Genomic DNA, 105,196 nt, shown 5'->3' on the forward strand with positions numbered 1-105,196 from the left:
TAGGGAAACGCCCGGTTACATTCCGAACCCGGAAGCTAAGCCTTTCAGCGCCGATGGTACTGCAGGGGGGACCCTGTGGGAGAGTAGGACGCCGCCGAACAATCATTGTGGGAAAGCCCCGGAACACTGTTCCGGGGCTTTCCTGCGTTCCGGGGTCGCATAAGGTCGGCGACATGCCTTACGACCTCGTCATCTTCGACAACGACGGCGTACTCGTCGACAGCGAGCCCCTCTCCAACACCATCCTCGCCGGCTATCTCACCGAGCTCGGCCACCCCACCACGTACGAGGAGTCCCTGCGCGACTACATGGGCGCCGCCGTCCACCGCGTCCACGACCTCGTCCGGGAGCGGACCGGGCAGGTGCTGCCGACGGACTTCGACGCGACGCTGCATGCGCGCGTCTTCGCCGCCTTCGAGCGGGAGTTGACCGCCGTCGACGGCGTCACCGACGTGCTGGAGAAGCTCACCGCCGACGGTGTGCCGTACTGCGTCGCGTCCTCCGGGAGTCATGAGCGCATCCGCGTCGGACACCGCACCACGGGGCTCGACCGGTGGTTCCGCGACGACATCGTGTTCAGTGCCCAGGACGTGGGCCGGGGGAAGCCCGCGCCCGATCTCTTTCTGCACGCCGCCGCGCGCATGGGCGTGGCGCCCGAGCGGTGCGTCGTCGTCGAGGACAGCCGCCTGGGCGTGCAAGCGGCCCTGGCGGCCGGTATGGACGTGTACGGGTTCACCGCCATGACCCCCGCCGACAGGCTCGCCGGGGCCAAGGGGTACTTCGGTGCGATGGCGGAGTTGCCCGCATTGCTCGTGTGACGTCTTTCCCCACCGGTAGTTCCGGCCCGTACGCTGTGCCGCCATGACGGATGCGCGGTTGCGCCACGGGCGGGCCTCCTTGGCGTTCAGCTTCTTCTCCCAGGGCGTCGCGTTCGCTCTGCTCGTGACGCGCATCCCCGCCGTGCAGGACCGCTACGGGATATCCGACGGGCTGCTGCCGGTCTTTCTGGCGGCCGTGCCGGTCCTCGCCGGGGTGGGCAGCGTCCTGACCGGACGCGTAGTCCGCCGGGTCCCGGCCGGCACGGTGCTGCGCTGGTCCCAGCCGGTCGTGCTGCTGTCGCTGCTCGGCGTGGCGGCAGGCGACGAGATGGGGCAAGTGGCGCTCGCGCTCGGCGCGTTCGGGCTGGCCGTCGGAGCGCTCGACGCCGCGATGAACATGCTGGGCGTCAGCCTCCAGCGGGCGTACGGGCGGAGCATCATGCTCGGCTTCCACGCGGCGTACAGCCTCGGTGGCATCGCGGGCGCGTCGCTCGCCTGGGCCGGGGCGCACTTCGACCTCGCGCTGTTCGTGTCCTGTCTGCCGGTGGTCGCGCTCCTGCTACCGGCGGCGTTCGCCGCGAGCCGGTGGTACGTCGACGGCGAGCGGGCGCCGGAGGCCGGCCGTGCGGACGCGGCCCGGGGCGGGGTGGCGTACACGGCACTGCTGCCGCTGTGTCTGGTGATGACCTTCGCGTACATCGGGGACTCGACCGTCTCCAACTGGAGCGCCAAGTACCTCCAGGACGTACTGGGCAGCTCCGAGGAGCTGGCGACCGTGCCGTACAACGCGTACATGGTGACGACGCTGGTGGGCCGGGCGGTCGGGGACCTCGCGGTGCGGCGCTTGGGGGCCGTGGCCGTCGTCCGGGGCGGGGCGGTGCTGGCGGCGGCCGGGTTCGCGGTGGTCGCGGGGGCGCCCGGCGCGTGGGCCGGGATGCTCGGGTTCGCACTGCTGGGGTTCGGGCTGTGCGTGATCGTGCCGCAGACGTTCGCGGCGGCGGGCCGGCTGGCGCCGGGGGACAGCGATGCGGCGGTGGCGCGGCTCAACGTGTTCAACTACGCGGGCTTCCTGATCGGGTCGCCGTTGGTCGGGGCGCTGGGGGACGTGTGGAGCTACCGGGGCGCCATGCTGGTGCCGATGGTGCTGGTGCTGGCCACGTTGGCGTATGCCCGCTCGTTCGGCGCGGAGCCCGCCCGATACGGTGGCGGGCATGAGCGGCCGCGGGTTGTTGATGTGGGACGAGGCGGTAACGAAGTATGACTTCGGGCCCAGCCATCCGATGGATCCGGTGCGGCTCGCGCTGACCATGGGGTTGGTGCGGGCGTACGGGCTGGACCGGGCCGTGGACGTGGTGGCCGCCAAGCCCGCGGGGGACTCGACGCTCCGGCTCGTGCACCGCGAGGACTACGTGGCCGCGGTACGGGCGGCGTCCGAGGACCCGGCGGGCGCGGACCAGTCGTACGGGCTCGGTACGGTCGACGATCCCGCGTTCGCGGGGATGCACGAGGCGTCGGCGCTGATCGCCGGGCAGTCGGTCGGGGCCGCGGAGGCGGTGTGGCGCGGGAACGCCGCGCACGCCGTGAACTTCGCCGGCGGGCTGCACCACGCGATGCCGGGGGCCGCGTCCGGGTTCTGCATCTACAACGACGCGTCGCTGGCCATCGCCCGGCTGCTGGAGCTGGGCGCGGAGCGCGTCGCGTACGTGGACGTGGACGTGCACCACGGCGACGGGGTCCAGGCGGCCTTCTGGGACGACCCGCGCGTGCTGACGATCTCGCTGCACGAGCACCCGCGCACCCTGTTCCCGCAGACCGGCTGGCCGGAGGAGACGGGCGGCAGCGGGGCCGCCGAGGGCTCGGCGGTGAACGTGGCGCTGCCCGCCGGGACGGGCGACGAGGGATGGCTGCGCGCGTTCCACGCGGTGGTGCCCGAGCTGCTGGCCGGCTTCCGGCCGCAGGTGCTGGTGTCGCAGCACGGTGCGGACACCCACTTCGAGGACCCGCTCGCTCATCTGGCGGTGTCACTCGACGCGCAGCGTGCGGTGCAGGAGGCGTGTCACGAGCTCGCGCACGCGCACGCGGACGGGAAGTGGGTGGCGCTCGGCGGCGGGGGCTACGAGGTCGTGGACGTCGTTCCCCGGTCGTGGACGCACCTGGTGGGGATCGCCGCGCACCAGCCGGTGGACCCGGAGTCAGTGATCCCCTCGACGTGGCGCGACGAGGTGTACGCGCGGACGCGGCAGTTGGGGCCGGCGCGGATGACGGACGGCCGGTGGCCGGTGCGCCTGCGGGCCTGGGAGGACGGGTACGACCCGGCGGACCGGCTCGACCAGTCGATCCTGGCGACCCGTCGGTCCGTGTTCCCGCTGCACGGGCTGCTGGCGTAGCGGCGGGCGCCGTACGGGCGATTACGCCAACTGTGCGGAGCACACGCGTTTCGGGCCTGCGGCGGGGCCCGGTGCGTCAGCATCGGAAGGGTGTTGAGCACCGGAACGCTGCGGGTGCAGCTGCGGGCGCATCTTGTGGCGTCGGGGTTGGCGGGGGACGTGGCGACCTCGCGTGAGGCGAGCCTGCGCAGTTATCGCGCGTTCGCCGCGCGGGACCCCCGGGTGACGCTCGGGCTCGATCCTCTGTGGTCGTGGAGCGAGCGGGACCTGATCGCGCTGATGGCCGGCAGATGCGGGGTGTCGGCCGATCCGGCGTGCGTGACCGGCGGCGACGTCATCGACCCGGAGCTGACGCTCTGTGCACTGGACGCGTTCGCCGCGCGGTTGGGGGACGCGGTACGGCGGCGGGCTCCCGTGCTGTTCGGAACGGGGCATCCGCACCGGCTGCTGGGGTTCTACGCCGACCTGGCAGACGCGGTGTCGGCGGCGGGGTGTTCCGTCCTCACCCCCGCGCAGGGGCGATGTGTCGACATAACGACCCGGTTCGGCGTACGCACGCACCGGCTCGTGTACGTACGGGGGGTGGCCTCGCTGCACGAGGAGGGGGCACGCGGGCCGGGGGCGCACAGCCATTCCCCTCTGCCCGTCAGGGTCGCGCTCCAGGTCGCCGCGGAGGCGGGCGGCCCGCTGCCCGAGCTCGTCGTCGGGGACCACGGCTGGGTCTGCGGAGCAGGTCAGCTGGGGATCGAGGCCATCGGCCTTGGGGACACGGACGACCCCGCGCTGTTCGTGGGTGAGGCGGAGGGGCGGGTGTCGGTCGCGGTTCCGCTTGATGACGCCGTTCGGCCGGAGCACTACCGCCCTCTGACGCGCTATGTACTCAATCGGGCGCGTCTGTCACAGTAGGCGGGCTATTGCAGCTCCTCTTCCCCACTCGCATCACCCGCCCCTAGTCTGGGCAGTGAGCGCACAGCGACGAAGAGTCACCGGAGGGGAAGCCGGTGCGCGTCGGGTGCGGAAGGTACAGGTGGGTCATGGCTGCTGGCAGCGAGAGGCCTCTCAACGAGGTCAAGTTCCTTACCGTGGCGGAGGTTGCCTCGGTGATGAGGGTGTCGAAGATGACCGTGTACCGCTTGGTGCACAGCGGTCATCTGCCGGCGATCCGGGTGGGGAGGTCCTTCCGGGTACCGGAGCAGGCGGTGCACGAGTATCTCCGCGAATCCTTCGTGGGGGTGGAATCCGCGTGACGGAGAGCGGGACGGTCGCCCTCGGATTACAAGCTCAGCTGCTCTGCGGGTAGGCTAGGCCGACGTAGGTCGTGTGGGCCCAGACGCCCCGCACCGAGTGAAGAGAAGTGAGCGAGGGTAGTCGTGGGCTCTGTTATCAAGAAGCGGCGCAAGCGGATGGCTAAGAAGAAGCACCGCAAGCTGCTCAAGCGCACCCGCGTTCAGCGTCGCAACAAGAAGTAAGCGGCAGCTGTTCGTGTTTCTCGGCCCTTCCACCAGCCCGGTGGAGGGGCCGAGGTGCGTTGTGGGGCCGTTGTGGAGGAGAAGTGGGGGCGTGAGAAGGAACCTGGTGGCGAAAGTGCGCCGTGCGGTCATCACAGCGCAACACCGACGCGCTACGGTGACGCCAGGACCTGGACCTAGGGGAAGGCGCTGATCTTGGGCAAGGTCGTGCTCGTCACCGGTGTGGCCCGGCAGCTCGGCGGCCGTCTCGTGCGGCGCATCCAGCGTGATCCCGAGGTGGACCGCGTGATCGGAGTCGACGCGGTGGGGCCCGGACATCATCTGGGCGGGGCCGAATTCGTCCGCGCCGACATCCGCCAGCCCACCATCGCGCGCGTTCTGGCCGAGCACGCCGTCGACACGGTCGTGCACATGGACGTGACGGGTACGCCGCTCGGCGCCGGCGGCCGCGCGGCCGTCAAGGAGACCAACGTCATCGGCACCATGCAGCTGCTCGGCGCCTGCCAGAAGTCGCCGACGGTCAAGCGGCTGGTGGTGAAGTCCAGTACGAGTGTGTACGGCTCCGCTCCGCGCGACCCGGCCGTCTTCACGGAGACCACCCCGCCCAAGTCGCTGCCGAGCGGCGGCTTCGCGAAGGACGCCGTGGAGGTCGAGGGATACGTGCGCGGGTTCGCCCGGCGCCGCCCCGACGTGGCCGTGTGCGTGCTGCGGTTCGCGAACATCCTCGGCCCGTGCGCCGACTCGCCGCTCGCCGAGTTCTTCTCCCTGCCGGTCATGCCGACCGTCTTCGGCTACGACCCGCGTCTGCAGTTCGTCCACGAGGACGACGTCATCGACGTGCTGCGGATCGCGCTGCACGAACCGCGCCGGGGGACGCTGAACAGCGGCACGTTCAACATCGCGGGCGACGGTGTGCTGACGTTGTCCCAGTGCTCCCGGCGGCTGGGGCGGCCGACGATGCCGGTGCTGCTGCCCGCCGTCACCTGGGTCGGCTCCGCGCTGCGCACGATCGGCATCACGGACTTCTCGCCGGAGCAGATCCGGCTGCTCACCCATGGCCGGGTGGTCAGCACGGTCCAGATGCGCGAGACACTGGGATTCCGTCCGCGGTTCACGACCGCCGGGACGTTCGCGGATTTCGCGCGCAGCCGGGCTCCGGGGCTGCTGCCCCCCCAGTCCGTGGCGAGGGCGGTGGACCGGGTCGCGGCGGCGCTGCCCGTCGGTCGCGGTGCGGGGCCCGCCGTGGAGACGACGACCGGTGAGACGACGCGCGGCGATACGACGCACAGCGCCGGATGAGCCCTGAGGGGCCCGGATAAGGAGCGCAGCCAACGATGGCGGACGCCAAGGTCATTCCGTTCGACGACGACCGTTCGCGCGGTGGTGCGCAGCGACCGCCGCGGCGGCGCCCGGGCGGGTCCGCGCGCCGCAAGGCCGACCCGGCCGCGGCGGGCGACTCCGTGGTGCGCGAGGCGCCGGATCCGGTGGTGCGGGAGACGGCGGTGCCGCAGGCCGCCGTACGGGACGCCGCCGTGAGCACGCTGCCGGAGCGGGCCCTCATGGCGGCAGCCCGCGACACGGCCGCCGGGGAGCCGGCGCCGGGGGGCGGTGGGGCCTGGGACCGGCGGATCGCGGGCGGTCTGGCGTTCCTGCGCCGGCGGCTGACCGGTGACTACGAGGTCGACGAGTTCGGGTACGACGCCGAGCTGACCGACCACGTCCTGATGTCGCTGCTGCGGCCGCTCGCCGACAAGTACTTCCGTGTCGAGGTGAAGGGCATCGAGAACATCCCGTCGGACGGCGGCGCCCTGGTGGTGGCCAACCACTCGGGCACGCTGCCGCTGGACGGGCTGATGCTTCAGGTCGCCGTCCACGACCACCACCCGGTCGGCCGCCACCTGCGGCTGCTCGCGGCCGACCTGGTGTTCATGCTGCCCGTGGTGAACGAGCTGGCGCGCAAGGCCGGGCACACGCTCGCGTGCACGGAGGACGCGGAGCGGCTTCTCCGGAGCGGCGAGGTCGTCGGGGTGATGCCGGAGGGCTTCAAGGGCATCGGGAAGCCGTTCAGCGAGCGGTACAAGCTCCAGAGGTTCGGGCGTGGCGGCTTCGTGTCGACCGCGCTGCGGGCCGGCGTGCCGATCGTGCCGTGCTCGATCGTCGGCGCCGAGGAGATCTACCCCATGATCGGCAACGCGAAGACGCTGGCGCGGCTGCTGGGCTTCCCGTACTTCCCGATCACCCCGACCTTCCCGTGGCTGGGGCCGTTGGGGGCGGTGCCGCTGCCGACGAAGTGGACGATCCAGTTCGGCGAGCCGATCGCGACGGACGGGTATCCGCCGGAGGCGGCGGAGGACCCGATGCTGATGTTCAACCTGACCGACCAGGTGCGCGAGCAGATCCAGCACACGCTGTACAAGCTGCTGGTGCAGCGCCGCTCGGTCTTCTTCTGAGCCGTCTGGATCGAAGCCCGTGCACGAGTGAGGGGCGCCCCCGCCGGGGGCGCCCCTCACCCGCGTGTCCTGCCTGTCGGTCCTACTCGGCCTCGCCGCCGAAGCCGAGGCCAGGGAGGAGGCCCGGCAGCAGGGGCGGGATGGTGACGTCCGGATCGGCCGGCTCCCCGTCGTCGGACAGGGACGGGCCGGTGCCCTGCGCCGGCGCGTCGAACACGCCGCCGGTGTTTCCGCCGAGCAGTCCCTCCTGCGCCGGGGAGCTGGAGCCGGACGGGCGGGGGCTGCTGTCCTCCCCCGTTTCACCGCCGACCGCGTCGGGCGCGGACGGCGTGCTGCCGCCCGGCCCGGTGGCGTGCCCGCCGTACCCCGGGGAGTCCGGGCTCTGCGAGCCGAGGCCGTCGGTCTCGGGGGCGCGCGGCAGCAGAGTCTCGAGCGGGCCGACCTGTTGGTCTATGGCGTCGAACGCCGAGCTGACGTCTTCGCCGACGTCGGTGAGCTGGGCGGGCAGCCGGTCGCGCAGTCCGTTCCACGTGTCCCGGTGGGAGCGGGAGAAGGTGTTGAGCGTGGCGATGGGAGCGAGCGAGCCGTCGCGCGCGTAGGCGGCGCTGAGCAGCCGGTGGCCCTCGGTGACGTCGTGCCGCATGCCGGTGAGCGTGCGGCGGACTTCGACGAGCGATTCGTGGTCCAGGTGACCGGAGCGGCCACGCTCCATGAGGCGGCGCGCCTCGCTCAGGCGTGTGGACGCCTGGTCGAGGTAGAGCTCGCCGCGGTCGGAGTCGTCGTCCGCCATGCCGCGCTTGAGGTCCTCCATGCCGCGCTTCAGACCGTACAGCGAGTCACCGGGCAGGGCGTCGGAACTGGCAGCGGCCACCCCGCCGAAGGCGCCAGCGGCCACACCGACGGTCAGGCCGCCGGCCGCGAATCCTTTGGACCAGCGGGAGCGCGGCCGCAACTTCCGCAGCGGGGAGGCGCGGTGGGCGCCGCGGCCGCGGGTCCGCTGCTCCGGCACCGCGGGGCCGGCGGATGCGCCTGCCCGCGCCGTGCCTTCGTGCAGCATCGCTTCCATGGCGGCCACGAGCTGTGCCCGCTGCACCACCTTGACCTCGGGATCCAGCTCCGGCTTCGGCAGCTCGCCGAGACCGTGAGCCAGCCTCAACAGCCTTTCGTGCTCGGCCGATTCGACCGACTCCGCCTGCTGATCGGCCGCCTGCTCTTCCAAGGCCTGGGCGAAGGCGCTCGCCCGCCGGTGCGCCGAAACGTTCGCAATCACTGGCGGCACCTCCTCTCGTCATGACGATCGACTCCCCTGGGCGTCTGGAAGGTTGCACGCCTTGAGCACATCCACACGAAAGAGTGAGTGTCTGCGGGCATGGCGTGTCCACAGGGAGCCTGCATCCCGCACAACGAGCGGCGCGGCACTTGGGTTACGCGCGACAGATGATCGGACCAGTGCGTCATCGAGGTATCACCGACGGTGAGTTGGGAACGGGGGTCGGTGGGGGCGTACTCGGTGGGGCGGTCGTACGTGTGGCGGGGTCAGCGCGCGTCGTCGGGGAGCAGCCGGGCGAGGGTGCGGACCGCCCGGTACTGCAGGGTCTTGATCGCGCCCTCGTTCTTGCCCATGGCCCTGGCGGTCTCGGCGACGGACAGGCCCTGCAGGAAGCGGAGGGTGACGCACTCCTGCTGCTGGGGGTTGAGCTTGCGCACGGCGGTGAGCAGTGCGGCGTTCGACAGGGACTCCAGGACCGATTCCTCGGGGCTGCGCTCGACCTCGTTGGCGTCGAGCATCTCGCCGGTGGTCACCTCCAGGCGGAAGCGGCTCGACTTGAAGTGGTCGGCGACCAGGTTGCGGGCGATCGTCACGAGCCAGGCGCCGAAGTCGCGCCCCTGCCAGGTGAAGGTGGAGATCCTGCGCAGCGCCCGCAGGAACGTCTCGCTGGTCAGGTCCTCGGCGGTCGCCTTGCCGCCGACGCGGTAGTAGATGTAGCGGTAGACGGTGTCGCTGTACTGGTCGTAGAGCCGGCCGAAGGCCTCGGCCTCGCCCGCTTGGGCGCGCTCGACGAGCTCCATCATGCGGGCGCTGTCGCTGTCGGCGGTGGGCCGGCGGGCGGTGGCCGCGCCGGAGCCGCCGCGTCCGCCCCGTCTGCCGACGGCCGTCCGCCCGTCGCCCTGGCGTCGCCCGTCATCGACGGCGCTGCGGGCCGGCCCCGTCTGCATGCCGTTCGGGATGCCGGCGGCCAGGGCATAGCAGGGGGCGGCCGGGCCGCTGACGGCGAGGCCGGGCGTGGCGAGTGCGGGGACGGCGTACGCGGTGGGGACAAAGCCGCGCAGATGGTCGAGGACCGCTGCGCGCAGCGTAGCCAGGCCCGAGGCGTCAACCCCGACGTGTGGGTACACGGGACTCCCAGAGGCAGAGCTTCCATCACGTGCAGTGCGGGACCGTTCACCCGTCGTGATGACCGATGGGGTCCGTCATGCGTCTGAGGAGAATAACGCTTCGTACAGGCAGCGCTACACCGAGTTGCTCAAATCGCCGTTTCCGTCGCTTCTGTTGCGAGTTGACGACTGATCATGTGGCACATCGTGTGCATTTATTGATCGGAAGACTTCGTGATGTGTCGGGTCGCGGGGCGAGTTGTGGTCGGGGCGGGGGATCGGGACTGGCCGGGGGTGTGCGGCGGAATGCGTGCCGACACGCGGGGGCGCGCGGTGCCTGTCGGTGGCGCCGCGCCCGGGTTCCTCGCGGCCTGGTGCGGCGGTCTTGCGGGGCTCTGCCCCGGGCCCCGCGCCTCAAACGCCGGCGGGGCTGGATTTGGCCCTGCGCCTTGGGCGTCGGCCGGGCTGGATGTCGGCTTGCGGGCCGGTGGTAGCCGGGTGGCTGGGGCGGGCGGGCCTGGTGTGTGCGGCGGTCTTGCGGGGCTCTGCCCCGGGCCCCGCGCCTCAAACGCCGGCGGGGCTGGATTTGGCCCCGTGCCCGGGGCGTCCGTCCGGGCGGATGCGGCCCCGTGCCTCAAGGCCCCGGAGGGGTCAGCGGCGGCGGCGGTGGAGGGCCATGGCTGCTGCCGTGCCGCCCGCCAGGGCTCCGACACCTGCCGCCGCCGGGATGCCGACCTTCGCCGCCTTGCGGCCCGTCCGGTAGTCGCGCAGGCGCCAGTCGCGTTCGCGGGCGTGCTTCCGGAGCTTGGTGTCCGGGTTGATCGCGTACGGGTGGCCCACCAGCGACAGCATCGGGATGTCGTTGTGGCTGTCGCTGTACGCCGCGCAGCGGGCCAGGTCCAGGCCCTCCGCCGCCGCCAGCGCCCGTACCGCCTCCGCCTTCGCCGGGCCGTGCAGCGGTTCGCCGACGAGTTTGCCGGTGTACACGCCGTCGACCGACTCCGCGACCGTCCCGAGCGCGCCGGTCAGCCCGAGCCGGCGGGCGATGATCGTCGCCGTCTCGACCGGCGCGGCCGTCACCAGCCAGACCTTCTGGCCCGCGTCCAGGTGCGCCTGGGCCAGCGCCCGGGTCCCCGGCCAGATGCGGTCGGCCATGTACTCGTCGTAGATCTCCTCGCCGATGCTCATCAGCTCCGAGACCCGGTGGCCCTTGACGATGGACAGGGCCGACTCGCGGACGTCCTGCATGTGGTCCGGGTCCTCGACGCCGGCCAGCCGGAACCACGTCTGCTGCCAGGCGAACCGCGCCAGTTCGCGGCGCTGGAAGAACTTGCGTTTGTACAGGCCGCGGCCGAAGTGGAAGATCGCCGCGCCCTGCATCACGGTGTTGTCGAGGTCGAAGAACGCGGCGGCGCGGACGTCGCCGGCGACGGGGAACTCCGGTTCCCGGGCGCCGGGCCCTTCCTCGAGGGCGTCGAGTGCCTCGATGGTCTGCGAGGACTTGCGCGCTGCCTCGGCAGCGGCTTCGCCCGCCAGCACGCTGCGAGCGGTGGCGGAGCGCCTACGCGGGGTGAGCCATCCCAGAGCGGCCATGTCGTGAGCATAGCCAGTCCGTCAGGTACTTCCCGACTCACCGGGATGCGAGGACGTGAACTCTGTGCGACCGCGTTGTTAAACAGGCTCCCGGCGGCCGGGCGAGAATGGGCGCATGAGTCCTGTGCTGCGGCGTACGAAGAAGAAGCCCGAGGAGCGCATGGTGACGCTCATCGGCAAGCCCGGGTGCCATCTGTGCGACGACGCGCGGGCCGTGGTCGAGACGGTCTGCGCGGAGACGGGTGCCTCCTGGGAGGAGAAGGACATCAACCAGGACGTCCAACTGCACCGCGCCTACTGGGAACAGATCCCCGTCGTCCTGGTGGACGGGGAGCAGCACACCTTCTGGCGTGTGGACCCCGACCGGCTGCGCCGCGCGCTCGGGAGCTGACGCCGCGGAAGGCGGGTACCATCATGGTCGTTTTGCTTGGATTCCTCCGCCGTGCACGCCTCTTTCGGGGTACGGCCGCGACAGGGCAGAGTGGGCGGAGCCAGGCGGTCTCGGGGGCGTAGATCGTAAGGAGTGTGTACGGCTTTGCCCCCTTTGGCGCCCCAACGGACCGGGGTGGTCCACGGTTCCAGGATTCGGCCACCGGATCGCGTGAGCCCGGTCACTTTGCACGGACAAAGTGGACACAATCTTTGTGCACGCGTTCACAAAGACATAGCCTGCATTCGACGGGGCGGTCTTGGGACACACGGCCGCCTGCAGCCTCGCTCATCCCGCAGGAGCACCGTGGCAACTGGCCGAAATCACCGACCGGCGACCCGTAGCCGAGGAATCCCCGAGGCCACCGTCGCCCGGCTTCCGCTGTACCTGCGCGCTTTGACGGCGCTCTCGGAGCGGTCCGTGCCCACGGTCTCCTCCGAGGAGCTGGCCGCCGCCGCGGGCGTCAACTCCGCGAAGCTGCGCAAGGACTTCTCGTACCTCGGCTCGTACGGCACCCGGGGTGTCGGCTACGACGTCGAGTACCTCGTCTACCAGATCTCCCGCGAGCTGGGGCTGACGCAGGACTGGCCGGTCGTCATCGTCGGTATCGGTAACCTCGGCGCCGCCCTCGCCAACTATGGCGGCTTCGCCTCCCGCGGTTTCCGCGTCGCCGCCCTGATCGACGCCGACCCGGCCATGGCCGGCAAGCCCGTCGCGGGCATCCCCGTCCAGCACACGGACGAGCTCGAGAAGATCATCCGGGACAACGGGGTCTCCATCGGCGTCATCTCGACGCCCGCCGGCGCCGCCCAGCAGGTGTGCGATCGCCTGATCGCGGCCGGCGTCAGCTCCATCCTCAACTTCGCCCCCACCGTGCTGTCCGTGCCGGACGGCGTCGACGTGCGCAAGGTCGACCTCTCGATCGAGCTGCAGATCCTCGCCTTCCACGAGCAGCGGAAGGCCGGCGAGGAGGCCGAGACGACGGGCCGGAAGGGACCCGACGGGGACATGCCCGCCGTGATGCCGGTATGAGTCTCCTCGTCGTCGGTCTGAGCCACCGCAGCGCTCCCGTCAGCGTCCTGGAGCGCGCATCGCTGTCCGTCGATGCGCAGGTCAAGCTGCTGCACGACACCCTCGCGGCGGAGCCCGCCACGGAGGCGACGGTCCTCGCCACCTGCAACCGCATCGAGCTGTACGCGGACGTGGACAAGTTCCACGCCGGTGTCGCCGAGCTGTCCACGCTGCTCGCCCAGCACAGCGGGGTCGGGCTCGAGGAGCTCACTCCCTACTTGTACGTGCACTACGAGGACCGGGCCGTCCACCACCTCTTCTCGGTGGCCTGCGGCCTGGACTCCATGGTCGTCGGCGAGGGTCAGATCCTCGGCCAGATCAAGGACGCCCTCGCCCGCGGCCAGGAGCTGCACACCGCCGGACGGCTGATCAACGACCTGTTCCAGCAGGCGCTGCGCGTCGGCAAGCGTGCCCACAGCGAGACGGGGATCGACCGGGCCGGGCAGTCCCTCGTCACCTTCGGCCTCGAACAGCTCGCCGCCGGCGAGCCCGTAGAGGCATGGGCCGCGGACAAGCGGGCCCTGGTGATCGGCGCCGGCTCCATGTCGTCGCTCGCCGCGACGACGCTGGCGCGCCTGGGCGTACGCGACCTGGTCATCGCCAACCGGACGACGGAGCGCGCGGAGCGGCTGGCCGCGGCCCTGTCCGAGTCGGGCGGCGTGCGCGCCCACGCGGTGCCGATGGCGTCCGTCGCCGACGAACTGACACGTGCCGACGTGGCCGTCTCCTGCACCGGCGCGACGGGTCTGGTCCTGACGGCCGAAGCGGTCGCGACGGCGCTCGCCCAGCACGTGGTGCCGGACGCCGCTCCCGGCAGGGACCTGCGCGCCCCCGAGGGCAGCGTGGTCTCCCGCCTGGCCGCGGTGGCGGCCCGCGACGGCCGCGTGACGGAACTCCCCGGCGGCGCGGACGACCTGGCCGTCCCCTCGCCCAAGCCCGCCGACCGGCCCGACGACGCCGCCGGTACCGACCGCACCGGAATCGTGCCCGGCGGGGACCGGGCTTCCCGCCCCGTCCCCGCGGACCGCGCCGGCGACCCCGTCGGTGCCGAGCGCGCGGGTACGGGCCCCTTCGGCGCTGACACGCCGCACCTTGGAGCGGTTACGGACCGGCCCGTGGGCGCGGTTGCCCGCGACGCGACCGGTGAGGCTGCGTCTCACACGGACGTCACCGGCGGTGCGCCGGCCGGCCGGGACCTGGGTGCGGCCGCCGGCCTGCCCGGCACCGACATGAACGAGGCGACCACGGCCGACCAGGCGGGCGTCGGCCAGTACGCAGCCGCCCCCGGCGCGGGCCGGGCCGGCGCGGACGGGCCGGCGGCGTCGCCGGGCGACAGCGCGGTCTTCGGCGGCGTGGACGTTGCCCCAGGCTCCGAGTGCCCCGTCGGGCTCGACGACTCCCTCGTGCTGCACGGCGCCTGGGTCGACAACGCATCCCGCACCCGCCCCGCCGCCCCTCGCACGGCCACCGTGCCGCACGCCCGGAGCGGCGGCCCCCTCCGGCTCGCGCTGCTCGACCTGGCCATGCCCCGGGACATCGACGCCGCTGTCCACCGCCTCGCCGGCGTACGGCTCGTGGACATCGAGTCGCTCGCCGAGGCGTCCGCCGACGCGCCCATGGCCGCCGACGTGGACCAGGTCCGCTCGATCGTCTCGCACGAGGTCGCCGCCTTCGGCGCGGCCCAGCGCGCCGCCCACATCACCCCGACCGTGGTCGCCCTGCGCACCATGGCCGCCGACGTGGTCTCCAGCGAGATGGCCCGCCTCGACGGCCGACTCACCGGCCTCGACGAGAAGCAGCGCGCCGAGATCACCCAGACCGTGCGCCGCGTGGTGGACAAGCTCCTGCACGCGCCCACCGTGCGGGTCAAGCAGCTGGCCAGCGAGCCCGGCGGCGCCGGGTACGCGGACGCGCTGCGGACCCTCTTCGACCTCGACCCGGAGACGGTCGCCTCCGTCAGCCGGGCCGACCTGAATGACGCAGACGTCAAGAACCGAGGGCGAGTATGACCGAGAGGGCACTGAGGCTCGGGACCAGGCGCAGCACGCTCGCCATGGCCCAGTCCGGGCACGTGGCTGAGGCGGTGCGCCGGCTGACCGGCCGCGACGTCGAGCTCGTCGAGATCACGACGTACGGGGACGTCTCCCGCGAGCACCTGGCGCAGATCGGCGGCACGGGCGTGTTCGTCGCGGCCCTGCGCGACGCGCTGCTCCGCGGCGACGTGGACTTCGCCGTCCACTCGCTGAAGGACCTGCCCACCACGCCGCACGAGGGTCTGACGCTGGCCGCGACCCCCGAGCGGGAGGACCCGCGCGACGCGCTGGTCGCCCGGGACGGGCTGACCTTCCACGAGCTGCCGGACGGCGCCCGCGTCGGCACCGGTTCGCCGCGCCGCATGGCGCAGCTGAACGCGTACGCCCGCTCCCACGGGCTGCGCATCGAGACCGTGCCGATCCGCGGAAACGTCGACACCCGGATCGGATACGTACGGAACGGGGAGTTCGACGCCGTCGTGCTCGCCGCTGCCGGACTCCACCGCATCGGCAGGATCGACGAGGTGACCGACTTCCTGTCGGTCGACTTCGTCCTGCCCGCCCCCGGCCAGGGGGCCCTGGCGATCGAGTGTTCCGCGGCCGACGCGGACCTCGCCGCCGCGCTCGCCGGACTCGACGACCCGCACACGCGGGCCGCCGTGACCGCCGAGCGTTCCCTGCTCGCCGCCCTGGAGGCCGGCTGCTCCGCACCCGTGGGTGCGCTGGCCGACCTGTTGGGCGACGGCCAGGATGCCACCGAAATGCGCCTGCGAGGGGTCGTCGGCACGCCCGACGGCTCCGCGCTGGTGCAGTTGTCCACCACCGGTCCCGTACCCACGTCGCACGGCGACGCCATCGCGCTCGGTCGCGAACTCGCGTCCGAGATGCTCGCCAAGGGTGCGGCCGGTCTTATGGGGGAGCGAGCACTTTGAGCCCCACCACCTCGAACCTTCCGGCCCTCGCGGCACACGGGCACGTCACCTTCCTGGGTGCCGGTCCCGGCGACCCCGGTCTGCTGACCCTGCGCGCCGTCGAGGCGCTCGCCGGCGCGGACGTGCTGATCGCCGAGCCCGCTGTCCTCGATGTCGTGCGCGGACATGCACGGGCAGGCGTGAGCACGCCTGAGCTGACGATCGTTGACGACGCGTCAGCATCCGCCGGGATCCCGGTCCTCAGGGATGCGGCCAATCTTGTCATGGAGGCCGCGCGGGGCGGCAAGCGGGTCGTCCGTGCGGTGACCGGCGACCCGGGCCTGGACACCGACGCCGGCCGGGAGATGCTCGCGTGCGCCTCCGCGGGCATCCCCTTCGAGGTCGTGCCCGGTGTGGCGACGGCCGTCGGCGTGCCCGCGTACGCCGGTGTCCCGCTCCGCGACGCGCAGGGCACGGACGTCCGTTTCGTCGACGCCCGCACCGCGACCGACCGGTGCTGGACCGAGGTCGGCGCGAGTGACGGCACGGTCGTCGTCTCCACGACGCTGGAGACCGTCGCCGCGGCGGCGGGCGAACTGGTCGCCGCGGGCCGCAAGCCCGACACCCCGCTGACGGTCACCGTCGCCGGCACGACGACCCGCCAGCGCACCTGGACCGCGACCCTCGGCACCATCGCGCAGACGCTGAAGCAGGCGAAGGTGCTGCCCTCGCCCGAGGGGCACCAGCCGGTCATAGCCGTGGTCGGTGAGCGCAGCGCCGCCGCCCAGCGCGACCAGCTCGCGTGGTTCGAGTCCAAGCCGCTGTTCGGCTGGAAGGTGCTCGTGCCGCGGACGAAGGAGCAGGCGGCCTCGCTCTCCGACCAGCTTCGTTCCTACGGCGCGGTGCCGCACGAGGTCCCGACGATCGCGGTCGAACCGCCGCGTACGCCGCAGCAGATGGAGCGCGCGGTCAAGGGACTCGTGACCGGACGCTACGAGTGGATCGCCTTCACCTCGGTGAACGCGGTGAAGGCCGTGCGGGAGAAGTTCGAGGAGTACGGTCTCGACGCCCGCGCCTTCGCCGGGATCAAGGTCGCCGCGGTCGGCGAGCAGACGGCGGCCGCGCTGGTGGACTTCGGCGTGAAGCCGGACCTCGTGCCGAGCGGTGAGCAGTCCGCGGCCGGTCTGCTGGAGGACTGGCCGCCGTACGACCCGGTCTTCGACCCGATCGACCGCGTCTTCCTGCCGCGGGCCGACATCGCGACCGAGACGCTGGTCGCGGGCCTGATCGAACTCGGGTGGGAGGTCGACGACGTGACCGCCTACCGGACCGTGCGTGCCTCGCCGCCGCCGGCGGAGACGCGCGAGGCGATCAAGGGCGGCGGTTTCGACGCCGTGCTGTTCACGTCGTCGTCGACCGTGCGGAACCTCGTCGGCATCGCGGGCAAGCCCCACAACGTGACCGTGATCGCCTGCATCGGCCCCGCGACCGCGAAGACCGCGGAGGAGCACGGGCTGCGGGTCGACGTCCTGTCGCCCGAGCCGTCGGTGCACAAGCTGGCCGAGGCGCTGGCGGAGTTCGGCGCACGGCGGCGGGCGGCCGCCGTGGAGGCGGGCGAGCACGTGACGCGCCCGTCGGAGCGGCGGCCCGGCGGACGGCGGCGGCGTACGACGACCTGACGCCTGTGCGTGTGGGGCGGGCAGGGTGTATCCCCGCCCGCCCCTTCGCGTCACCGGTGCTCTGCCCCGGGGCCCGCGGCCGTAGCCCGCCCTTCAGGGCGGATTAAATTACCCTGAAGGGGTCAAGCAGTCGCCTGGGGCGTTCGTATCGGCGGGGCTCCTTCTGGTCCGGCCATCCGGCAGGAATGCGTCCCGTACCGGCAAACCAGGCGGCCACAGCCCGTCCAGCGCCCACCCCGCACCGGTCAGGAGGGCTGCCGATGGATCCATGGCTGATCTGGTTGATCACCGCGGCGGTGTTGGCTGTGGTGGAGATCTTCACGCTCACTGCCGCGCTCGGAATGCTGGGCGGGGCCGCGCTGGTCACGGCGGGATTCGCCGCGGTCGGACTTCCGCTGCCCTTGCAGTTCGTGGTGTTCACCGTCGTCGCCACGGTCAGCCTGCTGTTCCTGCGTCCCATCGCGTTGCGCCACGTGCGCCGGCCCGGGGCCCAGCGATTCGGCGTCGAGGCTCTGGTCGGCAGGGCGGCCTACGTCGTCTCGGAAGTGACGGCCCGGAGCGGCAGGGTGCGCATCGGAGGCGAGGAATGGACGGCCCGCGCCTATGACGAGACGCTGGTGATCCCTCCTGGAACGACCGTCGACGTCATGGAGATCAGCGGCGCCACCGCGCTCGTCCACCCCCGGGAGTGAACCATGGAAGCTTCGGCGCTCCTCGTCGCCGGTCTGCTCGTCGCGCTCCTCGCCGTCTTCACCGTGGTGCGGGCGGTACGCATCGTGCCGCAGGCACGCGCGCGCAACGTCGAGCGGCTCGGCCGCTATCACCGCACTCTGCAACCCGGCCTCAACCTTGTCGTCCCCTACATCGACCGCGTCCATCCCGCCATCGACCTGAGGGAACAGGTCGTGTCCTTCAGACCGCAACCGGTCATCACCGAGGACAACCTGGTCGTCGAGATCGACACCGTCATTTACTTCCAGGTCACCGACCCGCGAGCGGCGGCCTACGAGATCGCGAACTTCCTCCAGGCGGTCGAGCAACTCACCGTCACCACGTTGCGCAACGTCGTCGGATCGATGGACCTGGAGAAGACGCTCACCTCGCGTGACACCATCAACAACCAGCTCCGTGGCGTGCTGGACGAGGCCACCGGCAAGTGGGGGCTGAGGGTCAACCGGGTGGAGATCAAGGCCATCGACCCCCCGCAGTCCATCAAGGACGCCATGGAGAAGCAGATGCGGGCCGAACGGGACAAGAGGGCCGCGATCCTCGGTGCCGAGGGTCAGCGCCAGGCACAGATCCTCACCGCTGAGGGCGACAAGCAGGCCGCCGTCCTTCGGGCGGAGGGCAACCGTACCGCCGAGATCCTCAAGGCGGAGGGCCAGTCCCGGGCCATCGACGAGGTGTTCCAGGCCGTGCACCGCAATGACCCCGACCCCAAGCTGCTGGCCTACCAGTACCTCCAGACGCTGCCCCAGCTCGCGCAAGGCGCGGGCAGCACCTTCTGGATGATCCCCAGCGAGGTCACCTCCGCACTCCAGGGTGTCTCCCGCGCCTTCGGTGAAGCGCTGCCGCGGTCACCGGCGACCCGGGAGAAGACCTTCGACGACAAGGCCGCCGACGTCGCCGCCGACGACGCGGCACAGGCAGCGCAGGCCGCGGCCGAGGCCCTCGCCGACGCGGCCGGGGCCGATGGCGCCACCTCCGGCGCCCTCCCTCATGGCCCCGACGGGTGAAGTCCGGACCGGCTAGTACTCACAGCAGATTTTGCTGTCTGACATGGGAGGGCCGGTCCGGCTCCTGATCAGCTCATGTGGTTTGTACGCGGGCCCCGAATGGACGTCGGTGACCGTGCGCGTGCGGAGGACGAGGGTTTGGTTCAACGGGAGCCGTTGAACGGGTTCGAAACCGGATGTCCTGCGGTGATCCCTCCTGCTACTGTCGGCCTGCTCGCGCAGGGACGAGCGGCGGTTCCACAAGCGCCCCCCCTGCGTCGAATGCCCTGGGGAGGGACTTTTTCGTGATTCGTCCGCTGAACAGGCGGGCCACGCGCCACCAGCGCGCGCTCGGCCGTATCGCTCTCACCGTCACGCTTGCCGTGACCGCCGGAATCGGCACCGCCGCGGGGACGGCCGTCGCCGAGGTCCGCGGCGCGTCCGCCGATCCCGTCGTCATCAGCCCGGGCGCACGCTTCGTGCCCCGCGCCACTATCGTCCTGAACGCCGGCGAGACCGGCTTCCTCACCGCCCAGGAGGGTGACGACCGTCTCCGCTGGATCGACTACGCCACCGGTGCGACAACCATCCTCGACCACCGGCTGCCCGAGCCGCTCGCCTACGACGTGGACGAGTTCCGCTTCACGAAGTACCCGGCGGACTTCGGCCACGGCTCCGACACCGTCGCCCTCTACGCGGAATCCCCGGCCCCGCACGTGACGCTCCAGCAGCGGGCAGGCGGCGGACCGTCGGCCACGGTCGCGATCCCGGAGGGCCAGACGTACGTCGCGACGTACGGCGACACCGTCATCACCCGAACCGGTGCCGCGAACGCCGTGACGAGCCTGCACCTCCTGCACCTGGAGAACGGCCAGGTGCGGGACCGAAGGCTGGAGGGCCTGCCGGAAGGGTGGAACCTTTCCATCAGCGAGGGCGACGCCCGGTCCGTCGCCGTCCGCGGCATCAAGTGGGAGGACAGCACGATGTCCCAGGGGTGGTGGGTCGTCGACCTCGCCACCGGCAGCCTGAAGGCGCTCTCCACGCAGGGTGAGAGCGTCTCCTTCGACCGGGACACCGTCTTCCACCTCGGCGCCCCGTCGAGCTACGCCGCCCAGGTGTACCGCCGTGACGACCTGGACGCGGAGCCGACCACCCTCGACCTGCGGGACGTGGCCTCGTACAACGACGTCGTCCGGCCCTTCGCCGACAACTTCGTCACCGTGACCCCGCCCAACCCCGGCGACAGCGAGTACCGGGGCAACGATCTCGTCCTGAGCGCAGCGGGGAGCCGGCATTCCCTGCTGGCCGTCGCCTCCCCCTCGGTGCACCGCACGCCCGACGGCTCGCTCCTGGTGGCCGGAGCGGAGGAGAACACCACCTACGGCGCACTCGACTGGGGGTACTACCTCTTCACTCCCGCCGGGGACGGCGTCACCCGCAAGCGCCTCGCGGACATCGAGGACCGGGAGGCCAAGCCGGCCGGCATCTCACTGGGCAGCGGCATCCTCACCACGGCCGACGACTCGCAGTACTACAGCCCCGGCACCTACATCGGCGGCTACCGGAGCACCTGGCTGAAGACCTCCGGCCGTCCCGAGGAGCTGAACACGACCGTCGACGGCCTCGTGTCCGGCCGGGACGACGACTGCAGCCGCTCCGAAGGCGTCTACTGCGTGACCATGTTCGCGAGCGGCGACGGGCACCACGGCCGCAAGGCCTCGACCGAGCAGGACGTCACCCTGCTCTACCGGAACGGCGCCGCCGCCTGGGGCCCGAGGGTGACCTCCGGGCTCGGAAGCCCGCAGCTCGTCGACCTCTCCGGCCGGTTCGGTGTCGTCAACCAAGCGTGGGGCGGTGAGCAGGCGGTCCTCCACTTCAAGGACACCGACACCGGCAGCGTGCTCCTGAAGCGGCAGCCGGTTGCGTCCTCCGTCTGGGGCAACACGCTGTGGAGCGCCGTCGGCCGGTGGGACGACACCAGCTCGGGCGTGCCGACCCAAGTGGCGGCGAAGAACCTGTCGACGGGTGTCGCGGGCGAGTCCTTCGACGCGGGTTGCGTCCCCAGTGACCTCCAGGCCGTCGGCCGGTGGGTGTACTGGCGGTGCAGCGACTACTGGCACGACTTCAAGGGCGCCGGCGTATACGACCGGCAGGCCAAGCGCTCCCTGAGGCTCGGCGCCGACCGGACGCTCCTCGGTGACGGCTACCTGGTCCGCCACTCGGACGCGGCCGGCCTCACCCTCGTCGACCTGCACGGCGGCTTCCCGGTCAGCGGCAAGGAGGCGGACCTGCCCCAGCGGGTGGTCGCCACCGCCGCCGAGCTCGGAGACCGGACCGACCGCCGGTCCGGGTGGACCGTCGACCGCTTCGGCGGTCACGTCGCCTACACGGGCGAGGACCGGCGGGTGCGGATCGTCCCGTCGGGCGTCCCCGCTTCCCGGATCGCCGTCATCGACACCGACATCCCGGCCGCCGGCATCGAGGCCGGGGCCTGGAAGCCGCGGTGGTGGCTGTCGAAGCCGGGGGCCTCGTGGTCGCTGGTGCTGAGGCACAAGGCGACCGGCAAGGTCGTGCGGACCCTGACCGGGGGCGAGGCCCGTGGTCTGGTCGCGCCGTCGTGGGACTGGAAGGACGCGAGCGGGAAGCTCGTCGTCAACGGGGCCTACACGTGGAGCCTGGCCGTCAGGCCGGCCGACGGGCAGGGGGCCGATCTCGCGGTGTCCGGGACCCTGGCCGTGCGTGGTGGTGCCCCCGTGTGGCGGGACATGGCCGGGGACGACGGGTTCGGTGACCTGCTGGTGACGGACTCCGTCGGGGCCGTGTCGCTGTACCGGGGGACGGGTACGGGCGCGCTGTCCTCCCGTATCGCCGGATCCGGCGACAAGTTCGCCGCCAACTCCGTCCTCGTGCCCTTCGGGGACGTGAACGGCGACCGATGCGGGGACGTGCTCGTGCGGGTCGGGGACCAGCTGCGGGCGTATCGGCCAGGCTGCGGAAAGATCGTCTCCGCTTCGTCGCCCTACACGCTGATCGGGTCCGGCTGGGGGCAGTACGACCAGCTGACGTCGTCCGGCGATGTCAACGGGGACGGGTTCGTCGACCTGGTTGCCCGTCAGGCGTCCACGGGTGACATGTATTTCTACGCCGGTACTGCCGATCACCGGCTGAAGTCGCGGATGCGGATCGGAACCAACTGGAAGCTGTACAAGAGGATCGCCGGGGCCGGGGACTTGAACGGGGACGGGCGGGGCGACCTGCTCGGGGTCGACTCCGCCGGTGTGCTGTGGCGGTACTACGGGACCTCCACCGGTGGCGTGACCACGCGGGTGCGGGTCGGCGGCGGGTGGGGCGTTTACTCCGCTCTCGTCGGGACCGGTGACCTGTCCGGTGACGGACGCGCCGATCTGCTGGCGCGGGACACCGCAGGGAAGCTGTGGCGGTACGCCTCCACCGGGGCCGGTACCTACGGCGGCCGGGTGCTGATCGGCACCGGTGGCTGGAACGGATTCAAGGGCCTGTTCTGACGCGGAAGTGAAGGGAGTCGCCGTCGGCGCAGTCACTGCGCCGACGGCGCACTCCTTTCGTGGGGCCGGCCTGTGCGCCCTCTACGGTGGGCGGAGGACGACGACAACCCGACCTCGGCCGGCCGGAGTGATCCAAACGAATCGGCCCGGACCACCTCGGCCCTTGTCACCGCCATGGTGCCCGCGGGCCCGGGCGGAACCCCGTCTCGGAGCCGGGGCGACACCCCGCACAGCGGCATCCGCCCGCGAGCGTTGGCGGCCGCGCCGGCCGAGGCGTACACCGGAAGCACGGGTGGTGCGACAGGAGTGGGTGACGGTGATGGGCTCCGGGACTGTGCATGTCGATCCTTCCAACGCCGAGCAGGCGCGGGCGTGGGACGGTGACGAAGGGACGTACTGGGCGGAGCACGCCGCCGACTTCGACCGGGCGGTCCACGCCTACCAGCAGCCCTTTCTGGACGCGGCCCACTTCCAGCGCGGCGAGCGGGTCCTGGACATCGGCTGCGGGGCCGGGCTGACCTCGCGCGCCGCCGCACGTCTCACCGCGGGCGGGCCCGTGCTCGGCGTCGACCTGTCCGGGCCGATGCTGCGGGTCGCCCGTCGCGAGGCGGAGCGCGAAGGGCTCGACAGCGTCCGCCACGAACAGGCCGACGCGCAGACCTACCCCTTCGACGAGGCGTCCTTCGACGTCGCGATCAGCCGCGCAGGTGCCATGTTCTTCGCCGATCCCGTGGCCGCCTTCCGCAACATCGCGCGCGCCCTGCGACCCGGCGGCCGGCTCGTGCTGCTCGTCTGGCAGGACGTCTCCCGCAACGAGTGGTTCCGGTCGTTCACCACCGCCCTCGCCGCCGGGCGCGAGCTGAGCACCCCGCCCCCGGACGCCCCCGGCCCGTTCTCCCTGTCCGACCCCGACGTGGTCCGCGAACGGCTCCTCGCCGCCGGCTTCCGTACGCCCCACCTGGACGACTTCGACCTCCCGATGATCTTCGGCCGCACCCCCGACCACGCCTTCGCCTTCGTCTCCGGCATGCTCGCGTGGATGGTCGACGACCTCGACGAGGCGGGCCGCGCCCGGGCACTCGCCGCCCTGCGCGCCGATATCGAGGCCCACGCGACGCCCGACGGCGTCCGCTACGACTCCGCCGCCTGGGTCGTCACGGCGACGCGTCCGTAGCCCGGGACCGCCGACGCGGTGTCGGTAATTGCCCGCCCCGAGCGGGCGTAGCGTGGCACGTATGACTGCGTACGGATCCTTCCCCGGTGCCCGCCCCCGGCGGCTCCGGACCACTCCCGCCATGCGACGCATGGTCGCCGAGACCCGGCTGCACCCGGCCGACCTGATCCTTCCCGCCTTCGTCCGCGAGGGCATCTCCGAGCCGGTGCCGATCCAGGCCATGCCCGGCGTCGTGCAGCACACCCGCGACACCCTCCGCAAGGCAGCCGTCGAGGCGCGCGAGGCGGGCGTCGCCGGGATCATGCTCTTCGGGGTCCCGGAGGACGCCAAGAAGGACGCGCTCGGCACGGCGGGCACGGACCCCGACGGCATCCTCCAGGTCGCCATCCGGGACGTGCGGGCCGAGGTCGGCGACGAGCTCGTCATCATGTCCGACCTGTGCCTGGACGAGTACACCGACCACGGCCACTGCGGCGTCCTCGACGCCGACGGCCGGGTCGACAACGACGCCACGCTGGAACGTTACGCCGAGATGGCCCAGGTCCAGGCCGACGCGGGCGTCCACGTCGTCGGCCCCAGCGGCATGATGGACGGCCAGATCGGCGTCGTCCGCGACGCGCTGGACACCATCGGCAAGGAGGACGTGTCGATCCTCGCGTACACCGCGAAGTACTCCTCCGCCTTCTACGGCCCCTTCCGCGAGGCCGTCGGCTCGTCGCTCACGGGTGACCGCAAGACCTACCAGCAGGACCCGGCGAACGTCCGGGAGTCCCTGCGGGAGCTGGCGCTCGACCTGGAGGAGGGCGCGGACATGGTCATGGTCAAGCCGGCCGGGCCTTACCTCGATGTCCTGGCGCGCGTCGCGGCCGAGGTGGACGTGCCGGTCGCGGCGTACCAGATCAGCGGCGAGTACGCGATGGTCGAGGCCGCCGCCGAGAAGGGCTGGATCGACCGGGAGAAGGCCATCGCGGAGACACTGCTCGGGATCAAGCGCGCGGGCGCGAACATGATCCTTACGTACTGGGCGACGGAGGTCGCCCAGCGGATCAGCGGCTCAGGTCGCTGATGAAGGACTCCCAGGCGGCCGGTGCGAGACTGAGCACCGGGCCGCCGGGGGCCGTCTTGGAGTCGCGGACATGGACGGCGGCGGGGTGCGCGGCGATCTCGACGCAGGCGGCGTCGTGGTTGCCGCTGTGGCTCGACTTGCGCCAGTCGTAGGCCACTTCGAGGCACTGCCCGCCCTCGCTACCGCTGTAGCTGGACTTGAACCACTTCAGTGCGGTGTTCATTGTTCTCCCAGCAGCCGGTCCAACAGGCCCGCGCTGTCTTCGGGGTTGAGGGCCTGTGCCCGCAGCATCGCATACTTGCGGGCCAGGATGCTGACCTCGTCAGGGTCGGAGATCATCTGGCTGCCGCGCTGGCTCTCGGTGTAGCCGACGAGCTGGTGGTCGGGGGTTTCCAGCAAGGTGAACGGGCCGTCGAGCCCGGCATGGCTGTTGCGGCCGAATGGCAGCACCTGCAGTGACACGTCCGGCAGTTCGGCGCAGGACCGCAGATGGCGTAACTGCTCCACGTACACCTCGTCGCCGCCGATGCGGTCCCTCAGGATCGCCTCCCACATCACGAAGCTGATCGTCGGCGGCTGCGTCCGCGACAGGATCTCCTGGCGCGCGACACGTCCGGTGACCTGGGTCTCGATCTCGTCCGCGGTGAACGCGGGCACCCGGCTGCGGAAGACCCCGCGCGCGTAGCGCTCGGTCTGGAGCAGGCCCGGGACGACCTGGTTGTCGTACCAGGACAGCGCGATGGCCTCCCGTTCCAGGTCCATGTACTCCTCCGCCCACGCCGGGATCAGGTCCACCTCCGGCATGTGCTCCAGCGCGACCGACAGCGCGCCCTTCGTGTCGAGGCGGTCGTCGAGTCTCTGCGCGAGGTCCGGCTTCAGTGGACGACGGCCCTGTTCGATCGAGGCGACGGTCTCCTCGCCGCAGTTGAACTCGGCCGCGAGCTCGCGTTGGGTGAGGCCCGCGGCCTCGCGGAAGCGGGCGAGCTGGCGGCCGACCATCCGCATCGCCGTGGCGTTCTTGCGATGTCGTCTCCTGGGGTGCATACCAGGTGAACTGCCCGACCCCGTCCGTACGTTACGCCTCACCGACCCGTACAAAAGAAATGTACGGGTCGACGATCTGCTGCCGCATCGTCACGCCCCGCGACGCTCGTCCCCGTGGACAAGACGATGCAACACGAGGACCTGCGCGAGCTGTTCTGCCGACGCGAGCGCCGATCCGTCGCGGCGGCCCGGCAGTTCGCCCGCCAGGCGCTCACGGCGTGGGAGTGGGGTGCGGGGGCCGACGACGTCACGCTGTGCGTGAGCGAGCTCGCGACCAACGCGCTGGTGCACGGCGTACCGCCGGGGCGCGGCTACCTGCTGCGGATGTGGCTGTACGCGCAGGGGACCGCCCTGCGCGTCGAGGTGCACGACAGCGGCGACGGGCAGCCGCACAGGCGCGCCCCGGACGGGGAGTCGGGGCGCGGCCTGCTGCTGGTGGCCGCGCTGGCCGACGGGTGGGGCGTGGGGCCGCGCGAACCCGGCAAAGTCGTGTGGTGCGAGTTCGCGCGGCCGTGAACCGGGCGCCTTACGACGCGTCGAGCACCGTGCCGGTGAGGGCCGGGCCCTGAGGTTGTCCCTCGTCGTCGGTGGGCTGAAGGCCCACGTACTCCGCCGACTCGGTCACCTGGTCGCGGACCGTGGGCACGTGCACCTCCGCGGTGGTGCTCCCGGCCGGTACGGACGCCCAGAGGTAGGCGTGTTCCAGCTGGGACAGCGGGACCTCACCGTCGGGGACCTCGCCGATCAGGTCCAGCAGCCACTGCCGGTCGACGTCCTTGACGGACAGCTCCGGTCGGCCCGGGACTGGCGCGAACTGAATCGTCTTCGACAGCTCGACGTCGGCGGGCGCGGACAGCGTGACCTGCCACTTCAGCGGCTTGCCCTCGGTCACCCGGTCGGCGAGGGGCTTCACCGTGATCTTCGGCATCGGGTCGTCGTTCTCCACGGTGACCCCGCCGGCGTGCGAGCCGACGACGGTGCCGGTGACGGCCTTCACGAGCACGTCGTGGGTCACGTCCCAGGCGTACCGCTTGTTGCCCGCCACCTTCACCGGGACGTCGATGCCGCCGCTGCCGGGCCGGACGGTGACCAGCCGGTCCTGCGCCCGGCCGGTGGCCGGGTCGAGGACGTAGAGCCGGACGGTGCCGCCGCCCTTGCCGGACACGCGGACGGGCACCTGGTACGTGCGGACGCCCGAGTCGCCCTCCTTGGCCTTGAGGCGGCCGATGTCGACCCGGGTCAGCGGGGCCTCCCGCACCGCGGGTGTGCCCGGGCTCCAGGCCCACGCGTCCATCAGCCACGCACGCCCCGACGCGGTGCGCGGGGTCAACTCCAGGGCGGCGACGCGGCGCAGGTCGAGACCGGCGCGGGCGGCCGCGGTGAGCGGTACGCGGACCTCACGGGCCCAGTAGGAGGCGGTGCGATCGCTGCCCGGGAGCCCGTCCACGCGGACACGGCCGAGGCCGGCCCGCTTGCCGGAGGCGTCGGTGACGGAGACGTCCAGCTGCGTCCCGGTGGTGTTCGGCGGCACGAAGACGCGCAGCGCGAGGCTCTTGGCCCCCTTGACCGAGAGCGGCTTGCCGGGGCGCACCGTGACCGGCGAGCCGGGGGCGGACCAGCGCAGGGCCACCGCGCGTCGGCCGGTCTCGCGTTCGGGCTGCCAGTGGGCGAAGTGCGGCGAGGTGCCGCCGGCGTCCGGGCCCAGGCACGCCGTGCGCGGCTCCGGGTCGATCGCGGAGCACAGCCGTCCGCCGGTCACCCGCACGGAGCCGTCCGGCAGGAACCCGGCACCGCGGTTCGCGCCGACGGCGTGGGTCAGCACCCGCGCGGGGTCGGCGGAGGGCGCCCGGCGGCCCGTGCCGTCGAGCAGCTCGCGCACCCGGTCGTCGCCGGCGACGAACAGCCGTGCGGCGGCGGCGATGTAGGTGGCGCCCGCCCGGTGCTGCTGGTCCGCGGTGAGCCGGGTCGCGGTGCCGGGCGAGCAGACCGGGTCCGGCCGCTCGGGGTCGGGCCAGAAGTCGTCGTCCGCGGGTGCCTGGGCCTGGCCCGGCGTCCACTCGCTGTTGAAGTAGTTGTGGTTCGCCCCGACCATGTAGACCGCGCTGTGCAGGGCCTTGCCGCGGCTGACGCCGCGGGTGCCGTCGGCGTACACCTGGCCCTGGAGGTCGGAGACGTCACCGTCGCAGCCCGGCAGGATGGTCAGCGACGGCACGTCGGGCACCGGGTTGTGACCGAAGATCGTGGGGCCGATGAGCACGGTGCCGCGGATGTGCCAGCGCACCCTGCCGCGGTAGCCGTCCTGGCCGGGCGGGGCGGGGTAAAGGCTGTCCATGGCCGCGCGGTTGACGCCCTCGCCGCCGCGCGAGTGCCCGACGAGCAGGACGCGGGAGAGATCGGGCTTCGGCGCGTCGCGGACGACCCGGGGGGCCGTGGCGGGGCGGTCGGCCCAGTCGGCCCACCGGGCCAGGTGCATCCGGACCAGGGACGAACGTGCCTGCGCGCCGCCGTCGTCGACGTCCCCGTCCTGGCCGTTGACGCCGTTCGCGGAGATCGACACGGTCACGTAGCCCTGGGAGGCCAGCAGCTTCTGGTCGCGCAGATAGCCCCGGTGGCTCGGGATCGGCTTCACGCCCTCGGCGCAGGGCCAGTCGATCGTCACGTCGTCGTCCTTGCCCGGGACGTAGCACGTGGCGTGCCGGCCGTGCAGGAACAGCGCGACGGGGCGCTTGCCGGTGGCGCCCTTCGGCGCGACCACGACCGCGCGCATCTCGACCGGGGCCGGGAAGCCGGGCAGACGGACCGGGTCCAGGGCGTACTCGCCGGTGGCCGTGCGGTACGTGCCGGGCTTTCCCGGGTCGACGGACCCGGCGGGCAGCTCGGTGGGCGGCTTGGCGGCCCGCGCGGAACGTCCGTCGGGGGCGTCGGCCTCCCGGTCCAGGCGGCGGCCGCCGGCCAGCACGCGCAGGTCCGTCAGGTCCGTGGTCCGCGCGTCGTCGAGGGGCAGGCGGAAGGTCCGTCCGTCCTCCCCCGGCACGGGCGCGCCGACCATGCCGCCGTCGGCGTGGAACTCCACCCGCGCGTCGCCCGGTGGCACCGGCCGCGGGGAGCGCCATTCGAGGGCGCTCACGCCGTTGTCGTCGACGATGCGCCAGCCGGGCGGCAGTTCGCCCGCGTTGTTCGCCGCCGTGGCGGGCCGGACGCCGGTCGGCTGTGGTCCGGCGTGCGCCACGGCGGGCGACACCCCCACCGCCATGAGCACCGCGGTCGCGGTGGCCCATATCCTTCGGGCACGTATCAACGGTCCCTCCTCAACCCCGTGGGCCGGGCGCCCGTTTGGCGCCGGGCCCTCTCGACTCCGGAGGACGGAGGGAAGATCCTCCGGGTTGCCTCTGCCGTCGCGTGCGCATGGAGCGGCCGCGGACCCGGGGCGTGTGTGCTCCCGGGGCCGCGGCCCGTTCGTGAGGTGGCGGGACGGTCAGCAGTACAGGTTGCCGCCCGGGGACACACCCAGGATCTGGGTGAACCGCTGGTAGTTGTTGACGCGGCTCTGGACCTGCGCCGGGTTCTTGCCGTCGCACTCCAGGGAGCCGTTGATGGAACGGATGGTCTGGCCGAAGCCCGCCTGGTTGACCATGGCGTTGTGCGGGGTCATGGTGCCGGGGCCGGTCTGGGTGTTCCAGTACCAAAGGCCCGTCTTCCAGGCCACGGCCGCCTCGCGCTCCACGCGCCAGGGGTTGTTCAGCAGGTCGATGCCGAGCGCGTCGCCCGCGGCCTTGTAGTTGAAGTTCCAGCTGAGCTGGATGGGTCCGCGACCGTAGTACGCCGCCTGGCCGGCCGGGCAGCCGTACGGCCGGCTCCAGTCGCAGTAGTGCGGGTAGTTGGCGGTGTTCTGCTCGACGATGTGGACGAGCCCGCCGGTCTCGTGGCTCACGTTGGCCAGGAAGGCGGCCGCCTCCTGCTTCTTCACCGTGTCGCTGCCGGTGTTGGCGAAGCCGGGGTAGGCGCTCAGGGCCGCGGTGAGGCCGCTGTAGGTGTAGAAGGAATTCCGGTTCGGGAACATCTGGTTGAACTGGGCCTCGCTCACCACGAAGCCGGACGGCGCGGGCGTGGAGCCGCCGCAGTTGTACGGGTCCCAGTACCAGGTGCTGATCGTCGGGTCGTAACCCGGGTTGTCGTGCTCGGCGATGTAGTAGGCGCCGTTGTACCTGACAACGTTGCCAGTCGTGTACCAGGCGCCCTGTTGCCAGTTGGGCGCGGTGTCGCACGGCGAGGCGGCGGTGGCGGACGGCGTCAGGACCCCGGCGAGGCCGGTGGCCATGAGGACCGCGGCGAGCAGGGCCGCGAGGCGTGTTCTCAGCACTCGATCACTCCTTTGAGCGCAACGGCTCGCCCTGGAGCGGTAGTTGACTCCGGGCGAGCCGCGGTGGGGGGCTGTCCCCACACTCAAGCGCTATGTCATGATCGAGTCAAGGTATAGACCAATGAGAACCGTCGGTAACTTCACAGAGGCGGGTCAGGCGCCCGAGGCCGCCAGGAGTTCCACGAGACGGGACAGGCCGTCGGCGGAGTGGCCCTCGGCGATCGAGCGGTCGAGGAGCCTCTGGAACGGCTCGAACAGCTCGGTGCTGACGCCCTGTTCGCCGTAGGTGGCCATGAGGTTCGGGAAGGCGGCCTGGTTGACCGCGAGGCTGGAGACGTCCGTGAGGTGTTGACCGGAGTCGACGGCCTCCGCGATGCCCGGCACGACGCCGTCGAGCATCGCGGAGACCCAGGCGTGCAGCGGTCCCGCGAAGTCCGACGCGGTGACGCCCGCCGAGCGGACCAGCGCCAGGGCCTGCGTCACGCCGATGAGCATCCCGTACATGCCGGTCAGCAGCGCAAGGTCGTGCAGCGCGGCGCGACCGGGGTCCGTACCGACCCACTTCGTGCCGCCGAACGCGGCGAGCACCGGCTGGTGCGTCTCGTACGCCTGCTCGTCCCCGCTGTAGAGGACGTACGCGGCCGGGCTCGCGATCATCTGCGGGACGGCCATGATCCCGCCGTCGAGGTAGCGCGCGCCCTGCTTCCGCGCGTACGCCGCGATGTCGCGGGCCTGGGCGGGCGTGCCGTTGGTGAGGTTGACCAGCACCGTGCCGCTGAGGTCGGCCGGCGCCAGCGCCTCGCGCACGTCGTCGTTCGTCGTCAGGCACACGATCACGAGCGGGCTCGCGGCCACCGCGTCGGCGACCGTGGCGGCCGGCAGCGCGCCCTGGACGACCAGCGGGCCCGTCTTCGCGGCGGTCCTGTTCCACACGGTGACGGAGTGGCCCGCGCGCAGGAGGGCGGCGGCGAGGGCGGCGCCCATCATGCCGAGGCCCAGCACGGAGACATGGCTGACCTGGGGGTTCTCAGATGTCGAAGGCATGCCACGATCCTTGTCGGGCCCGGACGGCCGGACAAGTACCGACTAAAAAGTCAGATACGCACCAACTGGTAAGTGCTGTGCCGAGTGCTGTGGTGATCTGCGCAACGGCGGCGCACCCTGGAAGGGGTACGCGTACCGCTGGAGGTGATCCGCCATGAAGACACTCGTCGGATGGCACATCGAGATGGAATTCCAGGAGGAAGGCGACCGGACCAGGGCGGCCGCCATGGTGAGGCTCGGTGACGGGACGGAATACCGGGGACACGGAAGCGCGAATCGCCACCACTCCGACAAGCCGCAGCTGCTGGTCGGCGAGGAGATCGCGGGTGCCCGCGCCCTGATGGACCTCGCGTCCCAGCTGCTGCAGAAGGCGCACACGGAGATCGACGAGGCGTCGGGCAGGACGTCCCACCCCATCCACTGACCCTCGGAACGACGCATGGGGTCCGTGAGCCGCGGCTCACGGACCCCATGTGCGTCGCGCAGGAGCGCTCAGAGGCGCTCGGGCGTGCGGATGCCCAGCAGCGCCATGCCCTGGTGCAGCGTGCGGCCGGTGAGGTCGACGAGGAAGAGGCGGTTCTCCACGAGCTCCGCCGGGTTGTCGTCGCTCAGCACCTGGCACTGGTCGTAGAAGGTGGTCAGGTGCGAGGCCAGCTGGTACAGGTACGCGGCCAGCTTGTGCGGCTCGTACGCCGACGCCACCTCCGCCAGCACCTCGCCGAACTGGTCCAGGTGCAGGCCCAGCGACCGCTCCGCCGGGGCCAGTTCGAGCTCGGGGTGGGCGACCGGTCGCATCTCACCGGCCTTGCGGATGATCGACCGGATACGGGCGTACGCGTACTGGAGATAGACCGAGGTGTCGCCGTTGAGCGAGACCATCTGGTCCAGGTCGAACTTGTAGTCGCGCACCGCGGACGTCGACAGGTCGGCGTACTTGACCGCGCCGATGCCCACGTACCGCCCGTTGTCGGCGATCTCCTGCTCGCTCAGGCCCACCTTCTCGGCCTTGTCTCGCACGACGGCCGTCGCCCGGTCGATCGCCTCGTCGAGCAGGTCCACCAGCCGGACCGTCTCGCCCTCACGGGTCTTGAACGGCTTGCCGTCCTTGCCGAGCACGGTGCCGAAGGCGAGCTGCACGGCCTTGACCTTGTCACCGAGCCAGCCGGCCCGCCGCGCGGTCTCGAAGACCATCTTGAAGTGCAGCGACTGCCGGGCGTCCACCACGTACAGCAGGGTGGAGGCGTCCAGGTTCTGCACGCGGTCGCGGATGGCGGACAGGTCGGTGGCCGCGTAGCCGTAGCCGCCGTTGGACTTCTTGACGATGAGCGGGACCGGGTTGCCGTCGGGGCCCTTCACGTCGTCGAAGAAGACGCACAGCGCGCCCTCGGAGCGCACGGCGACACCGGACTCCTCGAGGATGCGGCACGTCTCGTCGAGCATGTCGTTGTAGCCGGACTCGCCGACCACGTCGGGGTCGCGGATCTCCATGTCGAGCTTGTCGAAGACCGAGTAGAAGTAGATCTTCGACTCGTCCACGAACTTCTGCCACAGCGCGAGGGTCTCCGCGTCGCCCGACTGGAGCGCCACCACGCGGTCGCGCGAGCGGGCCTTGAACTCCTCGTCGGAGTCGAAGAGGGCACGGGCCGCCTTGTAGAGGCGGTTCAGGTTGGACATCGCCTCCTCGCCGGAGGCGCCGTCCTTGTGGTCCAGCTCGTGCGGGTGCTCGATCAGGTACTGGATGAGCATGCCGAACTGGGTGCCCCAGTCGCCGATGTGGTGCCGCCGCACCACCCGCTCGCCCGAGAACTCCAGGATCCGCACCATCGCGTCGCCGATCACCGCGGACCGCAGATGACCGACGTGCATCTCCTTGGCCACGTTCGGCTGGGCGTAGTCGATCACCGTCGTGCCGGGCTCGGCGGCCGTCGGCACGCCGAGCCGGGCGTCCGCGGCGCGGGCGGCCAGCGTCTCGGTGATCGCCTTGTCGGTGACCGTGATGTTCAGGAAGCCGGGGCCGGAGACCTCGATGTCCTTCAGCACGTCGTTCGCGCCGATCGCCTCGACGACCTGGGTCGCGAGCTCGCGCGGGTTGCCCTTGAGCTTCTTCGCGAGCGCCAGGATGCCGTTGGCCTGGAAGTCGGCCCGGTCGCTTCGTCGCAGCAGGGGGTCGGCGGAGCCGGCCTCCGGCAGCGCTGCTGCCAGGGCGTCCGCGAGACGCTGCTGCACGGTCGAAGCGAGGGAAGGGACCGAGGCCATGAGCTTCCGTTCCTGTCGAGGGGGGATGTTCCAGTGGTCAAGTGTCCCACGGCGGGGCAACCGGTTTGCCGGGACGCGGACGCCCGCACCGGCGCGGCGCGGGAAGTCTGTGGGATCCGGTTTCCGGGTCTGGGAGAATGGTGTACGCGAGTTTCCCGACGTGTTTCCGACCCCTAGGAATCAAGGACGTGCCGACCGTGGCTCAGAGCAGCACCGAGACCGACTGGGTCTCCCGTTTCGCGGACGAGGTCATCGCCGAGTCGGAGCGACGTGCGCCTGGCAAACCGGTCGTCGTCGCCTCCGGACTGTCCCCCTCGGGCCCCATCCACCTGGGCAACCTCCGCGAGGTCATGACCCCGCACCTGGTCGCCGACGAGATCCGGCGCCGCGGGTACGAGGTCCGCCACCTGATCTCCTGGGACGACTACGACCGCTACCGCAAGGTCCCGAAGGGCATCGACGGCGTCGACGAGTCCTGGGCCGAGCACATCGGCCGGCCGCTGACCTCGGTCCCCGCGCCGAAGGGCTCCTCCTTCCCGAACTGGGCGGAGCACTTCAAGGCCGCGATGACCGAGTCCCTGGCCGAGCTGGGCGTCGGGTACGACGGCATCAGCCAGACCGCGCAGTACACCTCGGGCGCCTACCGCGAGCAGATCCTGCACGCGATGAGGCACCGCGGCGACATCGACGCGATCCTCGCCCAGTACCGCACCAAGAAGGACCCGAAGGCGCAGGCCGAGGCCCAGGCGAAGAAGTCGCAGAAGCCGGTCGACGAGGCCGAGCTGGAGGCCGCCGAGGGCTCCGGTGCCGCCGCCGAGGACGACGGCACCGGCTCCGCCGGCTACTTCCCGTACAAGCCGTACTGCGGCTCGTGCGACAAGGACCTGACCACGGTCACGGCGTACGACGACGAGACGACCGAGATGACCTACACCTGCACCGCGTGCGGGTTCTCGGAGACGGTCCGGCTGAGCGAGTTCAACCGCGGCAAGCTGGTCTGGAAGGTCGACTGGCCGATGCGCTGGGCCTACGAGGGCGTGGTCTTCGAGCCGTCCGGCGTCGACCACTCGTCGCCGGGCTCGTCGTTCCAGGTCGGCGGTCAGATCGTCGCGATCTTCGACGGCAAGCAGCCGATCGGCCCCATGTACGCCTTCGTCGGCATCTCCGGCATGGCGAAGATGTCGTCGTCCCGCGGTGGCGTGCCCACCCCGGCCGACGCGCTGAAGATCATGGAGCCCCAGCTGCTGCGCTGGCTGTACGCCCGCCGCCGGCCCAACCAGTCCTTCAAGATCGCCTTCGACCAGGAGATCCAGCGGCTGTACGACGAGTGGGACAAGCTGGAGGCCAAGGTCGCCGAGGGCACCGTCCTGCCCGCCGACGCCGCCGCGTACTCCCGCGCCGCCCGCACCGCCGCCGGCGACCTGCCGCGCACGCCGCGCCCGCTGCCGTACCGCACGCTCGCCTCGGTCGTCGACATCACCGCCGGCCACGAGGACCAGACGCTGCGCATCCTCAGCGAGCTGGACCCGGCGAACCCGGTCACGGACCTCGACGAGGTCCGGCCGCGGCTGGACCGCGCGGAGAGCTGGATCCAGGCGCACGTCCCGGCCGACGCGCGGACCGTCGTGCGCTCCGAGCCCGACACCGAGCTGCTCGGCTCGCTGGACGACGAGGCCCGCGAGTCGCTGCGGCTGCTGCTGGAGGGCCTCGACACGCACTGGTCCCTGGACGGGCTCACCACGCTCGTCTACGGAGTGCCGAAGGTCATGGCGGGCCTGACGCCGGACGCCAAGCCGACGCCGGAGCTCAAGGTCGCCCAGCGCGCCTTCTTCGCCTTGCTGTACCGCCTGCTGGTCAGCCGCGAGACCGGGCCGCGCCTGCCCACGCTGCTGCTCGCCGTCGGCGCGGACCGCGTGCGCAAGCTGCTCGGGGCCTGATCACCGCGGTGTACGACCAAGGGCCCTCACCCCGCACGAGGTGAGGGCCCTTGGCACGTGTGCCGGGGTGATCAGGCGATGTGCTCGGCTTCGAGGTCGGCCTGGTGGCGCTTCTGGAAGCCCGGCATCAGGCGCTTGAGCAGCGCGGTGCTGTTCGGGTGGTGCACGCCGTACCGGTCGGCGAGGAGTATGTCGAGGGTCCGGGCGTTCGGATAGCCCTGGTGCTCGTCGACATAGTCCTTGTACGCCGGGTACGCCAGCTCCTCGAACTCCTTGTCCTCGGGCGTGAACTCGGCCGGCGGCTCGGGCTCCGGCACGGGCTGCGCCTGCTGCTCCTCGTACCCCTGGGCGTACTGCTCGTCGAACGCCTGCGGGTCGGGGCCCGTGCCCAACGGGCGCGTACGGCCGCCGGGGCCCGCGGGGACCGGGACGCCGGGGCCCGCCGGGACCGTGACCGGGACGGGCTCGAAACCCTCGACGTACGTCGGGTCGTATGTGCCCTGGTAGGCGTCCTGCGCGGCCTGCGACGCGGCGAACCAGGGGCTCTCGTGGGGGCCGGCGGCCTCCGGACCCTTTTCGGCCTGCGGCTCCTGCCACGCGTCGGCGGTCTCCTCCACGGGCAGCGCCGCGGGCTCGCCGGCGATCGCCTCCCGCGGGACCGGACGCCGGCCGGCGCCGCTCGGCAGCTCGGGCTGGCCGGCCTGCTCCGGCGCCGGCGGCAGCAGCGCCGGCTCGATGCCCGCGGCCGCAAGACCAGCCGGGGCCGTCTCGGCCAGCGGAACGCCGTACTTCGCCAGCCGCAGCGGCATCAGCGCCTCGACGGGGGCCTTGCGGCGCCACGCCCTGCCGAAACGTGCCTGCAGACGGGCCTGGTAGATCAGCCGGTCCTGCTCCAGCTTGATCACCTGCTCGTAGCTGCGCAGCTCCCACAGCTTCATCCGCCGCCACAGCTTGAACGTCGGCACGGGCGAGAGCAGCCAGCGCGTGAGCCGCACGCCCTCCATGTGCTTGTCCGCCGTGATGTCCGCGATCCGGCCCACCGCGTGGCGGGCCGCCTCCACGGCGACCACGAACAGGATTGGGATCACCGCGTGCATGCCGACACCGAGCGGGTCGGGCCAGGCGGCCGCTCCGTTGAACGCGATCGTTGCGGCCGTCAGCAGCCACGCCGTCTGGCGCAGCAGCGGGAACGGTATGCGCATCCACGTGAGCAGCAGGTCGAGCGCGAGCAGCACGCAGATGCCGGCGTCGATACCTATGGGGAAGACGAGGGAGAAGTCGCCGAACCCCTTGCGCTCCGCGAGCTCGCGCACCGCGGCGTACGACCCCGCGAAGCCGATCGCTGCAATGATCAGCGCTCCCGCGACGACGACACCGATGAGCACTCGGTGCGTGCGTGTCAGCTGCATCGCGGCCACCGCGTTCCCCTCCCATTCACAAATCTGCGGGGCACAGCCTGGCACATGCCCCCGGAGTCCGTCCCTCCGCCCTTGTACGGCAACGGGCGGGAGGCTACGGGCAGTCGGCCGGGCATCGGCCCCGAGCCGGCCGCACGGACGCCGGCAACGGCGCGAGAACGGTGCGCCGGCGAACGGGACCGGTGCGTGTGCCCCGGAACGGACCGGCACGACGTGCTGAAACGGGACCGGCGCGGCGGACCGCCCGGAACGGGACCGGCGCGGCGGTCCCGTTCGCCCGTCGGCTACTTGTTGGCCGTGGCCACGGAGTCCACGGCCTGCTTCGCCGCCTTCAGCGCGTCCTTCGTCAGGTCCTCGGACGAGGGGTTCTTCGCGCCCGCGTAACCGGTGCCGTTGTAGGTGAGCGTCACCAGCCCGTTCTCGGTACGCGCCACGATCACCGCGTACACGAAGTTCTCACCGGTCTTCCTCAGCGTGTAGTTGAGGGTGGTCGCCTCGTTGCCGATGCCGGGCGCCGGGCTGGACTTCACGTCCTTCGCGCCCTCGGTGGCCTGCGTCTTGGCGATCTCCTTGGCGTAGTTGTCCTTCGCGCGCTGCTCGCCGCTGACGGCGAGCGTGGCGTCGGAGTCGTAACGCAGGAAGGAGACGTCCAGCCAGCGGTACTGCGAGCCCTTCACACCGTTGTCGTCCAGGCCGTGCCACGAGCAGCTGCCGCGGCTCCCGGCGTCCGACGACCGGCCGGCCGCGCCGGACGTGGACTTCGCGCCCGGCACCAGGTCCTTGATCGTCTCGCGGGCGATCGACTCGCACGGGTCGGGCAGCTTCGTGAACTTCGCGGGCGCGACCGTCGGCGTCTTCTTCGCCTCGGGGGTGGAGGAGGCGGACGCCGAACCGTCGGTCTTGCCGTCACCGGAGTCCGAGGAGCAGCCGGCGACGACGAGCATCACCGGAACGGCTGCGCAGGCGAATATGCGGGTGAGTCGCGGGGCTGAACGGTGCATGGTTCCTTCACTCGGTCGTTCGGTCTGTCCGTCGGGCGTCCGGTCCGTCGGGCGTCCGGTCCGTCGGCCCGTCGGGCGTCGGCTCCGGCGGTCCGGCGGACCGTCAGGCCGGTCACGGCCGTCACGCCGTCGCGGCCGCCAGGCCACCGTACGCGGCCGCGCGGCGGCGGGGGCGGATGCTGGACCGGCGGCCGGCCCGACCCGGCCCGTCACTCGTCGAGGAGCTCCGCCAGCCGGCGGGCCACGCTCTGCGCCTTTTCCTGCAGTTCCTTGCTGTCCGGGACCTCCGCCGCCGGCGCCGGCTGCTCGGCGTAGACGACCGTGACGATCACGTTCGATGTGCGGAACACCACGCTCACGGTGCGGCGCTGCGCGGTCGAGCCGGCACGGTCGAGGACGTCGTCGATGAAGGCGGCGTTGCCGAGACCCTCCAGGACACGCGGCTCCAGGCCCGTGGTCGACCCGTTCGGCGACGGGCTGCCGTCGGCGCCCTCGGCCGAGCCGCCGGGGGAGGCGTCGCCCGACGGCTGTCCGGAGCCCTCCGGGGCCTCGGGAGCCTGGGACTCCTCGGCGTTCCCGCCCGCCTCGCCCGCCTTCCCGGCCTGGGCCTCCAGGTCCGTGGTCGCGCCGGGCGAGAGGGTGGCGTCGGCGTCGGCGTCGGGGCGGGGGACGACGGGCACGGAGGTCGCGGCCTGCTTCTTCGCGAACACCTCCTGTGCCCGGCTGTCGTCGCTGACCGCCGGGTCGTAGGACACGACCCGCTCGAAGTCCACCCGCAACTGGTGGGAGGAGTCGGGCGCCTGCCCCTTCCAACTGCAGGCCGCGCGGCGGTCGGTGTCGTACGTCACGGCCGGCACACCGCGGAGCACCTTCTGCTGCTGGTCCCGGGGGAGCGTGAGGACGCCGGGCAGCAGGTCCCGCAGGGTGCTCCGCCCGACGGAGCCGCACGGCTCCGGCAGCGTGCGGTACTTGCCGGGGGGCGCGGCCGACGCCGGGGCGCCGTTGGCCTTGGCGTCGGGCGCGGAACCGTCGTCCCCACCGCCCGAGGTGCAGCCGGTGAGTCCGGCGACCAGCGCCACGAGGAGCGCCGCCGCGCCGGGGACGTACGCCTTCCGTTGCACGTGCCTGGCTCCCTTCTCCATGGGTCCGCTGTCCGGTCCGCGCCGCCGCGCGGGGAAAAACGGTTGTCGGCCGCTGACGGCCGGTGGACACAATGTCTATCGCACGCGCTGCCCCGGATGCCGGGCCGCCGAGCTTTACGCGGTCATTGGCCGGGCATTTGCGTTAGATGTCTTTTCGGGGGAGTTGGGGAGTTATGTCGTATGTAGAGGTGTCGGGCGCGAAGGTCCCGATCCGGCTGTGGACCGACCCCGCGACGGTCGAGGACGTGGCGATGCGGCAGCTGCAGAACGTCGCCACGCTGCCCTGGATCAAGGGCCTCGCCGTCATGCCGGACGTCCACTACGGCAAGGGCGCGACGGTCGGCTCGGTGATCGCGATGCACGGCGCGGTGTGCCCGGCAGCGGTCGGTGTGGACATCGGCTGCGGCATGTCGGCGGTCAGGACGTCCCTCACGGCGAACGACCTGCCCGGCGACCTCTCCCGCCTGCGCTCCAGGATCGAGCAGGCGATCCCGGTGGGCCGGGGCATGCACGACGAGATGGTGGACCCGGCGCGGGTCTTCGGCTTCCGGGCGGGAGGCTGGGACAGCTTCTGGGACCGTTTCGACGGGGTGGCGGACGCGGTCAAGTTCCGTCGGGAGCGGGCGACCAAGCAGATGGGGACGCTCGGATCCGGCAACCACTTCATCGAATTCTGTCTCGACGAGTCGGGATCGGTCTGGCTGATGCTGCACTCCGGCTCCCGGAACATCGGCAAGGAACTGGCCGAGTACCACATCGGCGAGGCGCAGAAGCTGCCGCACAACCAGGGCCTGATCGACCGTGACCTCGCGGTGTTCGTCGCGGACACCCCGGAGATGCATGCCTACCGGAACGACCTCTTCTGGGCGCAGGAGTACGCGAAGTACAACCGCGCGATCATGATGGGGCTCTTCCAGGAGATCGTGCGCCGCGAGTTCCGCAAGGCGAAGGTGACGTTCGATCCGGTCATCTCCTGCCACCACAACTACGTGGCGGAGGAGCGGTACGAGGGCATGGACCTGCTGGTCACCCGCAAGGGCGCGATCCGGGCGGGCGCCGGCGACTACGGGATCATCCCGGGCTCGATGGGCACCGGCTCGTACATCGTGCGGGGCCTCGGGAACGAAGCCTCCTTCAACTCCGCTTCCCACGGCGCGGGCCGCAAGATGAGCCGCAACGCGGCGAAGCGGCGCTTCACGGCGCGGGACCTGGAGGAGCAGACGCGCGGGGTGGAGTGCCGCAAGGACTCGGGTGTGGTCGACGAGATCCCGGGCGCGTACAAGCCGATCGAGAAGGTGATCGACCAGCAGAGCGACCTGGTCGCGGTGGTGGCGAAGCTCAAACAGGTCATCTGCGTGAAGGGCTGAGACAGCCGCGCCGTGGGCCCCGGGCCGGATCGGTCCCGGGCTTCGCGTGCGTTCGGGGCCTGCAGTGCTTGTCACGTCACGCTTCCGGGCCGGTGTGTGCGGCCGTAAGTGCGGCGGGCCGTTGCGAGCCCTGCGGTGCCGGCTGCAGGGACTTGTGGAAGAACGTCGTCGGGCGCAGGACGCCGGAGGGGTCGGCGGCGTAGTCGGGGACGGTGCCGAGCGGGGTCCAGCCCGCGGAGCGGTAGAGGTGCTCGGCCGTGCTGCCTGTCTGCGTGTCGAGCATGAGCAGGGTGCGTCCCGACGCACGCGCGAACTCCTCGGCCGTGGTGAGCAGTCGGCGCGCGATGCCGCGTCCGCGGGCGGCGCGGTGCACGACCAGCTTGGCTATCTCGGCGCGGTGCCGTCCGTTGGGCGAGGTCTCGCACCTGAGCTGGAGGGTGCCGACGAGCCGGTCGCCGTCGTGGGCGGTCCAGGCGGCGATCCGCTCGTCCGACAGGGCGGGTGCCAGGTCCGACCACCAGGCGGCGGCCTCCGCGGGCGTGAGCGCGGCGGTGAAGCCGACCGACGCGCCGTCGTCGACCGCGTCGACGAGGAGATCGGCGAGTGCGGCGGCCGAGGCCGGCAGGTCGGCGGCGGTGAGGAGTGACACGGTGATGCGGTCGTTCATCGAAGCTCCCGGTGGACCTTGGAGTTGGACGCCTGGGCACGCGGCCGGACCACGAGCAGATCGATGTTGACGTGGGACGGCCGGGTGACGGCCCAGGTGATGGTGTCGGCGACGTCGTCCGCGGTGAGCGGCTCGGCGACGCCCGCGTAGACCTTGGCGGCCTTCTCGGTGTCGCCGCGGAAGCGGGTCGTGGCGAACTCCTCCGTCCGGACCATGCCGGGCGCGATCTCGATGACGCGGACGGGGGTGCCGACGATCTCCAGGCGCAGGGTCTCGGCGAGGATGTGGGCGCCGTGCTTGGCCGCGACGTAACCGCCGCCGCCCTCGTAGGTGGCGAGGCCCGCCGTGGAGGACAGGACGACGACGGTGCCGTCACCGCTCGCGGTGAGCGCGGGCAGGAGCGCCTGAGTGAGGTTGAGCGTGCCGATCACGTTGACCTCGTACATGCGGCGCCAGTCGGCGGGGTCGCCGGTGGCGACCGGGTCGGCGCCGAGTGCGCCGCCCGCGTTGTTGACGAGGACGTCGCAGCGGTCGAGGGACGCCGCGAAGGAGTCGACGGCCGGCCGGTCGGTGACGTCCAGCGGGTGGGCGGTGGCCTGGTGGCCCTCGGCGGTGATCTCGGCGGCGAGGGCCTCGATGCGCTCCTTGCGGCGGGCCGTGAGGACGACGTGGAAGCCCGCGGCTGCCAGCTGCCGTGCGGTGGCCGCGCCGATGCCGCTGCTCGCTCCGGTGACGACGGCGACGGGGGTCCGGGCGGTGGTCATGTCGTGGCTCCTCGCGCGTGTGATCGAACTGCGGTCAGCATAGGTCGGCGTGGTGACGCGCCGATTTCCGCATGGGGTGGGCAGGGGCGGTGCGGGTGTGAGGCCGGACGGGTGTGAGGCCGGACGGGTGTGAGGCCGTACGGGTGTGAGGCCGTACGGGATCGGGCTGCGGCGGCGCGGGTGGGGCGCGCCGGACTGATGGCAAATCAGGCACTTAGCGGGAAAATCGGTATCTTCGGTTCATGTGTGTGATGCGTAGGGCGCTCTCGGCCGGGGCCGCGGCGTTGGTGTTGGTGGTCGGCTCGGGTGCGGGCGCGCGTGCGGGTGCGGACCTGGAGCCAGGGGGCGTGGCCGCGGGGGCCTCGGGCGCCGTGGCGCCGGAGGCGGACGTGGCCCATCACGGTCATGTCTCCATGGGCGACGGGTCGCTCAGGATCTCCCTGATGGCCCAGAACCACGGTCCCTCCAGCCTGGAGGACGCCACGGTGCGGCTGGAGTTCTCCCTGCGGCCGATCGGCGAACGGTGGTTGCCCGAGCGGTGCCTGTGGGCAGGCGAGCGGGTGGTGCTGTGCGGCACCGGCCCGCTGCGGGCGGACGGGGTCGGCCGGGAGGTCTCGATCCGGCTGGGGATCACGGGCGACCCGGCCGAGGCGGTCGTGAAGATCGGCACCGCGTGGAACGGCGGGGCGACGGACCGGAATCCGGCGAACAACACCCACCGGGTGATCGTGCCGGCCACGGGGGATCCGTACGCCTTCTGAGCCGTGAGCCGTGCGAGCCGTACGCCTTTTGAGGCGTGTGTCGTCCGAGCCGTACGCCTCTTGAGGCCTGCGTCGTCCCAGCCGTGATCGTTGTGAGCCGTGGTCTTCGTGGCCCGCGCGCCTTGTGAGGCGTACGGGCCCGCTGACCCGCACGCTTCCCATCCCGGCCGACCGGTCAGGCGGCCGGCCCCCGTCCCGCCGCCCAGGCGATGTAGCCGTCGGGGCGGACGAGCAGCGCGGTGCGCCGGCCGGTCGGCCAGTGCGCCCGTATGACGCGGCCGGGTGCGGCCGGGGCCGCGGCGGTGGCGAGGGCGGCCTCGTCGGTGGGGCCGATCAGCACGAACTCGCCCTTGCGCAGCAGCTCGTAGAGCCGCCCCTCGGCGAGCCGCAGGTCCGGGGCGCGCCGGCCGGTGAGGGGGTGCGCGCCGCGCGGTGCGCGGTATGAGATGCCGATGCCGGAGACGACGCCCATCGCCTTCCTGGCCGCCGGCCGGACGCTGCCCAGCACGCGGGCGGCGAGCGAACGCACCGCGCGCTGAAGGGGAGTGCGGGCCATCGCCAGCCGCACGATCGCTCCGCTGCTGCGCAGGACCATCCTGCCGACGGGGTGCCGCTCCGACTCGTAGCTGTCGAGCAGCGCCTCGGGGTCCGGAGCGAGGCCCAGGATCACCGACGCGAGCTTCCACGAGAGGTTCGCCGCGTCCTGCAGGCCGGTGTTCATGCCCTGGCCGCCGGCGGGTGAGTGCACGTGTGCGGCGTCGCCCGCGAGGAAGACGCGGCCGGCGCGGTAGGCCGGGACCTGGCGCTCGTCGCTGTGGAAGCGGGATATCCAGCGGGCGTCGTGCATGCCGAAGTCGCTGCCGAGGGCCCGGCGGGCGATCTCGCGCACCTCGTCGAGGTCGACGGGCTCGCTGTCGGGGACCTGACGCGAGCGGTTCCACCCCATGACGCGGTACCAGCCGTCGCCGAACGGGGCCATGAAGGCGAAGGTGTCCCCCGCTCCGTTAACGGTGAGGAGGTCGGCGGGCTCCTCGGCGAGGCGGACATCGGCGAGCACGATCGACCTGATGACCGAGACGCCGGGGAAGGGCAGGCCGAGTGCTGTGCGCACGCCGCTGCGGACACCGTCGGCGCCGACGAGGTAACGGGCGCGCAGGGTGCTGCGGGTGCCGTCCGCACCGCGGAGCTCCGCGGTGGCCGACGCCGGGGCGTGGGCGGGGGCCTGGTCGAGGCCGGTCAGCTCCGTCCCGTGGCGGAAGTCGACGCCCGCGGCGCGGGCTCGGCGCTCCAGCAGCTTCTCCACCTCGTACTGCGGGGTGATCAGGAGGAACGGGAAGCGGGACGGGAGCGCGCCGAGGTCGAGGGAGAGCCGGCGGAACAGGCGCATGCCGGTGACCGGCGTGCCCTTCGACACCAGCTCGTCGGCCAGGCCGCGGGCGTCCAGCAGCTCCAGCGTGCGGGCGTGGACGCCGAAGGCGCGCGTGATGTTGCTGATCTTGTCGGGGCGGCGCTCGACGAGGGTGACCGAGAGGCCCGCGGAGGCGAGGTCGCCCGCCAGGAGCAGGCCGGTCGGGCCTGCCCCGACGACGATCACGTCCGTGTCGAACGAGGCGGTCCCGTCGGCCTGGTCGACGGGCGCGGTGCGGGCGGCGGGAACGGCAGGGGCGGTGGTGGCGGTGCTGGGCTTGCCGGGCATGTCTGCCTCCGGTGGTCAGCGGCTGCGGATCGACATCTGGGTCAACACCTGTTGGTCAACGCTTGTTGGCAAATGTAGAGCGGTGGCTCTGGCGTGTCAACACTTGTTGGCCTACAGTTGTTGGCATGACGACGGAAGCACCCGGCGCCCCCCGCCGCTCCGATGCCACCAAGGCCGCGATCCTCGAAGCCGCCCGCGAGCGCTTCGCGGCCGACGGGTACGAGCGGGCGACGATCCGGGCCATAGCGCGTGACGCGGGCATCGACCCCTCGATGGTCATGCGCTACTACGGCAACAAGGAGGGGCTGTTCACCGCCGCCTCCGAATTCGACCTGCGTCTGCCGGAGCTGGGTGCGCTGCCCGGCAGGCACGCCGGCGCGGTGCTGGTCGCCCACTTCCTGGACCGGTGGGAGCAGGACGAGGTGCTGACGGCCCTGCTGCGGGCCGGCGTCACGAACGCCGCTGCCGCCGAGCGCGCCCGCTCGATCTTCCGGGAGCAGCTGGGCCCGGTCGTCGCGGGTCTGTCACCGGACCCGGCCGACGCCCCGCGCCGTGCCGCGCTCGTCGCCTCGCAGATCCTCGGCATGGCCCTGGCCCGGTACGTGCTGTGCTTCCCGCCCGCCGTCGAGATGACCAAGGAGGAGGTGGTGAGCTGGCTGGCTCCGACGGTGCAGCGCTATCTGACGGGCGAGCGTCCCTGACCTCCAGCGGGGGCCGCTCGGGACGCTGCTTCCGGGACGGCCCGGCCTCCGGGGACGGCCCAGCTGCGGGCGGCCGTCGGCATCGGCGGGCAACGCCCGGGCCTACGCCGTCACGACCGGGCGGGTCGCGGAGCTGACCGGGCTCACCACCGGTTCGGCGACCCGGCTGGTCGACCGGCTGGAGCGCGCCGGATATGTGACGCGTGAGCGCGACACGCACGACCGGCGCCGGTGCTCGTGGCGTGCGTGCCGGAGCGGATGGTCGAGTTCGGGGCGCTGTGGGAGCGGCTGGGCGGGGCCTTGGTGTCGATGGTCGACACGTATGCGGACGAAGAGATCGCCCTGCTCACGGCCCATATGCAGCGGACGGTGGAGCTGAGCACGGGACAGGTGGCGCGGCTGCGCGCGGGTGACTTCGACGCGTAGCCGCGGCAGCCGGCCGGGCGGCGGGGCCGCCGTCACGCCCCCGCGGTGCGCAGGGCCGACGCGACGATCGCCTCCAGGCGGGCGTGGTGGGCGCCGCGCCAGTAGACGCGGTCGCAGACGGTGCACTGGGCGAACACGTCGTAAGTGCGCTGCGTGCCGTGCTCCAGCTGCTCCTGCACCGAGTCCTTGTCGGCGTCCGTCAGCGGCCCGTTGCACGCCGTGCACCGCGTCCAGGGTGCGAGCTCCGGCGCGAACCGTTCGAGTACGTCGGTGAGTTGGTCGTCCGGCCGGTCGCTGTAGATGTACGCCCCCGCCCAGATCTCCCGGCGTCGCAGCAGGCCCCGGTCGCGCGACAGCAGCACCCGCCGCTCCTTCGCGGACTGGGCGGCCAGGGCGGGATCGCCGATGTCCTCGTTCTCGTACGCCGCGTCCACGCCGAGGAGGCGCAGCCGCCGCGCCAGCGTGCCCAGATGGACGTCGAGCAGGAAGCGGAGCGGCGCGCCGGGGACGCGCTGCGGCCGGTCGACGCCGCGTACCTCGACGTGTTCGCCGTCCTGCGGGATGTGCGAGACCGGGACCTGGCGGCCGTCGACCAGCAGACGGCCCGCCTCCGTGAGCGGGACACCGAGCGACTCGACGACATGTCCGAGCGTCGACGAGCCGTCCGTGACGACGGCGCTGCGGCCCTGGCGGCGCTCCGGCGGGAGGAAGAGCCGCAGCTCAGGGGCGACGCTGAAGGTGATTTCCGGTCCGTTCACAGCGCCAGCATGTCACCGGCCGCGCGGTGGCAGCCAGCGGTTTGCGCAGCGTCCCCCGGCTGGACGCGGAACGCGTCCGCGTGCTCCGCCGCCCACTCGGCGAAGGTCCGCGCCGGGCGGCCGGTCAGTTCCTCGACGGTGCGGGTGAGCGGCGCGGGCGAACCGTCGGTCGACTGCCCAGTAGTCGAGCAGGGCCCGTGCGAACGCGGCGGGCAGGGAGGCGGATACGGACTCCTGCCACTGCTCCGGCGTCACCTCGCGGATCTCGATGGGCGTCGCGCGGCCCGCGGCGCGTCCCAGGACGGCGATCTGCTCGGCGAAGGTGAGAGACTCGGGTCCGGTCAGGTGGTACGCGCGGCTCCGGGGTCGGTGAGCACGGCACGGGCGGCCCACGCCACATCCCCTTCGTGGATGGGATCGCCGTGACTGCCCGGGTAGGGAAGGTCGATGACGCCGGTGGTGCGCAGAGGCGCGCGCCCACTGGAGCGCGCTTCCGGCGAACGCGCCGGGGCGCAGGACGGTCGTGGCCACCGGCCCGGCGGCCAGGGCCTCTTCGACGGCGAGGTGCGGGCCGGCGACCGGATCGGCGGCCGCGTCGGCGCCGAGGACCGAGCTGGACGACAGCTAGTCGCGGCAGGAGTACGTGCCGGGCCCGTGGTCACGGCATGCACGCGCACGGTGCGCAGCCCGTTCACCGACGTCGGTCATGTACGTGCCCCCGACACGCTCACCTCCGTACATCTGTCGGACGGACACCGTTAAGCTCGCGGGTCACGAGCGGCAACAGATGGAGATGTGGACGTGTCCCGAGCGCGTGTGGGTGTGGCCGTACTGACGATGGGCTCCCGCCCTGCCGAACTGCGGGCGCTGCTCGACTCGGTGGCTGATCAGGACCATCCCGCGAGCCGCGTCGTCGTGGTTTCCAACGGCGCCCCGCTGCCCGAACTGCCGGCCGGCGTCACGGGCGTCGAGCTGCCCGAGAACCTCGGGGTGTCCGGCGGGCGCAACGTCGCCATGGAGCGGCTGCGGGAGTTCGGCGACGTCGACGTGCTCGTCGACCTGGACGACGACGGGCTGCTCATCGAGACGGACGTCTTCAGCCGTATCGCCGCGATGTACGACGCCGACCCCGCGCTCGGGATCGTCAGCTTCCGCATCGCCGACGAGACCGGTTTCACCCAGCGCCGGCACGTGCCGCGCATCGGCAAGACCGATCCGCTGCGCGGCGGGCAGGTGACCACGTTCCTCGGCGGCGGGCACGCGCTGTCGATGCGGATGCTGGAGCGGGTCGGCGGCTGGCCGGACGACTTCTTCTTCACGCACGAGGAGACCGATCTCGCCTGGCGCGCCCTGGACGACGGCTGGAAGATCCTCTACGCCCCCGAGCTGGTGCTCCAGCACCCTCGTACGCCTCCGACCCGGCACGGCGTCTACTACCGGATGACCGCGCGCAACCGCGTTTGGCTGGCGAAGCGGAACCTCCCCGCCTTGCTCGTGCCCCTCTACCTGGGCGCGTGGACCGCGCTCACCCTGGCGCGCACCCGATCGGCGCCGGGTCTGCGCGCCTGGTTCGCCGGGTTCGCCGAGGGTGTCCGTACGCCGTGCGGAGAGCGCCGTCCGATGCGCTGGAGCACCGTGTGGCTCATGGCCCGGCTCGGCCGGCCGCCGGTCGTCTGACCGGCGGACGAGGTTGCCCTGGGTCGGGCGGGACCGGTGTGCTCTCGATCTTTCCCCGGCCAGGGGGCGTGACCTGTGAAACAGCAGTCGCACGGTGTCTGGCCCGGAGGAGTAGCGTGGGAGGGCGAGGCGAGTCCCGTCATCGCACTGATTCCCCAAGACGGGTGATCCTCATGACCGGCTCCGATCCACCTCCGGCTTCCCGGCGTCTGCCCAGTGGCGTTCACGAGGCCGTACGGCCCGGCCATGCGCTGCTCCGGCTGGAGACCACGGAGTCGCGCGAAGGTGTCCTCGATGGTGCGTGGTGGCCGCGGTCGCGTGACATCGGCGCCGAGCTGCCCGCGTTGCTGAGTGTCCTCACCGGTCACCTCGGCCCCGTCACGCGCGTCGGGCTGGACACGGCAGCCTGGGAAGGGCTCCCTACGCGGATCGTCGTCGACGACCGGGTGGTTCACATCGACTCCTTTCCGGTGGGCGATGACACCGTCCTGATCACCCGCGGCGACCAGGACGTGTTCTCGCTGCTGGTGATTCCGCCGAACGCGACACCCGAGGCCGCGCACGCCGCGATGGCCCAGGCCGTCCGGGCCGACAACATCACCCAGGCGGAACAGATTCTCATCGACACCGGAAGCGCGCAGGTGCCGCCGGACTGACGAGCGAGCCGTGGCCGACGGAGCCGTACCGCACGACAGCGGTGAGTCAGCCGCGCCACTCCACCAGAAGCAGAGTCGCGTCATCCGTGGTGCGTCCGCCCCGCGCCCGCTTGAGCGTGTGGGACAGGGAGCGTGCGACCGCCCGGATCCCGCGGCCGGTTCTCTCCAACTGGTTCACCCAGTCGATCAGCTGGTCCTCCCCGAACTCCTCCTCACCGGTCTCGTGCTCCTCGATCAGTCCGTCAGTGAAGCAGAGGAGACGGTCCCCCTGCTCCAGCTCCATCTCGCTCAGCTGCGGCTCGGGACCGCCGAAGCCGACAGGGAGGGTCGTCGCACCGGTCAGCCGGAGCGCGACACGGTGATTACGGATGAGCATCGGTGACGGGTGTCCGGCATTGACCCACTGAAAATGTCCCGTCGTGGTGTCCAGCCGCATCATCTGCGCGGTCACGAAGTGCTCGGGGCCGAACTGGTCGGCCACGGCGCGGTCCATGAAGGCGTAGATCTCCGACAGCCCGGTGCCGGCGCGGCGGGCGTGACGGTAGGCACCGATGGCCACGGTGGCCATCGTGGCCGCGTCCAGTCCGTGACCCATCGCGTCGATCATGGCCACGTGGAGGACGTCTCCGACGGAGGCGGGCCGCTGCTTTCTCGACGCACCTGCGGTTCCCCGTCCGTGAGGCCGTCGCCGGGCAGGGGTACCAGCCGCAGTTGGCCGTAGTCCTGCAGCAGCACCTGCGGTCGGCGGCCGCCGAGCCGCGCCACCACGTCGGCGACCAACGGCCCGACAAGATGGGGCGGCAATTCGTGCGCGCAATCGAGGACCTCTCCCAGCAGAGCTTCCCCGAAGCTCTCGGAGCGGTCCGCGCGCCGTGCGTGTACGTCACCTGGTGCCGTACCTGCGGCGGGCTTTGTGATGGCGTCCATCGTGCGATCCCGTTCCGGGCGGCTTCCGGCTGCCCGTGTCTGGTCACTCGCCGGGAACGGCGCCGCTGTGGTCGTGCGCCCGAAAAGCTCTCGGTAGGTGCCAGGCTACTCCCGGCCATGGGGGACGGCGCGGCGCTCAGCCATCGCGAGGAGATGCGTCCGTACGGCAGATGACGGGTGGCCGCACCGGCGGTACGGCCGTCGGCTCATCACCCCCTCTGCTTGATCATCGGCCTGCCGGGACAGCCCTTCGACCGGCAGGACCAACACACAGGGGCGACAGGGCCGGGCAGCCCGAGGACCCGTCCCATGTTCTGCCGGCCCCAGGACGAGAAGGCGGCTTGTCCCGCCTGGTCGGCAGGACGACCCCGAGGGAGGAGTGCAGGTCTGTGAGCAGGACGCTGTTGCAGGCGGCGGCGATGTCGCGGTGCTGAGCGTGCGGATGAGCCACGACTTGCGTTGGGGACCACGAACCGCGCGTGGCAGGTGAGCTGAGACAGGAACCACGGCGGCCCCATAGGTGTCGGGCAGTTCGAGTGCCTCCGGGAGGCCGACCAGGGCTGGGGAGCGCGCGGCCACAGCCCCGTCGCGGTCCGTGAACACGCCGCACAAGGTGAAGCCCGCCCGGAAGCAGCGACATCCCAGCTCAGGGCCACACCAGGCAGTACGGCTGGTGGCCCGCCTCATGCAACCGGTGGCTGAAATCCTGCCATTCGTGCAGCAATTGGTAGACGTTGAACGCGTCCCGCGGTCCGCCCCGGTCCGGGACCGTCGACCAGATGAAGGCCGCCGCGCCCACCGACTCCTCGCCGATGTCCCGCAGCGGGTCGACCACGGTCATCGGCAGCTTCACCACCGCGTAGTCGGGGTGCAGCACCACGAGCTCCAGTGGCGGCACCTTGTGCAGCGGCATGCCCTGGATGCCGGTCAGCACCATCGCGGCTATGGTCTCCGGCTTGATCTTGGTGAACATGCCGCCCATGCCGAGCTCGTCGCCGCCCAGCTCCTCGGGGCGCATCGAGATCGGCACCCGTGCGGCGGTGGCGCCGTCGGGCGCACCGAAGTACTTGTACGTCACCCCCAACCGGCCGCTCCTGCCTCCCACGGGATCATCCGCTTCGCCTCGCCGGTGCTTTCCGCGCCGGGCAGGCTCAGGACCCAGGTCGTCGGTCCCCTCGCCCAGTCCGCCACCGCGATGCATATCTCCACCCGACCACTCGCAGGCCCCGCCGCGCAACCAGATCATCGTGACAGTGACCTCCCCCACGAACGTGCGGTGAAACACCTGTCCGCAAGATCGCCTGGGCCTCTGAGACCATGGTTTCCGTGAGCTTTCCCTATGACGCCCCAGTTTCGCAGACGCTTTTCGACCGCGCGTCCCTCGTGACGCCCGGCGGCGTGAACTCTCCCGTCCGTGCTTTCCGTGCCGTGGGCGGTACGCCCCGGTTCATGGTGTCCGGCACCGGCCCGTACCTGACCGACGCCGACGGCCGTGAGTACGTCGACCTCGTCTGCTCGTGGGGGCCGATGATCCTCGGGCACGCGCACCCCGAGGTCATCGAGGCGGTGCAGGCGGCGGTCGCCCGCGGCACCTCCTTCGGCACGCCGGGAGAGGGCGAGGTCGCCCTCGCCGAGGAGATCGTGGCCCGTGTCGAGCCCGTCGAGCAGGTGCGGCTCGTCTCCAGCGGCACCGAGGCGACGATGTCGGCGATCCGGCTGGCCCGCGGCTTCACCGGCCGGTCCAAGGTCATCAAGTTCGCCGGCTGCTACCACGGGCACGTCGACGCGCTCCTCGCCGCCGCGGGCTCCGGGGTCGCGACGTTCGCCCTCCCCGACACGCCCGGCGTCACGGGCGCCCAGGCCGGCGACACGATCGTGCTGCCGTACAACGACCTGGAGGCCGTGCAGGCGGCGTTCCACAACCACCCGGGCGAGATCGCGTGCGTGATCACGGAGGCGTCGCCGGGCAACATGGGCGTGGTGCCGCCGCGGCCCGGCTTCAACCAGGGGCTCAAGGACGCCTGCGCGAAGAACGGCGCGCTGTACATCTCCGACGAGGTGATGACCGGCTTCCGCACCTCGAAGGCGGGCTGGTTCGGCGTCGACGGCGTGGTGCCCGACCTGATGACGTTCGGCAAGGTCATGGGCGGCGGGTTCCCGGCCGCCGCGTTCGGCGGGTGCCGGGACGTCATGGCGCACCTCGCGCCGGCCGGTCCCGTCTACCAGGCGGGCACGCTGTCCGGGAACCCGGTGGCGACCGCCGCGGGCCTCGCGCAGCTGCGCCTGCTGGACGACGCCGCGTACGAGAAGGTGAACGCGGTCTCGAAGGAGATCCAGGCGCTGGTGACGGACGCCCTGACCAAGGAGGGCGTGGCGCACCGCCTGCAGACGGCGTCCAACATGTTCTCCGTCTTCTTCACGCCGACCGAGGTCAGGGACTACGAGGACGCGAAGAAGCAGGAGGCGTTCCGCTTCAACGCGTTCTTCCATTCGATGCTCGCCGACGGGGTCTACCTGCCGCCGTCCGCGTTCGAGTCCTGGTTCGTCTCGACCGCACACGACGAGCGGGCGATCGAGCGGATCGCGGCCGCGCTGCCCGCCGCCGCCCGCGCCGCAGCGGAGGCGACGGCATGAGCGGCAGGGATATCACCGTCGTCCACCTGATGCGCCACGGCGAGGTGCACAACCCCGATGGTGTCCTCTACGGCCGCCGCAGTGGCTACCACCTCTCCGAGCTCGGCCGCCGGATGGCCGACCGGGTCGCGGAGCACCTAGCGGACCGGGACATCACGCATGTCGTCGCCTCCCCGCTGGAGCGGGCCCAGGAGACCGCCCAGCCGATCGCCAAGTCGCACGGCCTGACCCTGGACACCGACGAGCGGCTGATCGAGGCGGCCAACGTCTTCGAGGGCAAGACGTTCGGCGTGGGCGACGGCGCGCTGCGCCAGCCGGCCAACTGGAAGCACCTGACGAACCCGTTCCGGCCGTCCTGGGGCGAGCCGTACGTCGAGCAGGTCGTGCGGATGTCGGCCGCGCTGGAGGCGGCGCGCGACGCGGCGCGCGGCCACGAGGCCGTGTGCGTCAGCCACCAGCTGCCGATCTGGGTCGTGCGCAGTTTCGTCGAGAAGCGCCGGCTGTGGCACGACCCGCGGCGCCGGCAGTGCACGCTCGCCTCGCTCACCACGTTCACGTACGAGGGGGACAGGATCGTGTCGGTCGGATACTCCGAGCCGGCCCGGGATCTCGTTCCGCCGCACCTTCTCGCCGGTGCCAAACCCGTGAAGGGCAAGTCCAAGGCATTCGGCGCGTAGCCCGCCCGGAAAACGGCGTAGGAAAACCCGTCCCGCACATCAGGAACCTCCGCGTTCCCCACGGCATCTCCCCGGGTGCCGATGTGGAAATGCTTCCCCCGACCAGGGGAGCGCGGATGGGGACGATATGCGCGACATCACTCGAAGGGGCTTGCTCGGAGCGGGACTCGGGGCCGCAGCCGCAGTCACCACGGCGGGCTGCGGCGCCAGTGGCCAGGGCGGCGGTGGTGCGCCCGGCCGGGGCGGTGACCAGGGCAAGGGCGCGAAGCCCTCGCCCTCGGCGGGGAACGGCCGGCCGATCGGGGACGGCTCCACGTCGGACACCGGCAAGCAGCCCCGTCAGCCGCAGCGTCCCGTTCCGCTGGAGCCCGGGCAGACGCCGCCGCAATTCGTGATCTTTTCCTGGGACGGTGCGGGTGAGGTCGGCAACGGACTCTTCCCGCGATTTCTCGAACTCGCCAGGAACCACGGCGCGGCGATGACCTTCTTCCTCTCGGGGATCTATCTGCTGCCCGAGTCGAAGAAAACGCTCTACCGCCCGCCGAAAAACGCGATCGGCGCGTCCGACATCGGTTATCTCACCGACGAGCACATCAAGGACACGCTGAAGCACATACGCCAGGCATGGCTCGACGGCCATGAGATAGGCACCCATTTCAACGGGCATTTCTGCGAGGGCCCCGGATCGGGCAGCAACTGGTCGTCGGCGGACTGGCGCAGCGAGATCGACCAGGCTGTGAAGTTCGTCACCGAATGGCGCACCAGCAGCGGCTGGCACGACATCGATCCCCTGCCTTTCGACTACCGCAAGGAACTCGTCGGCAGCCGCACCCCCTGTCTGCTCGGGCAGGACAAACTGCTGCCCGTGGCGAAGCAGCTGGGCTGGCGGTACGACGCCTCCTCGCCCGGCGGCCGCCAGACATGGCCCGACAAGCGGCTGGGCGTCTGGGACCTGCCGCTCCAGCAGGTGCCGTTCCCGGGACGCTCCTTCGAGGTGCTGTCCATGGACTACAACATGCTGGCCAACCAGTCCCACAATGCGACGCAGGGCGTTCCCTCGCGTTTTCCGGGCTGGCGCAAGCAGGCGACGGAGGCGTATCTCGCGGGATTCACCCGCGCCTACGAGTCCAATCGCGCACCGTTCTTCATCGGCAACCACTTCGAGCAGTGGAACGGCGGCATCTACATGGACGCCGTGGAGGAAGCGCTCAAGCGCATGGCCGGCAAGAAGGACGTACGGCTGGTCTCCTTCCGGCAGTTCTGCGACTGGCTCGACGTGCAGGATCCGCAGGTGCTCGCGAAACTGCGCACCCTTCAGGTCGGCCAGTCACCCGCGGGTGGCTGGAACGCATTCCTTAAGGCTTCTTGACAACGGGCCTTATCGGGCACGCAGGGGGGTGCGGAAGATCGCCGCCGGGGTCATGCGAAACTTTTCACATGAGCCTCAGCCGTGCCCCCCGCGCCGCCCTGCTGACCGCCCTGGTCGCCGCAGGCGCGCTCACCCTGTCGGCCTGCGGCGAGGGCGGGAAGTCCGGAGGCGGCGGCGACACGAACTTCGTCACCGGCTCCGGCGGCATCGACACCGTCGCCAAGGGGGAGCGCCAGGCCCCCCACGAACTCAAGGGCGAGACCCTGGAGGGCGAGCCGCTCGACGTCGCCGACCTCAAGGGCAAGATCGTCGTGATGAACGTGTGGGGATCGTGGTGCCCGCCGTGCCGGTCCGAGGCCCCCTATTTCGCGAAGGTCGCCAAGGAGACCGAGGCGAAGGGCGTCGAGTTCGTCGGGATCAACACCCGGGACAGCAAGAAGGAGCCCGCGCTCGCTTTCGAGAAGGACTACGGAATCGAGTACCCGAGCCTGTACGACCCGATCGGCAAACTGATCGTCAACGGCTTCCCCAAGGGCAGCCTCAATCCGCAGGCCATTCCCTCCACCATCGTGCTCGACCGGGACGGAAAGATCGCGGCCCGCTCGCTCAAGGCGCTCGACGACGAGGAACTGCACAAGATCATCGACCCGTTGATCGCGGAGAAGTGATCCTGTGACGTTCCTTGCCGCGGCACCGGAGGTGTACGACACGGTCTTCGGCGGCGCCCTGCTCCTCGCTCTGCCCATCGCCCTGTTCGCCGGGCTGGTGTCCTTCTTCTCGCCGTGCGTGCTGCCGCTCGTCCCCGGCTACCTCTCGTACGTCACCGGGGTCACGGGAACCGACCTCGCCGAGGCGAAGCGCGGCCGCATGGTCGCCGGCGCCTCCCTGTTCGTCCTCGGCTTCACCGCCGTGTTCGTGTCCGGCGGGGCGCTCTTCGGCTACTTCGGCTCCACCCTCCAGGGGCACCGGGAGATCCTGTCCAAGGTCCTCGGCGCGCTGATGATCCTGCTGGGCGTCTTCTTCATGGGTCTGATGCCCTGGCTCACGCAGCGCGAGTTCCGCATCCACAAGCGGCCGGTGTCCGGCCTGCTGGGCGCGCCGCTGCTCGGCGCGCTGTTCGGGATCGGCTGGACGCCCTGCATCGGGCCGACGCTGTCCGCCGTGACGGCGCTCGCCGCGAGCGAGGCCAGCGCCGGCCGCGGGGCGCTGCTGACCGTCGCGTACTGCCTCGGCCTCGGGCTCCCGTTCGTCCTCGCGGCGGTGGCGTTCCGCAAGGCGCTCGGGGCGTTCGCCTGGGTGAAGCAGCATTACGCCTGGGTGATGCGGATCGGCGGCGGCATGATGATCGCGACCGGTCTGCTGCTGCTCACAGGTGTCTGGGACACCATGGTCCAGTCGATGCAGAGCTGGTCCAACGGCTTCACGGTGGGGATCTGAACGTCCATGAGCAAGTACGACACCGACGCACGCGAACTCGGCGAGGCCGGCGCGCAGTTGTCCACCGCCCCCACCGAGAACGCCGCGGACCAGGCCGTCGGCGGGCCCACCCTCGGCGTGACCGGCTGGGCGCGCTGGTTCTGGCGGCAGCTGACCTCCATGCGGGTCGCGCTGATCCTGCTCTTCCTGCTCTCGCTGGGCGCGATCCCCGGCTCCCTCGTCCCGCAGAACAGCGTGGACGAGATGAAGGTGCAGGCGTTCAAGGACCGCCACGAGGTGCTCGGGCCGCTCTACGAGAAGCTCCAGTTCTTCGACGTCTACAGCTCGGTGTGGTTCTCGGCGATCTACATCCTGCTGTTCGTCTCCCTCATCGGCTGCATCGTGCCGCGCTCCTGGCAGTTCGTCGGCCAGCTGCGCGGCCGCCCGCCGGGCGCGCCGCGGCGGCTGACCCGGCTGCCCGCGTACACGACGTGGCGCACGGAGGCCGAGCCGGAGCAGGTGCGCCGGGCGGCGCTCGCCCTGCTGCGCGGGCGCCGCTTCCGCGCCGACGAGGCGGGTGACGCGGTCGCCGCCGAGAAGGGCTACCTGCGCGAGGCCGGCAACCTGGTCTTCCACGTGTCGCTGATCGTGATGCTCGTGGCGTTCGCGGCGGGCCAGCTGTTCAAGTCCGAGGGCGGCAAGCTGGTCGTCGAGGGCGGCGGCTTCTCCAACACGCTCACGCAGTACGACGACTTCAGGTCCGGTTCGCTGTTCGACACCGACGACCTGTCCCCGTTCAGCTTCACCCTGGACAGCTTCACCGGCACGTACGCCAAGAGCGGCCCGCAGCGCGGCACCCCCCGCACCTACGAGGCCGCCGTGACCTGGTCCGGCCCGGGCGGCACCGAGAAGAAGCAGGTCGTCGAGGTCAACAAGCCGCTGGAGGTGGACGGCACCAAGGTCTTCCTCAACGGCCACGGGTACGCCCCCGTCGTCACGGTGCGGGACGGCAAGGGCAAGGTCGTCTTCCAGGACGCGGTGCCGCTGCTGCCGATCGACAACAACGTCACCTCCACCGGCGCCATCAAGGTGATGGACGGCTACCGGGACAAGAACGGCAGGAAGGACCAGCTCGGCTTCCAGGCGTTCTTCGTGCCGACGTTCGCGGGAGACGGCAAGGGCGACATGTTCTCGCAGTTCCCGGGCCTGGAGTACCCGGTGCTCGCGCTCACCGGCTACCACGGCAGCCTCGGTGTCGACGCGGGCCTGCCGCAGAACGTGTACCAGCTCGACACCAGCAAGATGAAGCAGTTCACGAACGCCGACGGTGAGATCCTCAAGCAGCGCATGCGCCCCGGCGAGACCATGACGCTGCCGGACGGCGCGGGCTCCATCACCTTCGAGAAGGAGGTCAAGGAGTGGGCGACCTTCCAGATCACCCGTCAGCCCGCCGCCGGCTGGGCGCTGACGGGCGCGATCGCCGCCATCGCGGGCCTCGCCGCCTCGCTGTTCATCCAGCGCCGCCGGGTCTGGGTGCGGGCCGTGCGCGGTGACGACGGTACGACGGTCGTCGAGATGGCGGGCCTCGGCCGCAGCGAGTCGGCGAAGCTCCCGGAGGAACTGGCCGACCTGGCCGCGATTCTCCATTCCGAGGCGCCCACGGCGCCTGAACCTGTAGACGTTCCTGCCGAAGGGGCTGAGAAGTGACTCTCGCCGCCGCAACCGCCGCCGCAGCCAACGAGAACCTGGCGCAGATCAGCAACTACCTGATCTATTCGTCGATGGCCGTCTACACGCTGGCCTTCTTCGCGCACATCGCCGAGTGGCTCTTCGGCAGCCGCAGCAAGGTGGCCCGCACGGCCGCCGCGCTCACGGCCCCCGCCGCGGAGGCCGCCGCCCCGCCGGTCACGGTCCGCACGGCGGGCGCGACCGCGGTCCTGGAGAAGCCGAAGGTGGTCACACGGGCCGCGAGCGGCACGCGGGACGTCCCCGACGGCCCCGGCGCGCACGGCGGCACCGCGCAGGGCGACCTGTACGGCCGCATCGCGGTGTCGCTCACTGTGCTCGCGTTCCTGCTGCAGGCGGCGGGCGTCGTCGCCCGCGCCCTGTCGGTGCAGCGGGCGCCGTGGGGCAACATGTACGAGTTCTCCACGACGTTCTCCACGGTCGCCGTCGGTGTGTACCTCGCCCTCCTGCTGGCCGGGAAGAACGTCCGCTGGGCCGGCCTGCCGCTGGTCACGACCGTCCTGCTGGACCTCGGCTTCGCCGTGACGTACCTGTACACCGAGAGCGACCAGCTGGTGCCCGCCCTCGACTCGTACTGGCTGTGGATCCACGTCTCCACCGCGATCTTCTGTGGCGCCGTCTTCTACCTCGGCGCGGTCGGCGCGGTGCTCTACCTCTTCCGCGACGCCTACGAGCGCAAGCTCGCCCGCGGCGGAAAGCCCGGGACGTTCGCCACGTCGGTCATGGAGCGGCTGCCCTCGGCCGCCTCGCTCGACAAGTTCTCCTACCGCGTCAACGCGGCCGTCTTCCCGCTGTGGACCTTCACGATCATCGCCGGCGCGATCTGGGCCGGCGACGCGTGGGGCCGCTACTGGGGCTGGGACGCCAAGGAGGTCTGGTCCTTCATCACCTGGGTCGCCTACGCCGCCTACCTGCACGCCCGCGCCACGGCCGGCTGGAAGGGCCGCAGGGCCGCGTACATCGCGCTCATCGCGTTCCTGTGCTTCCTGTGGAACTACTACGGCGTGAACATGTTCGTGAACAGCCTGCACTCGTACGCGGGCGTCTGAGGCCGCCCGTGAGGTAGCGCCCGCGCCGCGCCCGCGCGACGCTGGAGACATGAGTGACGTGATCCCCCAGGGCACCACCGAGACCCGGGACGACGGCACTCGCCTGCTGCGGTACGAGCTGCATCTGCCGCATCCGGTGATCCGGGTATGGGCCGCCGTCGCCACCCCCGAGGGGCTGCCGACCTGGCTCTGCGCCGCCGACCTGCTCGAACCGAGAATCGGCGGCGCGGTGAGGCTGCGCTGGCTCAACACCGACGCGGAGGGGCGCCACACCTTCGCGGAGGGCCATGTCACGGCGTGGGACGTGGAGCGGGTCGCCGAGTACACGGTCACCGTGCACGGCCGCATCCGCTTCCACCTGGAGCCGCACGGCGACGAGGGCACGGTGCTCCGCTTCACCAACGAACTGCGCTGCGACGACGAGGTGCTGCTCGACTGCCTGGCCGGCTGGCACAACCACTTCGAACTGCTGGTCGCCGCGCTGGAGGGCAGGCCGACCACCGACTGGTCGGCCTGGACCGCCGAGCGCTGGCAGCAGCTGCGGGACGCCTACGCGTCCGCCTGAACGCACCAGCCGGTCAGTCCTTCATGACGATGCAGTCCTCCGGCGGCGGCTTCTGGTCCGGCCAGGAGAACTCCTCGAACCGCAGCGTCCCGTCGGCGGCGAGCCGCACGATCGGCACCGCCTTGTTCCGCGGGTTGCCGTAGTTGTCCAGGCAGATCCAGCCGCTCGCGCCGTTCACCCGGAGCGAGCCCGTCAGATGCGGCCACTGGGCCGTCACATCGGCCGGCGCCGGAGCCTTCGCCGAGGTGCCGGTCGCGCGCCGGATGCCCTGCACGGCCGTCGCCATCGCGTCGTGACCGATGATCGTCTGCCCGTCCTGGAGCTGGTTCGGGCCGATCTCGGGGCGCATCTCGGCGATCGCGTCGGCCAGTTGCCGGTACGCCGCCGCCGAACCGCCCGTCGCGGGCAACGTCCGCCCGGGAGCCTCGACCCATGCGTCCGGGTGGGCGAGCGCCGCGTACTTCAGCGTCACCCGCGGTTTCGTCTCGCCCGGCCGCACCGCCAGCGCCTGCCGGTCCAGCTTCTCGTCCGAGCCCAGGTAGGACGCCTCGTCGCCGGTCAGAACGGTGAAACCGCGGCGCGCGCAGCCCGACCTGCCGAGCTCGGACAGGAAGATCCGCAGCGGGGTGTGGCGGCCCGCGAAGAACACCGTGTGGGCGTCGGTGTCGCAGATGTAGTGGGCGATGCTGTTGAAGACGTTGCCGAGATTGCCCGGGTTGTTCGGTTCCTTGCTGGACGTGAACTGCGTCGGCTCGTAGACCTGGTTCGGCAGCTGCTCGTTGAACGCCTCGCGCAGCGTCTGCGCGTAGCGGTCGTCCGGGTTCGTGTCGTACACGAGGAGAGCGCTGCGGTCGACGGACCTGGCGTGCGACACCAGCGCCCGGGCCTCGTCCTTGTTGGTCGGGGCGACCCGTGCGAGGCCGGGGATGTTGGTGATGTCGTCGGCGGTGATCGTGGAGCCCACCATCGGAATGTGATGGCGGGCCAGCAGGGCGACGGCCTGCTTGGTCGCGGTGCTGCTGGTCGCGATGCCGGTCACCGCGCGCAGCTGCTCGGGGCCGTCCGCCATCGTGACCAGCTGGTTCACCACGGCCTCCCAGTGGTGGCCGAGGTCGCCGGTGTTGGCCAGCAGCACACGGATCTTCGGCGGCCGGCCCTCGGCCCGGTTGGCGAGCTTCTGCTGGACGTACACGCCCTGCAGCTCGTGGCGTATCTTCGTCAGCTGCTCCGGCGCGCCGGAGCTGAACGGCATCATCACCGCCACCGAGACCGTCAGCTGCACGGAGTCCTCCGCGGCCCGGTTCTCGGCGGCGATGGCACGCGCCACCTCCCGTATCTCCTCGACCCCGAAGTCGTAGCCGGTCGCCGAGACACCGATGCACTCGTCGCTGCCCTCGGGTTTGACCACACCCGTCGCGCACTCGCGGTCCTCGTCGAGGACGCCCGGCCCGAACAGCACGCCGAGCACGACCGCGGTCACGACCCCGACCCCGATGAGGATCTTCGTCAGGTTGTTCATCAGTCCGTCCCCCCACTCGCCCGGCCCCGCCGGGAGCAGTCGCACTCCCGCAGCGGACGGCCCGACCGGATGCTCTCCGCCCAGTGCCGGGCGGCGTCGGTGAGCACGGAGCTGTCGGCGACGTCGTCCCGCAGCGCGTGCAGCGCCCCGTGGACCGCCGCCTCCAGGCGCGCCTCGGGCAACTCCAGCCAGTCCTGCGCCAGCCAGGCCGCGTTCAGCAGCCGCTCGACGCGCCGCTCCGGCTCGCGGTGCCCGCCCGTGAACGCCAGTCTGCTCCGCTCCGGCAGTCCCTCGAAACCCGGCGCCGACGCGATGTGCAGCAGCTCGTCCAGCCAGGACGCCGTGTCCGCGCGGCCGAGCGAGCCGGTCAGGTACGCGACCGCGCCCGCGGTCCGGCCGATCGCCAGCTCGTGGTGGTACGCCTGCCAGGCGTCGGTCCCGGCCGCCGCGTAGTGCATCACGAGCCGCGAGTGCATGCCGAGCCACGACGAGTGGTCGGCGTCCAGGTGGTAGAGCCGGTGCAGCAGCAGGGTGCGCAGGCAGTGGTCGGCCACGAAGTGCCGGTCGCAGCGCGGCCATCCGTCGGTGTCGAGCGCGTGGCGCAGCTCGGGTGTCGTCATGCCGGCCGCCACCGGGAGCAGCAGCTCGGCGGAGCGCGCGTCCGCCGCCGGGGACAGGCGGGTGAGCAGCTCGCCCAGCTCCCCGGGGACCAGCTCCTGCCGCAGCGCCTCGGCCACCGTCGGCCCGGTCGCCGCCTGCCGCGGCGTCGCCGGCCGGTGCCGCAGCAGCGAACGCAGCGTCAGCGTCGTGAGCGCGGTCGGCTCGGGCGGGCCCGCCGGGCCGGGCGGGCCCGCGGCGTTGGCCGCCGTCCGCAGTTCGTCGATCGCGTCCGTCATCCGGGTCATGGCCAGCGGCCGCCCGCCCGTGAACCGGTAGAGCGCGCGCGGCAGTCCGGGCGGCAGCATCGCGTCCGGATCCACGTGGCTCAGCAGCCCGTCCGAGGTCTCCGGGCCGGCCGGCGGCAGCGGCGGATACGGCACCACGACCAGCGGGTGCACGCACAGCCCGTCGCCCCGGCCGCCCGCCAGCCCCACCGCGGAGCTGAGCGACGCCAGCCGGTGCGCGCCCTGCAGGACCGGCGGGTCGCCGCGCCGGAACGCCGCGTACACCACCACCCGGTCCGGATGGCCGGTCGACCGGTGGGTGAGGCAGTCGCGCACCAGCTGCTCGCCCAGCTCGTCGTGGGCGTTGTCGAGCAGCATCAGCGGACGGCCGGTGCGCAGCAGCCAGCCGCCGGTCGTCCGGTACGCCTCCTCCAGGTCGGCCCGCAGCGCCTGACCGAGGAAGTACTCGGCGCGCCGTCGCTGGTCACCGCCGAGCCGGAAGTGGCTGCCGAGCAGGGTCAGCCCCCAGCGGGCGCTGCCCTGCGCGCCCGGATAGGCCCCGTACCAGCCGACGGCCTTGCGGCTGCCGCGCTGGAACAGCTCCTGCAGCAGCACCTCCACCGACACCTCGATGAACTTCTGCACCGGCGGCAGCGGCATCGGCAGCGCCGCGTACGCCGCCATCAGCTTGGCGACCCAGCTCTGCACGACCGCCGCCCAGTTGCCGCGGGCCGGCGAGATCAGCTCCAGGCGGCGCAGTTCGGCGGCGATGCGCTCGTCCTGGTCGGCGTTCCACGTGCCGGAGGCGACGGCGACCAGCCCCGCGAACAGCCGCGTCATGTGCAGCGTCGGCGTCCGGGCGGGCCCGGCGCTGGTGAAGCCGATGCCGAGCAGCCGCAGCGCCTCCGTCACCAGCGAACGCGACTCCGGCGACTCGGCCGCGCCGGTGCGCAGCGTGTCGTCGGCGCAGTCCAGGTACGCGGTGGGCGTGACCGGTCCGCAGACGTCCCGCAGCCAGGCGAAGTCGTACGACTTGCCCATCCCGCGGCCGCCGACGACGGCGACCACGGGCGGTGGCAGGGCCTTGCAGACGGGGCGGAACTTCCGGCCGGCGACTTCTGTGCCGGTGAGATGGGACGTGAGCTGCGCGAGCAGTTCGCTCCGCGCGGCGAGTTGATCCCTCAAGTACGACTCCCGAGCGGTCAAGTGGCGCCGGGGGACAGGTAGTTGACGACGATGATATGGCGCGCGGGGCAGGTGGGCGAGGGGATTGCAACGGATTCGTGTTCAGCCCGTCACGCGCGGTCGCGGCCCTCGGGGGGGGCGCGCCGCGGGGCGGATGTGCCAGGCAAGGCACGCCCGGGGCGTTGGTAGCGCCGAGCCTCCAGCCGTGCCGGCGAGGCGGATGCGCCGGGCAGGGCGCGTCCACGGGCGGCAGCGGGGCCGGCGTCGCAGATGGGGCGGGCGCGGCTCGCCCGCGGGCGGCGGTCCGGCGCCGCGGACGGCGCCTGGTCGCGGCCCTCGGGGCGCCGCGCGGAGCTTCACCCGGTGGCGGCAGGACGCGTGGCTCAGTCGTCGCCGATGTCCTCGTGCCACAGCGCCGGGTGCGCCGCCACGAAGTCCCGCATCATCGCCGCGCATCCGACGTCGTCGAGCAGCACGATCTCCACGCCGTGCTCCGCCAGCCAGTCGTGCCCGCCGCTGAAGGTCCGCGCCTCGCCGATCACGACCCGGGAGATCCCGAACTGCCGCACCAGCCCTGAGCAGTACCAGCACGGCGACAGCGTCGTCACCATCGTGCTGCCCCGGTACGACCGCTGCCTCCCGGCCGCCCGGAACGCCGACGTCTCGGCGTGCATCGACGGGTCCCCGTCCTGCACACGCCGGTTGCGGCCGCGACCCAGCAGCGAACCGTCGGCCGCGTACAGCGCGGCCCCGATCGGGATGCCGCCCTCGGCGAGCCCCGCGCGGGCCTCGGCGACGGCGGTGGCGAGCCACCTGCGGGCCTGAGCGTCGTCCATGCCCGGACCCTTACCCGGCGGGCCCCGGCATCACCACGTCGACACGGCCGAGGAACCCATCGGCGGAGACCGGCCGAGACGGTCGCGACCCGCTCGACGGTCAGCCGTCCTTGTCCTCGCCCTGCTCGCGGCGCTTGAGCTCCTCCTCGCGGCGGCGCAGGTCGGCCTCCCAGTCCTTGAGCAGCGACTCGTCCTTCTTGTTCTCGTCCTTGATGGACTTCAGGAACTCGGGGTTGTCGTCGGGAGCGACCCACTCCATGCGGTGGTTGCGGTGCCATTCGGACGGCGTGCGGCCGCCGGCCGGGGCGTGCCGCATCTTCCCGGCGGCGAACCAGACGATCGGCCCGACGATCCAGAACAGCAGGATGATGAAGATCCAGGCGAGCTTGGGCAGGTGCTTCGCCTCGTCCTCGGGCGTGTTCAGGCAGTCGATGAACGCGTAGATCGTCAGCGCCAGCGGCAGGATGTACATCAGCGCCCTGAGCATGTGGGACAGCCCCCTGGAGACTTGGCGGAGCCGTGTTCCCCGGCCCCGGTGACGGGGCCAGGGTAGCCCGTGGCTGATACTTGGCCCCATGGCTTACGACGATCTTCGCTCCCTGCTCCGGGCGCTGGAGCGCGAGGGCGACCTCAAGCGCATCAAGGCCGAAGTCGACCCGTATCTCGAGGTCGGGGAGATCGTCGACCGGGTGAACAAGGCCGGCGGGCCCGCCCTGCTCTTCGAGAACGTGCGCGGCTCGGCGATGCCGCTGGCGATGAACGTGTTCGGCACCGACCGCCGGCTGCTCAAGGCGCTCGGGCTGACGTCCTACGACGAGATCAGCGACAAGATCGGCGGCCTGCTCAAGCCCGAGCTGCCGCACGGGTTCGTCGGGGTGCGCGAGGCGTTCGGCAAGCTGGGCTCGATGGTGCACGTGCCGCCGAAGAAGGTGAAGGACGCGCCCGTGCAGGAGGTCGTCCTGACGGGCGACGACGTCGACCTGGACGCCCTGCCCGCGCTGTTCACCTGGCCCGAGGACGGCGGCTCCTTCTTCAACCTCGGGCTCACGCACACCAAGGACCCCGAGTCCGGTGTGCGCAACCTCGGTCTGTACCGCCTCCAGCGCCACGACCGGCGCACCATCGGCATGCACTGGCAGATCCACAAGGACAGCCGCAACCACTACCAGGTCGCCGCCCGGCGCGGCGAGCGGCTGCCGGTCGCGATCGCCTTCGGCTGCCCGCCGGCCGTCACCTACGCGTCGACCGCCCCGCTGCCCGGCGACATCGACGAGTACCTGTTCGCGGGGTTCGTCGCGGGCAAGCGGATCGAGATGGTCGACTGCAAGACCGTGCCGCTCCAGGTCCCGGCGAACGCGGAGGTCGTGCTGGAGGGCTGGCTGGAGCCGGGGAAGATGCTTCCCGAGGGCCCGTTCGGCGACCACACCGGCTTCTACACGCCGCAGGAGCCGTTCCCGGCGCTGACGATCGACTGCGTGACGATGCGCAAGCGGCCGCTGCTCCAGTCGATCGTGGTGGGCCGGCCGCCGACGGAGGACGGGCCGCTGGGCCGTGCCACCGAGCGCTTCTTCCTTCCGCTCCTCAAGATCATCGTGCCGGACATCGTGGACTACCACCTGCCGGAGTCGGGCGGTTTCCACAACTGCGCGATCGTCTCGATCGACAAGAAGTACCCGAAGCACGCGCAGAAGGTCATGCACGCGATCTGGGGCGCGCACATGATGTCGCTGACCAAGCTGATCGTCGTCGTCGACGCCGACTGCGACGTCCACGACCTGCACGAGGTCTCCTGGCGCGCGCTCGGCAACACGGACTACGCGCGCGACCTCACCGTCGTCGAGGGCCCGGTCGACCATCTCGACCACGCCTCCTACCAGCAGTTCTGGGGCGGCAAGGCGGGCATCGACGCGACGCGGAAGCTCCCCGAGGAGGGCTACACCCGCGACGGCGGCTGGCCCGAGATGGTCGTGTCCGACCCCGAGACGGCGGCGAAGGTCGACCGCCGCTGGAAGGAGTACGGCCTGTGACCTCCGCCGCCGCGGCCGTCCCGCAGCCCGGACGCACCAGGGCGTTCCTGCGCCTGGTGATGATCGAGCACTCGGTCTTCGCGCTGCCGTTCGCCTACATCGCCGCCCTCACCGCGATGTTCCGGCACGACCGCACCGTCCACTGGGTCCAGCTGCTGCTCGTCACCGTCGCGATGGTGGGCCTGCGGACGTTCGCGATGGCGTGCAACCGGGTCATCGACCGGGAGATCGACGCCCGTAACCCGCGTACGGCCTCGCGCGAGCTGGTGACCGGCGCGGTGTCGGTCCGTTCGGCGTGGACGGGCGCGCTGGTCGCCGTCGTCGTCTTCCTCGGCGCGGCGGCCCTGCTCAACCCGCTGTGCCTGGCGCTCGCGCCGGTCGCCGTGGTGCCGATGGTGGTCTACCCGTACGGCAAGCGGTTCACGGACTTCCCGCACGCCATCCTCGGTCTGGCCCAGGCCATGGGGCCGATCGGCGCGTGGATCGCGGTCACCGGCGCGTGGTCGTGGGAGGCGGTGATCCTCGGTCTCGCGGTGGGCGTGTGGATCGGCGGCTTCGACCTGATCTTCGCCTGCCAGGACGTCCAGGCCGACCGGGCCCACGGCGTGAAGTCGGTCCCCGCGCGCTTCGGCATCCCGGCGGCGCTGTACGGGGCGCGCGGCTGCCACGTCATGACGATGGCGCTGTTCGTCTGGTACGCGCTGGCCACGGACGCGGGCGTGTTCCTGTGGCTGGGGCTGGTGATCGTGGCGGCGGCGTTCGGCTACGAGCACACGATCGTGCGCCCGCACGACCTGTCGCGTCTGAACAGGGCGTTCTTCACCGTCAACGGCTTCATCGGGATTGCCCTGTTCGTGTGTGCGCTGCTCGATCTCCTCGTTCGAGGTCTGACCCTCTAGCCGGCGATCGACACCGACAAGCCGCCGGTGGACCCGGGAGCCTAGGCGCGAGCGGCGCGGCGGCGGAAGACGAAGGCCGCCGCCACGCCCGCCAGCAGGCCGAAGAGGTGGCCCTGCCAGCTCACCGCGGTCTCGGCCGGTGAGATGCCGAGCAGGACCGAGCTGCCCCACACCGCGCCCACGAGCAGTCCCACCACCAGGTCCAGCGCCTTGCGCTCCACGAAGCCGCGCGCCACCAGGTAGCCGAAGAGGCCGAAGACGAGGCCGGACGCGCCGGCCGTGTTCGCGCCGGCCGGGGAGAACAGCCACACACCCAGGCCGGACACCACGACGATCAGCACGGACACGGCGAGGAAGCGGCGGATTCCGCCGAGCGCGGCGAGGAAGCCGAAGATCAGCAGCGGGACGCTGTTGGCCGCGACATGCGCGAAGCCGAAGTGCAGGAAGGCGGCCGGGACCACGTCGGCCAGCTCGCCGGGCTCACGGGCCACGATGCCGTACGCGTCCAGCGAGTGGCCCGTGGCCACGTCGACCGCTTCGAGCGCCCACAGCAGCCCGACCCAGCCCAGCATGAGCACGGCCGCGGCCTTCGCGCGGTCCGACGCGGTCCACGGTGTGGCGGGTGTGTGCGGCATCGCGGGCCCCCTGCGGTGTGTGTGCGTCTCCACCGGGAACGCCGGGCCCGCCTTGCGCAGTTCCGCACGTGCCTCGCCGGATAGGCTCACCCGTGTGGAGCCGCAGGAAATGAACAGTCGCCGGCCGTGGGTCGTGGGGGTGTCGGGTGCCTCCGGCACGCCGTACGCCGCCGCCGTGCTGCGGGCGCTGCTCGCGGCCGGCGAGAGCGTGGACCTCGTCGTCAGCCGCGCCTCACGGCTGACGCTGCTGGACGAGACCGGGATCGCCTTCCGGGACGCGCACTGGCAGGACGACCTGCGTCAGTGGCTGGCCCGCGGGGCGGACGGCAAGCCCGACACGTTCGACATCGACGTGTCCGGGGTGCGCCACTGGGCCGCGGGTGACCTCGCCGCGGGCCCGTCGTCGGGGTCGTACCCGGCCAAGGGGATGCTGATCGTGCCCGCGTCCACCGCCTGCGTGGCGGGAGTGGCGCTGGGCCTTTCGAAGGACCTGCTCCAGCGGGCCGCGAGCGTGACGCTCAAGGAGCGGCGCAGGCTGGTGGTCGCCGTGCGGGAGACCCCGCTGAACGGGCAGACGCTGAAGCACCTGGTGACGCTGGACGAGGCGGGCGCCGTGGTGTTGCCCGCCTCTCCGGCGTTCTACGCGGGGGCGACGCACATCCAGGATCTGGTCGACTTCGTCGCCGGGCGGGTGCTGGACGCGGCAGGGGTGCCGCACCGGCTGTACCGCCGTTGGGAGGGTGAGCTCGGAGGTGGCTCCGCGGACGGTTAGCTCTTCCGGCCGCGGCGCGGCGCGCGGGTCCGGTCGGCCCGGCGGGCGGCAGAGGGCTGGTGGGCACGCGAGCGGTTGGCCAGCTCCTGCAGCTGTCGCATGTGGGCGTAGGCCATCTCGATCGTGTACACGGTGAGTGTCATCTCCTGTATGGATCGCGATCCTTGTGGGATCAACTCTGATCGTTTGAGTAATTCGCAGGGTGTCGGCCCTGTACACCTTAGATTCTACACGTATACTTGCGGTATCGCTGAACAATGGAAGGCTTGAGTCTATGGACGCCGTGGACAGGCAGCTCATCCAGGCCCTGCGCGAGAACGGCAGAGCCTCGTACGCCGAGCTCGGCCGGCTTGTGGGGCTCTCCGGCCCCTCCGTGACGGACCGCATCAACCGCCTGGAGGCGGCGGGGGTCATCACCGGCTACCGCGCCACCGTGGACGCGGCCTCGCTCGGCCTCGGCGTCACGGCCCTCATCGGCATCTCGCTGTCGGACGCCGCCGACCACGAGGACGTCGCCCGCCGGCTGCGGGACCTCGCCGAGATCGAGGACTGCTGGTTCATCGCCGGCGACGACTCGTACATGCTCAAGGTGCGCGCCAGCGACGTCGACGGCCTGGAGAAGACCATCCGCCGGCTCTCCGGCACCCGCGGCGTCTCCCGCACCCGCACCACGATCGTCCTCTCCACCAAGTGGGAGAACCGCGTCGGAGACCTCCCCGACGAGGCGTGAGCCACCCGCCGTCCGCCGTACCGCCCCGCCCGTGAAAGGACGGCAAGGGCGGGGGAGTACGGTGGGCGGAGCCTGTTTTACGTGGAGATATGGGAGGCGGCCGTCGTATGGACGCGGGACTCAAGCGCGAGCTGGAGGAGAAGGTCCGGGCCGGTGAGCGGCTGACCCGTGAGGACGGCATCGCGCTCTACGCGTCGGACGACCTGGCCTGGCTCGGCGGCCTCGCCCACGAGGTCCGCACGCGCAAGAACGGCGACGTGGTCCACTTCAACGTCAACCGCCACCTCAACATGACCAACGTGTGCACCGCGTCGTGCGCCTACTGCTCGTTCCAGCGCAAGCCGGGCGAGAAGGACGCGTACACCATGCGCATCGAGGAGGCCGTCCGCCTCGCCAAGGCGATGGAGAACGAGAACCTCACGGAGCTGCACATCGTCAACGGCCTCCACCCCAACCTGCCGTGGCGGTACTACCCCCGTTCGCTGAGCGAGCTGAAGAAGGCCCTGCCGAACGTCTCCCTCAAGGCGTTCACCGCCACCGAGATCCACCACTTCGAGACCATCTCGGGGCTGTCCGCCTCCGAGATCCTCGACGAGCTGATCGAGGCCGGCCTCGAATCGCTGACCGGCGGCGGCGCGGAGATCTTCGACTGGGAGGTCCGGCAGCACATCGTCGACCACCGCACCCACTGGGAGGACTGGTCGCGCATCCACCGCCTCGCGCACGAGAAGGGCCTCAAGACCCCGTGCACGATGCTGTACGGGCACATCGAGGAGCCGCGCCACCGCGTGGACCACGTCCTGCGCCTGCGGGAACTGCAGGACGAGACCGGCGGCTTCCAGGTCTTCATCCCGCTGCGCTACCAGCACGACTTCGTCGACATGCAGGACGGCAAGGTCCGCAACAAGCTGCAGGCGCGCACGACCATGGCGACGGGCGCGGAGGCGCTGAAGACCTTCGCGGTCTCGCGCCTGCTGTTCGACAACATCCAGCACGTCAAGGTCTTCTGGGTGATGCACGGCGTGCAGACCGCCCAACTCGCCCTCCAGCACGGTGCCGACGACATGGACGGCTCGGTCGTCGAGTACAAGATCACGCACGACGCCGACAACTACGGCACGCCGAACAAGCTCACCCGCGACGACCTGCTCGACCTGATCCGCGACGCCGGCTTCCGCCCGGTCGAGCGCAACACGCGCTACGAGGTCATCCGCGAGTACCCCGGCCCGGACGCCTCCCGCCGCGAGTCCCCGCAGCCGATGCGCGTCTGACGTCCGGTGGCTCCGCCCCCTGCCCCCGGCCGGGGGCGGAGCGCCGTGTCCGGTCCGGAGCGTGGGATACGTCTCGTACCGTGGAAATCCGCGTGCCCGCCGCCGGGCCTTTCCTACGCTGGCCCGCATGGCTCTCACCTTCGAACTCGATCCGCCCGGCGGGCCGGCTCTGCGCGACGGCGTGCTGGAGCTGTGGGCCGACGTCAGCAACGCCGGCGGAGCCGTCGGCTTCGTGCCACCCGTCACCGTCGACGACATACGCCCCGAGTGGGTCAAGCACCTGACGGCCATGGCCGAGGGCCGGATGCGGCTGCTCGTCGGGCGTGACGAGGACGGCGAGATCGCGGCCACGGCGTTCCTCGCGCTCAACACGCACCGCCTGATGACCCACTGGATCTGGCTGTACACCGTCATGGTCCACCCCCGCCACCAGGGCAAGGGCTACGGCCGCGACCTGATGGCCGCCGCGGCGGACGCCGCCCGCGGCCTGGAGGGCGTCGAGGCGATACGCCTCACCTGCCGAGGCGGCACCGGCGCCGACCGCTTCTACGCCGCCTGCGGGTACAAGGAGGTCGGCCGCGTCCCGGGCGCCATCCGCGTCGCGGACGGCGACGACCGCGACGACGTCATCATGCTCCTGCCGCTGCACTGAGCCGCCCACTCCTCATCGAGGCCCTGCGGACCGCCCCATTTGTCGGGCGTGCTTCACTGGACGGGCACCTCTGTCATACCTGTCGTACCAAGGAAGAAGGCCCGCCGTGTCCGCAGGAAAGTCGAGCGCCGCGATCCGGTACACCCTGCTGCGGCTCGCGATCTTCGTCGGCTGCTTCGTCGTCGTCGCCGGTCTCGTGCAGGTCGGCGCCCTGCCCAAGGGCCTGGGCGACGCCAACTTCGCCTGGGTCGTACTGCTCGCCCTCGTGCTCTCCGCGCCCCTAAGCTTCGTGCTCCTGCGTAAGCAGCGCGACGCCATGTCCGAGCAGATCGCCACGAAGGTGGACCGGGCCAAGGCGAGCCTGGACGCCAACCGTTCCCAGGAGGACGGCGTCACGCAGTAGCGGCGGGCGCGGGGCCGACGGGCCCCGAAGGGGTCCGAGGGTCCCCGAGGATGCCTGCGGGGTTGTCTCAAAGGGGAGCTTTGAGGTTCTCAAAGTTCAAGTGTTAACGTGTCGGCATGAAGACATCAGTGCGCCACCACACCGCCGCGAGCATCCCGCTCGTGGCGCGCCTGCATGTCGATCTCTGCCGCTGTACGTCCGCGGTCTGTTGCCGCCAGGTCTGACCCGGCATCACGGCGGCACCGCGCATTCGCGCCCGGGCGCCGCACCCCCCTTCCCCGTCTGTCCCCGCTACGCCCTGTGGAGTGTGCCCGTGTCCGCGACCACTGTGTCCGCGTCCGGTAACCGCATACCGAATAACCGCATACCGAAGATCCCCTTCTGGGCCCAGATCGTCGCCGGTCTGGTGCTCGGCGTCCTGCTCGGCTGGCTCGCCCGCAGCCAGGACGTCTCCTGGCTGAAGGACACCCTCGACCAGGTCGGCTCGATCTTCGTCCAGCTGCTGAAGCTGGCGGTCGCGCCGCTCGTCTTCTTCGCGATCCTGGTCTCGATCGCGAACCTGCGGAAGGTCAACAACGCCGCCCGGCTGGCCACCCGCACCCTGCTCTGGTTCATGATCACGTCGCTGATCGCGGTCGCCATCGGCCTCGTCATCGGCCTGGTCACCAACCCCGGCGCCGGTACCGGCCTCACCCCGAAGGACGGCCAGAAGCCCGAGCACGCCGGCTCCTGGATCGACTTCCTCACCGGCATCGTGCCGACCGACGTCATCACGCCCTTCACCGAGCTGAACGTCCTCCAGATCGTCTTCATGGCCGCCGTCGCCGGCATCGCCGCCCTCAAGCTCGGCGACCGTGCCAAGCCGATCCTCGCCCTGAGCGAGTCCGTCCTGGAGCTGCTCCAGAAGGCCCTGTGGTGGGTCATCCGCCTCGCGCCCATCGGTACCGTCGGCCTGATCGGCTTCGCCATCGCCGACTACGGCTGGGACCTGATCGGCAAGTACGCCACGTTCACCGCCGACGTCTACATCGGCTGCGCGCTGGTCCTGTTCGGCGTCTACCCGCTGCTGCTGGCGACCGTCGCGAAGGTCAACCCGCTCCAGTTCTTCAAGGGCGCCTGGCCCGCCATCCAGCTGGCCTTCGTCTCCCGCTCCTCGGTCGGCACCATGCCGGTCACCCAGAAGGTCACCGAGCGCCTCGGCGTACCGAAGGACTACACCTCCTTCGCCGTCCCGTTCGGCGCGACCACCAAGATGGACGGCTGCGCCGCGATCTACCCGGCGCTCGCCGCGATCTTCATCGCGCAGATCTTCGACGTGCAGCTGGGCATCAAGGAGTACGTGCTGATCGCCTTCGTCTCGGTCGTCGGCTCGGCCGCCACGGCGGGTCTGACCGGCGCGACCGTCATGCTGACGCTGACCCTCTCCACGCTCGGCCTTCCGCTGGAGGGCGTGGGCCTGCTGATGGCGATCGACCCGGTCCTCGACATGATGCGGACCGCGACGAACGTGGCCGGTCAAGTTGTATGCCCGTTGATTGTTGCTGCGCGTGAGGGCATCCTCGACCGCGACGCCTACAACGCGGCGAAGTCGTCGCCCATCGATGCTGTCGACGTGCGTGACGCTGAGCAGAAAGTGACCGTCCCGGTCACTGCGTAGCTCCCCAAGCCGGTGTCGCGCTCGGCTAAGCAGCGACAACAGGGAAGCCCCCGCACGGCTCGATGAGGCTGGGCGGGGGCTTCGGCGTGATCTGATGACGTGAGCAAGGTGCCAGAAGACCCGTGTCCTACGTGGTGAGGTGGAGGGCACGATCTAGGGGGTCGGGGAGCAGACGTCAACCAGCCTTCACCGGCGCATCGGTGCCGTCATACACCTGTCCGCTCACGGCATCCACCCGCCACGTGTCCGCCGCCGCTGACGCCAGCGGGTCGGCTTCCTGTCCGTCTTCGCCCATCGACACGCCCACGAGCCACTCGGGCCGCCAAGCGCCCTTCCGCTCAACCGCCTTGAGCGTGAACGCCTTGACCTGAAGCTCGTCCGGAACACCGCCTCCACGGGCCCGGAGCTGGGCGGTCATCACCTCTCGCACCGCCTTCTCGGCCTGCCCGGCATCCAGCTTCGCCTTCTCAAGTTTCAGGTGGGTGGGACCGAGAGTCACATCCACCTGCGAGACGCGCCCGGCCCTGTCGATCTGCACATCCAGCATCTTCGGCATCAGCACATCGTTGTCGAGCCACCGCCAGCTGGTCATCCATCCCAGTTCCGCCTTCTCTCCCACTGGGTACGTCTTGTGCGTTACCGCACCCTGCCCCCACGGGTAGCGCTCGCGCATGTACAACTGCGCGACCTGGTACGCCTCCTGCTCGTTGGACGGCGCCTGCGCTCCCGCCACGGGATACCCCATGACGGTGGGACGGTCGCTGTCTTCCAACAGCACGTTCAGGTGCTTCTTATCCGGCCATGACAGGCTGCCGTTGCCAAACGCCTCTGGATGCCTCTTGTCTCGGCTGAGCAGGGTGAAGATGACATTCGTGCACGGTGCTCCCACACAGGGCTGGTCATACACGCGTCCCAGCTCATACCGGTCGCCGAACGCCTCTTTCACAACCCGCTCGACGGCCTGCTGCTGCAGAGAGTCCGCAGCCGACAGCCCAGTGCCGTCCACATGCGCGAAGGTCACTACCGGGCGGGCCACGCCCGCGCCCAGCACAAGGAGCACCGCGGAAGCGATCAACGACGCCTTGGCGCTGGCCCGCCAATCGAGTGACCCCCGCTTGGCCAGTGCCAATGCGGCGACAGCGAGCCCTGCAAGGCCACCGAGGATGTTCATCTCAGCGTCCGCACTGTCGCACACACGCCCCAGGCCGTTCACCGTGGCCTGGGTGAACTCGATGGCCAAGGGCAGCGCGATGACGCCGACAAGGGCGGGCAATGGCCGGCGCAGGGCCAGAAGGGTGAAGAGTCCGAGCGGCACCGTCATGGCGAGATTCCACAGCCCCTGGGTGGTTTGGAAGGGCTGGGCAAGATCGTGGTTGATGACGCATTGGCCGCTGGCCGAGCCACTGCCCCTAAAGGTGACACCGAGCACGCCGGTGAGCGTGCTGACAAGCCCAGCCCACCACACACCGTGGGGGGTTGCCCAGACGGCTGGAGAGCAACCATGCCGCGCCACCCAGGACGAGGGCGGCCAGCACGCAGGCGGCCAGGTAACCGTAGTTATGTTGGAAGATCGCGGTAAACACAGGTGTGTCCTTGCCAGGGTCAGGGCGGGGGCGGCGAAGGGCCCCGCCTTGTCAGGCGGGGCCCTTGGCGCTGCTGGTTTAGCAGTGTGCGGCGGGCGTCTGGTAGGTGCCGCTGCTGTACTGGAGCACACCGGTGCTGCTGTAGCAGAGGTAGTCCCCGAACTTCTTCCAGGATTTCGTCACCGTCTGGCCGGAGCTGATGGTGAAGTAGGAGGAGTATGTGGTGCTACCGCTCATGGAGTAGCCGAGGCGGACGCTGACGGAGGACCGGGACTGCTGCAGGGTTGGGTGACACCTGACCTGGCTTGCTGAGAAGCGGCCTGGAAGGATGTTGCAGTGCCCAAGCCGTATCCGAAGGAGTTCCGCGAGGACGTCGTGCGGGTCGCACGCAACCGCGAGCCCGGCGTCACGCTGGAACAGATCGCCGCCGACTTCGGGGTCCACCCGATCACGTTGTCGAAGTGGCTGCGCCGCGCCGAGACCCATGAGGGCGCCAGGCCCGCAACGACGTCGGCTGAGTCGGCCGAGCTGCGCGAGGCACGCAAACGGATCCGGTTGCTGGAGCAGGAGAACGAGGTGCTCAGGAGGGCTGCGGCGTATCTGTCACAGGCGAACCTGCCGGCAAAATGATGTACCCGCTCGTCCGTGAGCTGGCCGCCGCCGATGCCCCTCACCGGGTGCCGGTGGCGGTGACGTGCCGGGTGCTCGGGCTGGCCCGCCAGCCCTACTACCGGTGGCTGGCCCGGCCTGCCACCGACGCCGAACTTTCTGACCACCGGCATGCATGACTCGGGGCCCCGCTCGTTCCGAGGAGCGGGGCCCGAGTGGCCCTCATGGAAGTCGCGGGTGGCGGTTTCGCAGGGGTAGCGGGAGCGGAGTTCCTTGTCCAGCTCGTTGGCGACTAGAAGGAGCGAGGGGAGTGACTTCCGGTCGGCTTCGAGTGCCTTGTTGGCCATGCCGATGGCCTCGTCTATGTCGCCGGTGCGGGCCGCGGTGACTCCGAGTGTGAGGCGGGCTTCTGCGGCGCGCATGGGGGAGATCTCGGTGCCGTCGGGGCCGGTGCTGATCCGGATCACTGACCGGGCGTGGTTGGCGGCGCGCTCATCGTCTCCGAGGAGGCGGTAAGCGTCCATCTCGTAGAAGTCCCACTTGTCCGGGTCGATGATGAAGTGGTGTTCGGGGTGGTCCGGGCGGGGCAGGCGGTCCAGCCTCGCGCGTCCGGCGTCCAAGGAGTCGCGGACCAATCGGGCGTCTCCCATCCGGGCGGCTGCGCGGGCCTTGTGCGCGTACAGCTGCACACCGACGGAGTGCGTCTGGTCGGCAACGTGCCCGGCTTCGACCGCGTCGAGCATGTCCTGCCATCGGCTCTGGGTGAGGGCGAACCATGCCTCGATCTCCCACGCCCACGCCTTGATCTCGCCGTGGCCGGCCTCGTCGCCGATCCGGAGTGCTGCGGCCTTGCTGAGGTTGGCGGCCTCCCGATGGCCCCGGTCGTACTGGACGCACGCGTTCAGCAGGAACAGCCATCCGGCGTCGACGAGAAGCTCCCGGTGCTGACGTAGCGTCATCCGGCCTTCGAGCTGCTTGACGACGTACTGCAAGCCGTTCCGGGTGCGCTGGTGCAGGTAGTCGGCGTTGGCGTATGGGTAGGCGCGGGCCAACTGGTCGATGCCCTGCTCGATCGACTCCAGGGCCACACTGTTGATGTTGGACATTTCCGTTTGCCGCAGTAGTTCGGCGATGTCCCACAGGCCGGCACCGCCTTGTGCGAGAAGGGTGCTCGGGTCCCCCGGCTGGGACGTGTTCACTCGCCGCTCCAGCTCCCATGGACGTGGGGCGAGTCCAGCGAGGTGGCCGGGGATGCGCAGTCCGTCCACCACTTCAAGGATCTTGCGGTACTGGGTAATCCGGGGGCGAACGCCCTTGCCTTCGGTGTCGTCCCTGGCCATCTTGCCGATGTGCTCGCGCTTGTAGCCGACCGCCTCGGCAATCTTGGCGTAGCTGATCTTGCCGTGTCAGCCTGGCGAGTCTGAACACCTCGCCGAAATCGTGGTTGGCGATCGCTGAGCGCACGTCGGCGCGTTCAGGACGTGCGGCGGCAGGGCTGCCGGCGTCGGAGCAACTTCGGTCATCTCACTTCCCCGTGGTGATTGACCTGACATCTCTTCGGTGTCCGTCTCGCGAGTGTACCCACGTGGGGGGTCCCCAAGAGGGGGGAGCGACAGCGGGAACAGGGCGTGCATCCTCGGTTCACCCTGCCAGGAACGCCCTGGTAGACGTGACCGAGGACGGTTGATCGTGTCATGGAAACCGGAAAGGTCTTACGCGGCTTACTCCCGGCAGCAGAGACGGGAATCGTCGGGCGTGCTGAGGTAGCGGCGGCGGACCGCTTCCGCGCGCTCACTCTCCTTGCGGACGCAGAGGACACCCCGCACGCCGCGCGACACATGGCGGTCGGGACGCTGACGAGCTGGGACCTCGATGGCCTGGCCGAGGACGTGGAACTGTGCGTCTCGGAGTTGGTCGGCAACGTGGTGCTCCATGCGAACCGTTACCCGTTGGAGCCCGGCCACCGCCCGGTGATCACACTCACCCTGCGCTCCTGGCCGCGATGGCTGTTCGTGGAGGTGGCCGACGAAGACTCGGACCCGCCCACGCTGCCGCTCGGTGACGGCTTCGGTCCGGACCTGGCCGAGGACCTGCCGGAAGCGCTGTTACCCGATCACGGACGGGGGCTGCACATCGTGTGCACCCTGGCGAACGGCGTGTGGTGGACGCTTGGGGAGAGCGGCGGCAAGAGCGTCGTCTGTCGCTTCGACCTCGACAGCGGCTCTGGCGGAACCCCGTCCATGGGCGCTGATGAGGGGCGGTCGACGTGATGGCACGAGTGCTGGCGCTGCGGCTTCGGCGCGGAGATGTGGTGAGCGACCGGGGTCGACAGCGGGAGGTCAAAGCAGTGCGCTCGGACCGCCGTACCTCGGGGCGTCCGTCGGTGGTGCTGGTCTTCACGTCGGGACCCGCCCGGCGCGTGAACGCGACAGACGTAGTGGCGGTGGAGCCCGGCGGACGACGCGGTTCAGGTCGGGAGGGGCGGCGATGACTACACGGGCCGTGTGGCGCTACGCGGACTGGGTGTTGAGCACGGACACCTCCGGGAGTGGCCCGCCGTGGACACGGCGCGACTGGGCGTACTGCGGTGCGCCATCGCGCCCGAAGCGAAGATCAGCAACTCCGAGACACAGGAGGTGAAGAAGGACCGCGACGGCAACACGATCTACACCGTGGCCGTCACGGTGCGGCAGGACCGACGGCGTATCTCCGTGATCGAGATCGCCGTGTCCGGTGAGCCGAAGGGCATCGAGGAAGGCCAGATCGTCAAGGTCACGGGCCTGGTGGCGTTCGCCTGGTCGATGGGCGACCGGCACGGAATCAGCTTCCGCGCCGACGCGGTCACCGCGGTGACCGGCGCTGCGGCTGCGGGACCGGCCAAGGCCGGCGGTGGTGCGTGATGGGTGCGATCCTGCTCGCCTTCGCGCTCGCCGTACTCGCCTGGCTCCTGGTGGTCGGCGACCTGCTGCGGCGGCAGCGCCCGGCCTGGCACTGGTACGTCACCGGCTACCCGCTCACCGCATGCCGGGTGCTGTTCACCTGGCGCAAGGTCGCCATGCTCAACGACCTTGCGGTGTCCCGCCGCCCGCCGCGCGGGCTGCTCGGGGACGTGGTGGTCAAGGGTGATCCTCTGCGCCCGGTCGCTCCGCGTATCTCCTTCCCGCGCGCTACCAGCATGGGCCTGACCGTGGTCGTGCGGCTGCACGCCGGCCAGACCCCGGCGACGTACATGAAGGCGGCCGACGCGCTCATGCATGCGTGGAAGGTCCACGCCGTGCGCGTCACCTCGCCGGAACGCGGCCTCGTGCTCCTGACCGCGACGGCCAGCGATCCGCTGGAACGGCCCGGCCTGGCGACAGCTCCCGCCGCGCTGCTGTCCGCGCTCATCGGCGCACTGGAGAGCGGCGGGGCATGGGTGATGGATCTCGGTGCCGCACTGGCTCATTGCCGGTGCTACACGTTCGGGCAAGTCCACCTTGCTTGCCCGGCTGATCACCCAACTCGCGCCGCAGCCGGTTGCCCTGGTCGGCATCGACTGCAAGGGCGGGATGGAACTCGGCTTGTTCGCCGACCGGCTGAGCGCGCTCACGACATGCAGGCGCGAGGCGGTCGCGGTACTCGCCGCGCTCGTCGTCGACATGCAGGACCGCATGCGTGCCTGCCGGGCGGCGGGGGTGCGCTCGATCTGGGAGCTGCCCGACAAGCTGCGGCCCGTGCCGGTCGTCGTGATCGTCGACGAACTGGCAGAGCTGTACCTCTCCGACGGCAGACGCGAGAGCAAGGCTGAGGCGGAGCAGTGCTCCACGCTCCTCCTCCGCCTGGCCCAGCTCGGTGCCGCACTCGGCCTGCACCTGGTCGTCGCCGGGCAACGCGTCGGCTCGGATCTCGGGCCCGGAGTCACCGCACTGCGGGCCCAACTTGGCGGCCGTATCTGCCACCGGGTCAACGACCCCGGCACGGCGGAAATGACCCTCGGCGACCTCAACAAGGACGCCGTGGCGGTCGCCCAGTCGATCACTGCCGAGGAACAGGGCGTGGCCGTCTGCACCGGCCCGGACGGCGGTTGGAGCCGCGCCCGATCGCACCTGACGACGACCGAGGAAGCCATGGTCATGGCCCGGAAGCACTCGGCCATGACCCCGGACCTGCCCGCCATAGACCGCGCACTCGATGCGCTGGAAGGAGACGACAAGTGGTCAGCGAAGGTGTGGCGTTCACGTTCTCGGTGATCTTCGGGATCATCACCGTCCTCCTCGTCCGCTCCCGCGACGTACGCGCATGGGAAGCGGTCTGCGTCGGCCTCTTCGGGGTCTGCCTAGGCCAGACGCCCGTGGTCTTCACCGTCCACGGCTTCGTGACCTGGGTCATCAGCGGCTTCTCCCACACCTGAGGAGGAAGGAAAGACATGCCCATGAGTCGCGTGAGGTGCCCCCAGTGCAAGGGCGAAGGAACTCGCAGGACCTGGACCGGACGCCGGCACCGCTGCCGCGTCTGCCGGGGCACCGGAACCATCCGCTGACCTGAGACCGGCAGACCGACCACCCACGTAAGGAGCCCAACTCATGACCGACAGCGCGCCACCAACCACCCACCGTGCCGCCTCGGCGGCCCATCCCGGAAGGTCCCCACCATCACACCCGAGTTCACCTCGGCTGACAGGCGCGCCGCCCTCGACCGCGCGGCGCGCCTGCGTCAGCTCTCCGAGGCAGACCGCGACGCGATACGACTCGCCCAAGATCCCAAGTTCGCCCGATGGCTGGAGCAGATCACCGCTACCGGAGGATGCTCCCACCCGGTCCATCTGTCCGGCTCGGCGATCACGCGGGACGCCATCACGGGCGAGATCCTGCACCACTACGACACCCGTCACGAGCCCGCCGAACGCCTCTCCGTCCGCTGCCGGAACAGACGCGCGACCGTCTGCGCACCCTGCTCCCGTCTCCACGCGGGAGACACCTTCCACCTCGTCCGCGCGGGCCTGATCGGCGGCAAGACCGTCCCCGCGACAGTCCGCTACCGGCCTCGGCTCTTCGTCACCCTCACCGCTCCGTCCTTCGGGCCCGTGCACCGGGCGGGTGGTCGCTGCCGGCCCCGCCGCGACGGCGGCGCGTGCGAGCACGGTCGTCCCCTCGGCTGCCGCGCCATCCATGACGCAGCTGATTTCCTCGTCGGCCAACCCCTCTGCGCCGACTGCTACGACTACCCGGCCCACGCGCTGTGGCACGCGCACGCGGGCAAGCTCTGGGACCGCTTCGTCATCGGCGTCCGCCGTCGGCTCGCCTCGGCGGCCGGACTGACGCAGTCCCGCTTCCCGGACCACGCGCGTCTGTCCTTCGCCCGCGTCGCCGAGTACCAAAAGCGCGCCGCCGTCCACGTGCACGCGGTCGTACGCCTCGACGGCCCGGCCGGACCAGACGACGAACCCCCGGCCTGGGGCACCGTCGATCGCCTGGCCGACGCCGTTCGAGCGTCCGCGCACCGGATCGTGGTCCGTACCCCCTACAGCCCCGCCCTCGGCGAACTCGCCCTCCGCTGGGGCACCCAGGTCGACGCCCGTCCCCTGCGAGTGAACGGCCCCGGCCCCGATGACGAAGCAGTGGCCGCGTACGTCGCGAAGTACGTCACCAAGGGAGCCAGCGAGACAGGCGCCGGCACCGACCACCGACTCGCCACTTGGGACGACATTGACGCGGCACCGGTGACCGCCCACGTCCGCACCCTCATGCGCACCTGCTGGCGACTCGGCGGCCTCCCCGAGTACAAGCCACTGCACCTGCGGGCATGGGCGCACACCCTCGGCTACCGGGGCCACATCCTCACCAAGTCCCGCGCCTACTCAACCACGTACGCGGCTCTACGTGCTGACCGTGCCGAACACCAGGGCCACGGCGAACTGTCCGGCCCGGACACAACCACCGATGCCCACTGGCGCTTCGTCGGCTCCGGCCACACCCGGGGCGCTGCCCTCATCGCGGCCAGCGTTGCAGATGATCTCACCCGGAATTGGGAGATCGTCCGGGATGTCCTCCGAGAGCGGGGTGACGCTCTTGGGTGACAACGAGAGAGCAGCCCTCCCCGAGTGGATCTCACAGGTACTCGCTCGCTGGGTGCCCCCGGACGACTACGACGCCCGCATGGCAGGCGTCGTAGACAGCTATGTGGCAGACCGGCTTGCGGCGTCTATCCCTCGTCCGGATCCGGAGCTGCGGCAACCGGCGTGATCCTGATGGACGAGAGTTCAGGCGGCTTCCGGCGTCCACGGCCGACGCTGTAGACCTCGACCTCGTCGATCACGGTCGCCACGATCGCGCGTCGTCGTTCGAGGTTTTCGGCGCTCTCGTCCCGCCAGACTTCCAAGGCGTCCGTCTCGGTACGGGCCTCGGCGACCGCGGCCGCCGCCTCCCGGCTTCGGAGTTGTTGCAGCTGGCCGCGAAGATGAGTCAGGGAATCAAAGTAGTCCTCGTCCTCCATCTGTCCTTCCTTCCAACGAAGGCGGAGCAGCCGGATGCGCTCCTCAAGGGCCTTGACCTCTTCGGTCAGATCCTCGCTGGGAGCGGTCGGCGGCATCGGCTTTCGCTGGGACAGTGCCGCCTCGACCAACTCGTTCAGTCGCTCCTCGATCCACTCGTACTTCCGGCTGACCTTGCCGCATCCGAGCTCGCCGTTTGCACCAACTTGCGTCGAGTTGCAGAACGCCCGTCGGAAGGTGCGGCCCTGGATCGTGGCCCACTGGACCCGCATTGTCGACTTGCAGTACCCGCACTTGAGGAAGCCTGTATAGACGTGCTTGCGCTTGCCGGACCCGCGGCCGGCACGCGTAGCGCGGCCATCCAGTACCGCTTGGATGTTCTCCCACTCCTCGCGCGTGAGGGGGTGGGGACAGATGCTGTCGCCGATCTCCTGGCCCTTGTAGGTGACGATGCCGCCGACGCGCTCGGATCGGTACACGCGCTTGACCTTCTGGATCGTCCAGGCCGTCTGAGTTCCGACGGTGCGTGATCCCTGCGCATTCCATAAGCGAGCAACGTCCCCGGGTGTCCTGTTGCTCATCAACAGGTGATACCCACGACGGATCAAGTCGACCTCTTCCGGCACGACTCGTTGAAAGTTGGATCCGGGCTCGAATCCGAAGACTCGTGGGCCTCCCGCGTGCGGCTTGCCCTTCTCGCGGCGCTGTAGCAGCGCAGCGTTGACGCGCTCACCCATGCGCTCGGTCTCCTGCTGTGCCACCGCACCCTTGATCGTCAGGATCATCCGGCCGGACGCGGTCGAGGTGTCTTCGCCCTCCGTCGTGGCGAACTGGAAGCCGTGATCCTTCTGCTCCTCCAGGAAGTTCGTCAGCTCTGCGATACGGCGCGTGAGGCGGTCGATCGAGTACACGACAATCGCGTCGATCACCCCAGCCTTGGCGTCCCGCATCATCTCGGCGTACTGCGGACGCTTCTTACGGCTCGTGGTCGATGCTGACGTGTCGTTCTCCGGGTAGACCTTGTGCACTGTCCACCCGCGCTGCTCGCACAACTCGCGGCATGCTGTCTCCTGCCGCTTGATGCCCAGTTCCTGGCCCTTGCGGTCCTTGGTTACGAACGTAGCCGGTCAGGCGCTGGTGCCGGTGCTGGTCGCCGCCCGCGAGAACATCCTCGACCGCGACGCGTACCAGGCGGCCACGTCCTCGCCCATCGACGAGGCCGTGGCGAAGGGCACGGACGCGAGGTCGCCGTCCCGGCCGCGGCGTAAGACCTGCACCCTGCACGTGGGAGCGGGCCCGGGGACATCGACCGGCTCGTGCCGGTCGGTGTCCATCGTTGTCCGCCCCCACCAGCATGCTGCGGGGGCCCGAAAAGGGGCGTTCTCCTCGCCGTTCTCCGCCGTTCGGTCCGGCCTTCCGCCGCGCCGTACGCTTACCGCTGAGTAAGGCACGGGGTGGGAGGAACGTCGACAATGGGTGCTGTGGAGGGCGTGAGGGCCAAGCGGATGCCGCGGGCCGTGCGCGAGCAGCAGATGATGGACGCCGCCGTCCGCACCTTCGGGCAGCGCGGCTACCGGGCCGCGTCGATGGACGAGATCGCCGAGCTGGCGGGGGTCTCCAAGCCGCTCGTCTATCTGTACCTGAACTCCAAGGAAGAGCTGTTCACGGCCTGCATCCGGCGGGAGGCCAAGGCCCTGACCGAGGCCGTGCAGGCGGCCGTCGAGCCGGGCCTGTCGGCCGACCGGCAGATGTGGGCCGGCCTGGAGGCGTTCTTCCGCCACACCGCCGAGAACCCCGACGGCTGGGCCGTGCTGCACCACCAGGCGCGTACGCACGGTGAGCCGTTCGCCGCCGAGGTGGCGCGGATGCGCGAGGACATCGCCGCCTTCGTGACCGGCCTGATCGCGGCCGCGGCCCGGCAGGGCGTGCCGCCGGCGGGACACCGCGACGCCGAGCTGGCCGACCGGGACGTGACCGGCCTCGCCCAGGCGCTGGTGGGCGCCGCCGAGTCGCTGGCCGGCTGGGCGAACGAGTCCGGCGGGGTCTCGGCCAAGGAGACGGCGGGCCTCTTGATGAACTTCGCCTGGACGGGGCTCGACCGGCTCATGCGGGGGGAGCGCTGGAGCCCGCGCTGATCCCGGCGGGGCTCCGGCTCCAGGGTCCGCCTCGTCAGGACGGCGGCGGGCTCTCCACCATGACCACCTCGAACTCCTCCAGCGACACCAGGCTCGCCCGCGCCTTGCGCGTGGCCTCGCCCCGCATCGCGGCGACGGGACCGCGGGAGGCGGCGATGCTGTCCTGGTCGGCATAGACCGTGCCCACGGCTCCGCGTCCGGCGGCGCGGTCGATGAGGAGCGATCCGCCGAGGAATCCGGACAGGTTCCGCAGCCGCGGCAGGACGTCGTTCTCGAACGCGTCAGCCAGGCTGTCCGCGTCGGGCGGGGCGAAATCCAGCCGGGTCAGCCGGAAGCGGGCGCCCTCGGGCACCGACTCGGCGCGGGCCGCGACCGCGGCCTTCCAGTTGTCGACCGTCACGGTCGTCGCGAACGACGCCAGCACCTCGGCGCGCACCTGCGCCATACGGTCGGCGCTCGCCCGAAGGGCCGCTTCGTCCTCCCACCACGTTCCGGTCAGCAGCTTGCCGAGCGCGCGGTCCACGAACATGCCCGCGCCCCGGAAGCCGGGCTCTGCCACGAGCCGCTGCCTGCCTTCCGTGGTCAGTGCCTGCACGGCCCCGTCGAGCGCGGCCGGATCACCTGTCGCATACGTCGTACGAACGAACATGGCTCCATGCGACGGCCGGGCGGCGCGGTGGGCAAGGCGGCTCGTGCATTCGGGTGACGGGCCTCTGCGTCACAAAGGCAGGAGCCCCGTTCCGGACGGAACGGGGCTCCTTGGTACTGCTAAGTCGTGCGCGATCGCCGACCCGTGGCCGATCAGGCCGGGGTGACGTTCTCCGCCTGCGGGCCCTTGGGGCCCTGGGTGACGTCGAAGTTCACGACCTGGTTCTCCTCGAGGGAGCGGAAGCCGGTCGCGTTGATCGCGGAGTAGTGGACGAAGACATCCGGGCCGCCGCCGTCCTGGGCGATGAAGCCGAAGCCCTTTTCAGCGTTGAACCACTTGACGGTTCCGGTAGCCATAAGCCCTCCTATGGGCCAAAGGGTTGCCCTGCTCCAGAACCTGCAAGAAGTCTGAAAACTACAAAAGCCTGCGGGTTACATGCTCCGCAGGCTCTGTACTGCAAGGGAAACCAAACTGCAACTTGCGTCGAGCCTAGCACGCAGCGTGCGCACAGCGGTAGAGGGAAAGATCACGTCACCCGGACGTTTGATGGGGGGCTCGTCGTGCTGACGAAGCCCAGTTCGGGCGGGCCGGCGGGGACACCGCGCGGACCCGGCGCGTACCGCCGCAGAGCCCGGGTCTAGCCTCACGATGTGGACAGTCACGGTGAAAGCACAGCAACCGACATCCGTCGCAGCCGGCCGCGTGTCGGCCACATCCAGTTTCTGAACTGTCTTCCTCTTTACTGGGGGCTTGCCAGAACGGGAACTCTTCTCGACCTGGAACTGACGAAGGACACTCCCGAGAAGCTCAGTGAGCGCCTGGTGCGCGGCGAACTCGACATCGCGCCGGTCACCCTCGTGGAATTCCTGCGCAATGCGGAAGACCTCGTCGCATTTCCCGACCTCGCCGTCGGCTGCGACGGCCCCGTGATGTCCTGCGTGATCGTCTCCCAGCTGCCGCTGGAGCAGCTGGACGGGGTGCGGGTCGCGCTCGGGTCCACCTCCCGCACCTCGGTGCGCCTCGCGCAGCTGCTGCTCGCCGAGCGGTACGGGGTGGCGCCCGACTACTTCACCTGCCCGCCGGACCTCGGCGTGATGATGCAGGAGGCGGAGGCCGCCGTTCTCATCGGGGACGCCGCGCTGCGCGCCTCCCTGCACGACGCCCCCCGCCTCGGCCTGCGGGTCCACGACCTCGGGCAGATGTGGAAGGACTGGACCGGACTGCCCTTCGTCTTCGCGGTCTGGGCCGCGCGCAAGGACTACCTGGCCCGTGAGCCCGTCGTCGTGCGCAAGGTGCACGAGGCGTTCCTCGCCTCGCGTGACCTGTCCCTGGAGGAGGTCGCCAAGGTCGCCGAGCAGGCGGCGCGCTGGGAGAGCTTCGACGCCGAGCTGCTGGAGCGCTACTTCACGACGCTGGACTTCCGCTTCGGGCCCGATCAGCTCGCGGGCGTACGGGAGTTCGCGCGCAGGACGGGACCGACCACCGGTTTTCCCGCCGATGTGGACGTCGAGCTGCTCGACGGGCACCGCTGACACCCCACCCCCTCGTCTGTTGGGCGGTCCGTCGACCGGACGGTGGGTGCGGCGCCGAGCGGGCGCGGGGCGGGAGGCCCGCGGCCGGGCGCAGAGGCCGTGGCGTAGCCTGGATCGGTCCGTAGATCCGCAGAAAGACCGCCGAAAGGTGACGCCCGGTGACCGAGCAGGCCGACCTTCAGCCCGTCCTGGACCGAGCCGCCGCAGGCGGGCGGATCACCGCCGAGGAAGCGCTCGACCTCTACCGCTCCGCGCCGCTCCACGCGCTGGGCGTCGCGGCGGACGCCGTGCGCCGGCGCCGGTACGCCGGTACGGAGCACATCGCGACGTACATCATCGAGCGCAACATCAACTACACCAACGTGTGCGTCACGGCCTGCAAGTTCTGCGCCTTCTATGCCCCGCCGAAGGACACCGCCAAGGGCTGGACCCGCGACCTCGACGACATCCTGCGCCGCTGCGCGGAGACCGTCGAACTCGGCGGCACGCAGATCATGTTCCAGGGCGGCCACCACCCCGACTACGGCGTGGAGTACTACGAGAAGCACTTCGCGGCCATCAAGAAGGACTTCCCGCAGCTGGTGATCCACTCGCTCGGCGCGTCCGAGGTGGAGCACATGGCGCGGATCTCCGGCGTCTCCGTCGAGGAGGCGATCACCCGTATCCACGCGGCCGGGCTCGACTCCTTCGCGGGCGCCGGCGCCGAGCTGCTGCCGGAGCGCCCGCGCAAGGCGATCGCGCCGCTCAAGGAGTCCGGTGAGCGGTGGCTGGAGATCATGGAGATCGCGCACGGCCTCGGCGTCGAGTCGACCTCCACGATGCTGATGGGCACGGGCGAGACCAACGCCGAGCGGATCGAGCACCTGCGGATGATCCGCGACGTGCAGGACCGCACGGGCGGCTTCCGCGCCTTCATCCCGTACACGTACCAGCCCGAGAACAACCACCTCAAGGGCCGTACGCAGGCGACCCTGTTCGAGTACCTGCGCATGATCGCGATCGCGCGTCTGTTCCTCGACAACGTCGCACACATCCAGGGCTCCTGGCTGACCACGGGCAAGGAGGTCGGCCAGCTGTCGCTGCACTACGGCGCGGACGACCTCGGCTCGATCATGCTGGAGGAGAACGTCGTCTCCTCGGCCGGCGCCAAGCACCGCTCCAACCGCATGGAGATCATCGACCTGATCCGCAAGGCGGGCCGCGTGCCGGCGCAGCGCACGACGACGTACGAACACATCGTCGTGCACGAGGACCCGGCGGACGACCCGGTCGACGAGCGCGTGGTATCGCACATCTCGTCCACGGCGATCGAGGGCGGGACGGCGCACCCGGAGCTGAAGCTGCTCGGCGCCAACTGAGGCGACTGTGCTGACGATTCACGTCGGTGACCTGCTGCTGCCCGGCGGCGGACACGCGCCGGTGCCGGGCGGTGCGGTCGCCGTACGCGGCACGGAGATCGCCGCCCTCGGCCCGTACGAGGACGTGGCGGCGGCACACCCGGGTGCGCGGACGCGGCGCTGGCCGGGGGTGGTGACGCCGGGGCTGCGCCAGTGGCACGGGCACTGGCTGCTCACGCGGGTGTACCACCCCGACCCCCGCGAGGCGGACGAGCTCGGCACCGCGCCGGTCACCGGCGCGGCCTTCGACGCGCTCGCGCCCGACACGGCGCGGATGGCGGGCAGCGTGCGGCGCGGCATTCAGCGGATGCTGGCGCACGGGACGACGCACGTCGGCCTCGGCGCGGCGGCCGAGGTGCGGCAGGCCGTGGCGCGGGCCGGGCTGCGCGAGGTGCCGCGTACGGCGGTGCTCGCCCCGCCGGTCTGGGACGGCCCCGACCTCGACCCCCTCGTCGAGGGGTACGACCTGCCCGGCACCGTCCACAGTCCGCTCACCGCCGGGGGCCTCGCCGACCTGGCCGTCTTCGACGCGGCCGACGAGGCCGACCTCGTGGCCCGGGGCGCGGGTACCTGCGTCGCGACCGTCCTCGGCGGCCGGCTGGTGTACCGCCGGAGGTGAGCCGGGCACGGCCGCCGGGGCCCGAGCGGCACGCCCCGCGCCCGTCCCGCACCGCCGCGCCCCGGCACCGCAGGTGCGGGCCCGGGCGGTGCGTCGCCAGTTCCCCCGGCGGTCGTCCGCCTTCCGGCGCGCCGGTCCGGCGGATCCCGATGGGGGGCGACGCTTCCGGGAAGGCGCGTCGCCGAGCCGAGGGGGGCGAGGTGTCGGCGGGGCTCCGGTCGGCACCGGCCACGGGCCAGGAGCGGCCCACCGGGGCCGGTCTCCGCCCGGCCGGCGGGTGGAACGGGCCCGCCCGAAGTCCGGCCCGGACTCCGCTGCGCCCGCTCGGCAAGCCCCCGGCCGACGGCGTCGGGACGCCTGCGAGAATGAGCGGGTCCGCCCCTACCCGAGCATGCGAGGCCGAACGCCAGTGACCCGCGCAACCCTGGACAAGCAGCCGCACGAAGTCGCCTCGATGTTCGACGACGTGGCGGCGAACTACGACCTCACCAACGACGTGCTCTCGCTCGGTCAGGACCGGCGCTGGCGCAAGGAGGTCGCCAAGGCCGTGGACGCGCGCCCGGCGCAGAAGATCCTCGACCTCGCGGCCGGCACCGGCACCTCCTCGCTGCCGTTCACCGCCACCGGCGCGTACGTCGTCCCGTGCGACTTCTCGCTCGGCATGCTCCGCGAGGGCAAGAAGCGGCACCCGTGGCTGCCGCTGACCGCGGGCGACGCGACGAAGCTGCCGTTCGCCGACGACGTCTTCGACGCCGTGACGATCTCCTTCGGGCTGCGCAACGTGCAGGACACCGACCAGGCGCTGCGCGAGCTGTACCGGGTCACCAAGCCGGGCGGCCGTGTGGTCGTCTGCGAGTTCTCGCACGCGACGTGGGCGCCGTTCCGCACCCTGTACGAGGAGTACCTGATGCGGGCGCTGCCGCCCGTCGCCCGCGCGGTGTCCTCCAACCCGGACGCGTACGTCTACCTCGCCGAGTCGATCCAGAGCTGGCCCGACCAGCCCGCGCTCGCCCGCCGGCTCCAGCAGGCCGGCTGGACGAAGGTCGCCTGGCGCAACCTGTCCGGCGGCATCGTGGCGCTGCACCGCGGCACCAAGCCCCAGCAGTAGGCAGCAGGCAGCAGGCATGGAACACCAGTCGATCGCCGTGGACTATCAGGCGGTCCTGGAGCAGATCGCGCAGGACGTCGCCCCGCTGGTCGGCGGCGGCAGGCCCGCCGAGTACATCCCGGCCCTCGCCGGGGTCGACCCGCACCGCTTCGGCATGGCCGTCGCCGATCTCCAGGGGAACGTGTACGGGGTGGGGGACTGGCGGCACCCGTTCTCCACCCAGTCCATCACCAAGGTCTTCACCCTCGCCCTCGCGCTCGCCGCGGGCGGCGACGGCCTGTGGGAACGGGTGGGCCGTGAGCCCTCCGGCAACCCGTTCAACTCGCTGGTGCAGCTGGAGTACGAGAACGGCATCCCGCGCAATCCGTTCATCAACGCGGGCGCCCTCGTCGTCACCGACGCGCTGCAGACGCTCACCGGCGACGCCAGCAGCGAACTGCTCGAATTCCTGCGGGAGGAGAGCGGCAACAAGAACCTCGCCTTCGACCCCGAGGTCGCCGAGTCGGAGTCCGCGCACGGCGACCGCAACGCGGCGCTCGCCCACTTCATGGCCTCCTACGGCAACATCACCAACCCCGTCCCGGCCCTCCTCGACCACTACTTCTGGCAGTGCTCGATCGAGATGAGCTGCGCCGATCTGACGCGCGCCGCCCGCTTCCTGGCCCGGCACGGGCTGCGCGCGGACGGCTCGCGGCTGCTCACCCGCAGCGAGGCCAAGCAGATCAACGCGGTGATGCTCACCTGCGGCACGTACGACGCGGCCGGTGACTTCGCCTACCGCGTCGGCCTGCCCGGCAAGAGCGGGGTCGGCGGCGGGATCGTGGCCGTCGTGCCGGGCCGCTGCACGCTGTGCGTGTGGAGTCCTGGCCTGGACGCGCGGGGCAACTCGGTGGCCGGGGTGGCGGCGCTGGACAGGTTCACGACGCTGACGGGGCTGTCCGTGTTCTGAGGCGGGAACCGGCGGGGTGGCAGGATGAGTCAGTTGCTTACGTCCTCCTGATCGAGCGTCAACTTCCGTCCCCACTCGTTGCTTTCGAGTCCCGCCATGGCGTCGTACTGCGGCCACTGTGGTGCCCCGTCCCCGGACGAGGCCCGCTTCTGCATGACCTGCGGCAAGGAACGGCTGCCCCCCGAGGCCGCCCCGCCGGCACCCGTTCCCGTCCCGGCGCAGGCCCCGGCGCCCGTGCCGCCCCCGTCCGCGTACGGACCCGGTCCCGCCGCGCCCTCGTCCGTCGCGGCCTTCTTCCGGCGGGCGCTGCGCGGCGACTGGGCGGCGTCGGCACGGGCGGCGCTCTGGCCGACCGGTCTGCTGCTCGTGCTCGCGACCGCGCTGGCGATCCCGTCGTACGGCCAGGAGGACGAGGTCGTCGTCGGCTGGAGCGACCGGTTGCGGATTGCGCTCGCGCTGGTGATGCAGGGCATCGGCGGCGGGTTCGAGCTGACGGCGTCCGACGGGAGCGGGTTCGGCACCGGAGACCCATCGGACGGCCCCCGCTTCGGCTGGGGGGACGGCTCGGATGATGACGGCGATGGCTCCGGCGGTTCCGGTTTCTCCGGCGGTTCCGGTTTCTCCGGCGGTTCCGGTTTCTCCGGCGGTTCCGGATTCTCCGACGGTTCCGGATTCTCCGACTCCGGGATGGACGCCGTGACGCAGGGCACCGCGTCGCTCTCGCTCGTCCCGCTGACCGTCACCGTGCTGTGGATCGCGGCCCTGTGGACGGGAGCGCGGATGCTCCGTGCGCGCGGCGCGGGGCTCGAAGCAGCCGTACGCGTCTCGCTGCTGGTCACCGCGGCGACCCTTGTGCTCGGTCTGTTCGCCCAGCCCACGATCGAGGGCATCGAGGTCTCCTCGTCCCCGCTCCTCGCGGCGCTCGGGGGGCTGGTGCTCTCGGCGGTCGTGACGGCCGGCGTGCTCCAGCGCGACGACCTCGCCGCACGGCTGGCGCAGCGCCCCGCCGCCCGGTCCGCGCTCCGCGCCTTCGGTACGGCGGTCCGTGCGCTCGTCGTCGTCGTCGCGCTGTGCTCGCTGACCGGCTTCGCCGTCTTCGCGGCCAACGCCGACGTGGACGGCACGGCCCTGCTGACGGCGCTGCCGCTGCTGCCCAACATCGGCTTGGTGGTCCTCGGTCTGAGCTGGGGCGTGCCGGTGACGTACGACATCCGGGGCGACGCCGTCTTCTTCGGCTGGGGCTCCGAGCGCGGCAGCTTCGGTCTGGGCGAGATCTCCGACGTGTGGGGCGGCGGGGCGGTGGCGGGAGCGGTGGCGCTCGGCGTCGTCTCGGCGCTGATCCTCGGTGTGTGGGCGGCGCGCCGTTCGGCCGACCGGCGCGAGCAGCTGCTGGCGGCGGCGTTCGTGCTGGGGCTGGTGCTGCTGTTCACCGGCTTCTCCGGTGTCTCCACCGAACTGGCGGGCGGGCCGGCCGCTTTCGGCGGCCAGGGCTTCGGTGAGGTCGCACCGAGCGTGCCGGACGCGCTGCTGTTCGGGCTGCTGTGGGTGGGCGGCGCGACGTTCGTCGGTTCGCTCCTGGCCCGGCGGCCGGGACAGGGGCCGGGGCCGCAGGCGCCGTCCGCGCCGCCGCCGGTGGCGTACGGGCCCGGGGCTGCGCCCGCTGCGGTGCCGCCGTACGCGCCGGGGCAGCCCGCGCCCGGGGCTGCCGCGCCCGGGACTGCCGGGCCGGACCCGGACGCGGGCGGGCCACAGGCTTCCGCGGCCGGCGGCGGTCCGCACGACCCGTACACCGTGCACCTCGGCACCCGGCGGTCTACGGCACCGCGCCGCTGCCTGCCGGGCCGCACCCCGTCGGGCCCGGACCGCACCCCGTCGGGCCGGTGCCCGCCGGGCCGATGCCGGGCGGGGCGGGCAGCGGGGACCGCAAGCGGAAGGTCCTGCTGTGGACGGCGACGCTCACCGCCGCGTTCGTCATCGGCGGCGGGGCGGCGGCCGGGCTGCTGCTCTGGCAGGACCAACAGGACAAGGACAACGCGCCCACGACGCGGGACCGCCGGTCCGCGCCGTCGGCGCAGACCCCGGACGCCAAGCCGCAGCAGACGCCGCCGCCCGCCGCGTCGCCCTCGTCCACACCCTCGCCGTCGTCCTCTGCCTCGCCCGCGCCGTCCGCCTCCCCCGACGGCACGCTCCCGGCCGGCTTCGCGATGCGTGAGGACCCCGCCGGGTTCAGCGTGGCGGTCATGGAGGGCTGGACCCGCCGGCAGGCGGGCAGCCAGGTCTTCTACGAGGCGCCCACCGGAGGCGAGTACCTCCAGATCGGCATCATCCGGAACACCCCGATGAGCTCTTACGAGAACTTCACCGGCCTGGAGAAGAAGCACCTGGCGAACCCCGAGAGCGACTACCGGCGCCTGCACCTGGAGAAGAACACCTACCAGGGCCGCCCCGGCGCGCTCTGGGAGTTCACGCACGTCCCCGAGCCCGACGAGGGCGGCCTGGTCCGCCACGTCATCGACCAGGCCTTCGTCGCCGCCGACGGCACCGAGTACGCGATCCTCGCCGCCGGGCGGGCCGACCGCTGGGACCCGGACAAGGACCTGGTGTTCTTCACGGCGATCGCCACGTTCACGGCCGGCTGAGGCCGTCCGCCAGCTCCAGCCGGAAGCAGTAGCCGGTCTGCTGCGACACCGGGGTCGTGAACGTCTCGGCGAGCTCCATCCCAAGCCGCCGGACCACGGCGATGGACCGCTCGTTGCGGGAGTTCACCATCGCCACCACGCGCTCCACCCCCGCCGCCCGCACCCGCTCCAGCGTGGTGCGGGCGGCGGCCGTCGCGTAGCCCTTGCCCCACGCGGAGCGGGCGAGCCGCCAGCCGATCTCGATCTCACCGACCGGCCCGAAGGTCTCGTGCGGCCACGGCTGCGCGCCCGTGAAGCCCACGACCTCGCCGTGCTCGTCGAGGATCGTCCAGAAGCAGAAGCCGTGCTCGGCGTCGTGCCTGCGCTGCCGGGCGGTGAGCTCCTCGTACACCGACAGCTCGGCCGGCCTGCCCCCGTGGAACTCCATGACCTCGGGATCGTCGAAGACCCGGTGCCAGGCCAGGGCGTCCTCGTCCGTCGGGACGCGCAGCCGGATGTCGGGGGGCGGCCTGTTGCTCATGTACGGAGCCCTTCGGTCGGCGCAACTGTTCGCCCCCATAGACTGCCCATGTCCTGTGCCGTTCGGTATTGCATTGTCGAACCGGACCGAATCGAATCTTCGGGAGAATCCGCCGTGACCGAAGCCCTTACCGAGCACACTGCTGATGTGATCGTCGTCGGGGCAGGCCCGGCCGGCTCCACGACCGCGTACTACCTGGCCAAGGCCGGGCTCGACGTCCTCCTCCTGGAGAAGACGGCGTTCCCGCGCGAGAAGGTCTGCGGCGACGGCCTCACCCCGCGTGCCACCAAGCAGCTCGTCGCGATGGGCATCGACATCTCGGAAGAGGCCGGCTGGCTGCGCAACAAGGGCCTGCGGATCATCGGCGGCGGCGTGCGCCTCCAGCTGGACTGGCCGGACCTCGCCTCGTACCCGGACTACGGGCTCGTCCGCAAGCGCGACGACTTCGACGAGCAGCTGGCACGGCAGGCGCAGAAGGCGGGCGCGCGGCTGTACGAGCGCTGCACCGTGGGTGCGCCGATCGTCGACGACCGCACCGGCCGCATCACGGGCGTGCACGCCAAGCTCGGCGAGGACAGGACGCCGGTCACCTTCCACGCCCCGCTCGTCGTCGCCGCCGACGGCAACTCCTCGCGCATCTCGCTCGCGATGGGCCTGCACCGCCGGGAGGACCGCCCGATGGGCGTCGCGGTGCGTACATACTTCACCTCCCCGCGCCACGACGACGACTACCTGGAGTCGTGGCTGGAGCTGTGGGACCGGCGCGGCCCGGGCGAGGACCGGCTGCTGCCCGGCTACGGCTGGATCTTCGGCATGGGCGACGGCACGTCCAACGTGGGCCTGGGCGTCCTCAACACCTCGGCGTCCTTCAAGGAGCTCGACTGGCGCGAGGTGCTCAAGGCGTGGTGCGCCTCGATGCCGGAGGACTGGGGCTACACCGAGGAGAACATGACGGGCCCGATCCGCGGCGCGGCCCTCCCCATGGCGTTCAACCGCCAGCCTCACTACACCAAGGGCCTGTTGCTGGTCGGCGACGCGGGCGGGCTGGTCAACCCGTTCAACGGCGAGGGCATCGCCTACGCGATGGAGTCCGGGCAGATCGCGGCCGACGTCATCGTCCAGGCCCACGCCCGCCGGACCCCGGCCCAGCGCGAACTGGCCCTGCACCGCTACCCGAAGGTCCTCAAGGACACCTACGGCGGCTACTACACGCTGGGCCGTGCGTTCGTGAAGCTGATCGGCAACCCGAAGGTCATGAAGGTCGCCACCCAACGCGGCCTGACGCACCCGCTGCTGATGAAGTTCACGCTGAAGATGCTGGCGAACCTGACCGACCCGACGGGCGGCGACGCGATGGACCGCATCATCAACGGCCTGTCGAAGGTGGCCCCGCGTTCCTGATGACGTCGATCAAGCAGTTCCACGTCACCTTCGACTGCGCGGAACCTGAGCGCGTCGCCCGCTTCTGGTGCGAGTGTTGGCAAGGTCGTCAAGAACCGGCTGCATCTCGACGTGCGGGTCGGCACCGGGCTCGTGGGTGAAGAGCGCCTCGCCACCCTCGAGGCCGAGTGCGCACGACTGGTCGCGCTCGGCGCGGTGCGCGTGCGACTGCTGCGTGCCGATGGCGTCAACGAGTCGTGCATCGTGATGCAGGACATCGAGGGCAACGAGTTCTGTCTCGACTGAGAGGCGTTGCGGTTGCGCCTTGGGGGCCGGCCCGCCGGGGGCGGGCCGGCGATCCGGGGCGGTGACGGGGCGCGGGCCGGTCAGTTCGCTGCCGCGATCCAGGACCGGAGCTGCTCCGGAGTCGTCGACGGGTCGGCGACGAGCTCGGACAGCTCGTCGTCCGCGTGGTGCGCGGTCGAGACGGCGGGGCAGCGGTGGCAGGCGTCCACGCCCGTCTGGCGCCACCACTGGCACTGCGTCCGCAGGTGGCACCGGGGAACCGCACGGGTCTCCTGCCTGGGCGGGAGGGTGAGCACCCGCTCCACCAGGGTGCAGTCGCCGCCACGCCGGTTGACGCAGTCCGAGACGCAGTGCGAGGCGAAACGCAGGACCCGCGTGGGCGCGATCCCCTCGGGGACCGCACCCAGGACCTCCGCCGCCGGTACGGGGTCGGCCAGGTAGGTGACCTGGCCGTCCGCGCCGGAACGGACGCCGAGTACGACGGACTCGGGCGCGTGCGCGTCGCCGCTCGGGCACCAGGAAGGTGTGGACTCGTCGGTTCCCACGGTGCTCACCTCCCGGTCAGCAGGGGACGGCGCCGGACGCGGATGCGGTGCCGGTGTCCTGGTCGGCGGTGGGCGCGGCCGCGCGTCCGACGACGTTGGTGCCCAGCGGGCCGCTCTGCGTCCGCTCGGCGGCGATCGCCTCCGCCAGGCTCGCGCGCAGCTGCTCGGCGGAGGTGATGCGCTCGGCCTTGGCGGGCGCGGCGCTCGCCGGGGCGGCCGCGGCGATGGCGAGGCCGGCGGCGATGACGGCTGCCGCGCCGGTGGCGGTGAGTCGAGTGTGCTTCATGAAGCCTCTCCTGGGTCGAAGTCCCGGACATGACGTCCTTGGCTCGGTCCGCACCCTAGGAACGGCCCGGCTCAGGGCACCGGCAGTTGGGAGCGGCAGTTGCGTCCCGCCGGTCACGGCCCCGCGCCCGGCGCCCCGCGCGGTCCGGTCACTCGTCACCGGTCAGCCAGCCCTTCGCCACGGCGCGCGTGCCGGCCTGGAAGCGGCTGCGGGCACCCAGCAGTTCCATCAGATCGGCGGCGATGCGGCGGGCGGTGCGCGGCGAGACGCCCAGCCGTTTGGCGACGGCCTCGTCGGTCAACCCCTGGCCGAGCATCCGCAGCGTCTCGGTCTCCTGGGCGGTCAGCCCCCGGTGGTCGCGGTCCCGGTCGCGGGAGACGGTGCCGAGCGGGACGCCGCTCTCCCAGATGGAGTCGAAGAGGGCGCACAGCGCGGTCAGGGTGCCGTTGCCGGTGAGGACCAGCGCCCCGGCGGCGCTGTTCTCGCAGTCCGCCGGCACGATCGCCACGTTCCGGTCCATGATCATGAGTCTTATGGGCAGCGAGGGCGCGGTTCTGACCTCGCCGCCCAGCCCCGACAGCCACTTGGCATAGGCCACGGTGGCCGGACTGTTGCGTACGCTGTCGAGGTACAGGGTCCGCATCCGCACGCCGCGCTCCAGCAGTTCCTGGTCCTGGGGTTTGGCGGCCTCCATGCTGGCCGGGCTCTGGGCGCCGCCGGGGGCGAAGGTCATCACCTCGTCGCGCACCCCGTGCACCAGGACCTGGATGCGGTCGCGGATCTCCTCGATGCCGTCCAGCCGCTCGACGTCGGCCATCGCCTTGCGGGGCCGGCTGGCGGCGAAGTCCGCGGCCAGCTGGACGGCTGCCACCCGCAACCGCTCGACCCGCTGCTGTTCGGCCGCCAGCCGCTCCTGCTGACGGGCGATCAGGGCCTGGATGCCGAGCTCGGGATCGACCGCGCGGAACGCCCGCGGCGCATCCAGCGAGGGGCGTATCAGAGCCAGTTCGCTGAGCTTGTCGAGGGCGGCGCGCAGTTCCTCCTCGGAGACGGCGAGCAAGCAGCGCAGTTCCTCGAGCCCTGCTTGCGGCTGGGCCAATAAGGTCCGGTACACGGTCGCGCAGGTGTTGTCCAAGCCAAGTGCGTCCAACATGACGTAGTCCCCCCTGTTGAGTCGACATGGGCATCACAGCACGCTCCGGCGGGGCTTGAGTAGCCACCGGCGGGCCATGGCCAGGAATGGCCGGGCAGGGCCGCGGGTACGGCCCTGGCCGCTTTAGGACCGGGCATACACCGTCCCCCCGGATCGCCTTGTTGGCCCCCGCGGAGGCTGAGCAAGCTCGATGAATGCATCTCGTTCACGTGCGCGTCCTCGTGCCCGACCAGTGCCCCGCCTCCCAGGAACTGCGCGACCTCTTCCGCGCCCGGGCCGTTCCGGCTGAGCGGGTCGACCACATCAGCGTCCATCCCGGCGAGAACGGACTGGTGACGGTCGGTTTCTTCGTCACCGCGGACGCCCTGCGCACGGCCGAGGCCGTGGCGCTGGCGGTCGCCGAACGCACGGTGGCCGACGCCCTGCGCGGGGCGCGGGTGATCGGCTGTTCCGGTGCGCTCGTGGCGGAGTTCTACGACCGGCTCGTCATCACCCCAGGACGTGATGGACGGACTATGCGGCTGCCGGATCAGGACACGGGCCAGAGCTAGCGGCGGCCCGGGTCGCACGCCAGTCTGGTTCCACCGGCAGGGAGGCGGCCTCCGAACGAGGGGCCGGAGCCGGACGGGGCGTCAACCGCGGGACGCGCCGGACCAGCCTTCCGGAGCACCACCCGTACGTGCTCTCGATCCCACTCCACACCACCCCGACCAAGGGAGAAGTCTGTCGTGTCCAGCCGTCTGTCGCTCGCCACGTTCGCCGCGGTCCTCGCTCTCGTCACCACCCCGGCCCTCGGTGTCGCCGCCGTCGTCACCAGCGGTGGCGAGGGCCCCTCCGGCAGCCGGCCCACGATCGCCTCGGCCGCCGACGGCCCCACGGCCGACGTGCCGCAGGGTACCCCCACCCCGAGCCCGTCGCAGTCCAAGGACACCACCGGCTGGGACTAGGCACAGCCCGCAGCATCCGCCCTCAGCAGCGTTTCCCCACGCGTTTCTTCTCCGAACCCGAGGAGGGGTAGTGCACACGCCCTGCAAGGTGAATCAGTTCGGGTCTCTTCTCCAGCTCTACCGGGCCAGGGAAGGGATGACACAGCAACAGCTCGCGGACTTCTCCGCGATGAGCGTCCGGGCCATCAGGGACCTGGAGCGCGGCCGGGCCGAGCGGCCCAGGCGGGACACCGTACGGCTGCTCGCCGAGGCGCTGCGGCTCGACGACCGGCGGCGCGAGGCCTTCGAGCGGGCCGCCCGGCCCGCACCCGCCGGCGACCGCGCCCACCTGACCGACCTCCACCTAGTGGACGAGCCGCGCGAGGGCGCGTACGAGTACGCGACCATGCTGCTCGAAGCGCTGTCCGCCGACTCGGGCGACGGCGACTGGGCCGACGCGCTCAACGACATGGCCAAGCAGAACTGGCGGCTGGTCACGGTCGACCGGGGCGTGGCCTTCATGGAGCGCCGGCTCGCACACGTCTGATCCGCCCTTCCTCCCCGCTGTCCGCAAGCTGCCGCCCGCAACTGCCGCTCGTGCGGAATTCCAGCAAATAGATTCGCCGCACCAGGAATTCCGCAGAGAAACGAGGGTGCGACATGCAGCAGGAACAGCAGATGGAATCCGTTGCCCGTTCCGGAGCGGAACGACTTCCCGGAACTCCACAGGAACACCTCTCCTCCGAAACCACCCGCACCGTCCTTCGCATCCAGCACCGCATGCTGATGGGGATACGCCGTCATCTCGACGAGGCCGGCTTCACCGAACTGCACGCCCCGGTCATCGGGCCGGTGACCGACCCGGGCTGCCGGGGCGCCAAGCAGGTGGACATCGACTTCTACGGGCGCCGCTACAAGCTCATGACGAGCGCGATTCTCTACAAGCAGGCGTCGCTGCACGCCTTCGACAGGATCTTCTGCGTGGCGCCCAACATCCGTCTGGAGCCGCCGGAGACGGCGAGCACCAGCCGGCACCTCGCCGAGTTCCACCAGATCGACGTCGAGGTGGCGGGGTACACCCGCGAGCAGATCATGGACGTCGCCCAGGGCATCGTGGTCGCGGCGGTCCGCGAGGTCGTCACGACGATGCCGCAGGAGCTGGAGCGCCTCGGCCGCGACACGGACGCCTTCAAGGACCTGCTGGAACGGCCGTTCGACGTGATCACCCACGCGGAGGCGGTCGGCCAGGTCGACGGCGATCCGCACGCCGAGATCGACTGGGAGGGCGAGGCGCGGATCTCCCGCAAGGCGACGCGCCCGTTCTTCGTCACCGACTATCCCAAGGGCTCGCGCGGCTTCTACGACCGGGAGAGCCGCGAACACCCCGGCATGCTCCGCAATTTCGACCTGCTGGCCCCCGAGGGGTACGGCGAACTCGCCAGCGGCAGCGAGCGCGAATTCGAATACGCCCGCATTGTGACGCGGATGCGTGAGACCGGGGAGAACCCGGCGAAGTACGGCTGGTACCTGGACATGGTCCGGGAGGGAATTCAGGGCAGTGCCGGATTCGGCATCGGATTCGAGCGGCTGACCCGCTACATCACCGGGGTCCAGTACGTCTGGGAGGCCAGTGCCTATCCCAAGCTCCCCGGTGTCTTCTCGGCCTGATCCGGGGCCGGGCAGACGTTCGGAAAAGTCCCGTGAGTCCCACGAGTCCGACGAGGCAGAACGAGAAAAGGTGGAGTGAAGACGATGTCGACCGATCGTGACGAGCAGCAGTGGTGGCAGGAGCGGCTGGCCGGACGGGCCGAGCGAACCGGGCCGCTGCTGCCCGTCACGGACGCCGACGGTGAACCCGCGGCCGTGGAGTCCGCGTTGGCGCCCGGCACGCTGGACGGACTGCACGCGGCCGCCGCTGCGTCCGGGACCGGCCTCGACGCCCTGCTCACCGCACTCACCGCCGCCTTCCTCGCCCGGACATGCGCCGAGGCCGACCAGCTCGTCGGCGTCCCGGCACCGGGCCACCGCGCGCTGCCGGTGCGCATCCGGGCCGACCGTGACATTCCGCTGCGCGACCTGGCCGCCCGGGCGGCGGCCGCGACCGCCGAAGCGCTGGCGCACGCCGGCGTCACTCCCGAGGCGCTGGCGGAGCTGCTGCCCCGCGGGGCCGGGGGATACGGGCCGACGGGCCCGCTGGTCGTGGCCGGCTCCCCCGAGGCCCCGGCCGAGGGCCTGACCGTCGCGGTCGACCCGGACCGTGGCCGGCTCGCCCTCCATGCCGCCCCCGGGTGCCTCGGCGCACCCGAAGCCGCCCTGCTCCACGCCTCCTTCCGGGCCCTGCTCGACTCCGCGGCGCAGGGCGGCCCCGACCGCACGGTGGGCGAACTCGACCTGCTGGACGCGCGGTCGCTCCACAAGGTCACGCAGGAGTGGAACGACACCGCCCGTTCCACCGCGGGCCGTCCCACCGACGTCGTCGAGGCCTTCGCCCGCCAGGTCCGCCGCGCCCCCGAGGCCGTGGCCCTGCGCACGGACGACGGCACGGTCGGCTACGCGGAACTCGACCGGCGCGCCAACCGTCTCGCGCACCGCCTCGCCGGGCTCGGGGTCGGACCCGAAACCGCCGTCGCCGTGCTGATGGAACGCTCCGCCGAGCTCGTCGTCGCCCTGCTGGCCGTACTCAAGGCGGGCGGCGCCTACGTGCCGCTGCACGCCGCCTATCCCGAGGCCCGGATGCGCTCGGTCATCGAGCAGACCGGCGCGCCCGTGCTCCTGACCGACCTCGCCACCACACCCGGCGACGCCTTCGACGGCCTGCTGCACACCCTCGTCGTCGACGCCGACCCCGACCTGGCGCGACTGCCCGACACCGCGCCCGAGGTCCGGATCAAGCCGGGCCGGCTGGCCTATGTGATGTTCACGTCCGGTTCCACGGGCGAGCCCAAGGGCGTGGCCGTCACCCACCGCGACATCCTGGCGCTCGCCGCCGACCAGTGCTGGGACGCAGAGACCCAGGCCCGGGTGCTGGTGCACTCCTCGCACGCCTTCGACGCGGCGACGTACGAGATCTGGGTACCCCTGCTCGGCGGCCACCAGGCCGTGATCGCCCCGGCCGGCCAACTGGACGCCCCGCTGCTGCGCAGGCTGACCGAGGCCCACGGCATCACCAGCCTCTTCCTCACCACCGCCCTCTTCAACCTCGTCGCGGAAGAGGACCCCATGGTCTTCGACTCCGTGCGGCAGGTGTGGAGCGGCGGCGAGGCGTGCTCGCCCGATGCCGTCCAGCGCGTTCTCGACCTGTGCCCGCGCACTGACTTCGTGCACGTCTACGGGCCCACCGAGACGACGACCTTCGCCACCTTCGTGGCGCTGCGCGCACCGCACCGGGTCGGCGCCACCGTGCCGATCGGCCGGCCGATGGACAACATGCGCACGTACATCCTCGACGAGGCGCTGCGCCCGGTCCCGCCCGCCGTCACCGGCGAGCTGTACATCGCGGGCGACGGTCTCGCCCGCGGGTACGCGGGACGCCCCGGCCTGACCGCCGAGCGGTTCGTGGCCAGCCCCTTCGCGTCCGGCGAGCGGATGTACCGCACGGGTGACCTGGCGCGCTGGCTGCCCGACGGCACCATCGAGTTCGCCGGCCGCGCCGACCAGCAGGTCAAGATACGCGGCTTCCGCATCGAACCGGGCGAGATCGAGGCCGTACTGGCCCGCTTCCCCGGAGTCGGCCTGCGCACCGTGGTGGTCCGCGAGGACCGGCCGGGCGACAAGCGGCTGGTCGCGTACGTGGTCCCGGCCGACGGAGCCACGGTCGACCCGGCCGCCCTGCGCGCGCATGCCGCCGCGGCGCTGCCGTCGTACATGGTCCCCTCGGCCTGCGTCGTCCTCGACGCCCTCCCGCTCAACTCCAACGGCAAGGTCGACCGCAAGGCCCTGCCCGCGCCGGTCGCCGGGACCACGGCCGGCCTGCGCGGCCCGCGCACCGCCGAGGAGGAGGTGCTCTGCGCGCTGTTCGGACAGCTGCTGGGCATCGACCGGGTCGGCATCGACGAGAGCTTTTTCGACCTCGGCGGCAGCTCACTGCGGGGCATGACGCTGATCAGCCGGATCCGCAGCGTCCTCGGTGCCGAGGTGTCCTTCGTGACCCTCTTCCACCACCCCACCGTGGCCGGACTCGCCACGGTCCTGCGCAACGGCGGTGAACGGCGGCCCGCCCTGGTCGCGGCCGCGAGCCGGCCGGATCCGCTGCCGTTGTCGTACGCGCAGCAGCGGTTGTGGTTCCTGCGCGAGTGGGAGGAGGGCGGCGCCACCTACAACATCCCCCTCGCGCTGCGGCTGCGCGGCCCCCTCGACCGCCCGGCGCTGGGCACCGCCCTCGCCGATGTGGCAGGCCGGCACGAGGCGCTGCGCACCCGCTACCCCGCCCCGGGCGGTGAGCCGTACCAGCACATCGACCCGGCCGGTGAGATCGAACTGCACCACACCCGGGTGCCCGGGGGCGGCCTGGACGCGCTGGTCCGGGAGGCGGCCGGGCACACCTTCGACCTCGCGGCCGAACTGCCCCTGCACGCCGAGCTGCTGGAGCTCGCGGAGGACGACCACGTGCTGGTCCTGGTCGTCCACCACATCGCGGGCGACGGCTGGTCCATGGCCCCGCTCAGCCGCGATCTCGGCACCGCCTACGCGGCACGCACCGCAGGCCGGGCCCCGCAGTGGGACCCGCTGCCCGTGCAGTACGCCGACTACACGCTGTGGCAGCGGGAACTGCTGGGCGACGAGGACGACGAGCAGAGCCTGACCGCCCGCCAACTGGCCTACTGGAAGAGGCAACTGGCCGACGCGCCCGAGGAGCTGGAGCTCCCGGTGGACCGGCCGCGGCCGCCGGTGGCCTCGCACCGCGGCGACCTCGTGACCACCCTGGTGGGGCCCGAGCTGCACGCCGGACTGATCGCCCTGGCCCGGGAGACCGGGACGACGCTGTTCATGGTGCTGCACGCCGCCGTCGCCGCGTTGCTGTCCCGGCTCGGCGCGGGGACGGACGTTCCGTTGGGTACGGCCGTGGCCGGGCGTACGGATGAGGCGTTGGACGATCTGGTCGGGTTCTTCGTGAACACGCTGGTGCTGCGGACGGATGTGTCGGGTGATCCGACGTTCCGGGAGCTGCTGGAGCGGGTGCGGGCCACCGATCTGGACGCGTACGCGCACCAGGACCTGCCCTTCGAGCGGGTCGTGGAGGCACTCAACCCGGCGCGGTCCGTCGCCCGGCACCCGCTCTTCCAGACCATGCTGGTGCTGCAGAGCAACGCCGCCTCGGCCCTGGACCTGCCCGGGGTGACGGCCACCCGCTACGCGCTGGACCACCGCATCGCCAAGTTCGACCTGACGTTCTTCGTCGAGGAGCGCGTCGGAGCCACGGGGGCGGCGGACGGCTTGCGCTGGGACGTGGAGTTCGCGACGGATCTGTACGACCGGTCGACGGTGGAGTCGATGACGGCGCGGCTCGTGCGGTTGCTGGAGTCGGTGGTCGCGGACCCGGATGCGTCGGTGGCGGGCGTGGGGCTGTTGGAGCCGGCGGAGGAGCGGCTGATTCTCGAGGAGTGGAGCGGGGCGTCCGCGGGTGGCGTCGACGAGCGGTCGGTGCAGGCCGTGTTCGAGGAGCGGGTGCGGTGCTGCGGTGACGCGGTCGCGCTGGTGCAGGGGGCGGAAGAGGTCTCGTACGCGGAGCTCAACGCTCGCGCCAACCGCCTCGCCCGCCACCTGCGCAGCAGAGGCGTGACCCGCGGCGAAACGGTCGGCGTGTACCTGGAGCGGGGCACCGCGCTGATCACCTCGCTGCTCGGCGTGCTGAAGGCGGGCGCGGCGTACACGCTGCTGGACCCGGCCTTCCCGGCCGAACGGCTCGCGACCGTCGTCGAGGACGCGTCCGTACGCCATGTCGTCTCCCGGCGGGCGCTGGCGTCGGCGCTGGGTGAGGGCCCGGCCTTGGTGCTGCTCGACGCCGACGCCGACGGCACCGGGATCGAGCTGCTGGACGGCTCCGACCTCGGGCTGCGGTGCGGGGCGCGGGACGCGGCCTGCGTGATGTTCACGTCCGGGTCGACGGGCCGTCCGAAGGGTGTGGTGGCCCCGCACCGGGCCCTGGTGTCCACGTTCGTGGGACCGGACTACCTGGAGTTCCGTGCCGACGACGTGTACCTGCAGTCCTCCCCGGTGTCCTGGGACGCCTTCGCGCTGGAGGTGTTCTCGGCCCTGTTCCACGGCGGCCGCTCGGTGCTCCCCGTGAGCCCGCGGACCGACCTCGACGAGATGGCGCGGCTGGTCGCCGAGCACGGGGTGAGTGTGCTCCAGTTGTCCGCGAGCCTGTTCAACGTCCTCGTCGACGACCGGCCCGAGGTGTTCTCCGGGCTGCGCACCGTGATGACCGCCGGCGAGGCCGCCTCCGTGGCCCATGTGGCCCGGGCCCGCCATCTCCACCCGGAGCTGCGGATCCTGAACGGCTACGGCCCGGTGGAGTCCATGGGTTTCACCACCTCGTACACCATCGGCGAGGTGAGCGCGGACACGCCGTCGATTCCGATCGGCTCCCCGCTGGCCGGCAAGCGGGCCTACGTGCTCGACGAGCTGCTGCGGCCGGTCCCGACCGGTGTCCCCGGCGAGCTGTACGTGGCCGGCTCAGGACTCGCCCGCGGCTACGCGGGACGCCCCGGCCTGACCGCCGAGCGGTTCGTGGCCAGTCCCTTCGCACCCGGCGAGCGGATGTACCGCACGGGTGATTTGGCGCGGTGGCTGCCGGACGGCACCGTCGAGTTCATCGGCCGCCGCGACGACCAGGTCAAGATCCGCGGCTTCCGCATCGAGCCGCGTGAGGTCGAGGCCGCCGTCGCCCGCTTCCCCGGCGTCGTCCAGACCGCTGTGGTGGTCCGCGAGGACCGGCCGGGCGACAAGCGCCTGGTCGCCTACGTCGTCGCGGCGGAGGACGCCCCGGCCGATCCGGCCCCGCTGCGGGACGTGGTCGCCCGCCTGCTGCCCGCGTACATGGTCCCCGCGTCCTTCGTGTTCCTCGACGCGCTCCCGCTGACCGCCAACGGCAAGCTGGACCGGCGCGCCCTGCCCGCGCCGGTGACCGGCGCCCCGGGTGGCCGCGGGCCGCGCACCCCCGAGGAGGAGGTGCTCTGCGGACTGTTCGCCGAGGTCCTGGGCGTCCCCCGGGTCGGCGTGGACGACAGCTTCTTCGCGCTCGGCGGCCACTCCCTGCTCGTCACCCGGCTGATCAGCCGGATCCGCTCTTCGCTCGGGGCCGAGGTCGGCATCCGCACGCTGTTCGCAACGCCGACCGTCGCCGGACTCGCCGCCGGTCTGCGCAAGGACTCCGGCCGGCGGCCCCCCCTGGTCGCGGCCGCGAGCCGGCCGGATCCGCTGCCGTTGTCGTACGCGCAGCAGCGGTTGTGGTTCCTGCGCGAGTGGGAGGAGGGCGGCTCGACGTACAACATCCCGCTGGCCGTCCGGCTGCGCGGCCCGCTCGACCACGACGCGCTCCGCGCCGCGCTCACCGACGTCGCCCTGCGGCACGAGGCGCTGCGCACCACGATCCCGTCCGTGCACGGCGAGCCGCGCCAGCACATCGTGCCCGACCCCACGATCGAGCTGGACATCAGCCCCTGCACCGAGGACGAGCTGCGGGAGCGCGCCAACCGGGCCGGCGAGCACGAGTTCGACCTGGCCGCCGACCTGCCGATGCGGGCCGAGCTGCTGGAGCTCGCGGAGGACGACCACGTGCTGGTCCTGGTCGTCCACCACATCGCCGGCGACGGCTGGTCCATGGCCCCGCTCAGCCGCGACCTGAGCGTTGCGTACGCGGCCCGGGCCGAGGGCAGCGCTTCCGACTGGGCCCCGCTGCCGGTGCAGTACGCCGACTACGCGGCCTGGCAGCGCGAGCTGCTCGGCGATCAGCGCGACGAGCAGAGCCTGGCACTGCGCCAACTGCACTACTGGAACAGCGTGCTGGCCGGGATTCCGGAGGAACTCGACCTGCCCATCGACCGGCCGCGGCCGCCGGTGGCCTCGCACCGCGGCGACCTCGTGACCACCCTGGTGGGGCCCGAGCTGCACGCCGGACTGATCGCCCTGGCCCGGGAGACCGGGACGACGCTGTTCATGGTGCTGC

96 protein-coding genes, 1 rRNA gene and 4 pseudogenes are annotated in these 105,196 nt (G+C 71.3%); 67 read left to right on the forward strand and 34 right to left on the reverse strand.

Annotated features, from left to right (window positions below):
- The 9 genes from rrf to ACLB9X_RS27735 all read left to right on the forward strand — a co-directional run.
- A 5S ribosomal RNA gene (rrf, locus tag ACLB9X_RS27695) occupies window positions 1–100 on the forward strand; the annotation flags it as partial.
- Between the two features lie 73 nt (window positions 101–173).
- Entirely contained in the window at window positions 174–818 is a 645-nt protein-coding gene (locus ACLB9X_RS27700) for an HAD family hydrolase (RefSeq protein WP_410363146.1), read from the forward strand.
- A gap of 43 nt (window positions 819–861) precedes the next feature.
- Entirely contained in the window at window positions 862–2,079 is a 1,218-nt protein-coding gene (locus ACLB9X_RS27705; protein ID WP_410363147.1) for an MFS transporter, read from the forward strand.
- A complete protein-coding gene (locus tag ACLB9X_RS27710; RefSeq protein WP_410363148.1) occupies window positions 2,030–3,205 on the forward strand; it encodes an acetoin utilization protein AcuC in 1,176 nt (391 codons plus the stop codon). The genes ACLB9X_RS27705 and ACLB9X_RS27710 overlap by 50 nt, the downstream gene beginning before the upstream one ends.
- Before the next feature lie 90 nt (window positions 3,206–3,295).
- On the forward strand, window positions 3,296–4,111 hold the full coding sequence (locus ACLB9X_RS27715) for a phosphatase (RefSeq protein WP_410363149.1): 816 nt from the start codon (window positions 3,296–3,298) through the stop codon (window positions 4,109–4,111).
- Between the two features lie 128 nt (window positions 4,112–4,239).
- Entirely contained in the window at window positions 4,240–4,452 is a 213-nt protein-coding gene (locus ACLB9X_RS27720; protein WP_014046653.1) for a helix-turn-helix domain-containing protein, read from the forward strand.
- Between the two features lie 123 nt (window positions 4,453–4,575).
- Entirely contained in the window at window positions 4,576–4,674 is a 99-nt protein-coding gene (locus tag ACLB9X_RS27725; protein ID WP_003948845.1) for a 30S ribosomal protein bS22, read from the forward strand.
- Window positions 4,675–4,869: 195 nt separating this feature from the next.
- The gene (locus ACLB9X_RS27730) at window positions 4,870–5,973 is read left to right on the forward strand and encodes an NAD-dependent epimerase/dehydratase family protein (RefSeq protein WP_410363150.1); all 1,104 of its coding nucleotides are present in this window, start codon (window positions 4,870–4,872) and stop codon (window positions 5,971–5,973) included.
- 35 nt (window positions 5,974–6,008) lie between these two features.
- Window positions 6,009–7,124, forward strand: coding sequence for a lysophospholipid acyltransferase family protein (locus ACLB9X_RS27735; RefSeq protein ID WP_410363151.1), 1,116 nt, complete (start codon window positions 6,009–6,011; stop codon window positions 7,122–7,124).
- An 82-nt stretch (window positions 7,125–7,206) separates the two neighbouring features.
- Here ACLB9X_RS27735 and ACLB9X_RS27740 read toward each other — a convergent pair whose 3' ends face one another.
- The 3 genes from ACLB9X_RS27740 to ACLB9X_RS27750 all read right to left on the reverse strand — a co-directional run bounded on the left by ACLB9X_RS27740 (window position 7,207) and on the right by ACLB9X_RS27750 (window position 11,093).
- Window positions 7,207–8,394: a DUF5667 domain-containing protein gene (locus ACLB9X_RS27740; protein WP_410363152.1), complete on the reverse strand. Its 1,188-nt coding sequence runs from the start codon at window positions 8,392–8,394 to the stop codon at window positions 7,207–7,209.
- A gap of 266 nt (window positions 8,395–8,660) precedes the next feature.
- Complete coding sequence (locus ACLB9X_RS27745; RefSeq protein WP_410363153.1) at window positions 8,661–9,521, reverse strand: ECF subfamily RNA polymerase sigma factor, BldN family; 861 nt, start codon at window positions 9,519–9,521, stop codon at window positions 8,661–8,663.
- A 630-nt stretch (window positions 9,522–10,151) separates the two neighbouring features.
- The gene (locus ACLB9X_RS27750; protein WP_410363154.1) at window positions 10,152–11,093 is read right to left on the reverse strand and encodes an HAD family hydrolase; all 942 of its coding nucleotides are present in this window, start codon (window positions 11,091–11,093) and stop codon (window positions 10,152–10,154) included.
- Between the two features lie 115 nt (window positions 11,094–11,208).
- Between ACLB9X_RS27750 and ACLB9X_RS27755 the strand changes: the two genes are divergently transcribed.
- The 10 genes from ACLB9X_RS27755 to hemB all read left to right on the forward strand — a co-directional run bounded on the left by ACLB9X_RS27755 (window position 11,209) and on the right by hemB (window position 24,696).
- Complete coding sequence (locus tag ACLB9X_RS27755) at window positions 11,209–11,484, forward strand: glutaredoxin family protein (RefSeq protein ID WP_410363155.1); 276 nt, start codon at window positions 11,209–11,211, stop codon at window positions 11,482–11,484.
- Window positions 11,485–11,829: 345 nt separating this feature from the next.
- Entirely contained in the window at window positions 11,830–12,555 is a 726-nt protein-coding gene (locus ACLB9X_RS27760; RefSeq protein ID WP_410363156.1) for a redox-sensing transcriptional repressor Rex, read from the forward strand.
- A complete protein-coding gene (locus ACLB9X_RS27765; RefSeq protein ID WP_410363157.1) occupies window positions 12,552–14,603 on the forward strand; it encodes a glutamyl-tRNA reductase in 2,052 nt (683 codons plus the stop codon). Before ACLB9X_RS27760 ends, ACLB9X_RS27765 begins: the two co-directional genes overlap by 4 nt.
- Window positions 14,600–15,559, forward strand: coding sequence for a hydroxymethylbilane synthase (hemC, locus tag ACLB9X_RS27770; RefSeq protein WP_410363158.1), 960 nt, complete (start codon window positions 14,600–14,602; stop codon window positions 15,557–15,559). The genes ACLB9X_RS27765 and hemC overlap by 4 nt, the downstream gene beginning before the upstream one ends.
- A complete protein-coding gene (locus ACLB9X_RS27775) occupies window positions 15,556–17,217 on the forward strand; it encodes a uroporphyrinogen-III synthase (protein ID WP_410363159.1) in 1,662 nt (553 codons plus the stop codon). Before hemC ends, ACLB9X_RS27775 begins: the two co-directional genes overlap by 4 nt.
- Before the next feature lie 260 nt (window positions 17,218–17,477).
- Complete coding sequence (locus ACLB9X_RS27780) at window positions 17,478–17,909, forward strand: NfeD family protein (RefSeq protein WP_410363160.1); 432 nt, start codon at window positions 17,478–17,480, stop codon at window positions 17,907–17,909.
- 3 nt (window positions 17,910–17,912) lie between these two features.
- A complete protein-coding gene (locus tag ACLB9X_RS27785; RefSeq protein ID WP_410363161.1) occupies window positions 17,913–18,953 on the forward strand; it encodes an SPFH domain-containing protein in 1,041 nt (346 codons plus the stop codon).
- 284 nt (window positions 18,954–19,237) lie between these two features.
- On the forward strand, window positions 19,238–22,456 hold the full coding sequence (locus ACLB9X_RS27790; RefSeq protein ID WP_410363162.1) for an FG-GAP-like repeat-containing protein: 3,219 nt from the start codon (window positions 19,238–19,240) through the stop codon (window positions 22,454–22,456).
- Between the two features lie 292 nt (window positions 22,457–22,748).
- Entirely contained in the window at window positions 22,749–23,630 is an 882-nt protein-coding gene (locus ACLB9X_RS27795) for a class I SAM-dependent methyltransferase (RefSeq protein ID WP_410363163.1), read from the forward strand.
- A gap of 61 nt (window positions 23,631–23,691) precedes the next feature.
- Window positions 23,692–24,696, forward strand: a complete 1,005-nt coding sequence (hemB, locus tag ACLB9X_RS27800) for a porphobilinogen synthase (RefSeq protein ID WP_410363164.1) — start codon at window positions 23,692–23,694, stop codon at window positions 24,694–24,696.
- On the opposite strand, the gene ACLB9X_RS27805 is transcribed toward hemB, so the two are convergent.
- A complete protein-coding gene (locus ACLB9X_RS27805; RefSeq protein ID WP_410363165.1) occupies window positions 24,677–24,919 on the reverse strand; it encodes a DUF397 domain-containing protein in 243 nt (80 codons plus the stop codon). The genes hemB and ACLB9X_RS27805 overlap by 20 nt on opposite strands.
- On the reverse strand, window positions 24,916–25,740 hold the full coding sequence (locus ACLB9X_RS27810) for a Scr1 family TA system antitoxin-like transcriptional regulator (RefSeq protein WP_410363166.1): 825 nt from the start codon (window positions 25,738–25,740) through the stop codon (window positions 24,916–24,918). The genes ACLB9X_RS27805 and ACLB9X_RS27810 overlap by 4 nt, the downstream gene beginning before the upstream one ends.
- A 114-nt stretch (window positions 25,741–25,854) precedes the next feature.
- Here ACLB9X_RS27810 and ACLB9X_RS27815 point away from each other — a divergent pair, with 114 nt between their 5' ends.
- Entirely contained in the window at window positions 25,855–26,256 is a 402-nt protein-coding gene (locus ACLB9X_RS27815; protein WP_410363167.1) for an ATP-binding protein, read from the forward strand.
- Between the two features lie 10 nt (window positions 26,257–26,266).
- Here ACLB9X_RS27815 and ACLB9X_RS27820 read toward each other — a convergent pair whose 3' ends face one another.
- The 3 genes from ACLB9X_RS27820 to ACLB9X_RS27830 form a co-directional block, all read right to left on the reverse strand.
- Window positions 26,267–29,038: a hypothetical protein gene (locus ACLB9X_RS27820; RefSeq protein ID WP_410363168.1), complete on the reverse strand. Its 2,772-nt coding sequence runs from the start codon at window positions 29,036–29,038 to the stop codon at window positions 26,267–26,269.
- A gap of 177 nt (window positions 29,039–29,215) precedes the next feature.
- Window positions 29,216–30,100: a glycoside hydrolase family 19 protein gene (locus ACLB9X_RS27825; RefSeq protein ID WP_410363169.1), complete on the reverse strand. Its 885-nt coding sequence runs from the start codon at window positions 30,098–30,100 to the stop codon at window positions 29,216–29,218.
- A 153-nt stretch (window positions 30,101–30,253) separates the two neighbouring features.
- Entirely contained in the window at window positions 30,254–31,144 is an 891-nt protein-coding gene (locus tag ACLB9X_RS27830) for an NAD(P)-dependent oxidoreductase (protein ID WP_410363170.1), read from the reverse strand.
- A gap of 154 nt (window positions 31,145–31,298) precedes the next feature.
- Between ACLB9X_RS27830 and ACLB9X_RS27835 the strand changes: the two genes are divergently transcribed.
- Window positions 31,299–31,568, forward strand: a complete 270-nt coding sequence (locus ACLB9X_RS27835) for a DUF1876 domain-containing protein (protein ID WP_410363171.1) — start codon at window positions 31,299–31,301, stop codon at window positions 31,566–31,568.
- Window positions 31,569–31,636: 68 nt separating this feature from the next.
- Here the strand turns inward: ACLB9X_RS27835 and argS are convergent, their stop codons facing one another.
- Window positions 31,637–33,400 carry an arginine--tRNA ligase gene (gene argS / locus ACLB9X_RS27840; protein WP_410363172.1) on the reverse strand — a complete coding sequence of 588 codons (1,764 nt, stop codon included), beginning with the start codon at window positions 33,398–33,400 and terminating at the stop codon, window positions 31,637–31,639.
- 188 nt (window positions 33,401–33,588) lie between these two features.
- Here argS and lysS point away from each other — a divergent pair, with 188 nt between their 5' ends.
- A complete protein-coding gene (gene lysS / locus ACLB9X_RS27845; protein ID WP_410363173.1) occupies window positions 33,589–35,337 on the forward strand; it encodes a lysine--tRNA ligase in 1,749 nt (582 codons plus the stop codon).
- A gap of 71 nt (window positions 35,338–35,408) precedes the next feature.
- Here the strand turns inward: lysS and ACLB9X_RS27850 are convergent, their stop codons facing one another.
- The 3 genes from ACLB9X_RS27850 to ACLB9X_RS27860 all read right to left on the reverse strand — a co-directional run bounded on the left by ACLB9X_RS27850 (window position 35,409) and on the right by ACLB9X_RS27860 (window position 38,877).
- On the reverse strand, window positions 35,409–36,755 hold the full coding sequence (locus ACLB9X_RS27850) for a DUF2637 domain-containing protein (protein WP_410363174.1): 1,347 nt from the start codon (window positions 36,753–36,755) through the stop codon (window positions 35,409–35,411).
- A 284-nt stretch (window positions 36,756–37,039) separates the two neighbouring features.
- A complete protein-coding gene (locus ACLB9X_RS27855; RefSeq protein ID WP_410363175.1) occupies window positions 37,040–37,756 on the reverse strand; it encodes a DUF3558 family protein in 717 nt (238 codons plus the stop codon).
- A 209-nt stretch (window positions 37,757–37,965) separates the two neighbouring features.
- Complete coding sequence (locus tag ACLB9X_RS27860) at window positions 37,966–38,877, reverse strand: DUF3558 domain-containing protein (protein ID WP_410363176.1); 912 nt, start codon at window positions 38,875–38,877, stop codon at window positions 37,966–37,968.
- Window positions 38,878–39,071: 194 nt separating this feature from the next.
- Here ACLB9X_RS27860 and ACLB9X_RS27865 point away from each other — a divergent pair, with 194 nt between their 5' ends.
- On the forward strand, window positions 39,072–40,265 hold the full coding sequence (locus ACLB9X_RS27865) for an RtcB family protein (protein ID WP_410363177.1): 1,194 nt from the start codon (window positions 39,072–39,074) through the stop codon (window positions 40,263–40,265).
- Between the two features lie 76 nt (window positions 40,266–40,341).
- Here ACLB9X_RS27865 and ACLB9X_RS27870 read toward each other — a convergent pair whose 3' ends face one another.
- Together ACLB9X_RS27870 and ACLB9X_RS27875 are read right to left on the reverse strand one after the other, a co-directional pair.
- Window positions 40,342–40,932 (reverse strand): GNAT family N-acetyltransferase, encoded by a 591-nt coding sequence (locus ACLB9X_RS27870; protein ID WP_410363178.1) that lies wholly within the window; start codon window positions 40,930–40,932, stop codon window positions 40,342–40,344.
- Complete coding sequence (locus tag ACLB9X_RS27875; RefSeq protein WP_410363179.1) at window positions 40,929–41,696, reverse strand: SDR family NAD(P)-dependent oxidoreductase; 768 nt, start codon at window positions 41,694–41,696, stop codon at window positions 40,929–40,931. Before ACLB9X_RS27875 ends, ACLB9X_RS27870 begins: the two co-directional genes overlap by 4 nt.
- 242 nt (window positions 41,697–41,938) lie before the next feature.
- Between ACLB9X_RS27875 and ACLB9X_RS27880 the strand changes: the two genes are divergently transcribed.
- Complete coding sequence (locus ACLB9X_RS27880; protein WP_410363180.1) at window positions 41,939–42,457, forward strand: hypothetical protein; 519 nt, start codon at window positions 41,939–41,941, stop codon at window positions 42,455–42,457.
- Between the two features lie 175 nt (window positions 42,458–42,632).
- Here ACLB9X_RS27880 and ACLB9X_RS27885 read toward each other — a convergent pair whose 3' ends face one another.
- A complete protein-coding gene (locus ACLB9X_RS27885; RefSeq protein WP_410363181.1) occupies window positions 42,633–44,153 on the reverse strand; it encodes an FAD-dependent monooxygenase in 1,521 nt (506 codons plus the stop codon).
- A gap of 125 nt (window positions 44,154–44,278) precedes the next feature.
- Here ACLB9X_RS27885 and ACLB9X_RS27890 point away from each other — a divergent pair, with 125 nt between their 5' ends.
- Entirely contained in the window at window positions 44,279–44,854 is a 576-nt protein-coding gene (locus ACLB9X_RS27890; protein ID WP_410363182.1) for a TetR family transcriptional regulator, read from the forward strand.
- Window positions 44,855–44,963: 109 nt separating this feature from the next.
- Window positions 44,964–45,280, forward strand: a pseudogene (locus ACLB9X_RS27895) (MarR family winged helix-turn-helix transcriptional regulator); the annotation flags it as partial.
- Window positions 45,281–45,312: 32 nt separating this feature from the next.
- Here ACLB9X_RS27895 and ACLB9X_RS27900 read toward each other — a convergent pair.
- The gene (locus ACLB9X_RS27900) at window positions 45,313–46,038 is read right to left on the reverse strand and encodes a Mut7-C RNAse domain-containing protein (protein ID WP_410363183.1); all 726 of its coding nucleotides are present in this window, start codon (window positions 46,036–46,038) and stop codon (window positions 45,313–45,315) included.
- Window positions 46,039–46,839: 801 nt separating this feature from the next.
- Between ACLB9X_RS27900 and ACLB9X_RS27905 the strand changes: the two genes are divergently transcribed.
- Window positions 46,840–47,715, forward strand: a complete 876-nt coding sequence (locus tag ACLB9X_RS27905) for a glycosyltransferase family 2 protein (RefSeq protein ID WP_410363184.1) — start codon at window positions 46,840–46,842, stop codon at window positions 47,713–47,715.
- 173 nt (window positions 47,716–47,888) lie between these two features.
- Entirely contained in the window at window positions 47,889–48,371 is a 483-nt protein-coding gene (locus ACLB9X_RS27910; RefSeq protein ID WP_410363185.1) for a DUF5994 family protein, read from the forward strand.
- 46 nt (window positions 48,372–48,417) lie between these two features.
- Here the strand turns inward: ACLB9X_RS27910 and ACLB9X_RS27915 are convergent.
- Window positions 48,418–49,298 (reverse strand): annotated as a pseudogene (locus tag ACLB9X_RS27915) (PP2C family protein-serine/threonine phosphatase).
- 646 nt (window positions 49,299–49,944) lie between these two features.
- Window positions 49,945–50,499 carry a hypothetical protein gene (locus ACLB9X_RS27920; RefSeq protein WP_215185445.1) on the reverse strand — a complete coding sequence of 185 codons (555 nt, stop codon included), beginning with the start codon at window positions 50,497–50,499 and terminating at the stop codon, window positions 49,945–49,947.
- A gap of 116 nt (window positions 50,500–50,615) precedes the next feature.
- Here ACLB9X_RS27920 and hemL point away from each other — a divergent pair, with 116 nt between their 5' ends.
- The 8 genes from hemL to ACLB9X_RS27960 all read left to right on the forward strand — a co-directional run bounded on the left by hemL (window position 50,616) and on the right by ACLB9X_RS27960 (window position 58,754).
- On the forward strand, window positions 50,616–51,932 hold the full coding sequence (hemL, locus tag ACLB9X_RS27925) for a glutamate-1-semialdehyde 2,1-aminomutase (RefSeq protein WP_410363186.1): 1,317 nt from the start codon (window positions 50,616–50,618) through the stop codon (window positions 51,930–51,932).
- The gene (locus ACLB9X_RS27930) at window positions 51,929–52,609 is read left to right on the forward strand and encodes a histidine phosphatase family protein (protein WP_410363187.1); all 681 of its coding nucleotides are present in this window, start codon (window positions 51,929–51,931) and stop codon (window positions 52,607–52,609) included. Before hemL ends, ACLB9X_RS27930 begins: the two co-directional genes overlap by 4 nt.
- 127 nt (window positions 52,610–52,736) lie before the next feature.
- The gene (locus ACLB9X_RS27935) at window positions 52,737–53,978 is read left to right on the forward strand and encodes a hypothetical protein (protein WP_410363188.1); all 1,242 of its coding nucleotides are present in this window, start codon (window positions 52,737–52,739) and stop codon (window positions 53,976–53,978) included.
- Window positions 53,979–54,046: 68 nt separating this feature from the next.
- The gene (locus ACLB9X_RS27940; protein ID WP_410363189.1) at window positions 54,047–54,646 is read left to right on the forward strand and encodes a TlpA family protein disulfide reductase; all 600 of its coding nucleotides are present in this window, start codon (window positions 54,047–54,049) and stop codon (window positions 54,644–54,646) included.
- Between the two features lie 4 nt (window positions 54,647–54,650).
- Window positions 54,651–55,415: a cytochrome c biogenesis CcdA family protein gene (locus ACLB9X_RS27945; protein WP_410363190.1), complete on the forward strand. Its 765-nt coding sequence runs from the start codon at window positions 54,651–54,653 to the stop codon at window positions 55,413–55,415.
- 6 nt (window positions 55,416–55,421) lie between these two features.
- The gene (locus ACLB9X_RS27950) at window positions 55,422–57,101 is read left to right on the forward strand and encodes a cytochrome c biogenesis protein ResB (protein ID WP_410363191.1); all 1,680 of its coding nucleotides are present in this window, start codon (window positions 55,422–55,424) and stop codon (window positions 57,099–57,101) included.
- Entirely contained in the window at window positions 57,098–58,189 is a 1,092-nt protein-coding gene (ccsB, locus tag ACLB9X_RS27955) for a c-type cytochrome biogenesis protein CcsB (RefSeq protein ID WP_410363192.1), read from the forward strand. The genes ACLB9X_RS27950 and ccsB overlap by 4 nt, the downstream gene beginning before the upstream one ends.
- Before the next feature lie 49 nt (window positions 58,190–58,238).
- The gene (locus ACLB9X_RS27960; RefSeq protein WP_410363193.1) at window positions 58,239–58,754 is read left to right on the forward strand and encodes an SRPBCC domain-containing protein; all 516 of its coding nucleotides are present in this window, start codon (window positions 58,239–58,241) and stop codon (window positions 58,752–58,754) included.
- Window positions 58,755–58,767: 13 nt separating this feature from the next.
- On the opposite strand, the gene ACLB9X_RS27965 is transcribed toward ACLB9X_RS27960, so the two are convergent.
- The 4 genes from ACLB9X_RS27965 to ACLB9X_RS27980 all read right to left on the reverse strand — a co-directional run bounded on the left by ACLB9X_RS27965 (window position 58,768) and on the right by ACLB9X_RS27980 (window position 63,665).
- Window positions 58,768–60,273 carry a hypothetical protein gene (locus tag ACLB9X_RS27965; RefSeq protein ID WP_410363194.1) on the reverse strand — a complete coding sequence of 502 codons (1,506 nt, stop codon included), beginning with the start codon at window positions 60,271–60,273 and terminating at the stop codon, window positions 58,768–58,770.
- Window positions 60,273–62,342: a hypothetical protein gene (locus ACLB9X_RS27970; protein WP_410363195.1), complete on the reverse strand. Its 2,070-nt coding sequence runs from the start codon at window positions 62,340–62,342 to the stop codon at window positions 60,273–60,275. Before ACLB9X_RS27970 ends, ACLB9X_RS27965 begins: the two co-directional genes overlap by 1 nt.
- Window positions 62,343–62,725: 383 nt before the next feature.
- A complete protein-coding gene (locus tag ACLB9X_RS27975; RefSeq protein WP_410363196.1) occupies window positions 62,726–63,178 on the reverse strand; it encodes a nucleoside deaminase in 453 nt (150 codons plus the stop codon).
- A 100-nt stretch (window positions 63,179–63,278) separates the two neighbouring features.
- Window positions 63,279–63,665, reverse strand: coding sequence for a PLD nuclease N-terminal domain-containing protein (locus tag ACLB9X_RS27980; protein WP_410363197.1), 387 nt, complete (start codon window positions 63,663–63,665; stop codon window positions 63,279–63,281).
- 88 nt (window positions 63,666–63,753) lie between these two features.
- Here ACLB9X_RS27980 and ACLB9X_RS27985 point away from each other — a divergent pair, with 88 nt between their 5' ends.
- Both ACLB9X_RS27985 and mqnP read left to right on the forward strand, forming a co-directional pair.
- Window positions 63,754–65,205: a menaquinone biosynthesis decarboxylase gene (locus ACLB9X_RS27985; protein WP_410363198.1), complete on the forward strand. Its 1,452-nt coding sequence runs from the start codon at window positions 63,754–63,756 to the stop codon at window positions 65,203–65,205.
- Complete coding sequence (gene mqnP / locus ACLB9X_RS27990) at window positions 65,202–66,104, forward strand: menaquinone biosynthesis prenyltransferase MqnP (RefSeq protein WP_410363199.1); 903 nt, start codon at window positions 65,202–65,204, stop codon at window positions 66,102–66,104. Before ACLB9X_RS27985 ends, mqnP begins: the two co-directional genes overlap by 4 nt.
- A gap of 41 nt (window positions 66,105–66,145) precedes the next feature.
- Here the strand turns inward: mqnP and ACLB9X_RS27995 are convergent, their stop codons facing one another.
- Window positions 66,146–66,739: a rhomboid family intramembrane serine protease gene (locus ACLB9X_RS27995; protein ID WP_410363200.1), complete on the reverse strand. Its 594-nt coding sequence runs from the start codon at window positions 66,737–66,739 to the stop codon at window positions 66,146–66,148.
- A 109-nt stretch (window positions 66,740–66,848) separates the two neighbouring features.
- Between ACLB9X_RS27995 and ACLB9X_RS28000 the strand changes: the two genes are divergently transcribed.
- Complete coding sequence (locus ACLB9X_RS28000; protein ID WP_410363201.1) at window positions 66,849–67,511, forward strand: UbiX family flavin prenyltransferase; 663 nt, start codon at window positions 66,849–66,851, stop codon at window positions 67,509–67,511.
- Here the strand turns inward: ACLB9X_RS28000 and ACLB9X_RS28005 are convergent.
- The gene (locus ACLB9X_RS28005; protein WP_177148501.1) at window positions 67,508–67,654 is read right to left on the reverse strand and encodes a hypothetical protein; all 147 of its coding nucleotides are present in this window, start codon (window positions 67,652–67,654) and stop codon (window positions 67,508–67,510) included. The two genes, ACLB9X_RS28000 and ACLB9X_RS28005, sit on opposite strands and share 4 nt — an antisense overlap.
- Before the next feature lie 131 nt (window positions 67,655–67,785).
- Between ACLB9X_RS28005 and ACLB9X_RS28010 the strand changes: the two genes are divergently transcribed.
- The 6 genes from ACLB9X_RS28010 to ACLB9X_RS28035 all read left to right on the forward strand — a co-directional run bounded on the left by ACLB9X_RS28010 (window position 67,786) and on the right by ACLB9X_RS28035 (window position 72,224).
- Window positions 67,786–68,241 (forward strand): Lrp/AsnC family transcriptional regulator, encoded by a 456-nt coding sequence (locus ACLB9X_RS28010; RefSeq protein ID WP_177148502.1) that lies wholly within the window; start codon window positions 67,786–67,788, stop codon window positions 68,239–68,241.
- A gap of 107 nt (window positions 68,242–68,348) precedes the next feature.
- On the forward strand, window positions 68,349–69,512 hold the full coding sequence (gene mqnE / locus ACLB9X_RS28015) for an aminofutalosine synthase MqnE (protein WP_410363202.1): 1,164 nt from the start codon (window positions 68,349–68,351) through the stop codon (window positions 69,510–69,512).
- 127 nt (window positions 69,513–69,639) lie between these two features.
- A complete protein-coding gene (locus tag ACLB9X_RS28020; protein ID WP_410363203.1) occupies window positions 69,640–70,164 on the forward strand; it encodes an N-acetyltransferase family protein in 525 nt (174 codons plus the stop codon).
- 106 nt (window positions 70,165–70,270) lie between these two features.
- Window positions 70,271–70,567: a DUF4229 domain-containing protein gene (locus tag ACLB9X_RS28025; protein ID WP_410363204.1), complete on the forward strand. Its 297-nt coding sequence runs from the start codon at window positions 70,271–70,273 to the stop codon at window positions 70,565–70,567.
- Between the two features lie 116 nt (window positions 70,568–70,683).
- Window positions 70,684–70,791 (forward strand): putative leader peptide, encoded by a 108-nt coding sequence (locus tag ACLB9X_RS28030; RefSeq protein WP_410363205.1) that lies wholly within the window; start codon window positions 70,684–70,686, stop codon window positions 70,789–70,791.
- Window positions 70,792–70,880: 89 nt separating this feature from the next.
- Window positions 70,881–72,224, forward strand: coding sequence for a dicarboxylate/amino acid:cation symporter (locus tag ACLB9X_RS28035; protein ID WP_410363206.1), 1,344 nt, complete (start codon window positions 70,881–70,883; stop codon window positions 72,222–72,224).
- A 175-nt stretch (window positions 72,225–72,399) separates the two neighbouring features.
- Here the strand turns inward: ACLB9X_RS28035 and ACLB9X_RS28040 are convergent, their stop codons facing one another.
- A complete protein-coding gene (locus ACLB9X_RS28040) occupies window positions 72,400–73,653 on the reverse strand; it encodes a VanZ family protein (RefSeq protein WP_410363207.1) in 1,254 nt (417 codons plus the stop codon).
- Window positions 73,654–73,885: 232 nt separating this feature from the next.
- Entirely contained in the window at window positions 73,886–74,044 is a 159-nt protein-coding gene (locus ACLB9X_RS28045; protein ID WP_410363208.1) for a hypothetical protein, read from the reverse strand.
- A 138-nt stretch (window positions 74,045–74,182) separates the two neighbouring features.
- Between ACLB9X_RS28045 and ACLB9X_RS28050 the strand changes: the two genes are divergently transcribed.
- The 7 genes and pseudogenes from ACLB9X_RS28050 to ACLB9X_RS28080 all read left to right on the forward strand — a co-directional run bounded on the left by ACLB9X_RS28050 (window position 74,183) and on the right by ACLB9X_RS28080 (window position 80,471).
- On the forward strand, window positions 74,183–74,437 hold the full coding sequence (locus ACLB9X_RS28050) for a transposase (RefSeq protein ID WP_410363232.1): 255 nt from the start codon (window positions 74,183–74,185) through the stop codon (window positions 74,435–74,437).
- A gap of 455 nt (window positions 74,438–74,892) precedes the next feature.
- On the forward strand, window positions 74,893–75,369 hold the full coding sequence (locus tag ACLB9X_RS28055; protein ID WP_410363209.1) for a hypothetical protein: 477 nt from the start codon (window positions 74,893–74,895) through the stop codon (window positions 75,367–75,369).
- Between the two features lie 741 nt (window positions 75,370–76,110).
- Window positions 76,111–76,686 (forward strand): ATP-binding protein, encoded by a 576-nt coding sequence (locus ACLB9X_RS28060; RefSeq protein ID WP_410363210.1) that lies wholly within the window; start codon window positions 76,111–76,113, stop codon window positions 76,684–76,686.
- Between the two features lie 288 nt (window positions 76,687–76,974).
- The gene (locus ACLB9X_RS28065) at window positions 76,975–77,316 is read left to right on the forward strand and encodes a hypothetical protein (protein ID WP_410363211.1); all 342 of its coding nucleotides are present in this window, start codon (window positions 76,975–76,977) and stop codon (window positions 77,314–77,316) included.
- Window positions 77,316–78,645, forward strand: a pseudogene (locus ACLB9X_RS28070) (FtsK/SpoIIIE domain-containing protein). The gene ACLB9X_RS28065 and the pseudogene ACLB9X_RS28070 overlap by 1 nt, the downstream one beginning before the upstream one ends.
- Window positions 78,609–78,806, forward strand: a complete 198-nt coding sequence (locus ACLB9X_RS28075) for a hypothetical protein (protein ID WP_410363212.1) — start codon at window positions 78,609–78,611, stop codon at window positions 78,804–78,806. The pseudogene ACLB9X_RS28070 and the gene ACLB9X_RS28075 overlap by 37 nt, the downstream one beginning before the upstream one ends.
- A gap of 297 nt (window positions 78,807–79,103) precedes the next feature.
- Complete coding sequence (locus ACLB9X_RS28080) at window positions 79,104–80,471, forward strand: replication initiator (protein WP_410363233.1); 1,368 nt, start codon at window positions 79,104–79,106, stop codon at window positions 80,469–80,471.
- Between the two features lie 125 nt (window positions 80,472–80,596).
- Here the strand turns inward: ACLB9X_RS28080 and ACLB9X_RS28085 are convergent, their stop codons facing one another.
- Window positions 80,597–81,973 carry a recombinase family protein gene (locus ACLB9X_RS28085; RefSeq protein ID WP_410363234.1) on the reverse strand — a complete coding sequence of 459 codons (1,377 nt, stop codon included), beginning with the start codon at window positions 81,971–81,973 and terminating at the stop codon, window positions 80,597–80,599.
- Window positions 81,974–82,012: 39 nt separating this feature from the next.
- A complete protein-coding gene (locus ACLB9X_RS28090; RefSeq protein WP_410363235.1) occupies window positions 82,013–82,219 on the reverse strand; it encodes a hypothetical protein in 207 nt (68 codons plus the stop codon).
- 138 nt (window positions 82,220–82,357) lie between these two features.
- On the opposite strand from ACLB9X_RS28090, the gene ACLB9X_RS28095 reads away from it, so the two are divergent.
- Window positions 82,358–83,020 carry a TetR/AcrR family transcriptional regulator gene (locus tag ACLB9X_RS28095; protein ID WP_410363213.1) on the forward strand — a complete coding sequence of 221 codons (663 nt, stop codon included), beginning with the start codon at window positions 82,358–82,360 and terminating at the stop codon, window positions 83,018–83,020.
- Between the two features lie 34 nt (window positions 83,021–83,054).
- On the opposite strand, the gene ACLB9X_RS28100 is transcribed toward ACLB9X_RS28095, so the two are convergent.
- Window positions 83,055–83,669, reverse strand: coding sequence for a hypothetical protein (locus ACLB9X_RS28100; RefSeq protein ID WP_410363214.1), 615 nt, complete (start codon window positions 83,667–83,669; stop codon window positions 83,055–83,057).
- A 152-nt stretch (window positions 83,670–83,821) separates the two neighbouring features.
- Complete coding sequence (locus ACLB9X_RS28105) at window positions 83,822–84,025, reverse strand: cold-shock protein (RefSeq protein ID WP_017948713.1); 204 nt, start codon at window positions 84,023–84,025, stop codon at window positions 83,822–83,824.
- 294 nt (window positions 84,026–84,319) lie between these two features.
- Between ACLB9X_RS28105 and ACLB9X_RS28110 the strand changes: the two genes are divergently transcribed.
- The 7 genes from ACLB9X_RS28110 to ACLB9X_RS28140 all read left to right on the forward strand — a co-directional run bounded on the left by ACLB9X_RS28110 (window position 84,320) and on the right by ACLB9X_RS28140 (window position 91,913).
- The gene (locus tag ACLB9X_RS28110) at window positions 84,320–85,201 is read left to right on the forward strand and encodes a menaquinone biosynthetic enzyme MqnA/MqnD family protein (RefSeq protein WP_410363215.1); all 882 of its coding nucleotides are present in this window, start codon (window positions 84,320–84,322) and stop codon (window positions 85,199–85,201) included.
- A 158-nt stretch (window positions 85,202–85,359) separates the two neighbouring features.
- On the forward strand, window positions 85,360–86,559 hold the full coding sequence (gene mqnC / locus ACLB9X_RS28115; protein WP_410363216.1) for a cyclic dehypoxanthinyl futalosine synthase: 1,200 nt from the start codon (window positions 85,360–85,362) through the stop codon (window positions 86,557–86,559).
- A 7-nt stretch (window positions 86,560–86,566) separates the two neighbouring features.
- Complete coding sequence (locus ACLB9X_RS28120; RefSeq protein ID WP_410363217.1) at window positions 86,567–87,217, forward strand: imidazolonepropionase-like domain-containing protein; 651 nt, start codon at window positions 86,567–86,569, stop codon at window positions 87,215–87,217.
- 409 nt (window positions 87,218–87,626) lie between these two features.
- On the forward strand, window positions 87,627–88,325 hold the full coding sequence (locus tag ACLB9X_RS28125; RefSeq protein ID WP_410363218.1) for a demethylmenaquinone methyltransferase: 699 nt from the start codon (window positions 87,627–87,629) through the stop codon (window positions 88,323–88,325).
- A gap of 16 nt (window positions 88,326–88,341) precedes the next feature.
- The gene (locus ACLB9X_RS28130; RefSeq protein ID WP_410363219.1) at window positions 88,342–89,274 is read left to right on the forward strand and encodes a glutaminase; all 933 of its coding nucleotides are present in this window, start codon (window positions 88,342–88,344) and stop codon (window positions 89,272–89,274) included.
- Between the two features lie 96 nt (window positions 89,275–89,370).
- Window positions 89,371–91,617: a zinc ribbon domain-containing protein gene (locus ACLB9X_RS28135; RefSeq protein WP_410363220.1), complete on the forward strand. Its 2,247-nt coding sequence runs from the start codon at window positions 89,371–89,373 to the stop codon at window positions 91,615–91,617.
- Window positions 91,614–91,913 (forward strand): hypothetical protein, encoded by a 300-nt coding sequence (locus tag ACLB9X_RS28140; protein ID WP_410363221.1) that lies wholly within the window; start codon window positions 91,614–91,616, stop codon window positions 91,911–91,913. The genes ACLB9X_RS28135 and ACLB9X_RS28140 overlap by 4 nt, the downstream gene beginning before the upstream one ends.
- On the opposite strand, the gene ACLB9X_RS28145 is transcribed toward ACLB9X_RS28140, so the two are convergent.
- Complete coding sequence (locus ACLB9X_RS28145; protein ID WP_410363222.1) at window positions 91,900–92,433, reverse strand: GNAT family N-acetyltransferase; 534 nt, start codon at window positions 92,431–92,433, stop codon at window positions 91,900–91,902. The two genes, ACLB9X_RS28140 and ACLB9X_RS28145, sit on opposite strands and share 14 nt — an antisense overlap.
- Window positions 92,434–92,547: 114 nt before the next feature.
- Between ACLB9X_RS28145 and ACLB9X_RS28150 the strand changes: the two genes are divergently transcribed.
- Both ACLB9X_RS28150 and ACLB9X_RS28155 read left to right on the forward strand, forming a co-directional pair.
- Entirely contained in the window at window positions 92,548–93,834 is a 1,287-nt protein-coding gene (locus ACLB9X_RS28150) for a geranylgeranyl reductase family protein (RefSeq protein ID WP_410363223.1), read from the forward strand.
- Window positions 93,834–94,119 (forward strand): annotated as a pseudogene (locus tag ACLB9X_RS28155) (VOC family protein). Before ACLB9X_RS28150 ends, ACLB9X_RS28155 begins: the two are co-directional and overlap by 1 nt.
- An 80-nt stretch (window positions 94,120–94,199) precedes the next feature.
- On the opposite strand, the gene ACLB9X_RS28160 reads toward ACLB9X_RS28155, so the two are convergent.
- The 3 genes from ACLB9X_RS28160 to ACLB9X_RS28170 form a co-directional block, all read right to left on the reverse strand.
- The gene (locus ACLB9X_RS28160) at window positions 94,200–94,664 is read right to left on the reverse strand and encodes a hypothetical protein (protein WP_410363224.1); all 465 of its coding nucleotides are present in this window, start codon (window positions 94,662–94,664) and stop codon (window positions 94,200–94,202) included.
- 16 nt (window positions 94,665–94,680) lie between these two features.
- A complete protein-coding gene (locus ACLB9X_RS28165) occupies window positions 94,681–94,950 on the reverse strand; it encodes a hypothetical protein (RefSeq protein ID WP_410363225.1) in 270 nt (89 codons plus the stop codon).
- Window positions 94,951–95,098: 148 nt separating this feature from the next.
- On the reverse strand, window positions 95,099–96,103 hold the full coding sequence (locus tag ACLB9X_RS28170) for a LuxR C-terminal-related transcriptional regulator (protein WP_410363226.1): 1,005 nt from the start codon (window positions 96,101–96,103) through the stop codon (window positions 95,099–95,101).
- A 194-nt stretch (window positions 96,104–96,297) separates the two neighbouring features.
- On the opposite strand from ACLB9X_RS28170, the gene ACLB9X_RS28175 reads away from it, so the two are divergent.
- The 5 genes from ACLB9X_RS28175 to ACLB9X_RS28195 all read left to right on the forward strand — a co-directional run.
- A complete protein-coding gene (locus ACLB9X_RS28175) occupies window positions 96,298–96,654 on the forward strand; it encodes a hypothetical protein (RefSeq protein ID WP_410363227.1) in 357 nt (118 codons plus the stop codon).
- 177 nt (window positions 96,655–96,831) lie between these two features.
- The gene (locus ACLB9X_RS28180) at window positions 96,832–97,050 is read left to right on the forward strand and encodes a hypothetical protein (RefSeq protein WP_410363228.1); all 219 of its coding nucleotides are present in this window, start codon (window positions 96,832–96,834) and stop codon (window positions 97,048–97,050) included.
- 88 nt (window positions 97,051–97,138) lie between these two features.
- Window positions 97,139–97,576: a helix-turn-helix domain-containing protein gene (locus ACLB9X_RS28185; protein WP_410363229.1), complete on the forward strand. Its 438-nt coding sequence runs from the start codon at window positions 97,139–97,141 to the stop codon at window positions 97,574–97,576.
- 113 nt (window positions 97,577–97,689) lie between these two features.
- Window positions 97,690–98,697 carry an asparagine synthetase A gene (locus ACLB9X_RS28190; RefSeq protein WP_410363230.1) on the forward strand — a complete coding sequence of 336 codons (1,008 nt, stop codon included), beginning with the start codon at window positions 97,690–97,692 and terminating at the stop codon, window positions 98,695–98,697.
- Window positions 98,698–98,781: 84 nt separating this feature from the next.
- Window positions 98,782–105,196, forward strand: a 6,415-nt coding sequence (locus ACLB9X_RS28195; RefSeq protein ID WP_410363231.1) for an amino acid adenylation domain-containing protein, incomplete at its 3' end; no start/stop codon positions are given.

Source organism: Streptomyces sp. 5K101 (assembly GCF_046506645.1).
GTDB lineage: Bacteria > Actinomycetota > Actinomycetes > Streptomycetales > Streptomycetaceae > Streptomyces.

Coding starts and splice junctions, on each gene's coding strand:
- ACLB9X_RS27700 (WP_410363146.1), top strand. CDS start 174: ATGCCTTACGACCTCGTCATCTTCGACAACGACGGCGTACTCGTCGAC.
- ACLB9X_RS27705 (WP_410363147.1), top strand. CDS start 862: ATGACGGATGCGCGGTTGCGCCACGGGCGGGCCTCCTTGGCGTTCAGC.
- ACLB9X_RS27710 (WP_410363148.1), top strand. CDS start 2,030: ATGAGCGGCCGCGGGTTGTTGATGTGGGACGAGGCGGTAACGAAGTAT.
- ACLB9X_RS27720 (WP_014046653.1), top strand. CDS start 4,240: ATGGCTGCTGGCAGCGAGAGGCCTCTCAACGAGGTCAAGTTCCTTACC.
- ACLB9X_RS27735 (WP_410363151.1), top strand. CDS start 6,009: ATGGCGGACGCCAAGGTCATTCCGTTCGACGACGACCGTTCGCGCGGT.
- ACLB9X_RS27750 (WP_410363154.1), bottom strand. CDS start 11,093: ATGGCCGCTCTGGGATGGCTCACCCCGCGTAGGCGCTCCGCCACCGCT.
- ACLB9X_RS27755 (WP_410363155.1), top strand. CDS start 11,209: ATGAGTCCTGTGCTGCGGCGTACGAAGAAGAAGCCCGAGGAGCGCATG.
- ACLB9X_RS27765 (WP_410363157.1), top strand. CDS start 12,552: ATGAGTCTCCTCGTCGTCGGTCTGAGCCACCGCAGCGCTCCCGTCAGC.
- hemC (WP_410363158.1), top strand. CDS start 14,600: ATGACCGAGAGGGCACTGAGGCTCGGGACCAGGCGCAGCACGCTCGCC.
- ACLB9X_RS27780 (WP_410363160.1), top strand. CDS start 17,478: ATGGATCCATGGCTGATCTGGTTGATCACCGCGGCGGTGTTGGCTGTG.
- ACLB9X_RS27785 (WP_410363161.1), top strand. CDS start 17,913: ATGGAAGCTTCGGCGCTCCTCGTCGCCGGTCTGCTCGTCGCGCTCCTC.
- hemB (WP_410363164.1), top strand. CDS start 23,692: ATGACTGCGTACGGATCCTTCCCCGGTGCCCGCCCCCGGCGGCTCCGG.
- ACLB9X_RS27805 (WP_410363165.1), bottom strand. CDS start 24,919: ATGAACACCGCACTGAAGTGGTTCAAGTCCAGCTACAGCGGTAGCGAG.
- ACLB9X_RS27810 (WP_410363166.1), bottom strand. CDS start 25,740: ATGCACCCCAGGAGACGACATCGCAAGAACGCCACGGCGATGCGGATG.
- ACLB9X_RS27830 (WP_410363170.1), bottom strand. CDS start 31,144: ATGCCTTCGACATCTGAGAACCCCCAGGTCAGCCATGTCTCCGTGCTG.
- ACLB9X_RS27835 (WP_410363171.1), top strand. CDS start 31,299: ATGAAGACACTCGTCGGATGGCACATCGAGATGGAATTCCAGGAGGAA.
- argS (WP_410363172.1), bottom strand. CDS start 33,400: ATGGCCTCGGTCCCTTCCCTCGCTTCGACCGTGCAGCAGCGTCTCGCG.
- ACLB9X_RS27855 (WP_410363175.1), bottom strand. CDS start 37,756: ATGCACCGTTCAGCCCCGCGACTCACCCGCATATTCGCCTGCGCAGCC.
- ACLB9X_RS27865 (WP_410363177.1), top strand. CDS start 39,072: ATGTCGTATGTAGAGGTGTCGGGCGCGAAGGTCCCGATCCGGCTGTGG.
- ACLB9X_RS27870 (WP_410363178.1), bottom strand. CDS start 40,932: ATGAACGACCGCATCACCGTGTCACTCCTCACCGCCGCCGACCTGCCG.
- ACLB9X_RS27875 (WP_410363179.1), bottom strand. CDS start 41,696: ATGACCACCGCCCGGACCCCCGTCGCCGTCGTCACCGGAGCGAGCAGC.
- ACLB9X_RS27880 (WP_410363180.1), top strand. CDS start 41,939: ATGTGTGTGATGCGTAGGGCGCTCTCGGCCGGGGCCGCGGCGTTGGTG.
- ACLB9X_RS27885 (WP_410363181.1), bottom strand. CDS start 44,153: ATGCCCGGCAAGCCCAGCACCGCCACCACCGCCCCTGCCGTTCCCGCC.
- ACLB9X_RS27890 (WP_410363182.1), top strand. CDS start 44,279: ATGACGACGGAAGCACCCGGCGCCCCCCGCCGCTCCGATGCCACCAAG.
- ACLB9X_RS27910 (WP_410363185.1), top strand. CDS start 47,889: ATGACCGGCTCCGATCCACCTCCGGCTTCCCGGCGTCTGCCCAGTGGC.
- ACLB9X_RS27920 (WP_215185445.1), bottom strand. CDS start 50,499: ATGCATCGCGGTGGCGGACTGGGCGAGGGGACCGACGACCTGGGTCCT.
- hemL (WP_410363186.1), top strand. CDS start 50,616: ATGGTTTCCGTGAGCTTTCCCTATGACGCCCCAGTTTCGCAGACGCTT.
- ACLB9X_RS27930 (WP_410363187.1), top strand. CDS start 51,929: ATGAGCGGCAGGGATATCACCGTCGTCCACCTGATGCGCCACGGCGAG.
- ACLB9X_RS27935 (WP_410363188.1), top strand. CDS start 52,737: ATGCGCGACATCACTCGAAGGGGCTTGCTCGGAGCGGGACTCGGGGCC.
- ACLB9X_RS27940 (WP_410363189.1), top strand. CDS start 54,047: ATGAGCCTCAGCCGTGCCCCCCGCGCCGCCCTGCTGACCGCCCTGGTC.
- ACLB9X_RS27950 (WP_410363191.1), top strand. CDS start 55,422: ATGAGCAAGTACGACACCGACGCACGCGAACTCGGCGAGGCCGGCGCG.
- ACLB9X_RS27960 (WP_410363193.1), top strand. CDS start 58,239: ATGAGTGACGTGATCCCCCAGGGCACCACCGAGACCCGGGACGACGGC.
- ACLB9X_RS27965 (WP_410363194.1), bottom strand. CDS start 60,273: ATGAACAACCTGACGAAGATCCTCATCGGGGTCGGGGTCGTGACCGCG.
- ACLB9X_RS27975 (WP_410363196.1), bottom strand. CDS start 63,178: ATGGACGACGCTCAGGCCCGCAGGTGGCTCGCCACCGCCGTCGCCGAG.
- ACLB9X_RS27980 (WP_410363197.1), bottom strand. CDS start 63,665: ATGCTCAGGGCGCTGATGTACATCCTGCCGCTGGCGCTGACGATCTAC.
- ACLB9X_RS27985 (WP_410363198.1), top strand. CDS start 63,754: ATGGCTTACGACGATCTTCGCTCCCTGCTCCGGGCGCTGGAGCGCGAG.
- ACLB9X_RS27995 (WP_410363200.1), bottom strand. CDS start 66,739: ATGCCGCACACACCCGCCACACCGTGGACCGCGTCGGACCGCGCGAAG.
- ACLB9X_RS28000 (WP_410363201.1), top strand. CDS start 66,849: ATGAACAGTCGCCGGCCGTGGGTCGTGGGGGTGTCGGGTGCCTCCGGC.
- ACLB9X_RS28005 (WP_177148501.1), bottom strand. CDS start 67,654: ATGACACTCACCGTGTACACGATCGAGATGGCCTACGCCCACATGCGA.
- ACLB9X_RS28010 (WP_177148502.1), top strand. CDS start 67,786: ATGGACGCCGTGGACAGGCAGCTCATCCAGGCCCTGCGCGAGAACGGC.
- mqnE (WP_410363202.1), top strand. CDS start 68,349: ATGGACGCGGGACTCAAGCGCGAGCTGGAGGAGAAGGTCCGGGCCGGT.
- ACLB9X_RS28020 (WP_410363203.1), top strand. CDS start 69,640: ATGGCTCTCACCTTCGAACTCGATCCGCCCGGCGGGCCGGCTCTGCGC.
- ACLB9X_RS28030 (WP_410363205.1), top strand. CDS start 70,684: ATGAAGACATCAGTGCGCCACCACACCGCCGCGAGCATCCCGCTCGTG.
- ACLB9X_RS28045 (WP_410363208.1), bottom strand. CDS start 74,044: ATGAGCGGTAGCACCACATACTCCTCCTACTTCACCATCAGCTCCGGC.
- ACLB9X_RS28060 (WP_410363210.1), top strand. CDS start 76,111: ATGGAAACCGGAAAGGTCTTACGCGGCTTACTCCCGGCAGCAGAGACG.
- ACLB9X_RS28090 (WP_410363235.1), bottom strand. CDS start 82,219: ATGGACACCGACCGGCACGAGCCGGTCGATGTCCCCGGGCCCGCTCCC.
- ACLB9X_RS28095 (WP_410363213.1), top strand. CDS start 82,358: ATGGGTGCTGTGGAGGGCGTGAGGGCCAAGCGGATGCCGCGGGCCGTG.
- ACLB9X_RS28100 (WP_410363214.1), bottom strand. CDS start 83,669: ATGTTCGTTCGTACGACGTATGCGACAGGTGATCCGGCCGCGCTCGAC.
- ACLB9X_RS28105 (WP_017948713.1), bottom strand. CDS start 84,025: ATGGCTACCGGAACCGTCAAGTGGTTCAACGCTGAAAAGGGCTTCGGC.
- ACLB9X_RS28130 (WP_410363219.1), top strand. CDS start 88,342: ATGGAACACCAGTCGATCGCCGTGGACTATCAGGCGGTCCTGGAGCAG.
- ACLB9X_RS28135 (WP_410363220.1), top strand. CDS start 89,371: ATGGCGTCGTACTGCGGCCACTGTGGTGCCCCGTCCCCGGACGAGGCC.
- ACLB9X_RS28140 (WP_410363221.1), top strand. CDS start 91,614: ATGAGCTCTTACGAGAACTTCACCGGCCTGGAGAAGAAGCACCTGGCG.
- ACLB9X_RS28145 (WP_410363222.1), bottom strand. CDS start 92,433: ATGAGCAACAGGCCGCCCCCCGACATCCGGCTGCGCGTCCCGACGGAC.
- ACLB9X_RS28165 (WP_410363225.1), bottom strand. CDS start 94,950: ATGAAGCACACTCGACTCACCGCCACCGGCGCGGCAGCCGTCATCGCC.
- ACLB9X_RS28170 (WP_410363226.1), bottom strand. CDS start 96,103: ATGTTGGACGCACTTGGCTTGGACAACACCTGCGCGACCGTGTACCGG.
- ACLB9X_RS28175 (WP_410363227.1), top strand. CDS start 96,298: ATGCATCTCGTTCACGTGCGCGTCCTCGTGCCCGACCAGTGCCCCGCC.
- ACLB9X_RS28190 (WP_410363230.1), top strand. CDS start 97,690: ATGCAGCAGGAACAGCAGATGGAATCCGTTGCCCGTTCCGGAGCGGAA.